The sequence below is a fragment of the Psychroserpens burtonensis DSM 12212 genome (assembly GCF_000425305.1).
GTDB lineage: Bacteria > Bacteroidota > Bacteroidia > Flavobacteriales > Flavobacteriaceae > Psychroserpens > Psychroserpens burtonensis.
This window is the reverse complement of sequence record NZ_KE384347.1, coordinates 117,800-233,142: the sequence shown is the minus strand read 5'-3', so window position 1 is coordinate 233,142 and position 115,343 is coordinate 117,800. Positions and strand designations below refer to the sequence as shown.

Genomic DNA, 115,343 nt, shown 5'->3' with positions numbered 1-115,343 from the left:
AACAGTCTGATCATTTTATAGGTCGAAATATATCGTGTTTGATTAAGCTATCATGGACTGAAGTCGAGGTAAAACAGCGTGCAGAGAACATGGTTAACATCATTAATTCTGCCTTATTGTAAATTATATAACTTTAAGTGTTATAATTTTAAATTATTCATTTTATATTATTGCGTATCTTTAAGAGACAAAATACGTACGCCATGAAATTTAGGTTTCTTGCTTTTTTTTTATTTGTATCACTTGTTTTTTATGGACAAAATCAAAAGAAGATTGATTCATTGAACCATTTGGTTAAGCAGGCAAAAGCAAAAAAAAATTGGGACACTCTTTCAGAAATTTATTTTGCACAAGCAAATTACTTTTATAAAAGTGAAGATTATGGCTTAGCCTTGCCATTATTGCTGAAAATTGATTCACTGTCACAAACGCATAGTATTAAAAATTCAACATCTGTATTAGCAATTCTACGACGTGCAGAAATCTCTAAACTAACATTCACAAAAGAAAGCTCACAAGTAGCATATGCGCTTGGTAAAGAAGCTTTAAAAATGGCTGAGGAAATAAATTCGCAAGAAAGTATTCATATTGTTTATGTTAAATTGGCTGATTATTGTCAGCTTACAAAACGCTATGATGAAGCCAAATTATATGTAGATAACGGACTCCAATATTATCTAAATAAAAATCATGGAGATGAAGACAAAATTTCACGACTTTATTTAATAGAATCTGTGTATTACCTAGAACAAGACAACCCTATAAAAGGTGAGGAATCTCGCTATAAGGCTGTTTTATATTTGGAAGGTAAGGGCAATGATTTTGAAATGGCAAAAGCAAAGTATTATTATGCGCATTATTTAAGGTATGACAAAAAAGAATATAAAAAAGCACTAGTTCTTCTTGAAGAATCAAAAACCTTATTTCAAGCTACTGGTAATACTGAAGGTGAAATGTATCATCGATGTTTACGAGATTTGGCGATATGCTATGATTCAATAGGGAATTATACTAATTCTAGTACAAATTATAAGGATGCTTATTTGTTAAAAATAGAGCTCAATAAAAAAGCTAATCGAACTTTTTCCAGAAATTTAGAAACCCAATATGAAACCGAAAAGAATAAACGAGAGATTGAATTGCTCACAACGCAAAGAATATTAGCAGAAAGACAAAAAACAAATCAGCGTAATTTATTTTTAGGTGGTTTGGGATTAACCTCAATTGCAGGTCTATTCTTTTTTTTCTTATTTAAAAATAAACTAAAAACCACAAAAAAATTAAAACAACTTGATGATTTTAAATCAAAATTATTCGCCAATATATCTCACGAGTTTCGTACACCTTTAACGTTAATTTCGGGTCCAATTGACAGACGCTTAAATAGTGTTGACCTGAAAGAAGACGATAGAAATGAGTTTGAAATGATACAGCGTAATTCAAATAGATTACTCAATTTAGTCAATCAACTATTAGATCTTTCAAAGTTAGAATCTGGTCATTTAAAACTTAAAGTGACTGAAGGTCATTTATCGGTTTTATTAAAATCTATGGCGTCTTCTTTTCAGTATAAAGCAATTCAGAAAAATTTAGATTATACTGTTAATATTGAAAACATAGATAACGTTTGGTTTGATAAAGATGTTATTGAGAAAACTGTTATAAATTTGTTGTCTAATGCCTTTAAATATACTCCTGAGAATGGTAATATTAATTTCAGTGCTCTAGTAATAGATAATAAATTACAGTTATATATAGAAAACGAGAGCAACGTATTGACTAAAGAACAGGTTGATAATATCTTTAATCGTTTTTATCAAGCAGATGAAAATATAGAAGGTGTTGGTATCGGTTTATCTTTAGTAAAAGAGCTAGTTAATTTATCTTATGGGAAAATTACTGTAGAAAACACGTTTCATAATACTATTGTTTTTGAGGTTCACTTACCAATTCATAAATCACAATTTAAACCTGAAGAATTATCTGATGACAGAATAGGTATTCCGTTAATAAATCAAAAAGAATTTACTGTTAAAGTAGACAACGAGATTGAGCAACATATAGACGAAGATCTACCCATTCTATTAGTTGTGGATGACCATGAAGATATACGAACCTTTATGAAATTGGCATTTAAAAACAACTATCAAGTTATTGAAGCAATTGATGGTGAAATAGGCGTGAAAAAGGCGATTGAGTTCGTTCCAGATATTATTATTTCAGATGTAATGATGCCAAAATTGAATGGATTTCAATTATCTGAAACGCTAAAACAAGATGAACGTACCAGTCATATTCCTATTATTTTATTAACTGCAAATACTGAAGATGTAGATCGATTTATTGGCTTAGAAACTGGTGCAGATGATTATATAACCAAGCCTTTTAAAACTAAAGAACTAGAGACTAGAGTAAAAAATCTCATTAACTCTAGATTAAAACTTCGTGAACGTTATAGCCAAGAATTAGCACTTAAACCAACAGGTATTACTATCAGTAATTTTGATGCTCAATTTCTTGAAAAAGTGAATAGTGTTATAGACGAAAATCTTACAGAATCCTCTTTCAGCGCTGAAGACTTTAGTAAATTAGTAGGTATGAGTCGTATGCAATTGCACCGAAAATTAAAAGCACTCACAGGTTTGTCTGCCACTGAGTTTGTGCGTTCTCAGCGTTTAAAATTAGCAGCCGACTTACTTAAAAAGAGTGATGCTAATGTTTCAGAGATTGGTTATGCAGTGGGCTTTAATGACCATTCTTACTTCACTAAATGTTTTAAGGAGATGTATGGTTGCTCTCCAACAGAATTCATTTCTAAGTTGTAGCTTTAACAAATCGAATAAATTTATCCTCTTTTAAGTAGCTTATAACATCTGTTTTTCATGGGATGTTACATATCTCATAGTATTTGTTACATGTCTTATACTTAAAAACTTAAGTCTCACTTAGTTTTACACTGGTATTAAAAACCTCTTTTTGCTCATTAAAATTTTAACCCTTCATTAATAGCGCTATGAATAATGAAAAGCTTGTAGGCGACATTGAAAAGTTGCCATCAAATAAAATATACATAAATATTAATCATTTAGAAAAAGGGATGTATAATTTAAACATAGTGTATAAAAACAGAATTATTAAAAGCACACATTTTAGCAAAGAATAGAACACTATATAAAATCACCAATTATGAAAAAACTATTAATTATCATCTGTTTTTGTTTACTAACACTAATGTCTTACGCACAAGTAGGTATTGGAACAACAGATCCTCAAGCACAATTAGATATACGATCTTCTAACCAGGCAACTCCGACTAATACAGATGGTGTTTTAATACCAAAAGTAGATGCCTTTCCGTTAACTATCCCAACAGCAAATCAAGATGCTATGTTGGTATATTTAACAACTATGGATGGTACAAATGCACCAGGTTTTTATTATTGGAACCAAAGCACAACTGATTGGATATCATTTAGTGGTCTAGGAGCAGAACGTATAAACGATTTAATAGATGGTAAAAGTGATAATGATGGTTCTGACGATGGTTCGTCTGTTTTTTTAGGAATTGATGCAGGATTCAATGATGATAGTACGGATAATAGAAGTGTGGGCATTGGTTTTCAATCTCTTAATTCTAATATTACTGGTTATTATAATGTAGCTAATGGTTATCAATCTCTCAATGCAAATACTACAGGTTATGGCAATGTTGCAAATGGGTACATGGCATTAGCAAGGAATATTTCAGGACGAGGTAATGTTGCAAATGGGTATGTAGCATTATTAAGAAATACTTCAGGAGAATATAATACAGCAACTGGATCACAGTCGCTTTTTATTAATGACACAGGTGATCATAATGTAGCCAATGGATATAATTCTTTAACTTTTAATAATACTGGTAACAATAATGTAGGTGTTGGGAGTGGCACATTATATGGAAATAGTTCGGGAAATAATAATATTGGAATTGGATTCGAGTCTCTTTATTGGAGCGCTTCAGGAAGCAACAATATTGCAATTGGATCTGAAGCTATGTATTTGAACAGTACAGGAAATCATAATATTGCTACTGGTTTTCAATCATTATATAGTAATACAACTGGATTTGACAATATTGCTAGTGGCTATCAATCTTTATATAGTAATGAAACAGGTAGTTATAATATTGCATTTGGAGATCTATCTTTATATAGCAATGAAACAGGTAATTATAATGTTGCTAGTGGAATTGCTGCTTTAAATTCTAATACAACAGGAAGTTATAATATTGCTAGTGGCTATCAATCTTTATATAGTAATGAAACAGGTAGTTATAATATAGCTATTGGGACTATTGCTTTGCAGAATAATGAAACCGGAGTTAATAATGTTGCAATTGGTGGTAATGCATTATTAAGCAGTTTAAACGGATCATTAAATACTGCTATTGCTCATAGTGCTTTATCTGAAGGTGCTAATTGTTTACAAAACACAGCAATAGGAGGTTTTGCCTTGCATTCGGTAAATGGTTTTCAAAACGTAGCAGTTGGATCATTAGCATTGTATGAAAGCCTTACAGGTAATCAGAACGTTGCCATTGGAGATTATTCTGGACATGATAATATTAATGGTGAGAATAATATCTTTTTAGGCTTTAACTCCGGCTATAATGAAACAAACTCTAATAGGTTATACATAGAAAGTTCTGATGCCGATGCAAATAATGCACTTATTTATGGTGAATTTGATAATGATCTTTTAAGAATAAATGGTACTTTAGAGATTAATAATGCTTATCAGTTTCCAACAATAGATGGCACTATAAACCAAATCATGCAAACCGATGGAGCAGGGAATATTACTTGGACCAATTCAGTCACCAATGAAATAAATGATTTAATAGATGCAAAGTCAGATAGTGATGGTTCAGGAAATGGTTCCTCCATTTTTTTAGGTATTGGAGCTGGTATTAATGACGATAGTTCAGATAATCGAAATGTAGGAATTGGATATCAGTCTCTTAATTCAACTGATACAGGTGATAATAATGTAGCTTATGGGTATCAATCTTTATTCACTAACTCAACAGGATCAAATAGCATCGCAATCGGCTATCAAGCAGGATATAATGAAACAGCTTCTAATAGGTTATACATAGAAAATTCAAATGCTGCTGATCCTCTTATTTATGGCGAATTTGATGCAGATTTCATACGCGTTAATGGTACTTTAGATGTTACTGAAGAAATAAATAGAGAAGCAACAGGCAACGCTAATATAGTGCCTATAGCCTATGGAACTGTTGAATCTAACGGTAACGTTTTAAGTGGTACAGGGAATTTTACAGCAAGTATTGCCGCTAATGTTATTAGCATTAGTGTTAATAGTGAAACATTAAGCGTAAATAACGCATCGTGTCTAGTAACACCTTATTCTACTGCTTTTAGGACATCTAGTATTGTTATTAGCGCAGGAGATTTACAGGTTCGTATATTCAATAGTTCTGGAAGTTTAGCACCTACTACGTTTCAATTTACTATTTATAAATTATAATAACTAAAAAATGAAGAGGAACAACATATTGAAAAACCAAAATAAAAACCTTGAAAGGTTGGATCATTACTAACTAGTAGCTAACATAGTCCACAATCTCTAATCCATAACCAATCATTCCAACACGTTTGGCTTGTTGCGTGTTTGAGATAAGTCTTAGTTTATGGATGTTTAAATCATGAAGAATTTGAGCGCCAATTCCAAAATCTTTAGAATCCATTCGAATACTTGGAGCTTTCACGATTTTGTCTTCAACTTGCGTTTCTTTTAAGATGTTTAAACGTTTTAGAAGATTCATAGATTGTGCTTGCTGATTGATGAACACTATCGCACCTTTTTCTGCGGTATTGATAACCTTAAACATATCATCAAGTTTTTCATCCACATTATTAGTAAGTGTGCCTAAAATATCATTATTCACTAAGGTTGCATTAATACGAGTTAATACATGCTCGTCTTTAGACCAAACGCCTTTTGTTAGTGCTATATGAATTTGATTATTAGTTGTTTGTTGGTATGCGCGCAATCTAAATTTCCCAAAGCGTGTTTCAATATCAAAATCTTCTTTCTTTACAATTAGAGAATCATGTTCCATGCGGTAAGCAACCAGATCTTCAATAGAAACAATTTTTAAATCAAACTTTTTCGCAACCTTCATAAGTTGAGGAAGTCTAGCCATTGTACCATCTTCATTCATGATTTCCACAATAACTCCAGCAGGTTCCAAGCCAGCAAGTCTTGCAAAATCTATCGCAGCTTCTGTATGACCTGTTCGTCTTAAAACACCACCATCTTTGGCAACAAGTGGGAAAATATGTCCTGGTCTTGCCAATTCAAATGGTTTCATATTAGGGTCTATAAGTGCTTGAACAGTTCTTGATCTATCAGCAGCAGAGATCCCTGTGGTGACTCCATTTCCTTTTAAATCAACAGAAACGGTAAAAGCAGTTTCCATAGGATCTGTATTGTTTGTTACCATCATATGTAAATCTAATTCTTTACATCTGCTTTCTGTTAAAGGCGCACAAATAAGACCTCTACCATGAGTGGCCATAAAATTTATAGTTTCTGGTGTGATTTTACTAGAAGCAGCTAGAAAGTCCCCTTCATTCTCTCTGTTCTCATCGTCGACAACAATAATAACTTTACCTTGTTTAATATCTTGAATAGCGTCTTCAATTGTATTTAACTTAGTTTTTGATGTACTTTGGGTAGTATTCGTCGTCATTATTATTTGTTTTGAAAGACAAAGATATAGCTTATTTTTTCTCTGTTGAAGTGTCTTCAGTGATTTTCTTTTGTCTTGAAATATAAATCACAGGATAGATTATAAACCCTAAAATGGTCCAGAGAATAGTGTTAGCATTTTTTGAGTGGTTTATAAACGCATAGAGTTTATTAAATGTTATAGACGATATAATTAAATACACTAAGAAAATAAAACTTGAAACAGCAGATAATTCAATTGAAGCTGATGCAGCAGCTGGTACTTTATTGTTTTTAAATACAAAAAATAAGACACCTAGTATCACTGTAAATGAGTAAAATATTAAGGCGTATTTAGCATACGTTTTATAATCTTTATGCTTTGATTTAAAACCTTCTCTGTCTAAAATTTCAGGAGATATGCTCGCGCTTTTTTTAGCACTTATTTTTAAATCTTCATTAATCTTTTTCTTTTGAAAGAAGTAAAAGATAAAATAAAGGGGTAATCCAAGCAATAGAAAAATAATTACGTTTGATACATTATTTGTTCCAAGTTGTTTGTTCAAGTTAGAGTTATCTATAAAGGATTTCATAAGTGCAAATAAATAGATGACACCTATGCACAAACTAATTACATATAATGAATTACCAATTGTTGGAAAACCATTATTCTTTAAGATAGCACCAGGGAGTACAAAGATTACTGCAATAACGTAAAGTATAAACGCCAATTTAGAGTTCTCTTCATATAAATATTTGAGTCTCAAAGACTCTTCGTAGGCATGATCGGTTAGGTTACCTCCAAATTTTAATTCTTGTTTGGTAATACCTCTAGACTCTAATATTGCAATGGATGAATTTTTATAACCAATATCATAATCATATTGTCTATAATGCTTAACGACATCAATTAACTTACTATTATCATAGCTCAATAATGTACTGTACTCTTCAGAATTAATATCAAGTACATTGGTATCAAAAACGAGTATTTTACTCTTGATGCCGAATAGTTTTTTTAGAGGATTTAAAAGTCCTTCAGATTCAAACAAAGGTCTGTCTTTTGTAGCCCTTCTGGTTAAGTAAATACTTAATGGTAACATTATAGCAGTAGATAGCCATGTTGCTGCAATAGGGTTTATGGAATCGTCTAATGAGCTGTTTTTAGCAAAAATACCAATAAAATGATAGGTTAAAAACAGCAGTATAGCAATTACTAAAGGTAAACCAATACCACCTTTTCTAATTAAAGCACCTAGTGGAGCACCAACGAAAAAGAGTATAATACATGCTATTCCTAAAACATATTTTTCATGAAGAGAAATTACATGCTTGTTTCTCCATCTGGTTTGCGTTGTGAAATTTTGCTTATTGGAACTAATAATTTGTTTTGTACTTGTGATGCTATTTTTAGACAAATTAAGAAGTTGTATTTTGGTTTTATCATTAAATAAGCTTAAAATATCACCTTCAAAAATGGAATCTTTTTGAGGTAAGATGTTTTTATTTAATGTTCCAATTGATGTTCTATTGTATAGTGTGGTTGAGAAGTTTTTTAACGCTACAATTCTTTTCTCATACAAACTATCAATGGTGTAATTTAAATCGTTAACATTAAGCATATTATAACGATTGTCATAGCTTTGGTCATCCATATCAACATCGTTGAACCCTTCTAGATCAACATTAATAGTATACTCTTCGAAATAACTCTTGGCGTAGGGTTTCTTTCTATTTTGCTTTGGGTCCCTGTTTACAATTTCTTCGTAGTAATTACCGTTGTATAAAATTAACTGTATTAGGTTTGAATTTTCATTTCCTTCTAGTAGTCCACTTTCAGCAATAATAACCGTTCTGTTCTTTGCATTTGTAGCTGCCTTTTTATGAATGACTACATTTTTAAGGAATTCACCATTTTCACCACTTTTATCCTCAACCTTAATATTATAGCTGCCAATATCATTAAATTGACCTTTTGTGATTGCCATTGCAGGTTTTACTTGAGCAATATTTTTACGTAGGTTATAAACATTTTTATTGGCCCACGGGATTACATTATTAGAGAATATAAAAGTCACGATACCAAGCAATACGACAAAAACGCTAAGACTTTTCATAGCGCGTTGCAAAGAGATACCCGTAGATTTCATGGCGGCAAACTCATAATTCTCGGCAAATTGGCCAAACACCATAATTGAAACTAGTAAAATAGTAAGTGGAAGTATTAAAGGAATTAAAGTAGGTGTAATGTAAAGAAGTAATTTTAGAATGATAAATGAATCTAAATCTTTACCAGCTAAATCTCCAATATATAACCATACAGCCTGCAAAACAAAAATGAACATGAGTATAATAAACACAGTCAAAAATGTTTTTAGGTAGGTCTTAAGTATGTACCTATCTAATATTTTCATGCAAAGGTTGGCTTAGCTTAATCTAGCTTATTGATGTAATAATCTTTGTACTTCTTCTCGTCAAAAGTAAATAAGGTTTTTGATATTGGCTCATTTGTTTTAAAAGAATTAACAGTCAACGTCGTTTTTGTTCCGTTTTTGCCAATCTCAATCAGTTTATAAATGTGTTTTGTTTTAGCATCAATGCCTAAAAATATTTCTTTTATTTCAGAATTGGTATCAATAGGATTCAATTTTACAAATTGAATTTTTCTCCCTTTTATATCTTGAATAATATCCATTTCATACCTGTAGCCATCTTTGTAAAATGACATCATTTTACTAGGTGTTATGCTATTTTCGTCTTCAGAATTGTCTGATGATACAGTTACTTCCTCATCTTCAGGACTAATAGTATATAATTTTTTACCATCAAATATTCTAGTTACTCCAAGAATATGAAGTAAGTATTTATCGTCTTTCATCACGACGTCACCGCGAGTTTCTTGTTTGATATCTTCACTTGTATTTTCTAAAACGTATTTAAAATCTACTGAGATATTCTCATAAGCCTTTGCCTTATTATAAACGTCATTTAATAATATTTCTGCTTTTTTAGAATCTTGAGAAAATCCTATACCACTAATTAAAAACACTAATACTACAATTATTTGTTTCATCGTTTTATCTTTTATTCTCTTCGGAAATATACCTTTTCAATTAATTTTCGTTCGATAACAAGGCGTCTAAAGCCACAAAATCTGTAACCAAAACTTGTCGTGCTTTACTACCTTCAAAACCACCAACAATACCTGCGGCTTCCAATTGGTCTATTAAGCGTCCGGCTCTATTGTAACCTAATTTTAGTTTACGTTGTAATAAAGAGGCAGAACCTTGTTGTGCAGTGACAATTATTTCGGCGGCTTCTCTAAACAGCTTATCTCTATCTGCAATGTTATTATCAAGACTTGTGCCACTTTCTTCACCAACATACTCAGGTAATAAATAGGCCTCAGGATAGGCTTTCTGGCCACCAATAAACTCAGTAATTCTTTCAACTTCTGGAGTATCTACAAAAGCACATTGTATACGTGTTATCTCATTTCCGGAGGTATATAACATATCACCACGACCAATTAATTGATCTGCACCACCGCCATCTAAAATAGTACGAGAATCAATTTTTGAAGTTACTCTAAACGCAATACGTGCAGGGAAATTAGCTTTAATAATACCAGTAATTACGTTAACGGATGGACGCTGAGTCGCAACAATGAGGTGAATCCCAATAGCACGCGCCAATTGTGCCAATCGTGCAATAGGAGTTTCTACTTCTTTACCAGCAGTCATAATTAAATCTGCGAACTCATCAACAACCAAAACAATATATGGCAAGAAATGATGACCGTCATTTGGATTTAATTTACGCGCTTTAAATTTGGTGTTGTATTCTTTAATATTACGACAAAGTGCGTTTTTAAGCATTTCATAACGGTTATCCATTTCAATACATAATGAATTTAATGTATTAATAACCTTAGTGTTATCTGTAATTATAGCCTCTTCACTATCCGGAAGTTTTGCTAAGTAGTGACGTTCAATTTTATTAAATAACGTTAATTCTACTTTTTTTGGATCTACTAATACAAACTTAACTTCTGCAGGATGTTTTTTGTAAAGTAATGAGGTTAAAACTGCATTTAGTCCAACCGATTTACCTTGTCCGGTTGCACCAGCCATTAACATGTGGGGCATTCTAGCTAAATCGACAACAAAAGTCTCGTTGCTAATTGTTTTACCAAAAGCGATTGGTAATTCCATTTCAGATTTTTGAAATTTCTGAGATGCAATAACAGACCGCATAGACACAATAGTTGCGTTTTTATTTGGTACCTCAATACCAATAGTCCCTTTTCCAGGAATTGGAGCAATGATACGAATCCCTAAAGCAGATAGAGATAAGGCGATATCATCTTCAAGATTTTTAATTTTTGAGATGCGAATACCAGCATCTGGTACGATTTCATATAAGGTTACTGTGGGACCAATCGTTGCTTTGATACTTGCGATACCAATTTTGTAGTTATTTAAAGTTTCTACAATTCGGTTTTTATTGTCTTCAAGTTCTTCTTGGTTGATAGTAATACCCTCGGTGTCGTATTTTTTTAAGAGATCTAAAGGTGGAAACTGAAATTTACTCAAATCTAGAGTAGGATCAAATTGGCCATAATCTTCAACGAGCTTATTAGATAAATTATCAGTTTCTGAAATCTCCTCTTCTACAGTTTCAATTTCCATACTTAAGTCACTGTCTTTTTTCTGGTCTTCACTCGTGAGACTAACTTTTAATTCTGGTTCTAATATTTGACTTATAGGTTCTGATTTTTTGACAGCTTCTTTAGGTTGAGCATCTTCAACTTTTAGGTCGAAAGCCGATTTAATATCTTCAGCTTCCGCAGATAAATCATTATCAACAACAAAAGTATCGTCTATACTATTTGAGTTCACTTCATTCTTAATATCACTCGTAGCACGTTTAAATAATTTTACAAACGTGTTTCCATTAATACCAAATCTAATTGCTAAATAAGTGATTAAAACAAAAACGAGGAGTAGAACAGTCCCAATCTTGCCTATATAATCTTGAAAAAGTGAATTTATCTCAAAACCTATTGTGCCGCCAAGAGTGTCATATTTATGAGAGAAGAAACCAAAAAACACTGAGATCCAAATGGTGATTAGGGTTCCCCAAATCCAATGGCGACGAAGTCTTGCTTTATTGATGTCTAGTGTGATGTAAATACCAGATAAAAATAGTAAACCAGAAAATATGAAAGACGCCAAACCGAAACCTTTATTAATAAAAAAGTCACTCGTCCAAGCACCTAATTTATTTAGCCAATTTTGAGCTTTTATATCTCTAGAACTAATTTCACTAAGTGTGCTTTGATCTGCCTGTCCAGTAAAGAAAAAGGACAAGAAAGCGACAAACATTAAAATACCTAATATAATTAGTAAGCTACCAAAAATCAGTTTTTGCTGACTAGATAGTTTAAGACTCGGTTTTTTGAATTTCGGAGTAGTTTTAGGTTTAGCTTTAGTTTTGGTTTTTTTCTTTGCCATGTTCACTTTCCGTGACAACGGAAATAGTTTAAGTTTCAAATTTTAGATACTTGCGCATCTCAACAAAAATACAAATAACTAACGTTATTCCTAGAGAGATGTTTTAAATTTGATATAACCATTAGAGGATTTTCGTATCTTATTCGTAAACGTGCTAAATTATGAGAACAATTATCAATTTTATTGTTGCTATTTCGTTAATATTTATAACGCAATCTTGCTCTAATGACGATGATTGTATACCTTTAACTATTGATATTACGAGTCTTGAAGTTGAGTATGGATGTATTAATACGCCTTATCAAATGGATATAAATATATCAGAAGATTTTATCATTATTAGATCCCAAACTATTTTTGATGATCTAGTTACAGGAACTTGTACCCCTCAAATAGATTTTGAAGCTTTTGATTTGCTCATTGGTAAAAAAGCACTTACTAATGGGTTTGATACTATTGATTACGACGGACTGGAGAAAAATTGTGATAACAATCAATTGTCCTTATCCATATCGTTTATTCTTAATGACACAGCAGAAGCTCCAAATGTAACTTATCATGTACTGGTGCCTAAGTTGCCAGAAAATGAGTTGATTACTGTGAGTCTAGTCACTATTAATTAATTCAGAAAATCTTTGGTACATAGATAACTAAAGCAGTAATTGCGGCACAAATGGCAGCAATAAATACTGCTCCTGCTGCAATATCTTTTATTTTACCAATAGCTTCATGTCTTTCTGGGTGAATAAAATCTGCGACACTTTCTATAGCAGTATTCATACCTTCTAAACTCATTACTAAGCCAATACATACAATTTGAAATAACCACTCCGTATTAGAAATATTAAAATAAAATCCGGCAATGGTTACAAGGATAGCGCAAAACACTTGTGTTTTTATACTAGCTTCTGTTTTAATTAAATATACAGCACCTTTAAAAGCATAACCTACACTTTTAACTCGGTTTATTAGAAACGATTCTTTTTTTGACATTGATTCTTAATTAACTTGAGCTGAATTTAGTTAAGCATTTTAGAATCTCTAAAAATTATTAATAAGATTTAATATATTTCAGAGATTATAATGCTAGACGTTAATAATAATTACTCAAACTTATTTTAAAGCATTAAGCGCAGCTTCATAATTGGGTTCATCTGCAATTTCTGATACTTGTTCTGCATGAATCACGTTTCCTTCTGCATTTACAACAACAACACATCTAGATAGCAATGCTTCAAAAGCTCCGTCTGTGAAATCTAATCCGTAAGTTTTTCCGAAGTTACCGTCTTTAAAATCGGATAAGCTTTCAACATTATCTAAGCCTTCAGCCCCACAAAAACGAGCCATAGCGAATGGTAAATCTTTAGAAATACATAATACTTTGGTGTTTTCTAGAGTGCTAGCGGCTTTATTAAACTCTCTAATTGATGCTGCGCAAGTTCCAGTATCAACACTAGGAAATATATTTAATACCAAATTATGTCCTGTATAATCACTTAACGATTTGGATGATAAATCGGTCGCAGTTAGCTTAAAATCTGGAGTTTTTGATCCTGTTTCAGGTAATGTTCCTGATGTATGTACTGGGTTTCCACCTAATGTTACTTTTGCCATAGTTTTCAATTTTTGTTAATGTTAAAATTAAGGATTATTTGAATCTTAAAAGCAAGTCTCGGTAATATTTTGCAATAGTTTAACAGATGGAATAGTTTGTTATATGGAGAGCCCTTAAAAGGTGCCTACAACACCAATTTGATTACCGCCGAACCGTAAATTCCAAGAAATAAGTTTTTTCTTTCTTGGATAATCGTAAGCTTCCTCTTTAAATAAATAGTTATCAATACAGTCTACGACTATAATGCTTAGCGCTGCGCTAAACGCAAGGTCTGTAATCCAATGCGCATCCTCTATTGCTCTAGATATTGGCGGTAGAGCTCCAATGGTATAAATACCGATTTTTACCCACGTATTGTCAAATTGTTTGGCTATTGAATGCGCCATAGTAACCGATAAAATCGTGTGACCAGATGGGAATGATCGATAGGTGGATTCTCCAGAAAATGGACGAAATGTATAATTATCAAATCCAGAGCCTGGACGCGCTCTTCCAATTGCAGCTTTAGTGAATGACTGTAATAGTCCTGTTGTTATGGATGATGAAATAATGAGCACACTCGTTTTTCTGACGTTCTCATTTTTAGTCAATAAACCAAACGCATATAAACCAGCATTTGCTGCAAAGTAGTTTTGCGGACTTCCAAAATACCAACCAAAATCTCTTAAAACTTTTGGGTAATCACCTTGATTTTGTTGAGCCCAATCTCTAATGGGTTGATCTGCTAAACTTAATGTTGCGGTGCCAGCAACTAGCATTCCAAACTTGGCAAAATCATTGCCTTGCCATTGTACAGGACGAGTTAAAGAATGTGCAACACCTTTAACGGTGTATTTGGCGTCATGCTTTATGAGGCCCCAAATGGATGAAGAGTCTTTTTCTTTTGTGTTCTCTAGGGTTTGCGCTACTAAAGTGGTTGTCAAACTAAACAAGCACGTAAATAGTAAGATGATTCTGTTTTTCAAAACGTTTATCTCAATTCTGCACCAAGCTGCTTTTTAAAATTAGCTTGAAGTTTATTCATTATTTTATCAATCTGTTTATCAGTAAGTGTTTTGTGTTCATCTTGTATGGTGAAGCTAACAGCATAACTTTTCTTTCCCTTCGGAAGATTTTTGCCTTGATACACATCAAATAGATCTACATCTTTAAGTAATTGCTTTTCGGTCTGCATAGCAATCTTAGCAATAGCTTCAAAAGTCACGTCATTATCTAATAAGAGTGCAAAATCACGACGAACTTCAGGATATTTCGGAATGTCTTTAAATTTGATATCATTATGTTTTGCCATATCAATAACATTATCCCAGTTGAAATCTGCATAAAGAACTTCTTGCGAAATTCCGAAGGGCTTTAGTACCTTTTTATTAATGACACCAAACTCGACCAGTTTCGTTTTTCCTAGAGATAAACTAATCCCTTCGCTAAATACGTCATTTTTAATAGGAGAGACTTTATGTCCCGATAAACCTAAACGTTCTAGAGTACTATTAATAAGACCTTTTAAATAAAAGAAGTCACTCTTTTGAACAGGTGAATTCCATCTTAAATTAGTTTTACTCCCTGTTAGAAACATAGAAAGATGCTTGTATTCTTCACGACCATCAGTATAGCTATGATAGGTCTTTCCAAACTCATAGAGCTTCAAATCATCACGTTTTCTATTGATATTATAACGCACTGCTTCTAATCCAGAAAAAAGTAAGCTTTGACGCATCACGCTTAAATCATTACTCAATGGATTGAGCATTTCTACATTGTGCTCATCTTTTAATTGCTCGCTTAGGGCAATATATTTTGGAGTGGTTAGAGAATTTGATAAAATTTCAAAAAAGCCTTTAGAGACCAATTGATTACCGATAATGTTTTGAAGCTTATAGTCTTCAAATTTAGAAGTATTAGAAATCGATGCGTTTAACTTTTCTGTAGTACCAATATTATTGTAACCATAGACACGCAAAATTTCTTCTATAACATCGGCTTCACGTTGAACATCGTTTCTATAGGCAGGAACAGTTAGACCTAATCCAGCTTCGGTTACGTTATTAACTTTTATGTCCAGTGACGATAAAATACGTTTTATAGTTTCTTTTGGGATTTCTTCACCTATTAATTTTGCCGCGTTATCAAAACTTAAACGGACTTGAAAATCTTCTATTTTCTTGGGATAAGAATCTAATAAATCACTAGAAATTTCACCACCAGCAATCTCAACGATTAATAAGGCAGCACGTTTCAATGCATAACCTGTCATATTAGGGTCAATTCCTCGCTCAAATCTAAAAGACGCATCTGTATTTAAAGCATGACGTTTAGCCGTTTTTCTAATACTTACAGGACTGAAATACGCACTTTCTAAAAAAATACTAGTCGTGCCTTCTGAGACAGCAGAATGAGCGCCTCCAAAAACACCAGCAATACACATAGGTTTTTCTGCATCACAAATCATGAGATCGTCAGCACTTAACTCGCGTTCTATATCATCAAGAGTAGTGAACTTTGTGCCTTCTGCTAATGTCTTTACAATAACCTTATTCCCAGATATCTTTGCAGCATCAAATGCATGAAGTGGTTGACCTAACTCATGTAATACATAATTAGTAATATCAACAATATTATTTTTAGGCGCTAAACCAATAGCTTTTAATCTGTTTTGCAGCCAAGCAGGAGAATCTTCTACTTTTAGGCCAGTAATGCTTACACCACAATATCGAGGTGCTAATTTGTAATCTTCAACATCAATACCGATTTTTAAAGTCCTACTATCCACATGAAAAGAACTTACAGATGGCGTAATCATCTCAGTATTTATATCATCTTTTTGTAACAATCCAGCTTTCAAATCACGAGCAACACCAAAATGACTCATTGCGTCCGCTCTATTTGGTGTTAAACCAATTTCAAAAACGGTATCATTTTCAATGTCAAAAATATCTGCAGCTAGCGCTCCAACTTGTGTTTTTTTATCAAGAACCATGATGCCATCGTGAGATTTCCCAAGACCAAGCTCGTCCTCAGCACAAATCATTCCATGGCTTTCTTCTCCTCTAATTTTACCCTTTTTAATTGTCCAAGCCTCACCAGTTTCGGTGTATAAGGTCGTTCCAATAGTAGCGACAGGGACTTTTTGACCAGCAGCAACATTTGGTGCTCCACAAACGATTTGAAGTACTTCATCAGCACCAATATCTACAGTTGTGATTTTTAATCGGTCTGCATTAGGATGTGGTATGCACGTTAAAACCTCGCCAATAACGATGCCCTTCAAACCTCCTTTTACAGATTGATAGAGTTCTATCCCCTCAATTTCTAAACCTAAATCGGTTAATAATTCGCCAGTTTGCTCAGCAGGCCAATCTGTTTTTAAAAATTGTTTTAACCAGTTATATGATATTTTCATTGTATTAATTTGTCAATTTGCCAAAGATAATAATACTAATAGTTTCGAGGTGTTTTTTTAATAAAAAATAGAGATATAGCCTTTTTTTCTTCGGAAATTTTAAAAATCTATAATTGGTCATGATATTAAACCCATTACTAGGCATTATTTGTAAGAAGTTTATCTTTGCTAAGACTATACGTTTTTAATTAGAAAACCCATTATGCGAAAATTACTTGTTTTACCGATTTTACTATTGATTTTAGGTTGTAATCTCAATCGACCTGATGCCTTGCAAGAAGGTGTTTGGAGAGCAGAACTACAACTTACAGAAACAGAAGTTTTACCTTTTAACTTTGAGGTTACATCACGTGACGCTCTAAAGATATTCAACGCAGATGAAGTGATTATGGTAACAGATTTAGAATACTCCAATGATACTATTGTCATAAAAACACCAGTTTTTGAAGGTTATATTAAAGCAGTTGTAAAAGACGGTACACTAAAAGGTAGCTTTATTAAGGAGAGTTTGGATCGAGTGGTTCCTTTTTCTGCGGAAATAGGAAAGAACACACGTTTTGATCTTAAAATAGAAACGCCTACCCAAAACGTTACAGGAAACTGGGAAACGGTGTTTAGTCCAAATTCCGAAGAAGATATATATATCGCAAAGGGGATTTTTAAACAAGACGGTATACGTGTAACAGGAACATTTAGAACAACAACTGGTGATTATCGGTATTTAGAAGGTGTAATGGATGGCGACACGATGAAGCTTTCGGCCTTTGATGGTGCACATGCTTTTTTATTTACAGCACAAGTTACTGATAGTACTATGAACGGGATGTTCTACTCGGGAAACCATTGGGAAGAGCCTTTTACGGCAAAACGAAACGAAGATTTTGAATTGCCAAACGCAAATGAATTGACGTTTTTGAATGATGGGTATGATGCTCTAGAATTCACGTTTCCTGATTCAAAAGGGAACGTTGTGTCGTTATCTGATAAACGATTTAAAGACAAGGTCGTAATTGTCCAAATTATGGGAACTTGGTGTCCTAACTGTCTAGATGAGAGTAAATACTATTCAGAGTTCTATAATAGTAATGCAGAGAAAGGTATCGAGTTTGTAGCGTTGGCTTTTGAATATGCAAAGACTGAAGAGAAAGCACTTTCAAGTATTAAACGTTTGCAAGATAATATTGGCATTGAGTATCCAATACTCTTAGCACAGTATGGTTCGTCTAGTAAAACAGAAGCTCAAGAAAAATTACCGATGTTAAATCACGTATTATCTTATCCAACTTCTATTTTTATAGATAAAAAAGGTAAGGTGAGAAAAATTCATACGGGATTTAATGGTCCGGCAACAGGTGAGAAGTTTACGGAGTTTAAAGCTGAGTTTACTGGGTTTGTTGATGAGTTGTTGGAGGAGTAGTGGTTTTTAATCGATGATAATAGTTTTTGAAGACACACAACTTATGGATAGCTCTTTTTGAACTCCAAAGGTGTAAATCCTGTTTTTAGTTTAAAAATCTTAGAGAAATAGGCGTAATCTCTATAGCCTAAAATTTCGGAAATTTGCAAAAGAGAGTTTTTAGAGTGGACGATTAAGCGTTTAGATTCTAATATAACACGTTCCATAATAAGATCTGTTGTTGTTTTGTCAAGAGTTGCATTAATAATTCGATTTAAATGTTTTGGAGTAATGTTTAATGTGGAGGCGTAAAACTTTGCAGATTTCTCTTTTCTATAAAAGGTTTCAACCATTTTTTCAAAAGCGTATAGTGTTTCTGTATAGGTTGCTGAGGCGTTGTTTATAGCAGTTCCTGTGTCAGTGTAATGTCTCGCGAGTTCAATGTAAATCGTATTGGTGAGGCTCGATAGTTTTTGTTTTTTATACAGTAGATCATTGTGATATTCGTTGTTTAAATCTTTAAATCTAGATGAAATTTGTCTAGTGTCTTTTGACGATAATACGAGTGATGGTGTGTTTTTATTTGTATAGTAAAATGGAAATTGTTCAAGCTTACTCTTGGCAAAATGAAGTTCGTAAAAATCTTGAGTATGAAAGAATATATACCCTTCAGGATTACTGTTAAATGTCCAATAATGTGTTTGTCCGGGTTTTAGAAAAAATACGCATCCAGGATTTATATCATAAGTATTAAAATCTATCTCATGAACTCCAGAGCCTTTTGAGAATATAACACAAAGATAAAAATCATGTTTATGAGGTTTATGAAAGAAATCTCTATTGCGTTCTAAATGGGTTTTTAAGTCATTACTATAAAAATCAGATATAGGGACATCTGGTTCAAATTGCTGAATATGTAATACAGGAATAATTTTCATAAAGTACTAGTATGTCTTAAAAGTACAAAAAATTGCGAATAATCTATAAGTAATGATTGTAAATAAGTGCTTAATTTTGCAGTATAATATTTTAATTAATAGTAATGAGTTTGTTAACAATAGTTCGAGAAAAGTGCCCTAAATGCAAAGGAAGTAATATTTTTAGTGTAAGAGGTAATTTGTTGTTATTTCAAATCCCCAAAATTAAAGATACGTGTGAAAAATGCAACTTTAAATTTGAAAGAGAACCAGGTTTTTTCTTTGGAGCTATGTTTGTTAGTTATGCTATTGCTGTAGTACAATCTGTATTAGTTTTTGTGCTATCTTATGTTGTAATTGGTCTAAATCCTTTGTATTCTTTTTTCGCCGTTGTAGTATCGGCAATTTTATTTAGCACGTATAATTTTAGATTGTCAAGAATTATTTGGATTCATTTATTTTCAAATACTACATACTAAATACTGCAATTATTGATTTTGTTCTCATAATCTATCCATGTATCGATTCAGACTTCCCATAGCTTTTTATGACTTCGCCTTCAAACGCAACTAGCTCTTGCCATCTTTTATCCACGTCAATATCTTTTCCGTATTTTCTAGCAAAGCCAATAAAGGTGACGTAATGTCCTGCTTCGCTGATCATTAAGTCATAATAGAACTTAGACAATTCTTTGTCTTTAATGCGTTGGGATAATAATTTAAAGCGTTCACAGCTGCGAGCTTCAATCATTGCAGAGAATAATAAACGATCTACCATACTTTGTAAATGACTACCGCCTTTGTTCATAAACTTATATAATTCATTGACATAGCTGTCTTTTCGCTCTCTGCCTAGAGTATAGCCTCGTTTCTTGATAATGTCATGTACCATTTGAAAATGTTCCAATTCCTCTTTTGCTAATTCTAACAAATCGGTTACTAAATCTTCATATTGTGAATTATGTGTGATAATCGTTATCGCATTAGTACAGGCTTTTTGTTCACACCAAGCGTGATCTGTTAGGATTTCTTCAATATTTTCTTCTGCAATAGTAGCCCAACGTGGATCGGTTTCTAATTTGAGGTGAAGCATGCTCATGAGTCTATTATTTTTGATAAAGATACTATAAAAGTGATTTAATTTGTCTAAAAACCTGTTGTGCGCTTCTTACAGCGCCTTCCATTTTGCCAGAGGCGTAAGTGCTCGTTTCTGTTCCTGCAATAAACAAGGCCTCGTCTAAATAAGAGTTTTGAAAAAGCGGGTGACCATTATTTTGTTGTGGCATTATAAAACCATCACGACTTGCGGTTGTATAACGTTCGTCTTGCCAAACTAATTCTTCATAAGACAAGAAGTTTCGCACTTCATTTCCGTAGTATTGCTCTAATTGTTTTAGTGCTAATTCTTGTCTTTCTTCTCTTGTGTGACTGTAAACATCCTTATTCATAAAACCAACTAAAGCATATAAGTTTTCATCTGCGTTAGAGTGGTCATAGAATTCTTGAAGCACACTCACGTTACTGTAAATTGTTCCACTAGTACGTTCACCTTTCCAAAACGGTACTGCAAATGTGAATCCAACTTTGATAGAATCATGCATCCAAGTATGTGTGTTTTGTAATAGTTCTTTTAGTTCTTGAGGTAATTGGGGTTCAATAGGTATTGTTTTGTCAAATAGGTAAGGCGGTAAAGTTGATACAATATGTTTACACTCAAATTCATAAGATTCAGATTTTGCTAAAATATAACCATCACGTCTTTCTATTGAAGCAATAGCACAGTCTGTAATAATCTGATGTGCTTCTAATTCGTTACATAGGGCATTAATGATGCTTTGTGTTCCGTTTTTTATACGATAATTAGCTTGGTTACTATGTGGTAAATTGATAAGTTGAGGCGGGTTTGCTTTACTAGGCTCGTAAATAGCAGTGGTTCCGTAGTATTGCTCAAAAATATCAAGATGTAATGTTTTTAATAGCTTTATAAGCGCGCTATGCTCGTTGACAAACCAGGTTGCGCCGAGTTCTACAGGTGCTTGATTGTTGTTTTGTTTTGTGTAAATACGTCCACCAATACGATGTCGTGCCTCTACAAGCGTGACAGAAATATTAAGTTGCTTCAAATAATACGCTAGTGTGAGGCCTGTTAAACCTGCGCCAATAATTAGTATGTCTGTAGTTTTCTTTTGCATTTAAATTCCTTTTTTTATTAAAAAGCGGATAGTGTCCTTAATTCTATACTAAAGTTCTGTGATTTCGAATTCAACTTCAGCTTAGCTAATATAATTCCAAATATTCTTGTATTTACTGAGTTCGCGATAGGTGTTTAAGATCGTTTTGTTTTCTGTGTTTGTTAAAGAGGGATCGCTAGTAAGGACTTGTTTGGCATAAAAACGAGCGCTGTATAAGATGTCTTTATCCTTTATTACATCTGCTATTTTAAGGTTTAAAACACCACTTTGTTGCGTCCCCATGATATCGCCAGGACCTCTTAAACGTAAATCGACTTCAGCAATTTCAAAGCCGTCACTAGTCTTTGTCATCGTTTCCAAGCGTACTTTGCTATCTTGACTTAATTTGAAGCTCGTCATTAATATGCAGAAACTTTGCTCAGCACCACGACCAACGCGACCTCTTAATTGATGTAGTTGCGATAAACCAAAGCGTTCAGCACTCTCTATAATCATTACAGATGCATTTGGAACATTTACGCCGACCTCAATTACGGTTGTTGCGACCATAATTTGTGTTTCGCCTTTGACAAAGCGTTGCATTTCAAATTCCTTATCTACAGGTTTCATTTTGCCATGGACTATCGATATTTGGTATTTGGGCTGTGGAAATTCTCTAACGATACTTTCATAACCATCCATTAAATCTTTATAATCCATATGTTCACTTTCTTGAATCAACGGATAAACAATATAAATCTGTCTGCCTTTCTCGATTTCATCACGCATAAATCGCATGACTTTGAGTCGGTTTGAATCATAGCGATGAACGGTTTTTATAGCTTGTCTTCCAGGAGGCAATTCGTCGATAATAGAGATGTCTAAATCACCATAAACAGACATGGCTAAAGTACGCGGTATTGGTGTCGCAGTCATCACCAAAACATGTGGTGGAACAATCTGTATTTCACTGTCATTTGATAGGGTAGAAGAGGGCCCTTTTTTCCATAATTTAGAACGTTGAGCAACTCCAAAACGGTGCTGTTCATCAATAATTGCAAGCCCCAAATTCTTGAATTTCACCTTGTCTTCAAGCAAGGCATGTGTGCCAATTAAGATTTGTAAATCGCCATTTTCTAAAGATTTGTGAATTTCTCTTCGTTGTGAAGTGTTACTTGACCCTGTAAGTAGCTTTATACTGATATTCAGTTTATTAGATAACTCACTTAATCCTTGGAAGTGTTGGACTGACAAAATTGCAGTCGGCGCCATTAAGCAGGCTTGAAAACCATTGTCAAGTGCCATGAGCATTGACATGAACGCAACTATTGTTTTTCCAGAGCCAACATCACCTTGTAATAATCGATTCATCTGTGCATTGCTACCTAAATCGTGTCTAATTTCTTTGAGAACTCGTTTCTGAGCGTTCGTTAATTCAAAAGGCAAATGATCATTATAGAATGAATTGAAATAGGGGCCAACCGAATTAAATGGAACCCCTTTTATTTTAGATTTATGGATGAGATTTTTTAAAATTAACTGTAACTGAAGATAGAATAATTCTTCAAATTTTAATCTGAATTCTGCACGTGATAAAAGCTCTTGATTTTTTGGAAAATGAACGTTAAAAAGCGCATCGCTTTTAGGTAGTAATTTGAGTTCAGAATGTATGAAGTCTGGAAGCGTTTCAGCAAAGCGTCCGTTAGTTTCTAAAAACAAACTTTGCATAATTTTATTCATCACTTTATTAGTGACACCTTTATTAGATAATTTTTCGGTAGAGGGATATACAGCTTGCATGGTTGAGGACAAATTCTGTTCATGCACGCTTAAAAGTTCAAATTCTGGATGTGGCATGCTGAAGACACCATTGAACCAATTTACTTTTCCGAAGATCACATAAGGAGTATTTGGTTTTATGCTATCACGAATCCATTTTTGACCACGAAACCAAACTAACTCTATGCGTCCAGTCTCATCTTGAAAGGTGCCAACTAGGCGTTTGCCTCGTTTTTGAGTAATTTCTTTAAAACCTGTGATGTTGCCAATGATCTGGACTTCAGCGCTATTGCGTTGTAATTCATTGATTTTGTAGTATTTGGTGCGGTCCAAATAACGGTTAGGGAACAGGTTAATCAAATCTTGGTACGTCTGAATTCCCAACTCGCTACGCAATAAATCTGCACGATTGGGGCCAACACCCTTGAGGTAATCTATAGGAGTTTGAAGTTTTGAACTCATAGTTGCAAAATTAACTAATTCCCACGAAAGAGGGAACCTCATTGTTAATTGTAATAAACATTAAATTAGGAATGGAGAAGAGTCTTTTTGTGGTAAAATCACAGGTTAGTCATTTCGAAAGCATAAAGAAATCACGCAAGTAGCGAGTATTTATAAAATTATTTTGTTGATAATGTCCATTTATAGTGTTAACTGGATAAATTAATGTGATCTCTCCATTCGGTCGAGATGATAAAAAATAGTATTTTGGTCTCATCTTTGATAAAGCCTGCACATGAAACAATTTCTACAACTTATCGTTTTCTTATTTTTCTTCGGAATTGTAACCGCTCAACAAACGGATTATGTGGATTTCAAATCGATTGACGCGAATCTCAATCTGTCATCACAGCTAAAAAGTGTTAATGGGATGTATTCTGTTGAATTTGAAATTCTTAAAGATGTAGATTCTATTTTTTTAGATGCTAAGAATATTCAATTAAAGTCTGAAGTTTGGGAAAACACTGGAATTGAGTACACTTCCGAGAGGCCTTTCGGCGAACGAGTGGTAAAGTCTATTGTCAAAGACGATAAAATTTGGTTTTATGATGATTTTAAAGGAGGGCTAATAATTAAGTTGAGCTTTGTTTATGAATGCATTCCCAAAAAGGCTTTATACTTTGTTGATGACCAAATCTGGACACAAGGACAAGGAAAATATACGAGTAACTGGTTGCCAAGCATCGATGATGTCAATGATAAAATCGAATTTGATTTGTCAATAAATCATGACAATGGGTATGAAGTTTTATCTAATGGTAAGCTCATAAAAAAAAAGATTGGTAAAGAATATACCAAATGGACTTATGATATGCAAAAACCAATGTCAAGTTACCTAGTTGCTCTAGCTATTGGTAAATACGACAAAAAAACAGAAACTTCTAAAAGCGGAATTCCGCTAGTATATTACTATTATCCAGAAGATTCTCTAAAAGTTGAGCCAACCTATCGTTACTCAAAACAAATGTTTGATTTCTTGGAGGCTGAAATAGGGTTTCCGTACCCTTGGCAAAATTATAAACAAGTACCTGTCAAAGATTTTTTGTATTCAGGTATGGAAAACACAAGTCTTACTGTTTTTTCTGATGGTTTTATGGTGGATTCTATTGGGTTTAATGATAAAAATTACATCACTGTTAATGCTCATGAATTGGCGCATCAATGGTTTGGTGATTTAGTTACAGCAACTTCTGGAGAACATCATTGGCTTCAAGAGGGTTTTGCTACTTATTATGCGTTGCTGGCAGAACGAGATATTTTTGGGGATGATCATTATTATTGGCAGTTGTTTGAAAATGCCCAGGAGTTAATTACTCAGGAAGAAGCTGGACAAAGCACATCGCTTTTAAATCCTAAATCGAGCAGCACAACTTTTTATAAAAAAGGCGCTTGGTCATTACACGCGTTGAGAGAGCAGGTTGGTGATTCTGCATTTAAAGGAGCTACTAAGAAGTATTTGAACAACCATCAATTCGGAAATGTAAATACTAGTGATTTTATTTCTGAAGTTGAAAAATCGAGCCAACAGGACTTATCTGTCTTTGTAAATGATTGGTTGACTGAGGTGACATTACCGGAAGATGCCATCGTAAAAAGTCTTAAAAAATCTGCTTTCATGAGAGAATACCTAGCTATTAATTGTGAGGAGTATTCTCAAAAATGCAAGGATTACCTGGTCTCAAATATTTCCGATAAGGGGAAAATAAAGGTAGTGAGTCAAATTTCAGAGCATTTAGAAGCTGAAGCTTTCATTAATAATATAGAAGTGCGGCAAGCAATCGCTCAATATGTGAGTACTATTCCGAAGGAATTAAAATTGGAGTATGAATCGCTTTTAAGCGACAAATCTTTTGTGACTATAGAAGCTGCGTTGTATAATTTATGGGCGAACTTCCCTGAGGAACGCATTAAATACTTACAGAAAACCAAAGATATTAAAGGTTTTAACGATTATAATGTGAGATTACTGTGGTTAGTACTACATTTAAACACAATTGAATATCAGACAGATAATAAACAAGTTGTTTTAAACGAGTTAATTGGTTATAGTTTGCCTGAGCATCATTTTGAATTACGAATGAATGCGTTTAATTATTTAAAATTAATTGGCGGATTTGAATCAGAATCTATTAAAAGTTTAATCTTAGCGACAACGCATCATAACTGGAGATTTTCAAAATTTGCTAAAGATTTGTTAGAAACTCTTAAAACGAATAACCAATACAGAGAATTAATAAAGCAACTTAAAAATAATTGATTTGAGAGCATTAGTGATTTCAGGAGGTGGAAGTAAAGGAGCGTTTGCAGGAGGTGTAGCGCAGTATCTTATTGAGGAAAAGCGAAACGATTATGATATTTTTATTGGAACTTCTACAGGGAGTTTATTAGTGTCACATTTGGCTATGAATAACATAGAGAAGATTAAGAATGTGTATACTAATGTAAGTCAATCATCAATTTTTAGTATTTGCCCCTTTATTATTAGAAGGAAAAAAGGTATTGAAACCATTGGAATTAATCACTTTAATGTACTGAGGAACATCTTAAAAGGAAGTAAAACCTTTGGAGAAAGCTTTAATTTGAAATCGCTTATAGATCAAACACTGCTGCGTGAAGAATTTGATTTGTTAAAACAAAGAGATATTGATGTAGTGGTAACGGTTTCAAACCTGTCTTTAAACCAGGTGGAATATAAATCTATCAAAGATTTTAGCTATGACGCTTTTTGTGAATGGATTTGGATATCTTGTAATTATATACCATTTATGTCCTTAGTTAAAAAAGACGGTTGCGAATATGCTGATGGAGGCTTAGGGTCTATGGTGCCTATTGAAGAGGCTATAAGAAGAGGAGCGACAATAGTTGATGCTATAGTTTTACAAACTGAGGTTTCGCAGCTCAATAGAATGCCTTCGTTAAATGCATTTTCATTATTGACGAATATGTTCGCTTTTATGCTGGACCGAATTGAAAACAGTAATATCCGAATTGGTAAATTTGTAGCTACCAATCAAGAAGCTATTATTAATTTTTATTACACACCAACCGTGCTTACTACGAATTCATTAATATTTGAAAAAGAAAAAATGACGCAATGGTGGCAAAGAGGATTCAACTTTGCTAAATTTAAAGATGAAGAAGTTAGTGAGTTGAATATTATATCAGAATAAAAAAAATAGTTATTTGAGAGCACTAGTGATATCAGGAGGAGGGAGTAAAGGCGCATTTGCAGGAGGAGTTGCGCAATACTTGATAGAAGATCAAGGTCGGCAGTACGACATGTTCTTAGGAACATCAACAGGGAGTTTGCTGGTGAATCATTTGGCCTTAGGAGATATAGGTAAGCTTTATGAGGTGTTTACTAATGTGCAGCAACATGATATTTTTAGTATTAGTCCATTTGTACAGCATCAAAAAGGAGATCGTGAGTATGTGTCCATTGATTTTGTGAATTCACTCTGGCAATTCGTAAGACGTAAGCGTACATTCGGGGAAAGTAAAGCTTTAAGACGACATATAAAACGCAATTTTACAAAAGAAGAATACAACAAGATTAAGGAAACAAAGGAAGATGTTGTGGTGACTGTTTCTAATTTATCAATGAATCGTGTAGAGTATAAATCTATTAAGGATTGTACTTATGAAGAGTATTGTAATTGGGTTTGGATTTCATGTAATTACATTCCATTTATGTCTTTAGCAACAGTAAACGGTTATGAATATGCAGATGGTGGTTTGGGTTGTGTTATCCCAATACGCGAAGCTATCTTGAGAGGTGCAACAGAAATCGATGCTATTGTTTTAGAGGCCGAGCAAATGGAGCGCATTAAAGTTTTAGGTAAGAATCCGTTTTCTTTAATGCTCAATCTGTTTGGTCACTTGCTGGATCAAGTTGAGAAAAATGATATCGTGATTGGAAAACTTGCTGCGAAAAACAGAGGCGTAAAGCTTAATTTGTATTATACACCAACAAGCTTAACTGAAAACTCTTTAATTTTTAGTAAACGATTGATGACTAAATGGTGGGAGCAAGGTTATACTTATGCGAAGAAGAAGCATAAGGATGATTCTGTACTAAGACGTACTCAGTAAAAAAAACATCCTTCTTTGTTTTTTCTAGTCAGTAAAATCAATTCATAGTTGCGCGTTTCTTTCGCTTTGTTCAAGTTCAGTTTTTAAGAACTATTTGAATATGGATAATTGCCTCAGAAGAAGCGCTGATAGTTGTTTTGGCGAAGAAGACTGCACTGTTTTCTTTAAAGGACACTGTATTATAGTTAATATATGTCGATTACCAGAGATCTGAAACCTCGTCTTTAATAAAAGAAAGTGCTGCATCGCTAGGTGCTCTTTTGTCTATCATGTCTGTTAGAATCACTTCGCGAAGTTTATCTGAGCTATCCACTTTATCTGATAATGTTGCTTTTCTAATCATTTGAATCGTTGCGTTTTTTGCGGTAGAAGAGATGCTCCAGCATTTATCTGTAACGTAGATTTGTTGCGCTAAATTATGATCAAATTCTTGTTCAATATTTGCTATAAGTAAAGATTCATAATCTTCTTTATTTGAAGATGTTGGTATTACTCTAACTAGTAGTTTTGCAGGCTTGATTCTTTCTAGGAAAAGCGACAATCTTTCATAAGCTTGAAGGCGCATTGGTAAACTGTCTTTTTGTAAATCTTTTTGAATCAAAAACTCACGTCTTCTATTTTCATTTTCTACAAACTCTCGAAAAAATAAGAAAGCGATTGCACCAGTAATTAAAGCTGGAATTATAAACATTAATAAATTAATTAACTGTTGTTCCATAATTGGTTATTGTTTTTTTTAATGATAAGTTTATTTGTGTTTTCTGTTATTTCCACCTAAATACTCACAATCCTTTAAAGACTGCATACCATTAAATGGTACAGGTGTTTTTTTGTATTGATACGTTAAACTGAGCTCAGATGATAAATTATGATCATTAACGTTTAGTTCAATATCACTCATTTTAAACTGGCAAGGATGCTCGTAGCCAACAGCATGTGTGATTTCTAAAAACTCTTTTCTAAAAGTCTTGAAGTATTGTCCCGCACGTTCAGATTTTAATGGAACATCTATACCGCGTTGTAGCCACTCACTCTGTGTTGCGACGCCACTTGGGCATCTGTTTGTATGGCAAACTTTAGCTTGAATACAACCAATGCTCATCATGGCTTCACGAGCAACATTAATAATATCTACACCCATTGAAAAAGCCATAGCAGCTTTGCCTGGAAAGCCCAATTTTCCACTCCCTATAAAAACGATCTGTTTTTCTAATTCTTTTTTCTGAAATAATTTATATAAATCTCCAAATCCGTAAACCCAAGGTAAACTTACGTGATCTGCAAAACTTGGAGGAGCAGCACCTGTGCCACCTTCACCACCGTCAACAGTAATGAAATCTGGGCCTCTACCCGTGTTTTTCATAATATCAGTAAGCTCTTCCCACTGCTCTAATTTTCCAATAGCCGCTTTTATTCCAACTGGTAGACCTGTTTCTTCGGCTATGGCTTCAATAAAATCTACCATCTCTGGGATGGTCGTAAATGCTTTATGGTTTGGTGGTGATAAAACGGTTTTGCCAATTTCTACTCCTCTAATCTCTGCAATTTCCTTATTTATTTTCTCACCTGGTAATACACCGCCTTTCCCTGGTTTTGCTCCTTGAGATAATTTAAGCTCAATCGCTCTAACAAAAGGATTGTCTTCAACCAGTTTTTTCATTTTTTCCATAGAAAAATTACCATCTTCTGTTCGTACTCCAAAATAACCAGTTCCAAAATGAAATATAACATCACTACCATTACTGTGATAAGGCGATAAACCACCTTCTCCAGTATTATGATACGCACCAGCTATTTTACAACCTTTATTTAATGAGTCAATTGCCCTTGCAGACAACGAGCCAAAACTCATAGCAGAAACATTAATTACAGATGCTGGACGAAAAGGTCGTCTTCGTTTGTTGTGCGCCCCAATTACTTTAGCACATGGCAAAAAGTACCGATTCTTAGCATTGACATGGTCATCTTCAACTTTATAAGGAATCATCGCATTATTGATGAATATATGCTGATGTGCGTAGATATCTCGATCAGTACCGAAACCTTCATAATTGTTTTCGCTTTTGGCAGAGGCATAAATCCAACCACGTTCTATGCGATTAAAAGGTAATTCCTCTCTATTGTTGGCTACGAAATATTGTCTTATTTCTGGACCAATACTTTCTAACAGATATCTAAAGTGTCCCACTATTGGATAGTTATGACTAATACTGTGTCGGCGTTGAATTATATCGCGAAGAGCTACAAGAGCTAAGGCAATAATAATCCACATCCACCAAGAGATATGAGAAATAAAGTTTAAAAAAGTATCCATAAAATTCAATTAAAGATGTAAAGATATTTTTTTTAGTCTAAATAGGCCTAAAATTAATTTACATAAATAATTTGATGCAAAAAATTACTTTTGCTCACAATGGTCGTCTATGCATTCTATTGATTCAAATAATCTAATGCCAAATGCGTCATAGTTTTAACACCTAAAAGCAAACCATTATCATCAATTTTGAAATCAGGAGTATGGTGCGGGAAAGCTTTTGTGTTTCCTGGAGTCATACCACCTAAAAAGAAATAAAAGCCAGGAATGACTTCTTGAAAATAAGAAAAATCTTCGCCACCAGTAGTTGCTTTGCGTAAGCGTACATTTTTATCTCCGGCAATACGCTGCATTGTGGGAAGCATTTGATCTACCAAATCAAAATCATTATAAGTTATGGTTGTATTATTTTGAAATGTAATAGTAGCTTCTCCACCATAAGCTTTAGCAATATCTCTAGTCATCTCTGTCATTCGTTTTTCTATAAGCGCTTTCATATCTGGATCTAGAGTTCTAACAGTTCCAATTAACTCAGCTGTTTCTGGAATGATATTAAAACGTGTTCCTGCGGAAATTTTCCCAACTGTAATAACGGCTGCCTCATCAACTAATTTTGATTCTCTACTAATTATAGTTTGCAAGCCATCAATAATTTTTGCTGAAATCAAAATAGGGTCAACACCTTGCCATGGTCTTCCACCATGGGTTTGTTTGCCTGTTACATTAATAACAAAACGTTCAACAGAAGCCATGATGCCACCCTTTTTATAATAGATTGTGCCGACTTCGTAATTAGAACGAATATGCAAGCCAAAAATAGCCTCAACTTTTGGGTTGTCTAAAACACCTTCTTTAATCATTAATTTTGCTCCACCTTCTTCTCCTGGAGGTGGACCTTCTTCTGCTGGTTGAAAAATGAATTTAACAGTTCCTTTTATTTTGTCTTTATGTTTTGATAGTACTTCTGCAACGCCCATTAAAATTGCGGTGTGTGTATCGTGACCACAAGCATGCATAACGCCCGTTTTAGTTCCTAAGAATTCGGTTTCTACGGTGCTTTTAAAAGAGAGGTCATTCCGTTCTGTCACTGGGAGCGCGTCAATATCTGCTCGCAAAGCCACAACTTTCCCAGGTAAATCTCCTTTTAAGATACCAACGACTCCAGTTATTGCGACTCCTGTTTGAACTTCTAAGCCTAAGGATTTTAAGTGTGCAGCAATTTTTTTGGCTGTTTTAAATTCTTGATTAGATAATTCTGGGTTTTGATGAAAATCGCGCCGCCATTCAATGACTTTAGATTCAATATCTATAATGTCTTTTTCTAGATCATTTTGTGAGAATGCAGCTAAACTTCCGAAGAAAAAAGAGAAAACAATGAGGTAACGCATGTTTGAAAATTTAAGATTAAGCTTAAAGATATTTAAAAAATTGTAAAGTTGGTTTTATGAATGAATTGTTTATAATTATTTATAAAAACGTTTAATAAAAACGGGGGTTTTGGTTAATTTCACGCTTACTAAAAATTGTACAAATTGGAGAAGTATTTAAGTCAGTTAAACGAAGCGCAATATGAGCCAACGGTTCAAGTAGATGGTCCTATGATTATCATAGCAGGTGCAGGATCAGGTAAAACGAGAGTATTGACTTATCGCATTGCGTATTTGATGAGTAAAGGTGTGGATTCATTTAATATTTTGGCATTGACATTTACCAATAAAGCTGCTAAAGAAATGAAAGGCAGAATTGCCGATATCGTTGGAGATGGCGAAGCAAAAAATCTTTGGATGGGTACATTTCACTCAGTTTTTGCTAAAATCTTACGCTTTGAAGGTCATCATTTAGGCTTCCCTAGTAATTTTACGATTTATGACACTCAGGATTCTCAAAAACTTCTAGGTTCCATTATTAAAGAAATGGGCTTGGAGAAAGACATCTATAAAACCAAGCAGGTATACAGTCGCATATCGTCTTATAAAAACAACTTGGTTACGGTAAAAGCTTATTTTAAAAATCCAGATTTAATTGAAGCAGATACTGCTGCAAGACGCCCTAGAATGGGTGAAATCTATAAGAACTATGTAGATCGTTGTTTTAAAGCTGGTGCGATGGATTTTGATGATTTACTTTTACGCACTAACGAATTATTAACGCGTTTTCCAAATGTGTTGGCGCAGTATCAAAATAAGTTTAGATATATATTGGTAGATGAGTATCAGGATACAAATCATTCACAGTATTTGATTGTGAGAGCCTTGTCTGATCGTTTTCAAAATATTTGTGTGGTAGGTGATGATGCACAGAGTATTTACGCCTTTCGTGGTGCAAATATAAATAACATCTTAAATTTTCAAAAGGATTACGATGATGTAAAAGTATATCGTTTAGAACAGAATTACCGTTCTACCAAAAATATTGTAGGTGCAGCAAACTCTGTTATTGAACATAACAAAACCAAACTTGATAAAATTGTATGGACTGCAAATACCGAAGGTGAAAAAGTAAAAGTCAATAGATCACTAACCGATGGTGATGAAGGTCGTTTTGTGGCGAGTACCATCATGGAAAACAAAATGAATCATCAATTACCTAATAGTGATTTTGCTGTTTTATATAGAACCAATGCGCAATCGAGAGCTATTGAAGATGCACTTCGCAAACGTGATATTCCATATCAAATTTATGGAGGCTTATCGTTTTATCAACGTAAAGAGATTAAGGATGTTACTGCGTATTTGCGTTTAATATTGAATCCTGCCGATGAAGAGGCGCTTAAACGTATTATCAATTATCCAGCAAGAGGTATTGGACAAACCACTATTGATCGTTTGGTAATAGCTGCTAATGGCTTTGGCAAAACAATTTTTGAAGTACTTCAACATATTGATGAGGTTGATATTAATATCAATAAAGGGACTAAAAATAAGCTGAGAGATTTCACAACGCTTATCGAGAGCTATCAAGTGATGAATCAAACCGCAAATGCCTTTGAGCTTACAGAGCATGTTACTAAATCTAGCGGATTAATTAGAGAAGTTAATAAAGACGGTACACCAGAAGGTCAAGTGCGTTTAGAAAACGTTGAAGAACTTTTAAATGGTATTAAAGACTTTGTAGAAGGTCAAATAGAAATTGCAGATGCAGGAGATTCTTTAGGAGAATTTCTTGAAGATGTCGCGCTCGCTACAGATTTAGATGGTGATAAAGGGGATCCCAATCACGTTGCTATGATGACGATTCACTTGGCGAAAGGTTTGGAGTTTTCTCATGTGTTCGTCGTTGGTATGGAGGAAGATTTATTCCCAAGTGCTATGAGTATGAATACACGAAGTGAGCTAGAGGAGGAGCGACGTTTGTTTTATGTGGCTTTAACTAGAGCAGAAAATCAGGCGTATTTAACGTATACCTTGTCTCGTTACCGTTGGGGAAAATTGATTGATGCAGAACCTAGTCGATTTATAGAAGAAATAGATGATCAATTTGTAGATATCATTACGCCTATAAATGATCCAAGACAAAACCCAATGTTGAGTGCAGATATTTTTGGTGACATTGAGCCGAATCAAATTCGGTTTAAAAAGCCTATTAGGCGAAAGTCGGAAAGCAATAAGCCTCCTAAATTTGTAGCGCCTAAAAATTTAAAACTTGTGTCTAAGTCAAGTCCACCAGATAAAACTAATCTTTTTGATGGCACGTTAACTGTTGGTAATATTGTGGAGCATAGTCGCTTCGGAAAAGGTGAAGTTCTAAAAATTGAAGGCAAAGGTGCCGATGTTAAGGCTGAAATTAATTTTGAAGTTGGAGGCATTAAGAAGTTGCTGCTTCGATTTGCTAAGTTGGATGTTTTAGGATAGGGGTTTTAGTTAAATCTTAAAATTTCCGAAGAAAAAGAAACATGATTTTTATTCTAAATGCACCTCAGTAAACGCTTTCAACTTTGTCCAAGTATCCAATAATTCTAGTCCAATCCAGCCATGACCAGCATTTGGGTATAACGTGAATTGATGCGTAACACCAAACTCTGATAATTTAGTTTCCATATCTATGCCTTGGCTTATTGGGATTAGTGGGTCTTGTCCACCATAAAATAAGATTGTTGGTGGAGACTTTGAGGTTACTTGGTGATACGGACTTAGTTCTTCTAAATAGGCTGTAGAAACGTCAATTCCAAAGGTGTCAATAATCTCTTGTAATATCGGATTCTCATTTTCTGTGTATGCAGGATCTGTGAAATTTGTAGGTCCTACAACACTTGCTACCATTTGCACATTATTATTTGTGTCAAACGCATAGCTCCAAAGCATTGATAAATGGGCTCCAGCACTAGTGCCTAGAAAGCCAATATCATTAGAAATCACATAGTCGTTTTGATTCGCTTTAAGTACATTGACAATAGTTGTGATGTCATCTATTTGCATTGGATAGGGTTGATTATCTGTATCTGCTAGTCTATAATTTATATTTACGATAGCTATGTTTGGTAAGTCTTGAAGCATGATATCTTTAAAATCATCCATATCTGATTTATCACCAGATGTCCATCCGCCTCCATGAACTAAAATCATCACTTTAGTGTTTATAGTTCGGTTTGCTGGTAAGTAGATATCAAAGACTTGATCATTATCATTTCCATAGGAGACATTCAATTCTTGGCGAAATTCTAGGGAAATTTCATCTTGTGGATCGATAATTAAAGCGTTATCATCTGAACAGGAGAATATTCCGAAGGCTATAAAAATTAAGACTAATGTGGTTTTAATAGTTTTCATGTGTATACACTTATTATTTTTCAACGTTTACGATCTGTTCGCTATTAATCCTGTCTTTGGTTAATAAAGTTTTTAACATGCTCGTTTCATAATGAAATAATCAATTACTTTGCAAACGTAATTGTAAGGTACATTATTATGGCACAATTGATAAAAATTTATAAGGAGAATCCTAATCCTAAAGAGATTAAGAAAGTCGTTGATGTTTTAAAACGGGGTGGATTGGTTATTTACCCCACAGATACGGTTTATGGCCTAGGTTGTGACATCACCAATATAAAAGCCTTAGAGAAGATTGCAAGAATCAAAGGTGTGAAGCTAGAAAAGTCTAATTTTTCATTTATTTGTGAAGATTTAAGTAATTTGAGTGACTATGTCAAGCAGATAGATACCTCTACGTTTAAAATATTAAAGCGAGCGCTTCCAGGTCCTTATACTTTTATACTGCCAGGATCAAAAAATTTACCAAATCCTTTTAAGAAGCGAAAAACGGTCGGGATTCGTGTGCCAGATAACGCGATAACTATAGAAATTGTAAAACAGCTTGGAAATCCATTAGTATCGACTTCTATACGAGATGAGGATTTTGTCGTTGAATATACCACAGATCCCGAACTAATACTCGAAAAATGGGGTAATCTTGTAGATATTGTGATTGACGGAGGGTATGGTGACAATGAAGCCTCTACGGTAATTGATTTATCTGAAGACGAGCCTATAATTGTGAGAGAGGGTAAAGGAAGTTTAGAGATTTTTTAAAATACACAGTGATTGTTGTAGTGTTTTAAAAAACGGTTATACAGGTATTTGAAAAGTATTACACTTAGACTATAGAGAATCATGTTTCTTTGTTTTTGAAACTTTTATATTCAAAAAGATGAAAACTCGTCTAGAACTTCTTTGAGACCTCTGTAAATTTCAATGTAACAACAAAAAAGAAGCCCAATCTTTCAATTGAGCTTCTTTACTATTTTATATTCTGAATTAGTTACCTTGAGATAGAGCTTTCATTTCTTCTTCAACCATTTTATAGAATTGGTCAATTTTAGGAAGTACTATTATTCGCGTACGTCTATTTTTAGCTTTATTACTAGCAGTATCATTTTCCACTAAAGGCACATAAGAACTACGACCAGCTGCAATTAATTGTTGTGGGTTAACTTGAAGTTCTTCTAAGACTCTAACAACAGATGTTGCACGTTTTACACTTAAATCCCAGTTATCAACTAATACACCTTTAGAATAAGGTACGTTATCTGTATGCGATTCAACCATAGCTTCAAAGTCTGGTTTGCTGTTAATGACTTTCGCTACTTTCGCTAATACTTCTTTAGCTCTAGTCGTCACATTATAGCTTCCAGATTGGAATAACAATTTATCTGCAATAGAGATAAATACGACACCTTTTTCCACATTTATTTCAATGTCTGGATCACTAATTCCAACTGCTTTCTTTAAGCTTGAAACAATAGCTAAGGTTACACTATCCTTTTTAGTTAAAGCATCTTGTAGTCTTGTGATTTTTAAATCTCTTTCTTTTAAACTTTCTAAGGACTTTTCTAAGTTATCAGCACCTTTTTGAGTTAAGGTTGTTAGATTTCCTTTTGTATCAATTAAATCTTGGTTTGTTTTACGTAAATCAGATAATTGATCTTTCATTATTTCTACACGCGCCATTGAAGCAGCATTATCAGATAAACAGCTGTTTAATTTCACAGTTGCAGAATTCAACAAATCTTGTGTATCTTTTTGCTTGGTTTCGAGTGCCATAAATTCTTTCTTAGACACACACGACGTCAAAATTAACATCCCAGCAACACTTAATAGCATTAATTTTCTCATAATTATTTTTAAAAATTAGTTATAAACCTTTATTTGTTCATTTCTTAGAACATATCAAAATTAGAGAAAAGAATAATCCCTTTTAGCCTATTTAACTAAAATTTTAACACATTTACTAACATTTAGAACGTATTGCGTTTTTTTACGAAGTAAGACCATATGATAGACATGGTTTGGTAATAATTTTTTTTCTTCGGAAGCTGTTTCCGCTCTTTTAAAAGTCTTGGGAGATGCGCATAAAAACCGATATGTGCTTTTATTACAGCCCCAAAGTGATTGACTTTTAAGTTACATAAGAATTTTAACGCTGCAATCCCATCGAGAGTTAATCTGGTAAAGATTATTCCGAAGAGAAAACCCTTTACATTTTTAGTGATTGTAAATAAGCTATTTCTAAAATTGAGATAAGTCTTTTTAGGATTTACGGCATTTAATGTGGCACCTCCAACATGATACACTGTTGATGCACCAACATATTTAGTAATAAAGTTAGCATTGAAAGCTCGCCAACATAAATCGATTTCTTCAAAGTGAGCAAAATAGCTTTCATCAAAACCATGGAGTGCTTCAAAAGTTGATTTTTTAATAAAAAAACAAGCACCAGAAGCCCAGAAAATAGAAGTTGTATCATCATATTGACCGTTATCTTTTTCTACGGTATCAAAAATGCGACCTCTACAGTATGCGTAACCATATTTGTCTATAAATCCGCCTCCTGCACCAGCATATTCAAAATAAGATTTGTTTTTATAGTCTAAAATTTTTGGTTGAATGATAGAAGTTTCAGGATTAATTTCAAATTCTGAAATAATAGGAGTTAGCCAGTTTGGAGTGACTTCAATATCACTATTTAGTAAACAAAACACATCAGCTTGAACATGTTTTAGTGCATCATTGTACCCTTTAGCATAGCCGCCATTTGTTCTGTTTTTAATAATTTTTATCTCCGGAAATTGGCTACTCACAAAATCTATAGAGTCATCAGTAGACGCATTGTCTGCAACATAAATATCTGCACCCTCAGAATATTGTGTGACAGATGGTAAAAATTGCTCTAACAATTGTTTTCCGTTCCAGTTTAGTATGACGACAGCAATTTTCAATTTAATACTCTGTATTAGAATGCGACGGAATATCCTTTAAAAACTCATAACGCTCTTCTTTAAAATTCATGATACAATAATAATGATTAATTCCGTTAGTAACCATTAAATAATTGGCATTGAGCGCTAAGTTGTAACGTGCAATTTGATCAAAGGTTGTTTGGTCAATCTTTATTTTGTGTGATTTACATTCTACGACAAGATGAATGCTTCCATCAGAATTGAAAACAACGATATCATAACGTTTCGATAATCCGTTTACCTTAAGCTCTTTCTCTATATTGATTAATGATTTCGGATAATTTTTATGCTGAATCAAATACTGAACGCAGTGTTGACGCACCCATTCTTCAGGTTGTAAAACGATAAATTTTTTACGAATCTCATCAAAAATAGAAACTTTATTTTCGTTACTTTTGAAACGGAATTCGAACTTTGGGAAATTTAATTCTTGCATCAAGATTAATTCAGATTTTCCTCAAAGTTACTCTACTACAACTGAAAACCAAAAAGCAACTTGTTTTTTGGGATTTGGAATTTTTAATTTGGAATTTTTTAAGATTGGACGACATAAAACAAATCGTAGCAGATATAAAGAAAGGTAATATCAAGCCCCTTTATTTTTTAATGGGAGAGGAGCCTTATTATATAGACGCTATTTCAAATTATATTGAAAAAAATATCCTTGCCGAAGAAGAAAAAGGTTTTAATCAAATGGTGTTGTATGGCAGAGATGTTACCATAGAGGATATTGTGGGCCATGCTAAGCGTTATCCTATGATGGCAGAGCGTCAAGTGGTGATTGTAAAAGAAGCTCAAGATTTATCTCGAACGATTGAACAATTGACTTCTTATATGAGTAATCCACAACCTTCAACGGTTTTGGTGATGAATTATAAGTATAAAAAGATAGACAAACGTAAGGCGCTTTACAAAGCACTCAAGAAGAATGACGTGGTCGTATTTGAAAGTAAGAAATTGTACGAAAATCAAGTTTCAGACTGGATTCGTCGTGTATTGTCTGGTAAAAATTATACAATATCTCCAAAAGCTTCTCAAATGCTTGTTGAGTTTTTAGGAACAGACTTAAGTAAAATTAATAATGAACTAGAAAAACTTAAAATTGTATTACCTGAAGGTACCCAGATTTCTGCAGAGCATGTTGAACAGCATATTGGGATCAGTAAAGATTACAATAATTTTGAATTACGAAAAGCCATTGGAGCAGGCGATACGTTAAAAGCGTTTAAGATTGTTAAATATTTTGCAGACAACCCAAAGGATAATCCGATAGTTTTAACGGTGTCGCTTTTGTTTGGTTTCTTTTCTCAACTTTTACATTATCACGGTTTAAATGATAAAAACCCCAGAAGCGTTGTTTCGGCGTTAAAGATTAATCCTTATTTCGTAAATGAATATGTGGCCGCTGCTCATAATTTCCCTATGCGAAAAGTAAGTCAAGTTATTTCGACGTTGCGTGAATTTGATGTGAGAAGTAAAGGGGTTAATTCTAATGCTGTACCTCAAGGAGATTTGCTTAAAGAACTTTTGGTGAGAATATTTTCTTAGATATCCATATCTTTTATTACCACAAATATTTTTTTGTTTTATATTCAACTTTAGGTTTCCATTTATTCTCAGAACATTGCAGTGGAATAAATCAATCCAATTGTTATGTGTTTTTAATGACCTAACTTTAAAATCGTGGGGTTTTATACGGATTTACCCGTTATGAAAAAGCTTTTGAATCTTTTTGGGTTGTAGTATTCGATATGAACTATAGCCGTTGTTATACAAGATTTCCGCTTTAAATATGTGTTTGTCTTTATAAGTACGCTTCTATTGGGGTAATATAAGAGTCTAACTTTTGCAAGGCTTCGATAATTTTCGAAGTAAAAAAATCAGCACGACTTTTTTCTCAAGAAATAGTTTTGGCGGTATTAATTTTAACTGTAATTTTTGCAGAAGTTTCTACAAGGCTATTTACGGTAAAAGGCTATTTAGATCCTCTAAATAGCCTTTTGATTTTTTGTAATTTACTTCTTTTATCCGTTCTGGATAGGAAGTTATTTACTATTTCGATCGTCTCCTGGTCTTGGAGACTTGAATACGTCCATTCCCTCTTCTCTATGTTCCACTACTTGTTCTTTAATAAAATCACGGAACTCCTTGTTGCTCTGACCGTCCTGTTTGGAGAATTCAGCTACTGTCTTGGTTATTCCTCTTGACTTGGTAATCAAATATGTTGTACTCATATATAATTGTTTTAATTATTAATTGACATGGTACAGGTTTAAAACTGAAATTTTATTAATACTATCTTAAAATCAAGAGATATCTTGTTAACAATAGTCATGCTCTTTTAAGATTCTTATTAAAAGATCCTCTTCTTCAAAACTATTAAATATTGCAAATGACATAACTATGACAATAATGTTGTTTTCATAAGGACCTCTCATGCATAAATTCTTTTTTATTGGCACAAGTTTTGGCTTCAGGCATTCTTTGGTGTTAAAATATCAAGTATATTTCTAAGCTTATTTCTAAAACAAGTTGAGAGTTCTCGTTCTCGTTTGGAAATATTTTCTATTCCAATGGTATGAATGATAATTAAATCAACGAACTAAATCTAAAGTTATATTTACTAATACTATAATTGGGCCAAATTTTTTAATTTGAATAGTTTGCAGTAAGGTCAATTGCTTTATCGTTTAGTAGGTAACTGTATAGAATTATACAGTCTTATTTTAGATTTGGCCAGAAAATAAAACAGCATATTTATAACATAACGTTTATAACTAATTGGACAGAAGAGAAGAATATGATTTTTTTGAGGGACTTGATTGACGTGTTTCTTTACTTCGGAATTAATATTTTTAAATACAAAAAGCCCATATTAAACTTTATATAATTTTGCTGCGCTATGGCACGTCTCTTGTTTACAAGTATTTATTGTGATTCAGTAATTTCTTACATATATCAGCTGTAAAGCTAATTTTTTAGCTTTACAGCTGATACCATTATTATTGTGACTATTTTCGTACCGAACCTAGGTAGGACTTTTATTCCCTTCATTTCCCTCATTGAATTGCGTCAAGCCTTAAAAACCCCAAAATTATGAAAAGAATTACGCTATTCAGCGTTGTTATATGTATTAGCGCTTTGAGTTTTTCTCAAGATCTATATATAGGATCTGCTTCCTATATAACCATACAACCAGACGCCACACTGCACATTAAAGGCTTAGGTCTAGAACCCGCCGCAGATTACACACTACCTTCTAATACTAGTTTAGAGCGCTTGTCTACACCTGCGGGTACAGGTAATATTGCCATAAATAGACAGTTTATTGTAACACCTGCTTTAGATGGGTATATAGGGACACTCGTGTTTCAATATGAAGATGGTGAACTTAATGGTGCTGTAGAAACAGAATTACAATTAGAATTATATAACACCATCAATTCCAATTGGACACCTTATGCCGCTAGTATAGATACTAATGCAAATAGGATGAATTACAATTTTATGTCAGCGGTAATCTTTAGTAAGGTTACAGCAGACTATTCAGAAACCTTAGACATAAACTCCCCAAATATAGCTATGCCTATAAAACTATATCCTAATCCTACCATAGATAAGGTATATATACAATATGATCACCCTATACGCACCACACTGTATAACACATTAGGTCAATTAATAGCCAAAGGAAACACGCACGAAATAGACTTAAGTGCTTATGAAGGTGCCACCTATTTTTTAACAGTAGAAGACAAGACAACCCAAAACACTTATACCTTTAAAATCATTAAATTATAACATCATGAAAAAATTACTTTCAATTATATTGATATGCCTTACGGCAATAAGCTACGCCCAAGACGGAGTAGGGATTAATACGAACACACCAGATGGGTCATCTGTATTGGATATTGTGTCCACAAGCAAAGGAATCTTAATTCCTAGAATGACTATAGTACAACGAGATGCCATCATTTCACCAGCCAATGGGTTATTAGTTTATCAAACCGACGGCGTTATAGGCTTTTATTTTTATGATGGGATCCTGTGGAGCACTTTAGAAGGTGTCCAAGGCCCAGCAGGAGATACGGGAGTAAATGGATTAGACGGAGCAAACGGAATAGATGGAGCAACAGGACCAGCAGGTTTAGACGGTTCAAATGGAGTTGACGGAGCAAACGGAATAGACGGAATAGATGGAGCAACAGGACCAACAGGTTTAGACGGTTCAAATGGAGCTGACGGGGCAAACGGAATAGATGGTGCAGTTGGACCACAAGGACCAACAGGTTCACAAGGACCAGCGGGTGTAGGTTCTTCAAATCCTGTAATTACGAAAAATACAGATTACACTATTCAAACAACAGACGGAACTGTTATATCTAATGCTACAACGGATATTACCTTTATATTTCCATCTGCATCAGCCGCAGGAGATGGGAAAATATTATATCTATATGCAATTACCAATACCTTCACGATTGTAGCAAGTGGATCAGATATTATTTATGATAGTGATGGAGCTGGGACCACGAAAACAGGTGTGTATTCAGGAATATTTATTAGTGATGGGTCAAATAACTGGTATCAACCCAATTAACTTACCTATAAAAAGTCTTAAACCACTACTCTGAAATAAATATATTTCAGAGTAGTGGTTGATTTTCTCGTATACAACATAAATTAGAAAACATTGGGTAACAATATATAACCAACACCATTTTACGACTATAAGAAGTGGCGTTGAGCCAATAGCAAGCTATTAAAAATATAGATACACTTTAAAACTAAGCGTTATTTCTTATGCAGTATTACCATTACTGCTATTTTACTTTTTACATCAAGAGTAGGGTTTGTTGTTTTAAATAGTTATAACGATATCTTTGTTAGTTCATTAAATTTATTTGCGCATTCTCAAAGTGATTTATACGTAGTGGTACGTATTATTTTGGACCCTTTATACGTGTAGGTTCACCTCATAGTAGTAATCTTCTAAAACAGTATAATTATGAAAAGAACTACGTTATTTAGAGTTGTTGTATGCATTAGTGCTTTGAGTTTTCTCAAGATTTATATATAGGCTCCGCCTTCTTTATAACCATACAACCAGATGCCATGCTATACATTAAAGACTTAGTCTAGAATCCGCTGTAGATTATACGCTACCTTATAACACTAGTTTAGATCGCTTGTCTGCACCTGCGACTACAAGTAACGTCGGCATAAATAGACAGTTTATTGTAATAACTGCTTTAGATGGGTATATAGTGACACTAATGTTTTAGTATGATAGCGAAGCGTTTTCATGAACACCTTATCAATAAATAGGATAATGTGAGTAACTTAATTCATAGTCTCGTAAGCAATCCTCTATAAATATAAAACCAATAGCGCCTTAAAAAAGAGCTATTGGTTTTTTTGTTTTTATGTCATTATTAGTAGTGCGTTGTTTATGGCTAGTTGCGTGTTTAAGCAATTGATTTACTAAATAAATACCAACCAGAGAAAAACCCATAGATTTTTGAGTACACCTAGAAACAATAACGAATAAAAATACTAGTTATTTAAAGCGTCGTTTTCGTATTTGTTATGGATCACTATTATTGCTAATCCAAAAAGAACAGCCACGACAATTAATATAGTACTAATTAATCCACTTACTCCAAATGACATTCGAATTAAAATTGTTGAAATGACAAATCCAGAGTTTCTAATGATCTTATGAAACTGATCTGTAGAAAAGAAGGAAATTAAAAGCAGGACAACATCTACCAAAATTAGTACCGTAAAGAATTGATCAAAGAATAGATTGTTAATACTTTCAAATGACGGCAATGTGTTAGAATACACAGAAATCCCTGTAGACCAATCGATAAGTGTATATAACGCGATAGCGAAAAACAGTGGCACCAAAATAACAGCAATTAATTTTTTTCTCTCCACAAATCTTTCAATAATAGGTTTAATTTTTGTGTCCTGTGTTGCTTTTCGTTTTCCCTGTTTTTGAAATAGAAATATTAAATAAAAGAGCAAAAGAGAAGCCACTAAATCATAAGTAAATTGAAGGTCTCCTTTTATTTCAAACCAATCTGCTGTAAGTTCTAAAGCCGATAAATCTTTAAATAACTTACGTATAATAATAAGTGTTATAATCTGATACTGTTTCGTTATATAAGTGGTAAACGACTTAGGTAGATAGTAAATTAAGAGATAAACCTCATAAATAAGAATAAAAGAAAAAGGGGTATATACAGCCGATATAGGATTCTTTAAAAGGTCTGAGTTTGACAGTAAATCTATAACATCAAATTTCATAAAATAGATTAGCGCTAAATGGATAAAAAAACTAAATATCGCTACTTTGAGAATGATTTTTTCTGTTTTCTCACGAGTGCTCTCCGAGAGTAGTTTATCAAACAGGAATGACACTATTTTATCTTTTTTAGTCATATCGACATATTTTGCCAGATGTGTTTATACAGGGTTAATTGCGTTGGCTGTAACGAAGTTAGTAAAAGAAAACCAACCTTAATAGAGTTCCTGAAATTTAAGAGGTATTTATTTTTTAAAGAGCACTTAATAGTTGATTATAGTCATACTGCAAATCTTCATGTAGGCTGAGTATCTTCTTTGTAATATCTTCCATATTGCGATCATACAAATTGGTTAATGTTGTATTGCGATGTATAGGCGGTGACATGGCTTTTAGCTTTTTACAAAAATAAAGGAGTAATTCAACTTCTGTCTCTTTATTGAGAGAATATCGAATGTACTTTTTAGTATTCCGTAGAATTTTACGAACACTTTTTTTAATATAGAAATAACTATTGGTATTCATACTTGCAAACTGCTCATCAATTTCGGCCTTTACTGTTTCTATATAACCTTCTTCACTATCTGCCTCAAATAATAAATAGGTGAGTAGCTCCTTGTTTTCTTTTTTAAAACGGGAGAGACGCAAACAGAGCTCTGCTAATTCCTCGTTTGATTTGTGTTTGAGTTCTTTTCTTATGGTAACTACTGAAACTGCTTTCATGAATGTATTAAAGTATTTTGTTTGAGCTAATCATTTATTTAAATCCGTCAATGCTTACCCGTAAATCAAGGTATCTTAAAAATGAATTTAAAATTAAACTTTTATGCCATTTATAACAAACAAAACACAAGAAGAAACAGTAGGTATTTTTTATGAAGATTATGGAACTGGTCAACCCGTCATATTAATTCATGGTTGGCCTCTTAGTAGAAAGTCTTGGGAGCACCAAGTTTGGAAAATCGTAGAAGCGGGTTTCAGATGTATTTCTTATGATAGACGTGGATTTGGGATTTCATCATCACCTTGGAATAATTATGATTATTCATCACTTACGGGTGACCTTAATCAATTAGTGAAGCAGTTAGAGCTCAAAGATGCAATCCTGGTAGGGTTTTCAATGGGAGGAGGAGAAGTTGTTCGGTATTTTACAGACTTCGGAAACGAGAATATCGCAAAGGCAGCTTTAATTAGTAGTATAATTCCTTTGGTCAAGAAAAAAGAAGATAATCCAAACGGTGTGCCAGCAGAAAATTTAAACGGAATCAAAGATGCATTAGAAAATGATCGCGTTGGTTTCTTAAAAGAATTCTCAAAAGGCTTTTATAATTATGATAATAATAAAGATAAGGTAAGTCAAGCGCAGTTGGATTATGATTTTAGTATTGCCTTGCATGCGTCACCAAGAGCAACCATAGAAACAGCAAAAGCTTGAATGCATACAGATTTTAGACCAGAACTTAAAAATGTAAATGTTCCAACATTAATTGTTCATGGAGATGCAGATAATACAGTGCCAATTCAAACTTCTGCGAAGCAAGCAGCAAAAGGAATCAAGGATAATACTTTAGAAGTTATTAAAGGCGCTCCTCACGGTCTAAACATCACGCACAAAGAAGAATTAAATAAAATTCTAATAGACTTTTTGAACAAGTAAAGTACATTTCAAAATATAAAATAAAAGCCATTTTCTATTTTGCACTACTCGTAAATGATAATTTATATTAGGCTCCTTTGCGAAGAAAAACTATTTTTTCATACCGTCAATAGAGAGTTTTCCAGCACCAGCTAAAAATATGACAGCAAATGCGATAAGGTATAATAAGGCCTGTTCTTTGGTGCCTAAATCATCTTTTGCATGAATCACAAAAGCAGCGACAAACATTGTAATTGCAGCTGGTAATGCCGCCCATTTTGTTTTAAAGCCTACAATAATTAAAATAGGAGCTAAGACCTCGCCAATGAGACATAAAATTAACGATGGTAATCCACCGATACCCATAGGGTCTGGAAATTCAGCTGCATTTGTTAGTTTTTCTATTTTAGGAATGCCGTGAGTTAGCATAAGTCCGCCAAATCCCAATCGCAGCACGAATAGCGCTAAGTCTGTAAAGTTTTTTTTCATAATATAATTAAGTTAGTTGCCTTTTAATAGGTTGACACTAACGGTTGCCATCTCGTTATTTGGAAATTTAGAAAAATAGTGCTCATCTGGATGTAAGCCTGCTTCTCTAGCTAGTGCATTAAATACATCCACTTCTAATATGTATTGGTCACTGTATCCATGTGTTGCATCATAAGCTGTAGCTGCTGTTTTTCCGACATTTTGAGCGACGAGATTTGGTTTTACGGTATGTAATTCTATCATTAACAAACCAAAACGTTCTACATAAGGTTTCCATTTTGTGAGATGCTCTAATAAAGAGTCTTCTACGACATTGTTTGATAATCGTTTGCCTAAACTTGCGTAAGCTCCAGTTGATTTACTAGTTCTTTGTGTTTTGGTTTTTGGTGTTTCCCAAATGCGATTGTGATCTAAAAATGTACGTACATTGAGTAAATCGCCTAGTTCTATATTATAATCTTCTTTTAAATCTTTGGCTAGAATATCTGGTCTGCCAATGTCTCCCCAAATCACTTTTGCCCAAATATCTGCTTTGATTAAATTGGCTCTCGTGACCTTTAGTGCTGCTTGATTAAAATCTGCTCCAACCAACAATAAAGGATGCTCATCAAGCATTTTGCCACGAAGTGTTTGATATTCTATCACATCAAATATATGCTGAATAAAAGCACCATTACCACAACCCATATCCAAAATACCTTTGGGTTGTTCGTCGATAGGCTTATTAAATAGTTTGATGATGACTTGATCGATAACCTTAAAATAGGTAGAGTGCGCACCACCACTTCCCCAAACATTCATTTCACGATGTACGTGTTTCTCTGTGTCTTCTGGTGAGGCGGTTTTCAGGATTTTTGCATTTCCGAAGATTAAATCATCCAAATGTACAAAAGTTGGCAAATATGAAACGGTAACGCCATAAGCACTAGCCCGTTTGGCGAAAAACAGACCTTCGTCTGTGAATTGATAGGTGTTTTTCTTTTTCTTGAACCATCCTAAATGAGCAAAGAAATCCAAGATTTTTTTGAAACTCTCAGGATCTTTGTGATACTCTTCTGCAGTAAATGAGGCATCCATAAAATACTTATGAAACAAACCGTTAACTCCTAAAAGCACAATAATTGGTGCAACAATAACACCTTCAATATGTTTTAGAATTTGATGTTCTACAGTGTTTTCTTCGGAAACATCCAAACCAAATTTCTGTTCATAGGATGTAAATACTTTTTCTAAAGCACTAAATGCATCTGGGCCAATACGCTCATCTGGAAAGCGCACAGAATACTTGAGTAGATTGACACATTGCTCGTACAACGGAACTAATTTAAAAGCCCTAGCGCTTACCTCATTAATTGTATAAGAAATTTGATTTGTTTTATGATCTAGATTTTGTATCAACCAACCTTGAGAACAGAGTACACGTAAAGCTACATTGAGATAACCTTCATTAGCGTTGAATGTTTTTGTCAACGTTTCGAGACGTACAGTCTTGTCTTCTAAAAGGTAATCTAAAATGCCTTTCTTGTATAAAGCATAGGCTGAAGTAGCAGTCGCAATACCATCTAAGTGTCTAAAAATAGTACCTCTTAGTTGTTCTTTATCTAGTTTTGAAAGCATAGTTTATTGTGATTTCCTATAAAGATAAAAAAATCTATCACTAGTGGGATAGATTGTTATTGATGATTCAAAGTTGAGCCACTATATGTATACTTTAAATTAAGATTGCTACTGTCATATAAGAAAACAAATAGGACATATACAGTGTTCGTTTTCCACAATAACTTTATTGTCAATACTGATAATAGTAGTTGTATCTACTACAAAATTATTCATTAATAATAGAACGCAATGACTTATGACGAATGGTTTCTTTGTCTTTTACTTCATAAGGTACTTTTTTTAGAATGTATTCAATAGCGTTTATTCTTGCATTCGTTTTTCTATTAGCTTTAATAATCTTCCATGGTGCATGTTCTTGAGTGTTTTCAAATATAGCCTCTTTATACTTTGTGTATTCGTCCCAAAGCACCGAAGCTTTTTGTCAATATTACTGTATTTCCATTTCTTAATAGGGGAATTTAGAATGTCTTTAAAGTGTCTTTCTTGTTCTGTTTTTGTAATAGAAAAGTAAAGTTTAATGAGATGTATTCCTGATTCTTGAATCATCTTTTCGAATTCGTTTATTTGACTCATGAAAAATTTATAATCTTTTTGGTACAAAAGTTATTTACTGGCTCTACAACTGCTTTGTTATTTCAACTTCTATCAAAGAAAACGATCTGACCAGCATAGGGAAGTTCCTAAATATATCTATTGAAATACCATAGGTTTTTTTTAACCTCGGTAGCTTTATTTAAAGCAACAATGTGCATGGCTCTTGGATTGAAGTGTTCTTTAAATCGCTTTATGGTACCGCCTTTACCAAACGCATCTCTTCCTTCAAAAATGATGGCTATTTTTTATTCTCTTTTTACACCCAACGTTGAAAGTTCACAAGTTTGGCTTGTAATGGTAACAGTTCCTGTTCATAATCGTATGTATCAATAACCGATTGATAACTTGGATTAGCATCTTGATGAGAGTTTAAATAGTTTAAAAGATTTGTATTGGTCTTAAGTGAATTAATAACCTCTTCTGTAATCATATAATTAAAGTTGAGATGTAACAACTAAAATTAAGAAATATAGAATAACTAATTTATGACATATGGCAGTTTATGAGATGTTTAAAACAGAAAAACCTTCCATTTTAGGAAGGTTTTTTATATTATTTAAAATAAGAAAGTTTATCTCAATCTTGGAAAATCAGTAGGACTCGCTTCGTGCATCACTTCGTAAACAGCTTCAAAAATATCTTCAGAAGATGGTTTTGAGAAGTAATCACCATCTGTTCCATAAGCAGGACGGTGAGGTTTTGCAGTTAAGGTTTTTGGCTGGCTATCTAAATGCTGATAACCGTTTTGAGTATTTAATATTTCATTTAAAATATAAGCAGATGCGCCTCCAGGAACATCTTCGTCAATGACCATCAAACGGTTCGTTTTTGAGACACTTTTTACAATATCATGGTTAAGATCAAAAGGTAATAATGATTGTACATCTATAACCTCTGCATCAATTCCAACTTCCATTAATTCTTTAGCTGTTTGTTCAATTATTCGCAGCGTAGAACCGTAAGAAACTAGAGTAATATCACTTCCTTCTTTAACTGTTTCTATAACACCAACTGGCGTTTTAAATTTGCCAATATTATTTGGCATTTTTTCTTTTAAACGGTAACCGTTCAAACATTCTATGATCAGAGCAGGTTCATCACAGTCTAAAAGCGTATTGTAAAATCCTGCAGCTTTAGTCATGTTTCTTGGCACGAGCACATGAATTCCTCTAATTAAGTTTATGATACCTCCTAATTGGGATCCAGAATGCCAAATACCTTCTAATCTATGACCTCGAGTTCTAATAATTAAAGGTGCTTTTTGCTTTCCTTTTGTTCTATACTGAAGTGTTGCTAAATCATCACTCATGATTTGCAAGGCATAGAGTATGTAATCTAAATATTGAATCTCGGCAATTGGTCTTAATCCTCGCATTGCCATACCGATACCTTGACCTAGAATTGTAGCTTCTCTAATACCTACATCTGCAACACGAAGTTCTCCATACTTTTCTTGAAGGCCTTCTAATCCTTGATTTACATCACCAATGTTTCCCGAGTCTTCTCCGAAAATTAAAGCATCAGGATAATTACCAAATATAGAATCAAAATTGTCTCTTATAATTAATCTCGCATCTACTAATTCTGTAATGTCGTCATAAGTTGGTTTAACTTCTTTAGCATGTAAAGCAGACCATTTCGATTCACTGTACAGGTGAGAACTGTATTTAGGCTGTACCTCATTGAAATAAGTTTTGATCCATTTTTGAAGTGCTGTCTTTTCGGTAGAACCTTCACCAACGAGGTATCTTAGTGTCTTTCTGCATGCAGAAAGGACATCTTTTCTTCCTGGCTCTTGAATATCTTTTAAATCATTAATGATTTTTGTAATAAAAACGCGGTTAGTACTCTTTTGTGCTGTAGCAGTAATTAAATTAATAGCCTCTACTTTCTCTTCTAGAACAGGTTTTAGAAACGCATCCCATGCCGCTTTTTTACCGTTTCGTACGTCTTTTTTTATGTTTTTATGAATAGTGTCTAGCTCTTCCTCTGTAGCTATGTTATTCTCCATCATCCAAATCTTCATTTGAGAAATACAATCGTATTCTTTTTCCCAATCTAAGCGTTCTTTACTTTTATAACGTTCATGACTACCAGATGTTGAGTGACCTTGTGGTTGAGTCAACTCAATGACGTGAATCATAACAGGCACATGTTCTTCGCGAGCAATACGCTCTGCCTTTTGGTAGGTTTCGATTAATGCTGTATAGTCCCAACCTTTAACTTTTAAAATCTCATAACCTTTGTTATCCTTATCTCTTTGAAAACCTTTTAGTATTTCTGAAATGTTCTCCTTTGTAGTTTGGTGCTTTGCATGAACAGATATACCATATTCATCATCCCAAACACTGATGACCATAGGCACTTGAAGTACGCCAGCCGCATTTACAGTTTCAAAAAACAAACCTTCGCTCGTGCTTGCGTTACCGATGGTTCCCCAAGCAATTTCATTACCTTTTATAGAAAATTTTGTGGTATCAATACCCTCTACGTTTCTGTAAATTTTTGAGGCTTGAGCTAATCCTAAAAGTCTTGGCATTTGACCAGCAGTAGGAGAGATGTCTGCACTAGAATTTTTTTGTTCTGTGAGGTTTTTCCAGTCACCTTTATCATCGAGGCTATGGGTTCCAAAATGTCCCCCCATTTGACGTCCAGCACTCATTGGATCTGCTTCTATAGATGTATGTCCATATAGCCCAGCGAAAAACTGTTGGATGGTGAGTTCTCCTATAGACATCATAAGAGTTTGGTCACGATAGTATCCCGATCTAAAATCGCCATTTTTGAATACTTTTGCCCAAGCGATTTGAGGGATTTCTTTACCATCACCAAAGATCCCAAACTTAGCCTTTCCTGTAAGTACTTCTCGACGACCCAGAAGACTACATTCTCTACTCGTCATAGCAGTTTTGAAATCATCCAATATTTCATCTTTGAAATCTTGAAAAGTCATATCAGAAGTGGCTTTGGTCATCGTTGTCATAGGTGTCTATTATTTAATGCAAATCTAGCTAAAATTTGCTAATGTAACAATGTTGAATATTGTTATAATACTGAGAATATGATAAAAAAAACACTAAATTCAATAATAATTGTTAAAATCAGTTAATATTTGTCCTTTTTATTAAGAATTTATTAATACCATTTTCTTCGGAAAAGTCCTAATAACGCTTGAGGATCTAATGTGAATTTAATTCTAATTCTTTGATCGTAACCAGGCTGACCGATTTCCCAACCTAGATTTGAGTATATGGGAAAGTACAATTCGAAATAATCGGTAACAAGATCTAGTTTTATACCAGAGTCATATACAAATACAGGATTGAACCCTTTGCTTTTTACGAGTCCAATATCGCCATAGGCTTCGATATATTTCCAAATTGTAGTACTTGCATTCGCTGTGGTCATCCATTGATTAGCAAAAGGTGTTTCTAATCTAGATTTAAAACCTCCTTCGGCAATAATAATTTGCTGACTAAAAACACCTGAAGCTTCAGAGCGACCTAAATAGTTGTAATCAAATAAATAATCTGTAGGTCTATCTAAGGCAAAGCTAAAATAATCTGAATTTAGGTCTGTGTTATTGTACAAGAACATTCCTGCGAATAAACGCAGGTTAAACTGTCTATTGCTTTCAGATAGTTTTCTGTACTCATAATTTAAAGCAATCTTTCCAAATTTCTCAGCAAATTGAACATCATAATACCACTTATAAAAGTTCACTAAACCTGGGTTGGAGTTTACATATCTTAAATTTAATACACTATAATCTGGTTCTAGTAAATCTTCTATGATTGCATTTTGTCCAACTTCTCTAGAGATATTAAGATAGCGTAAATTTAAAAACCTTGACTTATCAGATCTAAAGTCATCATTGTCTCTAAAAGATAGGGAAATACTAGGCGTAAAGATACTTACAAACGAATCTTCAGCAAAGGAGTTATATTTAGCACCCATGCCGTAGGACACATTGTAGAGATCCATATCTTCAATAAGATGTGAGTAAAAAACGGAACCGCCCCCTGTTAATGACTTTGATTTAGTAGCATATTGCGGCGAAAATTTATAATTTAAACGCTTTCTTAAAACAGTCTTATTATAAAATTTAGCACCTAATGTTAGTCCGTCATAAATATTATTAAATTCCACTAGAGGCATGAGGAATATTTGATTATAATAAGGATCTTCAACATCTTTGAAAAGTCTAAACTGGAAAGGTTTATTATTAAACAAAAAACCTTTCATTGACTTATAATTATCTCTTAAATTAAACTCTGGAATAGTATTATAATAGTTTAGAGCCAGTTTATCGATACTGTCTCTAGGAATAGTTACGCGTCTTTCTTTCCCAATATTTTCAAACCAAGATTTAGAAACAACAGAGTCTTTACTTAGTGTAAATAATGAAATAGGCATACTGTTATCTCGCTTGTTTCTTATTGTAAATTGTATAGAGTCATCAAATTTATGAACCTTATTAATTTTAAAATCTATCTTTTTTCTTGAATCTATATAATCTGTAAAAAACCAATTGATGTCTTTTGATGTTTTTGATTTTATAAGGTCTTGAAAATCTGTTGAACTCGTAATTTGTAGTTTGTAGTTTTTTAAATAATCTGAGATTACTTGTTCAACTACGTTAGCGTTTACAAAGTCATCTAAATATCTTAAGCCGATTCCTGCCTTATATTTTCCAGCGATATTGGCATTAAATTTTAATAATGAATCTTTCGATGTTGTTAATGGTTGGTCGAGATTAGTTCTTACCATTTGCATAAAAAACAGCATAAAATGGTCATTATAGGCTAAATCTGCAGCATGAAAAGAACGAATTCCCCAAAAATCAGCTAAAGTCCCTAATAGTTTGGTGTCTGGATAATAGGTTTCAACATATTTCATTAAGAAATAGATTTGAATCCCGTCCCTTAACCAATAATCTTTTCGAGGGTTAATTAATAATGTGTTTTCTAAATAATTGTTGAGTACTGTTTTTAAAAGTTTTAACTCGTACTGAAAATTATCTGAAAATGGACGAATAAAATCTGGTAACTGATTTAGTCCATATAAAGGATCTTTTTTGTAATCATTGTTAGTAATTAAAAGACGTTCGTGAGGATATTCTCCAAGGTTTTCTGTGATAAAACGTGTGATTTTATCTGTAATTATTGCTTTTTCTTCAGTAGGTATTCCTTTGCTAGATAAGTCTGAGTAAATGATAAAATCATCGGTTTGAACAAATTTAAATTCTGATAATCGCGATATTATCAAATGGGTGTTAATGCGATCTTTTCCGTATAAAAAAAATGTTTGCTTATCTTTATATTGTTTAATATCTATTGTATTAAGTTCACTTATAACTTGGTAATTGAGAGGGAATTCAATTTGAATCGTCATATCTGCTTTTGAGATATACAAGTCATCTAAATTTTTATTGCTATAATATTGCCATTCTCCGTTATAAACGGTAGGAGTGATGTACCAATACTTTAAATTGAAATCATTTTCTGGACTGATCCCATAACCGGTAAAATTATCATCAGGTAACACCACATCATAAGATAAAGTAATATCGTAAGATTGATTTGGTAATAAAGGGGTTTGAAGTTCTACTTTAACAACATCAGGAAATTCTTTTAAGTTCGCATAGGTTAATGAGGCGCCTAATTTATCTTTAATTTTAGTAATGACAGTGTAACCACGTTGTTCGCTTTTTGCAAAATGAAACTTGTCATTAAATTCTTCTGTAAATCGTTTTGCTAATGGAGTTTTTTTTGTAGAGTAAGAATTATTCCAATCATTGAGATAAATAGCAGATAAGGTATCATTGCTTTGGTTTTGATATACGATACGCTCATTTATTTTTATTGTTTTGGTCGCAACGTCAATTGATGCAACAAGGTCAATTTTATCTTGACCAATAGCCACGAAGCTCCAAAAGAGGAAAGTAATATATAAAACAGAATTTAGTCTCAATGGGTTACTACAAATTTTAAGGGTTTAAACTGAAATTTTGAACTTGTAATGTAATAGATGCCATTGCTCATTTGTGATGCATCTAAAGATATTAACGTATTATCTACGTCAACAGTTTTTAATACCTGACCCAAACTATTAAAAATAAGAAGTTCTAGATTGTTTTGTAAACTTTCATGTGCTCTGATTTTTAACACATTATCAATAACATTTGATCCTGAAATTGTGAGCATTTGTAGTGCATTAATTTCTGTAATACTCAACGATTGATTAGTTTGTAATTCTAATGTAACGGGTAAGTGATCACTAAAGTTGTATAGTGCATTTCGAACAGTAAATGAAAATTCTGGACCAGCACAGTCCGTAGAATTTATAGATTGGTTGTAACAGTCTGTATTTTCATTATTTCCGAAGACATCATAACTTCCAGCGATGAATGACAACTCTGGGTTGGTAGACATGTTTTCTGAAGTCATTATAAAATCAAAGCGGTCATCAAAACCACCTGAAGCTCCTCCAAGTCCAGTTTGTGTTCTCGTGGATTGCGTCATAACAGCGACATAGTTTGTATTGTTATGCCAGCTTCCAATACGATCTGCTGGATCAATAAAAATAATTGTATTATCAGTATCTATAAGTCTTTGAAATGCAGGCTCAGAGTCTGTATATACATTAAAATCTCCTGCGAGGACGACATTGCTATCTGCTGGAAAATCATCCAAATAAATAACTAGGTCTTCAACCATTTCTAACCTCGAGGCTTGGTTAGAACTTCCGCTAGAAGCTTTAAGGTGACACACAATTAAATCAATAATAATAGGAGTTGTAGCTTGCTCTATAGAATTTATTTTTAACTGATAATGATTAAAATCTCTATAAATGGACGTTACAGTGGCTTGACTCTCTAAAACGAACTTAGTGCTATCAAAATAAATCAATTGTTGAAGATCATTTTGATTACCAATAGTATCATCTGATGTGTTGAGCTCAAATGCAGCACGCTCATAATTTGGATTAATAGCTTGTAAAGAATTTAGAATAGTAGTTGCTCCCTCTTCATTATTGAGTTCACAGACCATAAAAATATCTGGCCTGTAGTCATCTAAAATTAACTCTAAAGATTCTAATCTATTAGGAATAGCATCTACCGATGGGAAATTAAGCACATTGTAAAACATGAGCTTAAAATCTGTTTGCCCAAATAGATAAGGGATAGAAATAGAACAGGCAAAAACAAATAAAAATAATTTCTTAATCATAGGGGTAACCGTGAAATTTTGTTTGTGAATTGGTTTAAACTTTGTGAATTTTGGCTTAAATAAGAGGTTTTATGATTAGTTGGGTCTTTTTTATAGTTTCGTTATGGAAGCCAAAAAAAAGAAAAAAAAACCAAAAAAAGTGCATAAAATCAATTTTGTAGCCAAAATTCAAAAAGTTTAAAAAAGTCCTAAATATGTAGTTTAGAAATTTGGTCTAAGGTCATACTTTTTATAGAATACGTCTAGTATATCGATAACCTCATCTGTAGAATCTACTAAATGAATTAGATCTAAGTCTTTAGCACTAATATTGCCAGCATCTAGTAAAGTAGTTTTAATCCACTCCATTAATCCTCCCCAAAAATCTATACCTAAAAGGATGATAGGGAATTTTTCAATTTTGTTAGTTTGTATCAGCGTAATCGCTTCAAAAAGTTCATCTAAAGTTCCAAACCCTCCGGGCATGACTACAAATCCTTGTGAGTATTTTACAAACATAACTTTACGTACGAAGAAATAATCAAAATCTAAACTCTTATCATTATCAATATAGGGGTTGTTATGCTGCTCAAATGGCAAATCTATATTTAACCCTACAGACGTTCCGCCAGCAATATGTGCACCTTTATTTCCAGCTTCCATAATTCCTGGTCCACCACCTGTAATGACGCCATAGCCATGGTCTACAATTTTAGTAGCCATTTCTTCTGCTAACTTATAATATTTATGATCTGGCTTAGTTCTCGCAGATCCAAAAATAGAAACACAAGGCCCAATTTTGCTTAGTTTTTCATAACCATTAACAAACTCACCCATGATTTTGAAAATTGCCCAAGAATCGTTTGTTTTAATCTCATTCCAACCTTTATGGTTTTGTTCTTTCCTCATATACTTTACTATTTATAATCGTGTATTTTTTTGATAACCGGCTAAGGTAATTCTTTTTTAAGAAATTTAGCAGTGTAACTCTTTTTATCTTTTATGATCTGTTCTGGAGTACCTTTAGCAACAACTTCACCACCACCTTGACCACCTTCGTAACCAATATCAATAATATAATCACATAGTTTTACAACATCAAGATTGTGCTCGATAATTAAAACTGTATTTCCTTTATCGACTAGCGAATCGAGTACAAGCATCAATACTCTAATGTCTTCAAAATGCAAGCCAGTAGTGGGTTCGTCTAGAATATAGAAGGTGTTACCTGTATCTCGTTTGCTTAATTCTGTTGCTAGTTTGATACGTTGTGCTTCACCACCAGATAGTGTCGTGCTTTGTTGGCCAAGAGTAATATATCCCAATCCAACATCTACAATGGTTTTTAATTTTCTATGAACTTTAGGAATGTGTTCAAAGAAATCTACAGCCTCGTCCATGGTCATATCTAAAACATCACTTATTGATTTCCCTTTATACCGAATTTCTAAAGTCTCTCTATTAAAACGTTTCCCTTGACAGGTTTCGCATTCTACATAAACATCTGGAAGAAAATTCATTTCAATAACTCTCAAACCACCACCTTGGCAGGTTTCACAACGACCACCTTTGACATTAAAACTGAAACGACCGGGTTTATAACCTCTAATAAGTGCTTCAGGGATTTTAGCAAAGAGACTTCTGATCTCATCAAACGTTTTGGTGTAAGTTGCAGGATTACTTCGTGGTGTTCGTCCAATTGGAGATTGGTTAATATCGATCACTTTATCACAGTGCTCTAGCCCTTTAATACTTTTATATGGCATCGGTTTTTTGACACCATTAAAATAATGGGCATTCATTATTGGGTATAATGTTTCGTTGATGAGTGTTGACTTTCCACTACCTGAAACTCCCGTGACACCTATCATTTGACCTAAAGGAAGTTCAATAGAAACATTTTTTAAGTTATTACCAGTACACCCTTTAAGTGTAATCTTTTTGCCATTGCCTTTTCGTCTTGTCTCTGGAATAGGAATTTGTCTCTTCCCAGTAAGATAATCAGCAGTCAAGGTATCATGAGTAAGTAGTTCTGCAGGAGTACCAATACTGATAATTTCTCCACCATATTTCCCTGCTCTCGGACCAATATCAATGACATAATCGGCGCGTTGTATCATATCTTTATCGTGTTCTACGACAATAACAGAGTTACCAATATCTCTCAATGACACTAATGAATTGATTAATTTTTCATTATCGCGTTGGTGTAATCCAATACTCGGTTCATCTAAAATATAGAGTACACCAACTAACTGAGAGCCAATTTGTGTTGCTAACCTAATACGTTGCGCTTCTCCGCCAGATAGGGATTTTGAACCTCGATTTAAGGACAAGTAATCTAAACCAACGTCCAATAAAAATTTAATCCTCACTCTAATTTCTTTGATGACTTCTTCACCAATTTGTAATTGTGTTTTACTTAAATGGCTATTTAAATTTTCAAACCAATTGGCAAGATCAATGATATCTTTATTTGCTAATTCAGCAATGTTTAAACCATTAACTTTAAAATATAATGATTCTTTTCTCAAACGGGATCCTTCACAAGTGGGACATTCAATCTTGTCCATATACTCTTTTGCCCAGCGTTTTAGTGACGTTGTTTCTGCATTTTTATATTGACTTTCAATAAAATTAGCAACACCTTCGAAATCGATATTGTAATCTCTCGTAACGCCTAAAGTTTTATTTTCTACGGAAAACTTGTCGTTCCCACCATACAATATCATTTGTTTAGCTTCCGTAGGAATACTCTTATAAGGATCACTCAAACTAAAATCAAAGCGTTGTGCTATTGTTTCAAACTGTTTGAAAATCCAACTATTTTTTTGTGGTCCATGGGGAGCCAAAGCACCAGATTTGATAGATAATGCATCATCAGGTACAATTTTATTATCATTTACTTGATACAAAGTTCCAATACCGTTACAAGTTTGACAAGCGCCTTTTGGTGAGTTAAACGAAAAGTTATTCGGTTCTGGATTTGGATAAGAAATACCAGAGGATGGACACATTAAATTCCGACTAAAATAACGTGCTTCGTTCGTGTCATGATCTATAATTATAAGGACGTCATCACCATGATACATTGCTGTATTTATAGTTTCAGATAAACGTTTATCATTATCATCTGTATCGTCAATTTTTAACCTATCGATGACAATTTCAATATCATGCATTTTGTAACGATCCAGTTTCATGCCTTTAACTAAATCTTTTATTTCTCCATCTGCTCTTACTTTTACGAAGCCTTGCTTAGCGATTTGTTCAAATAATTCGCGATAATGACCTTTACGAGAACGCACGACAGGAGAGAGGATATTTATTTTCTTTCCTTTGTAGCTTTCTTTAATTAATTCTTGAATTTGATTGTCATTATAGCTCACCATTTTCTCACCAGTATTATAACTGTAAGCATCACTAGCGCGAGCGTAAAGTAACCTCAAGAAATCATAAATTTCGGTAATAGTTCCAACCGTAGATCTTGGAGATTTACTCGTTGTTTTTTGTTCAATAGCGATGACGGGAGATAATCCGTCTATTTTATCAACATCAGGACGTTCTAAACCCCCAAGAAACTGTCTAGCATACGCTGAAAATGTTTCAATATAACGACGTTGACCTTCCGCATAAATTGTATCAAATGCTAGTGATGATTTTCCACTACCAGATAAACCTGTAATCACTACAAGTTTTTCTCTAGGAATAGTAACATCAATATTTTTCAGGTTGTGAACTCTGGCACCTAGCACTTCAATTGCATCGTCAAATTTGGTCATAAATGTATTGGAATGTGTGTTTTAATATCGAAAGTGCAAAGGTACAGATTTAGTTGCTAATTTAACGTACAGGTTCAGTGTGTGAGTAATAGTTTATCCAGGTTATAATTCACTAAGTTATCTTAAATATAAAATGCGCTGAATTATCAGCGCATTTTATAAATGTATGCATAGGTGTTATTTTGAAATAGATAACTCTCCTGCATCAATAGCTTTTTCATAACTAGCTTTTATAGTACTTAAAAAACCGAAAAAATTAGATCCGTCTTCTTTTTTAAGAGTCACATACGTAGTGCCATTTTTTTTAGTTTTAATGTCTTCTACGACAACCTTATTTCCATAGACACTTTTGTAGTTGTTAACAACGCCTCGCTTCTTCAAAATATTAAGTTTTGGCAGTTTTACATATTGATATTGTTGACCATAAGGTTCATTTATCTCTAATATATCTCCAATTTTTGGTTGATCTTGTGCATTCATACTAATGCACAATCCTAAAAATAGTAATGTAAAAAATAGCTTTTTCATAATTAAAATTAATTTAAAGTATTAATGTCATAAATTTATTCAAAAAACAGGATAAGAACAGTTGTTTTTACAAATAATTAACAATTAAAAGGTTCGTGCTATTTTTAAAATAATAAACCATAAATAATTAGCAGTCTATCACGACTCCATTTCTATTTTAATGTTTAATTTAGTGTATCAGAATAAACAATAAAAACCATGAATATATTAGGAATAGGGTCAAGAATTAACCACAATGAATTTGGAAAAGGCGTCGTCACAAACGTCACCTCAAAAGATTATTGGGTCACCTTTATGGATAACGGATTAGAAACTATTGAAATCGATAGCGATTTTGAAGTTATTGAAGCTTGCGAAGATGACGTAGACACAATTAGTTTTGCAGATGTAGAGAGCAGCCTTGTTCGTATTTTAAAAAAGTGGAGTGATGTTAGTGAAGTGGTCAACATTTCAGATAAATGGAAAGGTGGAAAACTCATCATGGAACCTGGAGACACCAATTTACAAGGCAAGGAATTAACAGTAGATAGTTTTTTCCATAAAATCACTATGGTAAGAGATCGATTACGTGTTATGGAACAAAAAATCAATGCAAGTAAAAACCTTGACGAACAGGAGAAAATAGATTTGCAGCAATACATTACTCGTAGTTACGGAAGTTTAACGAGTTTTAATGTGTTGTTTAAAATGAAGTCACAACAGTTTGTTGGACAAAAGAGTAGTTAATCATTTACACACTGCTTCTTTATTTGTGTCCAGATAAGGAAAAAAAGAAGAATCTTCAAAATTAACGATTTTTGTTCTAGTCATTTCATCATCAATCATTCTGGAGGTAAACATTGTGAGAGTAGTATATTCCTTTTGAATTTTCATATACCCACTATCTTCAGATTCTCATTAATATTTCATAGCTTCCTTTATAATCTTTTTTAAAGCTCCACGTAAACTATGCTGTATCGAGCTATTATCTCTATATGGAAACACAGAATTATCAGATTTTTTTTGAATAGTATCTCCAAAATATTTGGATTTTTCTCCACTAATGATGTGAGCTTTCAAATCTGGAATTAACAAATCTTTTATACTATATATAGAAAAGTCAATAAAACTGGTAGGCGCACCATGAGCCCTATCAAAACCATTCCCTATTATCAATACTTTTTTCATATTCTTATACTAGGTGTTCTAGTTTAATTATTGTCATTTTGTTGTCTTAACACCCTCAATCTCCAACCCAAAAACCAACAACTTATGAAACGTTGGTAATTCAGCTCCCGTATCTGTTGTGATCCAATCACTCCAGGATGCTTCTAATCCATCAATTGGTAGGATGTCCGCCCACATTTGATAGCTCTTTGGTTTTCCAGTCTCATCAAAATGCCATAAGTATGAATCTCCAGGCGTTGAACCACCATTAATATAGGTTACTAACAGGGCTTCATTATTATCTTCTGTGTTTACAAGTCTACGTTCTACACCTGGATCAAATACTTTGTATGGAGCGACCAACCAAAAGGAATCATTATTGAAAAGATCTACTGCTTTTTGGATGTAATCTTTCTTTTCAACGCCGTCGTATTTTATATCAGAAATATAAACTTCAGACCTATCGTTATTCGCTAAGTCTAAATCGACCTTAATACTTGCCCAATATACCTCACAAGTGTTTTCTGTTTTAGACCATTTAAAACGATGGCGTTTCTTAAAGGTAAACTCAATATAATCTGTAGTTTTATAAGCATCATAATTTAAAGAATTAAGCATTCTAGTAGCGAGTTGGTCTGCAGCAGGTCCTTGGTCTCCAGTTGGTAAGTTTTTATTGTATTTAAAGTACATAAACCCAAAGAGTAGGAGTGTAGGTAACGTGAAGAAGATGATGACTCCAACTATAATTTTTAGAATTTTTTTTGGAGTTGGTTTCTTTTTGGTCACGGATTTATATTATTTATTATTTCGAAATGCGAAGTTAAGATTTTTCTTTAATTGTTACACAGGGATTCTTAGAGGTGCTCCAAGTTTCAAAGCGTGATTGCTTATCATTTACCTCTGTGAATCTCTGTGTAATAATGAGTTTGTATCTAATAGATACTAATTTAGTTGTCGTTTTTATAACCTTCAGGACGCTTGGATCGTATTGGAGCAGCAGGCTCTGGCATTAATTCAAACTCTTTAACTTTTAATTGTTTCATAGCTTCTTCAACAGCGCGTTCTAATTGAGGGTCTTTACCTTGGCTCACCAATTTAGGATGCTGAATAACTTCAATATCTGGAGCAACACCTTCACCTTCTACAGCCCAATTTCCATCGACATCATAAAAACCTCCACGAGGAGCAACCATACGACCACCATCTATAAACGCAGGTGTGTCCCATGTTCCAACAAGTCCACCCCAAGTTCTTGTACCTACTAAGGTGCCAAGATTAGCTTCTTTAAACATGTAAGGCAGTAAATCACCACCAGAACCAGCACGTTCATTAATGATCATCACTTTTGGTCCCCAAATACCTGCCATTGGTGTTGTCCAAGGGCGATTGGTTTTGGTTTTACTATTAAAATAACCAAAGAGTTTACGATTCATGATGTCAATCATATAATCTGCAGCAGATCCGCCACCATTATTACGTTCATCTATAATAGCTCCTTTTTTATCTTGCTGTGAAAAATAATAGCGATTGAAAGATGTGAAACCTGGTTCTCCTGTATTTGGAATATAAACATAAGCTAGTTTTCCATCGGACAACTCGTCGACCTTACGCCTGTTGCCTTCCACCCAATCCAAATATCTTAAACTACGCTCACTAGCAACAGGTTTGATTAAAACCGTTTGAGCACCAGACATTGACGGTTTACTATTCACTGTGATGTTAATTTCACGACCAGCAGTTTGTTCTAATAACTCGTACGGATTCACATTTGCAGACAGCGTAGTTCCATTTATAGCTAGAATATAATCACCTTCATTAATTGTAATTCCTGGTTGAGCTAGAGGAGCATTGATTCCTGGATTCCAACGTTCACCAGTAAATATTCTTTTGATTTGGTAAGAACCATTATTGAGCACAATATCTGCTCCCAATAAGCCAACAGGAACTTGATCAATATTTGGTAAATCACCACCACGAACATAGGAGTGACCAATTGCAACCTCACCACTCATAATATCAACTACATAATTTAAATCGGTTCTATGACGCACATGATCAATCCATGGCGAATACCATTTATACACATCATCCCATGGTGCTCCATGCACATTGTCAACATATAAAAAGTCACGCATATAGCGCCAACCTTCCTTAAAAATCTGTTTGTATTCTTCTTTAGGGTCAATTTTTATTTTAAGATTCGTATCAATTTTTCCTTCGGAAAAGTCAGCTTTTCCTTTAGTAGCGACAATTGCCCATTGTCCGTTTTTATTAAGAAGCGTAGAGTTTCTATCTTCGGAAATGAGCATCTGCTGAACACCCTCGTCAAAAATAGAAGCTTCATCTTTTTCAGTGTCAAAATCATGAATCTTAACCGTTCCGTCGTCTTTTCCAGCTTCTGCAATAAACACATGACTTTTAGGTGCTTTAGCCAACGCTATATAATTACCATAAGGTAAGTTTAGTGCAATAGCCCTATCAAACAATCCATTGGTGTCAATTTTCACAAGGACATTAGTATCTGGTTTTGCATCATCTTTTGAATCTTTATTTTTATCGCTTTTTTCATCTGTATTATCTTCGGGAGATTCCTCATCTGTCTTTATATGATTAGGCGCTTTGTCTTCCGCAGATAAAACGACAGCGTATAAACTTCTCGTCGTTTTAGGATCGTAAGAACTCATATCTAACCATCCAGTAGCTAATCCATAATTAGTACTTGCTAACGTATATAAATATTTTCCCGATGCATCCCAAACTGGACTAATAGCGTCTGCAAGAGGATCTGTAATAGGAATAATCTTTTTAGAGTCTATATTATAGACATAAATAGATTTAAAACTACTATTATTTTGTTTGGCATATGCTATCCATTTACTGTCTGGCGACCATTTAGGATTCATGCTACGATTTGGATGAGCGTAACCTTCGGTATCTGCAATAATTGCTTTTTTAGAGTCTAAATTAATGATCCAGATATTAAAATCTGTATCCGTGTAAGCGATATATTTTCCGTCTGGAGACCAATCTGGCTGAAAGTAAAATGTATTATTTGGTAGTTTAATGTATTGTTGGTTTTGACCGTTTTGATCTGCAATTACCATTTGATATTCTCCACTTTTATCGGAAAACCAGGCAATTTTATCACCTTTAGGCGACCAAATTGGTGTTCGGTCTGCAATACCAGACGAATTTGTTAAGTTCCTCCATGTTCCGTTTTCTTTTGGAACCGTGAAGATATCGCCTCGATGCTCAAAGATGGCCCGTTTTCCATTAGGTGAAATGTTAGGATTAGATAATTGTCCTCCTGAGACATCTTCCCAGCGTTCACGTGAAAAGTTGAGATCTGCTTTCACTTCAATATGTAATGTTTTGGTTATTCCATTTTGTGGGTTGAGTGTATGCAATAATCCGCCTTGTTCATAAATAATCCTATCTGAACTAGCGTCTAAGCTCTTAGTATCAAATTTTTTATGAAAAGTTAGCTGTTTTTCGGTTTTTGTTGAAGGATTAAAAGACCAAATATTACTCGTATAATCGCGCTCAGATAAATAATAAACAATACCATTAAGCCAAACAGGGTCAAGGTGACGCTCTTTATCTAATTGAGGCGTGGTAATTAATTCTTTAGTTTTTAAATCTACAATCCATATTGGCATGGCTTGACCACCACGATAATTACGCCATTCTGGATCCCAAGAGGTGATTGGTGTGTAGGCAATATGGGAACCATCTGCAGAAATATCCCCATAAGCAGCTCGAGGAATATCTAAAGCCACAGGTAATTCTCCTTTTGGAGATACGGTAAAGAATTTAGTGGTTTGCGTTGGTTGTCCTTCTCGGTTGGAGCGAAATAAAATGTTGCCTTCTGGTGTCCATCCTTGAACAATATCTACTGCAGAATGATAGGTGAGACGTTGTGGTTCTCCACCTTCCGAAGCGATTAAAAACACATCGACATTACCATCATATTGCGCAGAAAATGCGATCCATTTGCCGTCATTTGAAAAATGCGGACTAGATTCATACCCATCGTCGCTGGTAAGTCTGATTGCCGTTCCACCATTAGTGGATGCTTTCCAAAGGTCGTTGGCATAGACGAAAACGACATCGTTACCATGTATTGTAGGTTGTCTTAATAGTTTGGTTTGGGCAGAAATAGAGATTGTGAATAGACCTAATAGTCCAATGAGAATACTTTTCATAATGTGGTTGGTTTTGAAAGACATTGTTTTTACATTTTAAATATACAAAAATGTTAATACAGCTTGGGCATTGATATGTTAAAACCCAACACCAATAGCATCATTGCGGGAATCTTTACCAGCTTCTAAAGTTCTATCATTTAATATAAGAATGGCATCACTTTACCAATAACAGGAGATCGTTTATTGTTAATGCTATACCCTTTATATTATAATTTCTCCAACACCTATCAATAAAAGTACTAGTTTAGTTCTCATCATTTAATTGGATTTCTATGTCTTGTAATTTTAGTTTTGTAAATGTTCTAAGCTCTTCAAAAAAAGACGTAAATTCTGTTTCAAATTCTGTGTAAAAGGCTTTGAGTTCTGTAGTAGCGGTATTCATACCAGATATGTTTTGAGTTCGTTTATTCATGCCATTTAGAACCTTTTGGATGCCTTCAATTTTGGCGTAACTCAACAACCAATTATCTGCAATCATGTGAGGCATCATTTTTTGAATACGAATGGGAAGTGTTTCAAAATTATCTTCTAATAAATCATAGAAGTTATCAATATAATCAGGCAACGGAACCTCAGAATACTGTGACCAATTTTTTGCTAGAAAGTGATCATATAAAATATCAACAATGACTCCACTGTAATGGCCGTAATTTTTATGCAACCTTTTAGTGCTTAGCCTTACGGTTGGATGTGCGTCTGTAAAGGTGTCTATTTGGCGATGCAATAAAATCCCTTTTTGAATATTGATAGGGTATTTTTTATAGCGTTTACCTCGTATTCCGTCAGCAATAAAATTACCAATAGTGATCTGATTATCATTGTTAGAAAGAAAAATGTGGGCTAAAAAATTCATTCGTGTAATTTACGAATTGTGAGCTTACTATTACAATTCTGAAATAGTATATTTGTTGAAAATAAAACAGATAGGATGACACTTATAAAATCAATCTCAGGAATACGCGGCACTATTGGTGGTAATGTTGGAGACAATCTCACTCCAATTGATGCCGTTAAATTTGCGTCTGCTTATGGCACATGGATAAAACAACAACGCGATAAGGATAATTACAGAGTAGTTGTCGGGAGAGATGCGAGAATTTCGGGAGAGATGATTCAAAATTTAGTAATGAATACTTTAGTCGGATTAGGAATTCATGTCATTGATTTAGGACTATCTACAACACCAACTGTTGAAATAGCAGTTCCTATGGAGCATGCAGATGGAGGTATTATCTTAACAGCGAGTCACAACCCAAAACAATGGAATGCGCTCAAACTTCTAGACGCTAAAGGCGAATTCTTAAATGGAGAAGAAGGTGCTAAAATCTTAAAAATCGCAGAATCTAAAGAGATGTCATTTGCAGAGGTTGATGACCTAGGTGAGATTACAATTAATGACGCCTATATTGATCTTCATATTGATGAAGTTTTAGATTTAGAATTAGTAAATAAAAAGGCCATTGAAAAAGCCAACTTTAAAGTAGTTGTTGATGGTGTGAATTCTACAGGAGGAATCGCAATCCCGTTATTATTAGAACGATTAGGAGTACATGCTATTGAGTTATACTGTGAGCCTACTGGTCATTTTCCTCATAACCCCGAACCACTTAAAGAACATTTAACAGATTTATCTGAGGCTGTAGTAAAAGCAAATGCAGATTTTGGAATTGTAGTGGATCCAGACGTAGATCGTTTGGCTTTTATGGACGAGAAGGGAGAGATGTTCGGTGAAGAATACACATTGGTGGCTTGTGCAGACTACGTATTGAGTAAAACACCTGGTAACACAGTGAGTAATATGAGTTCTACAAGAGCGCTTCGTGATATCACAGAGAAACATGGTGGCTCTTATGAAGCGAGTGCTGTAGGAGAAGTGAATGTTGTCAATTTAATGAAAAAAAATAATGCCATTATCGGTGGTGAAGGCAATGGTGGAATTATATATCCGGAATCACATTATGGAAGAGACGCATTAGTAGGTGTCGCTTTGTTTTTAAGTTTATTAGCAGAAAAGCAAATGAAAGTGAGTGCGCTGAGAGCGAGCTATCCTAATTACTTTATGAGCAAAAATAAAATACAATTAACACCAGAATTGGATGTTGATGCTTTACTCGTTGCGATGGAGGATAAATATTCTAAAGAAAACCTAACGACTATTGATGGTGTGAAAATTGATTTTGCTAATTCTTGGGTGCACTTGAGAAAAAGTAATACAGAACCTATTATTAGAATTTATACAGAAGCACCAAGTCAAGAAGAAGCAGATAATTTAGCGGATCGTATTATTTCTGAAATTAAAACGTTTGCAAACATTTAGTATCTTTACTTAAAGTATTTTAATATGATTTATACCGAAGTTTCTCAGTCTAAACCATCCCAACTCGAACTGTATTTTAATCAGTTTAGGCAACATATTATTGGAATAGACCAAGAATTTGAATCCCCTTTTGGAAACAAAAAAATAATTTATACAGATTGGACAGCTTCCGGACGATTATATAGGCCAATAGAAGAAAAGCTTTGTAATGAATTTGGTCCTTTTGTTGCCAATACACATACAGAAACAACTGTTTCTGGTACCGCAATGACTAAAGCGTATCATGAGGCCAAGCACATTATCAAAAATCACGTCAATTGTGATGAAGATGATGTTCTTATCGTCTCAGGTAACGGAATGACTGATGTGGTGAACAAGTTCCAACGAATTTTAGGTTTAAAAGTACCAGAAAATTTGCAACAATATACAGTAGTTCCTGATGAAATTCGTCCTGTCGTTTTTGTTACTCATATGGAGCATCACTCTAATCAAACATCTTGGTTGGAGACGATTGCTAAGGTTGAGGTGATACCACCAGATGAAGACGGACTGTTTAGTATAGAAAATTTAAAGATTTTACTAGAAGACTATAAAGATCGCACTTTAAAAATAGCCTCTGTTATAGGAGGCTCTAATGTGACAGGTATCCAAACTCCCTACCACGAGATTGCTGAGGTCATGCATGAAAATGGAGGCGTATGCTTTGTTGATTTTGCATGTTCTGCGCCTTACGTAAAAATTAATATGCATCCAGAAAATGAATTACAAAATTTAGATGCTATTTTCTTTTCTCCACACAAGTTTTTGGGAGGACCCGGAACTTCAGGTGTGTTGATTTTTAATAAAAAGTTATATAAAAATATGGTTCCTGATTGTCCAGGAGGCGGAACTGTAAGTTGGACAAATCCTTGGGGAGAACATAAATATATTGACAATATTGAAGATAGAGAAGATGGCGGAACTCCAGGTTTTCTTCAAACGATAAAAGCAGCTCTTTCTATTAAGTTAAAAGAGCAAATGGGAGTGGATAATATTCTCAAAAGAGAACATGAATTGGTGAATATCGTTTTTTCGTCATTAGCTTCCAAAGAAAATATTTATATCCTAGCTGGTCAACACCAAGAACGTCTAGGAGTAATTTCTTTTTATATAGAAGCATTACATTTTAATCTTGGTGTAAAGATTTTGAATGATCGTTTTGGGATTCAAACTAGAGGCGGTTGCAGTTGTGCAGGTACTTATGGCCACTTTTTATTACATGTGGATCAACAAACGAGTAATGAATTAACGAATGAAATTTCGATTGGAGATTTAGTTCGTAAGCCAGGTTGGATACGGATGTCTATCCATCCAACAACTACAAATGAAGAAATGACTTTTGTTTGTGAAAGTATCAAAGCATTAGCTAAAAATCATAAAGAATGGGCTGAAAGCTATGAATATGATGGAAAATCTAATGAATTTATCCATGAGTCATTAGTTGGAAAAACTCAAGATAATAGCCAAATAAAAACTTGGTTTACGCTTTAACTTTATTATAATCTTTTGGAGATTTATCTTTGTCTTTCCAGCGTTTATGTGTCCATAAATAATATTCTGGAGCTTCATAAATTTGTTGTTCTACCAATTTAAAAAAAACATTTGTAATCTCGTAATTTTTAAACTCTTTTGGATGTTCTGTAATGGTTTCAAACGTAGTTTCATAGTATCCTCGTTTTAAACGCTTCACTCTAAAAAAAACGACAGCTAAGTCAAGACGTTTTGCTAACATTTCGGCTCCAGTATGCATCGGCACTCTATGACCCATGAATTCTGCCCAATGGAGTGCTTTCCACGGCTTAGCGGCTTGATCTGAGACAAATCCGCAGACAAAAGTTGTCTTATGAACTTTTGTTTTCAGTAATGTAGGGATGGTTTCTTTGGTGGTAATCAATTCGCTATTGTACTTGGCGCGAATTCTTTTAATTAGTTTATCAAAATATTTATTTGCAATACGTTTATAAACAGCATAACCTTTATTTTTGATGTAGCTTTGTAGGACAAAAATCCACTCCCAACTTCCGTAATGTCCGCACATTAGCGCCACACTTCTTCTGTTTTTTTCAAGATCTTGTAAAATTTCAACATTGGTAAATGTGAAGCGTTTTTTTATTTCAGCTTCCGTGATTGTTAAAGACTTTATAGCTTCAACCATCATATCACATAGGTGGTGATAAAACTTTTTGGTGATTGCTTTAATTTCTTTGTCTTCCTTCTCAGGAAAAGCTAGTCTTAAATTTGAGAGGACTACTTTCTTTCTATAACCAATAACTCTAAAAATTAAAAGGAAGAGAACATCAGAAAACGCATAGAGCAATCTAAACGGAAGGATAGAAATAAGCCATAAAAATGGATAAACTAAAATGTAAATTATAAATTGCATTATTGATTAGATTTGCAGTGACAAATATATATATAATAAAACGTTAATAGTCTATGGGTAGTTTGAGTTTATTTACCATTATCATCATTGGAGCTAATGCTTTGATATCTTACAAAGGATTTAATGATTATAGTTTTTTTGAACGTTACAAGTTTAATGTTGGAGGTATTAAAAGAGGAGAACAATTTAGAATGTTTAGTTCTGGGTTTTTACACGCAGATACACAGCATTTATTATTCAACATGCTAACACTTTATTTTTTTGCAGATCGTGTCATTCATTTTGTTGGAGAAGTTAATTTCTTAATTGTGTACGTAGGAAGTCTAATTTTAGGGAGTTTGTTGTCTTTGTATTTTCATAAAAATGAACATCAATACAGTGCAGTAGGAGCAAGTGGAGCAGTTACAGGGATTTTGTATGCGGCTATACTATTAGATCCTAGGATGGAACTTTACTTATTCTTTATTCCATTACCAATCCCTGCCTATATTTTTGGTATAGTATATCTTTTATATTCTATCTACGGGATGAAAAAAAGAGTTGGGAATATTGGTCATGATGCACATTTTGGAGGAGCAGTAGGAGGCTATGTTATTACGTTAATTCTTATGCCTTCTCTTTTTGAAACAGAACTACTCATGGTTTGTCTATTAGCAATACCCATTGTAGTGCTCTTTATTATGCATAAGCTGGGTAAAATTTAAGACGAAAAGCGCCTTTAATTAAAAACTAAAGGCGCTTTTACGTAGTAAACAAAAATTTAATTCAGTAATTCTGCAATCTTAGCTTCAAGAGCAGCTCCTCTTAAATTTTTAGCTACTATTTTTCCAGTTTCATCTAAAATAAAAGTAGCAGGAATAGACTTAATATTGTAAGCTCTCGCAACAGGATCATTAAAATAGCTTAAGTTAGATACTTGATTCCAAGTAAGTTGATCTTGCTCTATTGCTTTTATCCAAGCATCTTTTGGGTCTTTTTGTCTGGAGCTACCATCTAGTGATACACCAATGATTTCTAATCCTTTACTGTGGTATTTATTATAAACTTTGACCACATTTGGATTCTCTCTTCTACAAGGTCCGCACCAAGCAGCCCAAAAATCAATAACGGTCACTTTACCTAGTGATTCTTTAAGAGATAATTGTGTTCCGTCTGGAGTAGGAGCAGAAAACTGAGGAGCCATACTGCCTATTTCTGTAGCACCTTCTGCAGCTTTTAATTTTTTTAATTGCTGGATTTTGTTTTCTATTTCTTTACCAAGACTTGATTTCTGAATGGTATTATCAAGAGTTTTTAAAATAGTATTAAGTTTATCTATATCTGCTTCTTTACCACTTAATTCATTATCAATAAATACTAAAGATGCGCTATTATCTTTATTTTGTTCAATATGTCTAAATAGAATTTTAGATTGTTCAATATTTAGATTAACCATTTCGTTATTGACCGTTTCACGCACAGAATCATCTGCAGTTGTTCTCAATTGTCCCATCAATTTGATGCGTCTGTTTGCTAATTCTTTAAGGTCATTAAAATAGGCTTTTAAAGATTCATTGGCTTTTGGCCCCATGATCGAGGTATTATCAATTTTATCTTTATCAACAATAATCTTATATAAATCATTCTCAATAATAAAAGGCATACTGCCATTGACACCAGTAATGTTTAAAAACCAAATCTCTGGTTTATCAGTTTTACCCTCAAACATAAATTTTTCGTTCATGACGATAGCAGTATCCTTATTAATTTTCCTGTTTTTTTGATCTGCTATTTGAAGATATATTCGCATTCCATTATAGATTCCAGGAGCTTCTCCAGTAATACGATATCCATCTAAAGGTGTCTTTTCTTCTGTTTTGCATCCTATGACCAATAAGCATAAGACAAAAATTGTAACTAATTTTTTCATGTATTTATATGTATTGTTATTTAACGGCTGCAGGCTTTTCGGAATTATTCATTCCTTTTGTTGATAATGCTTTTAACAAGCTCGTTTAATAATTAAAAACTTTGTGCCACAAATATAATGAGTTACTCACGAGAAAATCAAGCCTATTTCCATAATAAAATCTAAAATTGCAATACTTTTGTAAAAAACAACTTAATGATACCTCAAGACACTATTATTGCACTGGCTACAGCATCAGGAAACGGTGCAATCGCTGTGATTAGAATTTCTGGTGATGACGCTATTACTGTCGTTGATGCACATTTTACTTCTGTAGTTAAAAATAAGTCGTTACAAAAACAAGCAACGCATACGATTCACTTAGGACACATTGTAGATGACAAGCGCATTATTGACGAGGTTTTGATTTCTGTATTTAGGAATCCTAACTCGTATACAGGAGAAAATGTGATAGAAATTTCATGTCATGGTAGTTTATATATTCAACAAGAAATTATTCAATTATTTCTTCGGAAAGGATGTCGGATGGCAAATGCAGGAGAGTTTACGTTAAGAGCGTTTCTAAACGGAAAACTAGATTTGTCACAAGCTGAGGCTGTAGCAGATTTGATCGCAAGTGATAATGAGGCATCTCATCAAGTAGCAATGCAACAAATGCGAGGTGGTTTTTCTTCGGAAATTGCAAAACTCAGAGAGGAGCTATTAAATTTTGCTTCGTTAATTGAATTAGAACTTGATTTTGCGGAAGAAGATGTAGAATTTGCAGATCGCGATCAATTTAAAGAATTACTAGAGAGGATCACATTTGTACTTAAACGACTGATTGATTCTTTTGCAGTTGGAAATGTTATAAAAAACGGAATTCCAGTGGCTATAGTAGGTGAGCCTAATGTAGGTAAGTCTACTTTGCTCAATGCGCTTTTAAACGAAGAGCGTGCTATTGTCTCTGAAATAGCAGGTACGACTAGAGATGCCATAGAAGACGAGATCTCAATTGGAGGTATTGGTTTTAGATTTATCGATACAGCAGGAATACGAGATACTCAAGACATTGTTGAAACCATTGGAATAAAAAAAACCTTTGAGAAAATAGATCAAGCACAAGTCGTTATTTTCTTATTTGATAGCACAGAATTTAAATCAAAAGGTGTAAAACTTAAAATTGAGCTTGAAAAAATCAGGAATAAATACCCGCAAAAACCATTAATCGTGGTGTCTAATAAAATAGATCAGATTGATGATGTTCAAATTTCAGAAATGCAAAGTACAATACCTGAAATTCAATTATTATCTGCAAAAACAGGGTTCGGTGTAGAGCAACTTACAAATGTCTTATTAGATTTGATAAACACGGGAGCTTTACGTAACAATGAAACTATTGTCACTAATTCTCGTCATTATGATGCGCTATTAAAGGCATTTGAGGAAGTTCAAAAGGTCAAAAGTGGTTTGGAAACTGGATTGTCTGGAGATTTATTGGCTATTGATATACGTCAAGCATTATTTCATTTTGGTGAAATCACTGGAGAGATCACTAATGATGACTTATTGGGTAATATTTTTGCTAACTTTTGTATCGGGAAATAGATTTTATAGCTATAAAATTATTTGACTTCCGATAAAATTAAGAGGCAAACACTTTTAGTCATTACTGTCTAATTGTTGATGTGCTGTGATTTCAATTTCTATCGGATTAAAAAAAGCTTTCAATTAAAATAGTAATAATTAAGCAGCTTTATGTATTAAGGATATCGGTGTTCGATAGATCTAATTCCCTTTAGCACGCAGCCATAAATCTGTCATTAGTTTTTTAGCATCACGTTTATCTTTTGCTTGTTCAATAAAGGTAACACGGCCAAAATCGTCAACTTCTATTTTATACTGAAATACGAAAGCTTGAGATCCTGGCTCTAAACTAAGTAGGCCAAACCGTAAATCATTATAGTATAAGTCGCCATCTTTTTTTATGATGGTGTACCAACCTTCAGAAATTGCAATCATACGTTTTACCGTATCATTATTAGCAAGATCACCTAATAGGTCATGATGCTTTGGATACGCATCAAATGTTATGGATTGAGTATCAAAAAAAGAATAGTTAGCTAATAAGTATTCTTTTTTTGTTTCAATATTAGCACTCCAGAGAACGGTATTGAGTGGCGAAGGCCTAGTATCTATTTGCTTAAAAGTGATGTTTTGATTTTGTAAAGCATTTTCAAATTTTGTAAATGCCAACCCTTTTAATAAAAACGTAAGGCCTAAGTAGATTGTGCTTATTGTTAATCCCAAAGTATTATACAAGCGTCGTTGTTTTGATGTCCGTTTTTGAAACAGCACTAAAATTAAGAATACTAAAAAAGGTAAAGTATATATAGGGTCTATAACAAAAATAGTTTTAAAGGCTAATCTTAAATCTAAAGGCCAAAACAGTTGTGTTCCCCAAGTAGTGTGAGCATCTAAAATGGGGTGCGTCAAAAAGGCCCAGAAAAATAGCCAAGACCAGCCTTTAAAGTTTTTATAAGTTTCGTATCTAGAAACTAGCCAACCAAATATTGGTGCAAAAAGTATAGAAAATAAAATAGAATGTGTAAATCCACGATGTATTTCAAGTGCCGTAACTGTATCTGTAAAATGAGAGGCAAAGACATCAAAATCGGGAATGGTTCCTGCAATGGCTCCATAAAGTATAGCCTTGTTCCCTGCCTTTCTTCCAAGAACAGCTTCGCCAACGCTAGCACCTAAAACAATTTGTGTGAGTGAGTCCATACTATCTACAAAAATAACTATTGAATACGATACTTTCATATAAACAACAAAAACGTATGACTTTTTTTATACAATTAAGATTATTATTTATTTCGGTGTGGTTATAGATTCTGTCTACTCTAATTTTTAAAAACTAATATTAAAATTCATGAGATAGTTGTAATTTTGAAAAACAAAGAATGATTTCTTAAATCCTAAACTTTAGAAAATAGTCCTAACGCTTAATTAATATTAATTTAGAGGCATACTATTTTTAGTATAATATTAAGTTTTACTAATTATTTTATTTTTTTGAAAAACAGCTAATGAAAGTAGTCATAAAGTTCATAATTATAATCATTTCTTTCACTGCATTTTCACAATCAGTGAGTACGCACACATATGCAATAAAAAACAATGATTCATTAAAACTTGATGTTTATACGCCATATAACATTAAAGACAATAGTACACTTCCTGTTGTCATCTGGATGCATGGCGGCGGTTTTTCTAAAGGATCAAGAGATGGGAAAGATGAGCAACAATTAATGAAATATCTAGCGAAAAATAAATTTATAGGAGTATCAATATCTTATAGGTTATCACGCAAAGGCACTAAAACAGGATTTGGTTGTCAATGTTCAAAACAAGACAAATTATTTACGTTTGCTAAAGCTGTGGAGGATTTTCTAGATGCCACAAACTATATAATTCAAAATGGTGATTCTCTTCATATAAATTCTAAAAAAATAATAGCAGGAGGGAGTAGTTCAGGTGCAGAAAGTGTGTTAAGTGCTGTTTATATGAGAGATTATTTTATAGAGGACACAACGAATTATGATGATATAAAATATGCTGGTTTGATTTCTTTTGCGGGCGCCATGGTTGACGAAAACTACATTACAAAGGAAAATGCTGTGCCAACAGTATTGTTTCATGGCACAAAAGACAACCTTGTTCCTTATTCTAAAGCACCACATCATTCGTGTAAATTCGATGAGACAGGTTATCTCATTTTAAATGGATCTGGAGTGATTTTTACCATGTTAGAAAAACTAAATAAGTCCTATTATTTATTTCGAGTTGAAGGGGGACGGCACGAAGTAGCATCAATTCCTTTTTCAGAATTAGATAATATTTTACAATTTATAAACAATACAATCACATATAAAAAAGTAATACAAACCAAACGTTTAGAGTTTAAACAGTAGGTCTTACTCTTACTAGGCTCAGGATTGTTTTGTTTTTTGTGATTTTAGTGTTATTTTGTACAACTAATTCTTGCAAATACCTATACAAATGCAAAAAGCTAAGATTTCTTCGGAGTTCAAAATATTAAAAATGTTAGCAATATGCATTTGTTTGAGTTTTAGCTATATGTCCCAAGCTCAAGAGATACCGCCTATTCAAAGTTTTTCTCCGGAAATGTATAATGCTGAAAATCAAAACTGGGCTATTTCTCAATCTGATAATAAATATATTTATGTAGCTAACAACATTGGATTATTAGAGTTCAACGGAGCGTTGTGGAAGTTGTATGAAACACCTAATCAAACTATTTTAAGGTCAGTCAAAGCTGTTGGTAATCGGATTTACACAGGTTGCTATATGGAGTTTGGATTTTGGGAGCATAATATTTTCAATGAATTAATATATACATCTTTAGCTAAAGATCTCGAATCTGCTATGATTGAAGATGAACAGATTTGGAATATCATTTCATTAGAAGGATTTATTGTGTTTCAATCTTTAAATAGAATTTATAGCTACAGTACAGCTACAAAATCTTTTAATATTATAGATTCTGAAACAACGTTAACTAAAATGATTAATGTTGACAGAACGATATACTATCAGAAACTAAATCAAGGAATTTTTAAAATTGAAAATGGTAAAGAGAAATTATTTTCAGATGATGATATATTGAAGACTAATAGAGTCATCAATATCTTTAGCCTAGAAAACAAATTAATTATTCAAACCAATCAAAAAGGGTTTTTCGTTTATGAAAACAGATTACTTTCCAAATGGGAAATTCCTGCCAATGACATTATTTCAGATTTAACGGTATACAGCAGTATTAGGCTTAGAAATGGAAGTTTCGCTATTGGTACCATTTCTAATGGTCTTATTAATATAACAAATGATGGGGAAATTGACTATTCACTAAATCAAAATAACGGACTATCTAATAATACAGTACTCTCTGTTTTTGAAGATATTGACGAAAATATCTGGTTAGGATTAAATAATGGAATTAATTGTATCAATAGTTCATCTCCTTTTAAGGAGTATGACGATAAAAGGGGACAATTAGGAACTGTTCATGTATCTAAAGTGCATGATGGTATGCTTTATATAGGAACTAATCAAGGTTTATTTGTAAAGGCAATGGATTCTTACAAAGAATTTGAATTTGTAGAGGGCGTTAAAGGTCAAGTTTGGTGTTTGGAAGTTTTTAATAATACACTTTTTTGTGGTCACGATTTAGGCACCTTTATAATTAATGGTAAAAGAGCTGAGCAGGTTTCTAGTATTGAAGGAACTTGGAGTGTTAAGCAAATTCCAGGTAATAATGACCTATTGCTTCAAGGTAATTACAACGGCTTAAGTGTTTTAGAGAAATCTAATGAAACATGGACTTTAAGAAATAAAATTGAAGGGTTCAATATATCCTCAAAGTTTTTTGAAATAACAGATACAAATAAAGTTTTTGTAAGTCACGAGTATAAAGGTGTTTTTAAATTAGAAGTTGATAATGCATTCAGTAAAGTTTTAAAAGTAACAAAAGATAATTCTGTAAAAAAGGGCTTGCATTCAAGTTTGCTAAAGTATAATTCTCAGATATTATATGCCTATGAAGACGGTATTTATGCCTATGACAAAACTGGGGATACGTTTAAAAAAGATTCGATTTTAAGTCAAGCTTATGATTCTTTAAATTACGTTTCTGGTAAACTTGTGAATACGCCAAATAAACTTTGGAGTTTTGGCTTGAAAAACATTAAGTATATAACTCCTGGTCTTTTAAACAATATACCAAAGATCAATACAATTCCGTTATCAAAAAATTTACGTAAAAGTGTTATAGGTTATGAAAACATTTTTCCAATTAAAAATCAAAAATACTTATTAGGTACGTCTTCAGGGTATATTATTATTGACTTAAATAAAATGAAAAGTCAGTCGTATAATATTAATATCAATGCTATACATAATTTTGGTATTGATTCTGAAAAAAGAGTTTTGGACACCTCAGGTTCAGAAGAATTTCACCACGAGTATAACAATTTTGAGATCACATATAGTATCGCAGAGTTTGATAAATATTTAGAAGCAGAATATCAATATAAATTAGAAGGTAATTATGATTATTGGAGTGAGTGGTCTAAATCCTCAACAGAGTTGTTTAAAAATCTACCTCACGGAGAATATACGTTTAGTGTAAGAGGGAGAGTAGGTGACCAATTAACTAATAATATCTCAATGTTCTCATTTAAAGTTGATAAGCCTTGGTATCTGTCAAATCTTATGGTTTCTCTTTATGTACTCTCTGTAATTCTATTTTCAATACTAATGCATAATGTTTATAAGAGAAAGTATAAGCGACAAGAGGAGAAATTATTATTTGATGCTGACAGAGACTTGGAAGTTAAGCAATTAGAAAATGAACAAGAGTTAATGGCGTTAAGAAATGATCAATTAAGACAAGATATTGAGAATAAAAATCGGGAGCTTGCCATATCTACAATGAGTCTTATAAAAAAGAATGAGTTTTTAAATAATATAAAAGAAGAACTCAAAAATGCTAATAAGTCGGAGGGTTTAAATCCTGTCATTAAAATAATTGATAAAAACTTAAATAATACAGACGATTGGAAGTTTTTTGAAGAAGCATTTAATAATGCCGATAAGGACTTCTTGAAAAAGGTTAAGACAAAGCATGTCGCTTTAACTCCTAATGATTTAAAACTATGTGCATATTTAAGACTTAATTTATCCTCTAAGGAAATAGCTCCATTGCTCAATATCTCTCCTAAAAGTGTTGAAGTTAAACGTTACAGATTACGTAAAAAAATGAATTTACCCCATGAGGCTAGCTTAACAAATTATATTTTAGAAATATAAAAACTATACAAGCTGCATAACTAACTATACATTACCACTACATTTTGGTTTTTTGAACCTTTACAACGTTATAGTTATGTTAATTAACACATCTTCTAACTCCCTAGAAAACTCGTTTTTTAGAGAATATCTTTAATTTAGCTTTAAAATATTGCGATGTATGTTTTTTGTATTGGTGATTTTTACTGAATTCTTATAAACGCTATGTAAGTTTGGATTATAACAATTATATGATATGACAACAAAACTTTTATCCATACTGTTTATCTTTTTTACTTGTTTCGCCTTTGGCCAAGAAGTAACTATTAAGGGAACAGTTACAGATCAAGCTTCTGGGCAACCATTGCCTGGAGTAAACGTATTAGTAAAGAGCACCGCAAAAGGTGCATCAACAGATTTTGATGGTAATTTTGAAATTAAAAATGTTGAAATAAATTCTGTTTTGGTATTTACATACATAGGATATCAAAATCAAGAAGTAGTAGTGAAAAATGGAGATGTCTTAAATGTTGTCCTTATAGAGGATACAGAGTCACTTGATGAAGTTGTGGTAATTGGATATGGTACACAAAAGAAACGTGATGTTACTGGCGCGGTTTCTATTGTAAGTGCAAAGCAACTTAGAGAGTTTCAGCCGATTAAGGTTGAGCAGGCTCTCCAAGGTACGGTTTCAGGAGTTAATGTGACCTCACAATCTGGATCGCCAGGTGCAGGTTTAGATATTAGAATTAGAGGTATAGGTACTAATGGAGCAGCAGGCCCAACAGTAATAATAGATGGTTATGTTGGTGATTTAAGTATATTAAATCCTAATGATATTGAGACCATCACTGTTTTAAAAGATGCGCAGGCTGCAATTTATGGTACTATTGGTGCAAATGGAGTGGTACTAATTACTACAAAAAGTGGAAAGAAAAATCAAAAAACAACGGTCTCTTACAATACGTATACGGGTTTTCAAGAATCTTCAAATCGCTTGAATTTATTGAACGCCTCGGAATATGCTTTAATTTTGAATGAAGGTTATGCTGCAGATGGTCAAGGAGCTCCTTTTCCAGATATTTCAAATTTAGGAGCTGGTACAGATTGGCAAGATGAAATATTTAATACTGGGGTTCCAATTATAAGTCATGATTTCACAGTTTCGGGTGGTTCTGAGAAAATAACCTACGCCTTTAGTGGTTCACATTTATATCAACAAGGTATTATTGCTCCAAAGAAATCAGATTTCCGAAGAAATACAGCGCGATTATCTTTAGGAGCAGATATTAGTGATAAACTGAGATTTAAAGCAAATGCAATTTATACGTATATAGACAATGATGCTATTAATGATAATGGTTTAGGCTCTGTTTTGTTTAACGCTTTAAATGCGCCTGCGACGTTAAGTGCTCTAGATAGCAATGGTCAACCAACATTATTTCCGACTTCACCTGGTTTAGGGATTGAAATTATTAATCCAATTGCTCAGATTCAAAATACGTTTAATGATTATGACTTAAGAAAATTAAACGGTACTATAAGTTTGGAATATGATATTTTGGATAAGGTGATGTTAACATCACGAATTGGTTTTAACTCATCTAATAGTGAAGGTAAAAGCTTTAGTAAAGAAGTTGATTTTGGAGGAAAAGTGTTTGACGTACCGAGAAGTAGTGTAAGTCAAAATTCGATAAATGATAATGATTACTCTCTAGATATTTTCGGAACTTACAATAACAAATTTGGGGATGATCACAATGTGAATCTTACGTTAGGAACAACAATTTTTCAAACGTTTGGTAACGGTCTATTCGCAACAGGATTTGACGTTCCAAACAATTCATGGGAATTTGCAGACATTGCTCTTGCTGAAGGTACCAGCGCACAGGGAGTTAGAGATGTTGGGTCTTATCAGTATGATGTGAGACGTTTATCATTTTTAGCGCGTTTTCAATATGATTATAAGGGTAAGTATTTGTTTTCTGCAATGGCTAGAAGAGATTCGTCTACTAGATTTGGACCAGGAAATCAAGTTGGATTTTTTCCTTCATTTACTGCTGGGTGGATTATGTCTGATGAAGGATTTTTTGATAATGTGAATTCTATAGGTTTTCTAAAGTTTAGAGTGAGTTATGGTATTTTAGGAAGTGATTTAATTGGTGATGAACGTTTTGCTGGTTTGTTGAATGGAGAAGCAGAAACTGTGTTTAATAATACCTTAGTCGTAGGTCAGGCTATAGGCGTTTTGCCTAACCCTGACTTGCAGTGGGAAGAATCAAAGAAATTTGATGTTGGATTGGATATGAAACTTTTTAATAACAGAGTTGATATTACCGCTGATTACTTTATAAATACTAGAGATAACTTGTTAATCCAAGATATTCCTGTATCACTAATTACAGGTGTTATTGCACCAGGAGCTGGTTCGCCTACTGTCAACGCAGGTACCGTAGAGAATAGAGGTTTTGAATTTGCAATTGGTTATAGAGATAATTTTTCTGATGATTTTAGCTTCGGGATTAATTATAACATCACAACTCTTCAAAATGAGGTTTTGGAAGTGAAAAATAGTACGGGTTTCATAGAAGGTGGAAGTTTTGGTGTAGGTCAGTTGCCACCTTCACGAATGGATGTTGGGAATCCTATAGGATATTTTTTCGGTCTACAAACCGATGGAATCTTTCAAAATCAAGCAGAAGTTGATGCACATCCTTCGCAGTTGGATTTAGGAGCTCCTGCTTCGCCTGGAGACATTCGCTATAAAGATTTAAATGGTGATGGAAATATTGATGCTAATGATAGAACAAATATTGGGGATCCTATTCCAGATGTAACTATGGGTTTAAACTTAAATTTTAAATATAAAGGATTTGATTTTGTAGCCTATACGTTTGCCTCTATAGGCAACGACATGGTGCGTAATTACGAGCGTACATTAACAGATGTGAATAGACTTAATTATGTGTTAGACCGTTGGACTGGACCTGGGACTAGTAATACTGTGCCAAGAGTTACAAATGGTGCAACTACTAATACTGTGTTTTCAGATTTCTATGTTGAAGATGCGTCTTTTATTAGAATTCAAAATATTCAACTAGGATATACCTTACCTGTGAATTGGACAGATAAGTTTAGTATCTCTAAAGTGCGTGTGTATGGAAGAGTAGATAACTTGCATACATTTACAAAATATAGAGGTTTTGATCCAAGTGCTTCTAATGGAGCTCCAATTGGAGGAGGAATTGATTCTGGTTTTTATCCAGTGCCAAGAACATATTCAGTAGGCCTAAATCTTAATTTTTAAAAACACCAAAGATGAAAAATAAATTAATAAATTTAATGGTGGTCTTCACCATATTATTCCCGGTCTCGGGATGTACGGATAACTTCATTAATGAAAGGACAGCTCCTTATACGATAGATTCTGAAACCTATTTTAATTCAGAATCAGATTATTACAATGCCTTGGTAGGGGCTTATGATTTATTACAATCAAGTTATGCTAATGTTATTTTAGGGGAAATTGCTTCTAATAATACACTATGTGGTGGAGAAAATGCTACAGATGTTATTGGATGGCAACAAATAGATGATATGATTCATACGCCTGTAAATAGTAATCTACGTGATATTTGGGGTTATATGTATGCGGGAGTTAACAGAACTAATTATATTTTAGAATTTCAAGATAAAACAGACTTTGAAGGCAAAGAGATTATTATAGCAGAAACACGCTTTTTAAGAGCCTATTACTATTTTGAATTGGTAAAGTGGTTTGGTCCAGTGCCATTAAAGGAAACAAGATTTCAAGTAGGTGATGAGACAATAATCCCAAGAAGTCCAGTAGAAGACGTGTATGCTTTAATCGAGGCTGATTTAATATTTGCTTCAAATACCCTGAGTTATACTGCACCCCAAATTGGAAGAGCTACAAAAGGTTCTGCAGAAGCACTATTAGGAAAAGTATATTTATATCAAGAAAAGTTCTCTGAGGCAGCTATTGTTTTAGAAAATCTTATCCAGAATGGTCCTTATGGTTTAGAAGTAGATTATAGTTCTATTTTTGAAACCCAAGGTGAAAACGGTCTAGGGTCTGTATTTGAAGTGCAATATACAGATGGTCAAGGAGCTAGTTTTGACTGTTTGCAGTGCAGTGAGGGTAATGTTGCTGTTGGTTTCAATGGGATTCGTGATTATACAGGGTCGACATTTACTACTGGTTTTAGCTTTAATGTTCCAACACAAGATGTAGTTGATGAATTTGAAGCTGGTGATATTCGTAAGGACGTTGCTATATTAGATATTGAAGCTTGGGCTGCAGATACAGGTGCTATGTTTGGAACTGGATTTGAGCATACTGGATTTTTCAATAGAAAGTATTTACCTAGAATAAGAAGTTCTGACGCTCAAGGGGATTTAAGATTAACAAACCCTAACAACTACAGAGCTATTCGCTTCGCAGATGTTTTATTAATGGCTGCAGAAGCGTTTAATAGAGGTGCTATCAGTGACGATAAAGCAAGACTCTATTTAAATAGAGTGCGTACAAGAGCAACTTTAGATGATGTGTTAACGTCAGGAAATGCCTTAAGAGATGCAATCTATAAAGAAAGACGTGTAGAGTTGGTTGGTGAAGGTCATCATTTCTTTGATTTAGTGAGAACTGGTCGCGGAAATGAAATTGATGGTTTTTCACCAAATAAACATGAAGTATTCCCAATCCCTTTTGAAGAAATTCAATTCTCTAATGGAAATTGGCAACAAAATACAGGATATTAAAAAATAAAAATTGAGAAATATGAAACTAGTAAAATATGTATTTAGTATTTGTCTCATAGCACTGGCGATTTATGGCTGTGCACAAGATGATGATAACACAAATTTTGTGGATGACGTTCCAGCGCCGACTAATGTTGCTGTGAATCTAGTCGTAACTCAAGATAATACAGGTCTCGTAACACTTACGCCTTTGGCGCAAGGGGTAACATCGTTTAACATAGATTTTGGTGACGGTTCTGATGTAGCTAGTACAGTTCAACCAGGAATTGATATAGAGCACGTATACTTAGAAGGAATATACCAAGCTACAATTACAGCAATTGGTATAAATGGTTTGACAACGACTTTAATTCAAGAGGTAGCGGTGTCATTCAATGCACCAGAAAACTTAGTAGTCACTATTGAGAACGACGCAGCAGTCTCAAGACAAGTAAATGTAACTGCATCTGCAGATTTTGCGATGTCTTTTGAAGTGGACTTTGGTATAGTTGGAACGGAGCCAATCATGACAAATATAGGTGAAACGATTTCTTTTAGTTATGATGTTGCGGGAACGTATACCGTCTTAGTTACTGCCTTTAGTGCAGCAATTGAAACAACAACGTTTACAGAAGAGTTTGTAGTTACTGAGATTTTGCAACCATTAACGGCTGCACCAATACCTGCTTTTAGAGCAGATTCAGATGTGATTTCAATGTTTAGTAATTTATACGATCTAGATGTAAATGTGAGTTCTTGGAGATCAGAGTGGAGTACAAGTGTGTTAACAGATCTTCAAATAGAAGGAAACGATACTAAGTTTTATGCTGATGCAGATTTTGTAGGTGTTGAGTTTTATGGAGATGATGCAGTTAATGCGACTCAAATGGATGCATTTCACTTAGATTTTTGGAGTGTAAATGCAACAACGTTCAGAATTAAATTAGTAGATCTGGGTGTCGGTACAGAAGCAGAAATCGTTTTTGAAGATCTTCCGCAGAACGAATGGGTTTCTATTGATATACCAATGAGTGATTTTACAGATGCAGGAATGACTTCTATAAGTTCTATTCAACAATTAATTTTTTCAGGATTACCAACAGGTACATTTGATTTCTTTATTGATAATGTGTATTTCTATAGAGCTCCAGGAGATGTTCCTGAAGGTTTAGAAGGGACTTGGAGAATGGCACCAGTTGCTGGTTCTTTAGGTATAGGACCAGCTGTTGGAGATGTGAGTTTTTTCTCTTGTGATGCAGACTGTGTAGAATTAAGAGCATGTTATTATGATGATACTTATGTTTTTGGTTCTGATGGTTCCTTTTCAAATGATCTTGGTACAGAGAGTTGGATTGAAGGATGGCAAGGCGGAGGAGATTCTTGTGGAGCACCAGTTGCACCGCATGATGGATCAAATCCTGCAACATATATTTATGACGAGACAGCGGGTACAGTAACACTTAATGGAATAGGTGCTTACATTGGTTTAGCCAAGGCAAATAATCAGGGAGAATTACCAGCGGTAGCAGTTCCGAGTTCTATCATATATAATGTATCATTAACGGGGCCAAACGCGATGGATGTTAATATAGACATTGGTGGTGGAGTTTATTGGCAATATAAATTAGTACGAGATGGAGTAACTGCTAATCCTTTGTCAGGAACTTGGCAAATGGCACCAGAAGCAGGAGCTTTAGGTATTGGACCGGCAGTTGGTGATGTGAGTTTCTTTTCTTGTGATGTAGATTGTGTTGTATTAAGAGCTTGCTATTATGATGATAATTATGTGTTTGGTACTGATGGATCATTTACAAACGATTTAGGAGCAGAGAGTTGGATTGAAGGATGGCAAGGTGGTACAGATTCTTGTGGAACACCAGTAGCGCCTCATGATGGTTCTAATCCTGCAACCTATGTTTATAATCAAGCCGCGGGTACTATTACTTTAAATGGAGCAGGTTCGTACATAGGACTTGCAAAAGCAAATAATCAAGGAGAATTACCAGCCGTCGCGCTACCAGCCGCTATAACTTATAATGTAACATTCGTAGACGCAAATACTATGAACGTCAATATAGACATTGGAGGAGGAGTATTTTGGCAATATAAACTTGTAAAAATTTAGAAAAAAATTGATATGAAAAATATAATTAAAATTGCAACCTTAATTCTTACGCTCGCATTTTTTGTGAATTGTCAGGAAGATGAGGCAGAAGTTGGAGCTATTATAGTGCCAACAAATTTGGTGATAACAGCAGAGGTCCTAGGAGTAGATGCTGAAAATCCAAATGGTGACGGTAGCGGGTTTGTTAATTTAACGGCCTCTGCGGATAATGCCTTAAGTTATAATTTCCAATTTGGTGATGGTACTGAAAGTGCTGTGCCATCAGGTGTTAAGACGCATCGCTATAGTGTAGTAGGTTTAAACACATATACTGTAGTTGTTAGTGCAGTAGGTACTGGTGGTGTTTTAACAACGGGAACAATAGATGTGGACGTTTTTAGTTCTTTCTCTGACTTAGAGGCTAAAGTGTTTTTAAGTGGAGGTGAAGGGAATTCTAAAATATGGTATCCTAAACTTGATGAAGCAGGACATTTAGGTGTTGGTCCAACGTTAGCTCAAGATAATGCTGATGATGGTGATCTCAACGGTCACTGGTTTCCTCAATACGACTCTACAGCTGCTTTTGGTAAATGTGGAAGTGATGACTCCGACTGCTTTTGTGATTTTACGCTATCATTTGCTTTGAGTGCTGATGAGACCCTTACATTTAATCAAAATAATAATGGTCAAACATTCTTTAATTGGGCAAGTGGATCAGCCGTCGGACAAACATTTGGAGAATTTGAAGATACTTGTTTTGATTTTGACACGTCAGCGGAGAGTACAATTTCTTTAGCACCAACTGAGACAGATTGGTCTCAAGTTGCAGATCCGAATTTTCCAGCACCAAGAGGTACGGTTATGAATTTCTCTAATGATGGGTTTATGGGATATTACACTGGAGTGACATCTTATGAGATTTTAGAAGTGGATAATAATTATCTGTATGTACGATTTTTTGATAATGCTAATCCTGTTTTGGCTTGGTATCAAAAATTCACAACAACATTACCTACTCAAGAGTTCAACACTGTATACAATGATTTAGTGTGGGAAGATGAATTTGATGCTGACGGAGCACCAGATGCTACCAAATGGACTTACGACCTTGGTAATGGAGTAAGTGGATGGGGAAATCAAGAATTACAATCGTATACGAATAATGCTGAAAATGTAATTATAGAAAATGGTTTCTTAAAAATCACAGCGAAGGCTGACGGAAGTGGTTATACCTCTGCTCGCCTGAAATCTGAAGATTTATATGAGTTTACCTATGGAAGAGTAGAAGTAAGAGCTAAACTTCCTGCTTCTCAAGGGACTTGGCCTGCAATTTGGACCTTAGGAGAAGACTATCAAACAAACATATGGCCTGCTTGTGGTGAACTAGATATTATGGAGCAAAAAGGACAGGATAAAAATACAGTTTTAGCAACAGCTCACCATCCTGCAGTCTCTCCAGGTGCTGGAGATTCTGGTAGTACTGTGTTAACAACTTCAACAACAGAATTTCATAATTATACTATGGAATGGACACCAGATACCATCACATTTTTGGTAGATGATAACGTCTATCATACCGTTGCTAACTCGCCAGATTTACCATTTGACAGTGACTTTTTCTTAATTCTGAATATCGCTATGGGTGGAACACTAGGAGGAACAATAGATCCGGGTTTCACGCAAGACTCAATGGAAATTGATTATGTAAGAGTGTATCAATAAAAGATAAGAAATTTAAATTAAATTATTCTATTAAGCAGTTTTAGTCTAGAAAAGGGTCGAATTATTTTTCGACCTTTTTTACAAGGGATCTTATCTTTAATTTAGAAGATTCGAACATTTTGAACTAATTTTTTAGACCCAAATGACAGTTGTCGTGATATCATAAACTGCGAAACTTTAAAGGATGCAAAGCGCTTAATCATTAATATCAAATAGCACATTAGAATAGAATGCAAATGACCTTAAACGATACTTTAACACTAGAAGGAATTAACCATAATATGAGTAAATCTCAAATATACATAGGAAATAAACTAGCTTCTTTTAATGAGAATGAAGTAAAAGGAGAATTAATAACTTTTGATAATGAAGTCTATTATAAAATTTCCAATAGTAATAAAATGAGACCGTTTTTTATGAGTCTTGTTAGTAATTCTAATCACTGGATGTTTATATCTAGTAATGGTGCATTAACAGCAGGTAGAAAGGATGCAAATAATGCATTGTTTCCTTATTATACTGATGATAAGATTACAGAGTCTGCAGATATTACTGGAAGTAAAACTATTATTCAAGTCCATTTAGATGATAAAACATTTTTATGGGAGCCTTTTTCAGATAAATATCAAGGTGTATATGCTATCAAGAGAAATTTGTATAAAAATAATTATGGAAACAAAATTATTTTTGAAGAAATTAATGAGGATTTAGAAATCTCTTTTAGATATCAATGGAATTCTAGTAATCAATTCGGTTTTGTCAAAAAATCTGAGATTACGAATAATTCAGATAAAAAAGTAGATGTCACAATCCTTGACGGAATTCAAAATATTATGCCTTACGGCTTGGCATCGGATTTTCAAAACTCTGCAAGTAATCTTGTAGATGCATACAAAAAGTGTGAATTAGAGCCAGATACAGGTATTGGTATTTTTGCCTTAAGCGCAGTTATTGTCGATAAAGCAGAACCTAGTGAAGCTTTAAAATCCAATATGGTGTGGTCTTCTGGATTAGAGGACCCAATACATCTTATTTCTTCTTTACAGTTAAAAAACTTTCGAAGAGGTAAAGATATTTTTCAAGAAAAAGATATCAAGGCAGAAAAAGGAGCTTACTTTATTTCTAAAGATTTAGTATTAGAACCTAACAGCAGTAAGAGTTGGTTGTTTATTGCTAACGTGAATCAAACGGTAAGTGATATTAACGATATTTCGGAAATAATAAAAAGAGATGTCAACCTTGAAGAATTAGTACAAAATGATATTAAAGCGGGTACAAAACACCTTTTAGAACTTGTTGGAGCTTCAGACGGGATTCAACTTGGTGATAATAAATTAAGAAATACAAGGCATTTTGCAAATACACTTTTCAATATAATGAGAGGTGGTATTTTTGACGATAATTATAACATAGAGAAAGTAGATTTTGTAAAATATATAGTAAACGCTAATAAAAAAGTTGCGAAAAAGAAAGAAAGGATTCTAAATAGTTTACCAGAGGTTTTTGATGTTTATTTTATAAAAAATATAGCAGATCAGGATGATGATAAAAACTTCAAAAGACTCTGTTATGAATATTTACCTTTAAAATTTAGCAGAAGACATGGTGATCCAAGCAGACCTTGGAACAAGTTTTCTATAAACACACGTAGTGAAGTTGATGGGTCTAAAATTTTAGATTATGAAGGTAATTGGAGAGATATTTTTCAAAATTGGGAAGCTCTAGCACATTCATATCCCGCGTTTATAGAGGGAATGATTCATAAATTCTTTAATGCAACAACGTTTGAAGGATATAATCCGTATCGCGTCACAAAAGGAGGGTTTGATTGGGAAGTCATTGAAGAAGATGATCCTTGGTCATACATCGGATATTGGGGAGATCATCAAATTATTTATCTTCTTAAATTTTTAGAGTTTATTGAAAATCATTATCCAGATAAATTGGCAAGTTGCTTTACACAAGACTTATTTGTGTATGCCAATGTGCCTTATAAAATTAAGAGTTATCAGGAGACTTTAGAAAACCCTAAAGACACTATAGATTTTGATTATGATTTAAACGAAAAGATTAATCAAGAGAAAGAACGAATAGGTGTTGATGGTGCCTTATTACGAGATAAAAATTTCTTCATATATAAGGTTAATTTAGTTGAAAAATTATTAGCAACCGTCTTATCTAAAGTGTCAAACTTTATTCCAGAAGGAGGTATTTGGTTAAATACGCAAAGACCAGAATGGAATGATGCTAATAACGCTTTAGTTGGCAATGGTGTTTCAATGGTGACACTGTATTATTTGCGTCGTTTTATCAATTTCTTTGAAGATATTGTAGAAAACTCTTCTGATCAACAATATAATGTTTCAATAGAGTTAACCATATTTTTCAATAGCGTTTTAGCCACGTTAAATGATAATACAGCGGTATTGTCTGGCAAAGTTTCAGATACAGATAGAAAAACTATTCTTGATGGTCTGGGGACTGCAGGTAGTAATTATAGAATGAAAATTTACCAATCTGGTTTTACGAGTGATAAGGAAATTGTTACTAAAGATAGTCTCGTTACCTTTTTCAATGTGTTAAAACAATACTTAGATCATACAATTTCAGCAAATAAAAGAGAAGATAATTTATATCATGCTTATAATTTAATGACGGTTAAAAGTGATACGGAAGTTTCAATATCATATTTATCTGAAATGTTAGAAGGACAAGTTGCCGTATTAAGTTCAGGATATTTACAACCAAAAGAAGCTCTAGATGTTTTAAACGCTCTAAAAGCAAGTGCCCTTTTTAGACATGACCAATACAGTTATATCTTATATCCTAATAAGGAATTATCTCGTTTTGTAGACAAAAATAACATTCCCTCTATATCTGTAGAAAAATCAAAATTATTACAACAACTTTTGGCGGATGGCAATACTCAAATTATAGAAAAGGACAATATTGGTCAATATCATTTCAATGGTAATTTTAATAATGCTGAAAGTTTAAAAAAAGCACTAATGCAGTTACCTGAAGAGAAATATCTTTCTTTAGTACAGCAGGATAGAACCCTATTATTAAATATTTTTGAAGAGATGTTTGATCACAAATCGTTTACTGGTAGATCAGGAACGTTTTTTGGTTATGAAGGTTTAGGTTCTATTTATTGGCACATGGTTTCTAAATTACTTTTAGCAGTTCAAGAAAACTGTTTATTAGCAGTAAATCAAAATGAAGACGAGGTCACAATTGGTAAGCTTTTAGAACATTATTACGAAATTAATGAAGGGATAGGAGTACATAAATCACCAGAGCTATATGGTGCTTTTCCAACAGATCCATATTCACATACACCAGCTGGGAAAGGAGCTCAACAACCAGGAATGACAGGACAGGTAAAAGAAGATGTACTTTGTAGATTTGGTGAATTGGGAGTTTTTGTAAAAAACGGCGTTTTATTATTTAATCCAAGACTGTTAAGAAGAAAAGAATTTTTAACAGAACAAAAGAACTTCTCTTATACTGATGTAAATAAAGAGGTAAAGACATTGCTACTAGAAAAAGGATCACTGTGTTTTACATACTGTCAAGTTCCTATTATTTATAAAATTTCAGATAAAAATAAAATTAGTGTTGTTTTTAATAATGACCCCTTAGTTGAATTTAATTCATTAAAAACAGATCGAGAAATAACTAAAAAATTATTTGATAGAACTGGAGAAGTCAACCATATAATCGTTGAACTAAATAAATAATCATTAGGAACATGAAAAGAAGTATAAAGTTATCGTCCTATGTATTTGCGATGATACTTGCTTTTTCATGTAATAGTGTTGAAAAAAAAGCAAAGAACTTAACAACAGTTAAAGAACAATCAAATTTGAACGCAAAAGATATTTTAGGAAATCCTAATTACCCAGCAATTTCTTATGGAGGTTACAGAGCAAAGAGTAGAACTGTTCAACCCACACTTCCAGAGTTGAAAAGAGATATGAAATTGTTGTATGCAATGGGAATTAGAATTATTAGAACCTATAACGTACAAGCTGATTTGCCGCATGCATCTAATGTTTTAGAGGCGATTAGTCAGTTAAAAAAGGAAGATCCAGAATTCGAAATGTACGTGATGTTGGGTGCTTGGATAGATTGCCTAAATGCATGGACAGAAGAAATTCCAAATCATGAGGTAGAAAGTGCGCAAAACGAAGGTGAAATTGCCAGAGCAGTTGCCTTAGCTATTAAATACCCGGATATTGTAAAAATTATTGCAGTAGGTAACGAAGCGATGATAAGGTGGGCAACTAGCTATTTTGTAAGACCTAATGTAATTTTAAAATGGGTAAATCATTTGCAGGATCTCAAAAAATCTGGAGAATTATGCAAAGATTTGTGGATCACATGTTCAGATGATTTTGCGTCTTGGGGTGGAGGCGACACAAGTTATAGAGTTAAAGATTTAGAAGAAATTATAAAATCTGTAGACTATGTGTCTATGCATACTTATGCATACCATAACTCTCATTATAATCCTGAATTCTGGAAGGTACCAGAGAATGAACAAAATTTAACTGATTTAGAAAAAATAGAGGCCTCTATGTTACGATCATTAGAGTTCGCTAAGACACAGTATAAAGATGTTTCAGAATATGTAAAAAGTGTAGACTCTACTAAAGCAATTCACATTGGTGAAACAGGCTGGGCAACGACTTCAAACGGTCATTATGGAGTTAATGGATCTAGAGCAACAGACGAATACAAACAAGGGCTATACTATCAACATTTGAGAGCATGGACTAATAAAGAAGGTATTTCCTGTTTTTATTTTGAAGCGTTTGATGAGCAATGGAAAGATGTCCATAACGCTCAGGGTTCAGAAAATCATTTTGGATTAATCAATTTAAAAGGAGAAGCAAAATATGGTATTTGGAATCTAGTAGATCAAGGCGTCTTTAATGGATTAACCAGACTAGGGAAACCAATATCCAAAACATACAATGGTAGTAAAAAAGCCTTACTAAAAGATGTCTTAGTGCCAAGTATAGAGTATCAAAGATAAAATGAAACTATTTTAGTTTCAGAAAAAATGTTTAACTAATTTATTGATAAGATGTTTAAGATCATACTATTTGTGTTGTCGTTTACCACGTTATTAAGTTGTGATACAAATTCTAATCGCAGTGAAGTTACCATTTCTAATCGCACAATTCTAGTAGATAATGAACCATATATAATTAAAGGAATTTGTTATCATCCCGTTCCAAAAGGCAGTCCTAATAAAAGAAGTTGGATCACTTTAACTCAAGATTTAGAATTAATGACAGAGGCTGGCATTAATACTATTAGAGCATATGCACCAATTGATGACCTACAGGTTTTAGATGAAATTAGCGATGCAGGACTAAAAGTGATTATTGGTTTTGGATATAATCAAGATGGAGTTTATGATATCCAATCAGGAACTTTTATCAACTACGTGAATAAGTATAAAAACCATAGTGCCATCCTCATGTGGGAATTGGGTAATGAATATAACTACCATCCTGAGTGGTTTGCGGATGATATTAAAAATTGGTATAAAGCATTGAATGACGCAGCAGGAATAATTCATACTAATGATCCTCATCATCCAACTACAACAGCACATGGAGATTTGCCAGATGCCATAGCGCTTTCAATGAGTCCAAATATTGATGTTTGGGGAATGAACGTCTATAGATGGGATAAACCAGAATCTATTTTCAAGGAATGGAAGGCCATAAGCTCTAAACCCATGTATTTATCAGAAACAGGCGGAGATAGCTATATGAAAATTGCAAAAGCAGGTTATGAACAAGGGGAAAACCAAAAAGCTCAAGCTGATGCCACTAGGAACATTTTAAAAGAGGTTTTTGATAATCAGAATATTTGTGCAGGTGTTACCGTTTTTTCATTTACAGACGGCTGGTGGAAAGCAGGAAATAACGATGTTCAAGATATAGGCGGTCATGCACCAAATAGTAGTGGTGTTCCTTATGACGGTGCGCCTAACGAAGAATACTGGGGAATTGTTGATATCGAGAGAAAGAAGAAACAAGCCTTTACCGTTCTTAAAGAAAAATATTTAAGTCTAAGTAAAATAAACAAATAAAAAAATAGAACGCATATGAAAATATTCAAATACAGCTTATGCCTTCTTTTAGTGTTTACAATAATGAGTTGTACTAAAAAACAAGACACTTTAGTAGTCGAAGTTTACGAAACTTCTGCTAGCGGAAATCAATTGACAAAAATCACAGAATTCCCTAAAGGAGAAACTGTAGATACAATTCATTTACTACCTGAAAAAACATTTCAAAAAATCACAGGTATTGGAGGTTCTTTTACAGAATCTTCAGCGTCTTTATTACAGCGCTTAAGTAAAGAAAATAGAGATAAAATTATTGAAGCTTATTTTGGGGAAACTGGTGCTCGTTATTCATTAACAAGAACTCACATTGCCTCTTGTGATTTCTCTTTAACCAATTACACATATGCTACTGATGAGGGTGATGTAGAATTGACAAATTTTTCAATAGACGAAGATCGCGATGATTTAATTCCTATGATTAAGGATGCTCTTGCGGTTTCTAAAGATGGTTTCAACATTGTAGCCTCACCATGGACAGCTCCGCCTTGGATGAAAGATAATAAGGCGTATGTCGGCGGAAAATTGCTACCAGAATATTATGAGTCATTTGCATTATATTTCTCTAAATACATAGATGCTTATAAAACGGAAGGGATTGATATTTGGGGTTTAACTCCGGTTAATGAACCACATGGAAACGGTAATAATTGGGAAAGCATGCACTTTTCACCAGAAGAAGAAACAGATTTCGTGCAAAATTATTTAGGGCCAAAATTAGAAGCTGATGGTAAAGGAGCTATAAATATTCTTGGATATGACCAAAATAGAGCAGGTATAAAAGAGTGGGTTGATGTCATGTATAAAGATGAAGCATCCTCCAAGTATTATGCAGGTACAGCGATTCATTGGTATGAGAGCACCTATGATTACTTTCCGGAAGACTTGCAGTATGCACATAACAAATCACCTGATAAATATTTAATTGAAACTGAAGGTTGTGTAGATTCTGAAATCCCTAAGTGGAGAGATGATGAGTGGTACTGGTCTAAAGAAGCTACAGATTGGGGTTGGGATTGGGCTTCAGATAAAGATAAGCACCTACATCCTAAATATGCACCAGTCAATAGATATGCTAGAGATATTATTGGTTGTTTAAATAATTGGGTAGATGGTTGGATTGATTGGAACATGGTTCTAGATAAACAAGGTGGACCAAATTGGTTTGAAAACTGGTGTGTCGCTCCAGTTATTGTAGATCCAGATAATGACGAGGTTTATTTTACACCAATATTTTACACAATGGTACATTTTAGCAGGTATATACGACCAAATGCAATGATAATAGGTGTTCATAAAACAGATGACTCATTGATGGTTACAGCAGCGAAAAACCCAGACGGTTCAATTGCTGTAGTATTGTTGAATGAAGGCAATACCGCTAAAAACTTTTCCTTAACTCTGGATAAGAAAACTATAAATATTAGAGTAAACGAACAAGCTATACAAACTATAATCATACCAACTAAAACAAAATAACTATGTCAATTATCAAAACGGTAAGTAGAGATAAGGTTCCTTTAGGTCAAAAAGCAGCTTTTGGCTCAGGACACTTAGTACTTAATTTATTGCCAGGAGCTTTAGCTGTTTTTATGTTTTTTTTAGTGACTGCATTTGGAATGGATCCGTGGTTAGCTGGTTTGTTAGGAGGTTTGCCTAGGATATTTGATGCTTTAACAGACCCTATAATGGGTTTTATTTCTGATAATACGAAATCAAAATGGGGAAGACGCCGACCATATATTTTTATAGGAGCTATTTTAAGTGGTATCTTATTTGCGCTTTTATTTCAATTAAGTGAAAATAATTCGGTGATGTTCAATTTTTGGTATTTCCTATTGATGTCCTTGTTATTCCTCGTAGGAAACACCATGTATGCTGCACCATTGGTAGGTTTAGGATATGAAATGACATCAGATTATAACGAGCGTACACGCTTAATGGCATTTGCTAATATTATTGGACAAATTGCGTGGATGTTAGTCCCTTGGTTTTGGGTCGTTATTGCAGATCCCACAGTATTCTCCCTAAGTGAAGAAACCTTAAGAACCATTGGAGAAATGGGGCTTACAGGAGATGAATTGCAAAAAATAACAGATGAAAAGGTGCAAGCAACAGGAGTTCGCCAATTATCTGTAATGGTCGGTTTAGTATGCGCTGTACTTGGAGTTTTACCCGCCTTGTTCTGTAAGGGAATGGATGCCGGTAAAATGGAAAATAGAAAACAAATAAGTGTTAACACGTTGTCATCGAGTTTTAAAGAATTATTTGAAGGTATTAAGGAAGTTTCTAAAAATAAACCTTTCATGAAGTTATGTGGAGCTACATTTCTTGTATTTAATGGATTCCAAATGGTGGCTTCTTTCAGTTTTTTCATAATCGTGTTTTATATTTATAATGGTGATTATGGACAATCCGGTACTTGGCCAGCTTGGTTTGCCTCACTCACCGCTGTGATCACTGCGTTTATGGTTATTCCAATCATTTCGCGAATTGCTAACAAATGGGGAAAGCGAAAAGCATTTATTATTTCAACAGTCATTTCTATTTTCGGGTATATTCTTAAATGGTGGGGTTTTGATAATTCGTTAAATGCGCAATTTAATGAGACAAGTTTTGGTCAAGGATTAAATAGTGCGGTAGCCTCAATATTTGAGACTATTAATCCCTTTTTAGACAGCGTTGGTATGTCGTGGTTTAGTATAGATACTAGTCAAGGAGGACCTTGGTTAATGTTTGTTCCTATACCGCTTATGGCTTTTGGTCTAGGAGGATTATTCACTTTAATGATGTCAATGACAGCAGATGTATGTGATCTAGATGAATTAGATAATGGTATGCCTCGTAAAGAGGGCACCTTTGGTGCAATATATTGGTGGATGGTAAAATTAGGACAGGCTATTGCTTTAGTCCTGGGAGGAGCAATATTAACTTTAGTTGGTTTCGACGAAGGAGCAGTCTCACAAACGGCTGAAACGATGTCAAAATTAAGGATAGCAGATATTGTGATTCCAGCATTTACCGCAGCTATTGCTATTTGGGTCATGTGGAAATATGATTTAGATGAGAAAAAAGCTAAAGAAATTAAAGAAGAGTTAGTTAAACGTCGAGGCGAATTATAATAATAAAAAAAAATATTATGTCAGTTAGAGCAGGAAAAGTAATGGCATTAGCAGGTGTGAAACTTGCTAATAAATCAGATAAAGAATTACAAGAATTATTTAAGCAAACTTTAAATACAGGTATGCATGGTTTATGCTTTAGCCCTTATGAAGAAGGACAATCTGCAGGAGATGAAATTTCCGAAGAACAAATTCGTAGACGAATGGAAATTATCAAACCCTATACAAAGTGGATACGAACGTTTTCGTGTACAGACGGCAATGAGATGATTCCGAGAATTGCTCACGAATATGGTATTAAAACGTTAGTTGGAGCCTGGTTAGGTGATGATGCTAAAATCAATAAGCGCGAAATAGCTGGTCTTATTAAATTAGCTAACGAAGGTTTTGTAAATATTGCTGCAGTTGGTAATGAAGTAATGTATCGTAAAGATTTAACCGAAGATGAACTCTTAGAGTTTATGAGTCAGGTGAAAAAAGCAATACCTGCAGGTATCCCAATGGGATATGTAGATGCCTATTATGAATTTACTGAAAGACCAAAAATCACAGAAGCTTGTGATATTATACTTGCCAATTGTTATCCGTTTTGGGAAGGTTGCCCTCTAGAGTACTCATTGTTATATATGAAAGAAATGTTTGCTCAGGCAACTGCAGCAGCCAATGGTAAGAAAGTCATTGTTACTGAAACAGGATGGCCAAACTTAGGGACCAACTTTGAAGGATCATTTCCTACCTATGATAATGCCATGAAGTATTTTATTAATTCTCAAAAATGGTCAAAAGAGGACGATATTGAGATGTTTTATTTCTCTTCTTTTGATGAATCATGGAAAGTAGGTGATGAAGGTGATGTTGGAGCATATTGGGGACTCTGGGACAAAGAAGAAAAACTGAAATTTTAGATACTAAACTTTAATTAACACCATAATTTTTTATTGTTGTCACTTATTATGCTAAAATAGTTGGAGTTATTGTGTTTTTGTTAAGTAGAAATAAGTTGCATAGGTTCCGCTTTTACAACATAACCACTACATAGCCACTACGATTAGACTACTTTAGGTAGCATTTTTTTTTTAAAATACTACGGAATCCTTATTAATTACTGGAATAATTGGGAATTGGTCTGTTGATTAAATAAAAGACTGAATTGTATAGTTTTTATATAGTGTCGTTTAGTATTATCTAAATGAATAGGTCTTAAATTTAATAATATGTTAATTGCTAGATGTGATTTCTGTTAAAATCATAACCTTTTAAATTAAAAACGAATTAAATATAAAACCTATGAATAAAATTACCTTTTCATTATTTCTATTTTTCTCGGCTTTTGGGTTTTCTCAAGCGCCAACTGCAGATGCACCAGCGCCACCAGTTAGAAATGCGGTAGATGTGATTTCCGTTTTTAGTGGTGCATATAATAATATTCCAGGGGCTAATTATAATCCGAATTGGGAACAAAGTGGTTTTGGTAGCGCAAGCTCAGTATACGAACCAACAGGATCTGGAGGTTCAGGTAATGTTGTATTAGCCTATCCTAATTTTAATTATCAAGGTGTAGAATTTAACGGAACGTATGACATATCTGCAATGGAATTTTTACATTTAGATGTTTGGACTGTTAATGGGGTTACACCAAATATAGCGGTGATAAGTTCAGGTGCAGAAATCCCTAATGCAATTGCAAATGGAGATGGTGCATGGCAAAGTATAGATATTCCTATTGCAGGTATTACTGGAAACCCTTTAAGTGTTATTCAGTTTAAGTTCGACGGCGGCAATGGGTCTTCACAAGCTATTTATGTAGATAATTTATATTTTTGGAAAACTGCAGCTGCGCCAGGAACGGATGCAACGATCAGTGCTTTACAGGTTGATGGAGTTGCCGTTGCTGGTTTTACACCTAATTCTGAATCGTATTCAGTTGAATTACTTGGAGGAACAACGGTTGTACCTCAAATAACTTTAGCGACAACTGCAGATGCTTTAGCTTCAAGAACAATAACTCAAGCATCTGGTATACCTGGAGATGCGACAGTTTTGGTAACAGCGCAAAATGGTACAACAACAAAGACCTATAGCGTATCTTTTTATATTGGAGCACCAAATACAGATGCACCAACACCACCAGCTAGAAATGCGGTAGATGTGATTTCCGTTTTCAGTGGTGCATATACTAATATATCAGGCGCTAATTACAATCCAAATTGGCAACAAAGTGGCTTTGGTAGTGCAAGCTCAGTATACGAACCAACAGGATCTGGAGGTTCAGGGGATGTTGTATTAGCCTATCCTAATTTTAATTATCAAGGTTTAGAATTTAACGGGACATATGACATGTCTGCAATGGAATTTTTACACTTAGATATTTGGACTGTTGATGGCGTAGCGCCAAATATAGCAGTGATAAGTTCAGGTGCAGAAATCCCTAATGCAATTGCAAATGGAGATGGTGCATGGCAAAGTATAGATATTCCTATGTCGGGTATTACTGGAAACCCTTTGAGTATTATTCAGTTTAAGTTCGATGGTGGTAATGGGTCTTCACAAGCTATTTATGTAGATAATTTATATTTTTGGAAAACGGCAGCTGCCCCAGGAACAGATGCAACTATTAGTGCTTTACAGGTTGACGGAGTTGCCGTTGCTGGTTTTACACCTAATTCTGAATCATATTCAGTTGAATTACTTGGAGGAACAACGGTTGTACCTCAAATAACTTTAGCGACAACTACAGATGCTTTAGCTTCAAGAACAATAACTCAAGCATCTGGTATACCTGGAGCTGCGACAGTTTTGGTAACAGCACAAAATGGTACAACAACAAAGACCTATAGCGTATCTTTTTATATTGGAGCACCAAATACAGATGCACCACCACCACCAGCTAGAAATGCGGTAGACGTGCTTTCAATTTTTAGTGGTGCATATAATAATATATCAGGCGCTAATTACAATCCAAATTGGCAACAAAGTGGCTTTGGTAGTGCAAGTTCAGTATACGGGCCAACAGGATCTGGAGGCTCAGGGGATGTTGTATTAGCCTATCCTAATTTTAATTATCAAGGCATAGAATTTAATGGAACGTATGATATATCTGAAATGGAATTTTTACATTTAGATATTTGGACTGTTGATGGTGTAGCGCCAAATATAGCTGTAATAAGTTCAGGTGCAGAAATCCCTAATACAATTTCAAATGGGGATGGTGCATGGCAAAGTATAGACATTCCTATTGCAGGTATTACTGGAAATCTTTTGAGTGTTATTCAGTTTAAGTTTGAAGGAGGTAACGGGTCCTCACAAGCTATTTATGTAGATAATTTATATTTCTATAAAGGATTGGCCTTAGGAACAGATGACTTTGAGGTGACAGAGTTTAATGTTTATCCCAACCCAACTGATAATATTTGGAATATTAGAAGCAACCAAAATATAGATTCAATTCAAGTTTTTGATGTCTTAGGAAAACAAGTAATTACGCTAACTCCAAATTCGAATACAGCGTCTATTGATGCTTCTAGATTAATTGATGGTATATATTTTGCTAGATTAAGTTCTATTAAAGGATCAACATCAGTAAAACTGATAAAAAAATAATACGACAAGCAGCGCTTATAATTAATTATTGAGTAAGCCATATTGTATTTATCAATATGGCTTTTTAATTTTAAAACAACAGTTCAAATTTCTATAATGTTATATCTTTACTACAGTGAATTAATTTTAAATTAATTATGAAGAATACTAAGATTCAATTTTTAATAATAGTTACAATTTGTTTGTTATTACTTAACTGTAATCAAGAGCCAAAAAGAGACTTGTACCCAGAGGTGTTAGTTAGTGGTTTTGAGTTATTATCTGCTGAAAAAACGGGAATAGATTTCAATAATGCTATTAAAGAGTCTGAAACAGTAAATCACTTATACTATAACCAATTATATAGTGGAGCGGGTGTGGCAATTGGCGATATAAATAATGATGGTCTTCCAGATATATTTTTTTGTGGAAATCAAGTTAGCGATAGGTTATATCTAAACAAAGGAGATTTAAAGTTTGAAGATATTACTAAAAAATCGAAAGCAGCAAGTCATTCTGGTTGGTCTTGGGGAGTGACTATGGCTGATGTTAATAATGATGGGTATTTAGATATATATGTAAGTAGAAATGGGGAGTCTATGAATCCAGAAAATCGTAAAAACCAATTATACATAAATAACCAAGATCTTACTTTTACAGAATCTGCTATGCTATACGGACTCGCAGACGCTGGGTTTTCGTCTCAAGCAGTTTTTTTCGATATGGATAATGATGGCGATTTAGACATGTACCAGGTCAATCAACTTCCAGATTCAAGATTATTTAAACGTTATACAAACATTCCTAAAAATCGCGAGAAATTCTATACAGATAAATTGTATAGAAATGACCTTGGGAAATATAGAGATGTTTCTAAAGAAGTTGGTATCTCTAGAGATATGACTTACGGATTAAGTGTTAGTGCGTCTGATTTTAACAATGATGGTTGGACAGATTTATATATTGCTAATGATTATGACAAACCTGATGTCCTGTATTATAATAATGGAAATGGAACCTTTAAAAATGTAACTGATGATAGCCTTAAACACATGTCTCAATATAGTATGGGAACAGATACTGGTGATATAAATAATGATGGGTTTATAGATCTAATTACTTTGGATATGGCTTCTGATGACCACTACCGTTCTAAGACTAATATGGGATCCATGAGTATTGAAAAATTTCATGAGTTGGTAAATACGGGTAACCATTATCAATACATGTCAAACACTCTACAAATAAATAATGGAAGTGGTTTTTCAGATATTGCTAATGTTGCTGGAATAGCAAAAACAGATTGGAGTTGGGCTGGCTTATTAGTTGATTTGGATAATGACGGGTTTAAAGATATCATAATATCTAACGGAGTGAAAAAAGACGTTAGAAACAATGACTTCTTAACGGGTTTATACGAAAAACTAAAAACCGATTCTCAAGACTTTTTGAGTATGTCTAAATCAGCACCTTCAGTGCCGCTGTCTAATTATGCTTTTAAAAACACAGGTAATTTGAAATTTGAAAAAGCTGCCGAAAATTGGAACTTTGATACACCAAGTTTTTCTAGCGGAATGTCTTATGGCGATTTAGATAATGATGGTGATTTAGATATCGTTATAAATAATATGGAGGCATCAGCATTTGTTTATGAAAATAAAACAAATGGGAATTTTCTTAAGATTGAACTAGAGGGGTCAGACAGTAATAAACTAGGTTATGGTGTAAAAGCCATTATTCATCACAACGGAAAGACACAAACTGGAGAAAACACTGTAACTCGTGGTTATTTATCATCTGTAGAACCAGGGTTGTTCTTCGGGTTGGGAAAAGATATAGAAGTTACTAAAGTAGAAGTGATATGGCCAGATGGGAAAATCAACATATTTGAAAATGTAAGCGCTAATATAAAATTAACAGCAAATTATTCTAAAGCCAAAATTATTTCAAAAACACAAAATAATAAGGAAACAATATTTAATCAAACGAAAGCATCAGACTTAGGAATCACTTTTGTTCATCAAGAAAACGATTTCAATGAATATGAGGAGGAAGTTTTGTTACCACATAATATTTCACAAAATGGACCTTTTACCTCCGTAGCTGATGTTAACAACGATGGTTTAGATGATTTGTTTATTGGAGGAGCAGCTGGTCAAGAAGGGGTTCTTTATATACAAAAGCCAAACAAGAGTTTTGTAGAAAATGCATCTCAACCTTGGGAACTAGATAAAAAATCTGAAGATCTTGGAGCCCTATTTTTAGATGTTGATGCTGACAATGATATGGATTTATACATAACTAGTGGTGGAAGTGAATACGCTCAAGGAAGCCCTTTGTTAAAAGATAGGTTATATATAAATAATGGTTTAGGAGAGTTTACTAAAAATGATAAAGCACTTCCTAATATTTATGAAAGTACTGAGTGTGTTAAGTCTTCTGATATTGATAATGATGGCGATTTAGATTTGTTTATTGGTACAAGAATTAAATCAGGACAATATGGGTTTCCTGCCACTAGTTATATTCTTATTAATGATAAAGGAATCTATACTAAGGCTTCTAGCGGAGTAGCCGTAGATTTGAGTAATATTGGTATGGTAACAGATGCTGTTTTTACAGACATCGATACCGATGGTGATGATGATTTAATGATTGTTGGTGAATGGATGGAGATAAAAGTCTTAGAAAATAACAATGGGATATTTATAAATAATTCAGAAAAATTTGGTTTAAATAATACAAGAGGCTTGTGGTGGTCTATTAGTGCTAACGATATAGATAATGATGGCGACGATGATTATATAGTCGGAAATCTTGGACTAAATAATAAATTCAAAGCAACAATAGAACACCCTTTTAAAGTTTATGTAAATGACTTTGACAATAACGGTACTAATGATGTAGTACTTGCTAAATTTTATAAGGATGCTTATGTTCCCCTAAGAGGAAGAGAATGTACAAGTCAACAAATGCCATATGTGGCAGAAAAGTTTAAGGATTATCACAGCTTTGCGTCTTCTAAATTAATAGATATTCTACCTGAGGATAAAGTGGCAGAGGGCCTTGTTTATGAAATAACTAATTTTGAAAGTGTTATTTTAATTAATGAAGGAGGTAAGCTTGTTAGAAAACCATTACCTATACAAGCTCAAATTACACCTATTAAGTCATCACTAGTAATGGACTTTAATAAAGATGGTCATAAAGACATTTTAACGGTCGGAAATCACTTCGGAGTAGAAGTTGAAACAACTCGTTATGATGCCGGAATTGGTAATATTCTATTGGGTGATGGTCGTAATAATTTTACAAATTTAGCGCCTTTAGATAGCGGTTTATATGTTCCTTTTGACAGTAGGGATGCTAAGATTATAAATCAAAGTAATAGAAGTTTATTAATTATTAGTAACAATAATGCACCAGTCTCTGTTTTTAGTTTTAATAATTAATAGCTTCTAGTTATTGCTTTGTCCAATTTTTAACAACAATATTCAAAAAACTCTCGTCTTTAGATAGGTAATCTTAATAAATTAATACTTAAATCTAATTTTACGCATAAAATTAATGCTACAACTAATTGTTTTAAGCGCTACAAGTATTGAAGCTACCACAACATGACCTATACAAAGCTTAATTCCTCAATGATGTAGTAGTCTTTTGTTAACTTCTAAAAGTCGTTAAAAGCTTGTTCTAATTGATATAATCACCAAACTCACAATAAAAACTAAGTTTTATTACGATGTATGCTTTTTGTAGTGCATAATATATAGGATTCCGTAATAAACCATCATAAATTTAAAAGAATTAAAATTCGTGATCTTACCGTTGTTTAGTAAAAGCAGTTCCAGACATTAATTTTGATAAAATTAATTAATTAATTAAAAATATAATTATTATGAAGAAAATTACTTTAATGTTAACCCTTCTAGCAGTATCCTATGGTTACTCTCAAGGAGCATTGCCTTATGATTTTGGGACAGTAGCAGTACCTACAACTCATGGCTTCATTGCCGATGGGATTGGAAATACTGTAGGAAATGATGTAGATCCAGATGATGCGACCAATTCTGTTCTAACGACAACGGGTAGTGGAGAAAACTGGGATAATGCCCAAGTTACCTTTACAGCACCTATTGATTTATCTGATAATGATAATAATGTTATTAAGTTTAAGTTTAAGGCAACATCTGGAACTGGCGTTGGAACACACGCTTTGAAATTTGAAGGAGGACCTCCAGGAGACCCTCAAATTACTTTTAACACTACAGATAATGCATGGACTACTATTGAGTTAGACTTTCCAGGCGGCTTAGGCACATATAACAAAATGGTGATTTTCACTGATTTTGGTGATGGAAACACTGGTGTTGGCACTTATTTAATAGATGATATTGAAATAACAGGAGCTCCTTGTTTATCTCCAATATTATCACCTACGGAAATTGATTTTAGTGATCCTGAAGATAGCCAATTTATTGGAGGTGATGGTGCTGTTGTTACTTTTACTGCTGCAGAAGAAATGCAAATTCAAGGGGTAGGAGCAAATTGGGACAATGCTCAAATTTCATTTTGTAACCCTACGGATCTTTCAGATAATGATAACAATTCTTTAAGATTTAGAATGAGATCAACTACCGCTGTTGCTGGTGAGGTGCATAACCATGGTGTGAGTTTTCAGCCTGTTGCTGGAGCTTCTGAGTTAAACTTTACTACAACCGGACAAGATTGGATCGATGTAGAATTAGATTTTCCTGCGGGCCTTTCTGCTTATCCTACAATGGTGATCTTTGTAGATAATCCAATTTTTGGAGTGGGTGGAACGAATACAGATACTGGAACGTATTTAATTGATGACATTACACTTGGTGCAACTGTTTTAGGAGTAGATGACTTTGTAGTATCAGAATTTATTGTATTTCCTAACCCAAGTAATACGATCTGGAATGTGAAAAGCACTAAAAACATTAATACTTTACAGGTATTTGATGTTTTAGGAAAACAAGTACTTTCATTAAGTCCAAATTCGGATACGGCATTAATTGATGCTTCTGGATTAAGAAACGGGATATATTTTGCTAGATTTAATTCTGCTGAAGGTACTAAAACTGTAAAGTTATTAAAAAATTAACTCTACAAGATAACACGTTATAATTAGCGATAATAATTTGATAAAGCCACATTGTATTTTGTCAATGTGGCTTTTGTTATAAAAATGATAATATGAAAAACAATTTAATTTTATATTTAAGTACTGTAATATTCTTATTAATCGGTCTCAGTGTAAATGCTCAAGGAACGTGTATAACAACTTCTAATGCTGCAGCTCAAGGGTCTTTATCTGTAGGGATTAAAACAACTTATGAAACCTTGGCTAATGGAACTGATGTGACCATTACATTTGAGCTATTGGATGTTGATAAAACTGTCGATATAGCTTATTTGTGGAATCCAGATCCAAATTTTTCAGAAACTCAAATGACTAATGTTGGTGTAAATACATTTTCGATTACGTTAAATAGTCAAATGGGAATAATCACCAAAGCTTGTAAAATGGTAATAAATGGTGGAGGCCAAATAGTGTCTAATTATATTGATTATGAAGTGAATACAGATTGTTCAGCAACAAACGATGTAATCGCTCCAGACGCCTTTATTGCTTCTGTAGGTGCTAGTACAGCCTTTTCTGTAGAATTGCTTTTAAATGCTAACGATGCTTCTGGTACTATCTTGTATAGAGTCACGTACAATGCCATTGAAAAAGCAATTTCTGCGCCAGCCGGAACACAAAAATCATTTTTAATTGCGGGATTAGATCCTTTAACGGATTATAACTTTAATGTTACAGCCAGTGATTTGGCAGGTAATCAAGCAGCTAATAATCCTATTCCTTTGTCGGCATCAACACTAGAAGATACAAGTACAGACTGTGAAGGGACGTCAGCTGATACACAGCAGGGAACTTCTTTTTCTATTGGCTATAACTATTCCTTTGTTACTCAAGGAAATGATGTTGAATTTACATTTGAATTACTGGATACTGATAAAGTAGGTGTGGTTGCTTATTTATGGAGAGCTCCACCTGATTTTTTGGAAACTCAAATGGATAATGTGCCAGGTACTACGATTTTTACTAAAATAGTAACTAATCAAACTATGGGTGCAACTGTGAGTTACGCATGCAAGTTTGCTTATCAAGGAGGCCTTTCAATAACAAAATATTTCTTATATGAAGTTGGGAGTGATTGCTTATTAAGTATTGATGATTTTGAAACAAATGCGTTCAAAATTTTCCCTAACCCTACAAATGGTAACTGGCATATTTCTAGTAGTTTAATTATTAATACCGTGGCTGTTTATGATGTATTAGGTAAGAGAGTGATGTCTTTAACTCCTAATGTAAATGAAATCGTAATTGATGCATCGTCGTTAAAATCTGGAATGTATTTTGCAAGAGTTGAAAATATTAATGGAATTAAGACTGTTAAACTCATCAAAGAATAAATAGATTTTAATATCTATAAAATATTAAAGCGTGTTTATTTTTTATAGACACGCTTTCCTTATATATCTAATTTAGATAGCTAACTTTACAATACAAATTATAACGTAAAATTGATATGTTGAAAAAATTAATCTTTATGGTGTTCTTAACTGGTTTGATACTTTGTTGTTCTCAAAAGAATAACAAGGTTGTGGTGACTAAAGAAAAGATTGAGGAGGCCAATGACTTAATAAATGAAACGAGTCCATACTTACTGCAACATGCCTATAATCCAGTGGATTGGAAGGCATGGAATAAAGGATCATTAAAATTAGCAGAAGATCAAAATAAACTCATTGTTATTTCCGTAGGTTATTCTGCCTGCCATTGGTGCCATGTTATGGAGGAAGAGAGTTTTGAAAATGACGCTGTGGCTAAACTTATGAATGATAATTTTATCAGTATTAAAGTTGATCGAGAAGAACGACCTGATGTGGATCAAATTTATATGAATGCTGTTCAACTTATGACAGGAAGTGGTGGTTGGCCATTAAACTGTATAACACTGCCAGACGGAAGACCTGTTTTTGGAGGTACCTATTTTACAAAAGCACAATGGACTAAAATATTAGAAGACATATCCACTTTATACAAAAATGATCCTGATAAGGTTATTGGATATGCCGAAAGACTAACAGAAGGTGTACAAAATTCTGGTTTAATTACAATTAATAAAGAAGATCTCCAGTTCAATTCAGAGGCTCTAGAAACAATGGTGAACCTTTGGGAATCATCATTAGATTTTCAACGAGGTGGACAAAAAAGGGCGCCTAAGTTTCCAATGCCTAATAATTTAAATTTCTTATTGCGTTACAGTTTTCAATATGAAAATAAAAACCTCCAAGAATATGTATTGACAACCTTAGATAAAATGGCTAATGGAGGTATCTATGATCAAATAGGAGGAGGTTTTTCAAGATACTCTGTTGATGACAGATGGCATGTTCCCCATTTTGAGAAAATGCTTTACGATAATGCACAACTAGTAAGTCTTTATGCTAATGCGTACCAACTAACTCAAAAAGAATCCTATAAAACAGTGGTAATTGAAACGTTAGACTTTATTGATAGAGAATTAACTCAAGAAGATGGTGCGTTTTATTCTTCTTTAGATGCCGATAGTAAAACAAACAGTGGCGAATTAGAAGAAGGAGTATTTTATGTTTGGACCAAAGAAGAATTGCAAACAGTGCTTAAATCTGATTTCGAAACATTTAAAGAGTATTACAATGTTAATTCTACTGGCAAATGGGAGAAAAACCATTACATTTTATATAAAACGAAAACAAACAGTGAGTTCTTGACAGCCTATAATATTTCCGAAGAAGATTTAAATAAAAAGATACTAGATTGGAAAACAAAACTTTTTAAAGTGAGAAGCCATAGAAATAGACCTAGAACTGATGATAAGGTATTAACCTCATGGAACGCTCTAATGCTAAAATCATATGTAGATGCGTATCGCGTTTTAGGTGATAAAACGTATTTAGATAAGGCCATAAAAAATGCCAAATTTATAAAAGAAAATCAAATTAATAAAGACGGTTCTTTGTTTCATAATTATAAAAATGGAAAAAGTACTATCGAGGGTTTTTCTGAAGATTATGCGCATACTATTTCAGCATATATAGAATTATATCAAGTAACACTTAATGAAGAGTGGTTGCGTACTGCCAATGCTCTTATGAAATATAACATAGCTCATTTTGTAGATAATAAAAGTGGCATGTTTTATTTCACATCAGATACTGAGACAAATTTAATAACAAGAAAGATTGAAGTTATAGATAATGTCATTCCATCTTCAAATTCTGTTTTAGCAGATAATTTGTTTAAACTAAGCCATTATTACTCAGATAATGAATACAGAGATATGGCTAAACAAATGTTAAGCAATATGAATAATCAATTTGAAAAATCACCATCAGGATATTCAAATTGGCTCTCACTGTATTTAAACTATTCTAATCCGTACTATGAGGTTGCTATCTCTGGAACTAATGCATTAAAGAAATTAGATGAAATTAATCAATATTACTTACCAAATATTCTAATTGCTGGATCAACCAGTGATAGTGATTTGCCTATTATGGAAAGTCGATTTATTGAAGACGACACCTACATATATGTCTGTGTTAATGGTGCTTGTAGATTACCCGTTGAAAACACAAAAGAGGCTGTAGAGCAATTATTAAAGTAATAATCTATTTATTTCTTTAAATAGAATTGCAAACCAGTTAAAATAAAATAGTATTAAGAACAAGTTTAATTTTAAAACATGGTCACACTAAAACATCTTGCAGAACAACTAAACGTTTCGATATCTACGGTTTCTAAAGCACTACATGATAGTGATGAGATTAGTCCAGACACCATTGAACGCGTCAAAGCATTAGCTAAGTTTTTAAACTATAAGCCAAATCGATTAGCGGTGAGTTTAAAAAACAGTAAGACCAATACTATAGGTGTTATTGTACCCAATATTTTAAATCATTTCTTTGCTAAAGCACTTTTTGCGATAGAGCAAGAAGCTACAAAACAGGGGTATAATATTATTACTTGTCTTTCTAATGAGTTGCAGTCTAAGGAGATAAATAGTCTTCAGCTATTGTCTAATGGTAGTGTTGATGGATTTATAATGTCTATGGCGCAAGAAACTCAGGTTGCAAATAAAGTAGACCATATCAACGCTATTTTAAGTCAAAATATCCCAATTGTTTTGTTTGACAGAGTTTCAGAAGATATAGATTGTGATAAAGTTATAATCGATGATTTTGGTGCCGCTTACGAAGCGACGAAACATCTCCTTTCGGAAGGTAGAAAACACATCGTTCTTGTGAGTGATATTGACGAATTAAGTGTTGGTAAATTAAGAACCAGTGGGTATTTAGAGGCATTAAGCGAAGCTTCTAATTACACGAGTGAGCCGGTTATTGTGACTACTAAAAAAGGCAAGAGTATTGAGGAGGTTATTGAACAATTGTTTATTGATAATAGTCATATTGATGCGATCATATCCATTGACAATACAACTGGTGTCATAGCGCTTCAAAAAGCTTTAAATCTTAACTTTAGTATTCCTAAGGAGTTATCAATAATTGGATTCTCAGATGAAAATGTACTACAGTTTACGAATCCAAAACTATCAACTGTTTCTCAGCATACGCTTGATATAGGGAAAGCTTCTGTGAAAATGTTAATCAATAATCTAAACGATAAGACATCTGTAAATAGAACAACTAAAACTATAAAAACAAAACTTGTGTTACGAGGTACAACTCTATAATTTTTCTTCGGAAATTTTAATACTCACATAAATTTATACACGTTATGTAAAACTTTTAATTCAAAACAAATTTCCGTTTTAAAAGGTTTCAAAATGAGTTATCTTTATAAAAAACGCAATCACTTTTGAAATTAATTAAATTTACCAATAAAGGCATTTATTGTATCCTAGGTAAGTTCTATCTGGATCCTTGGTTTCCTGTAGACTACGCTATTATTTCTCATGGTCATGCAGACCACGCAAAATGGGGAATGAAACACTATTTGTGTCACGATGAATCTAAAGCAATTCTACAACATCGCATAGGTCCAGACATTTCTATTGAAAGTTTACCTTATAACAAAGAAGTTATCGTAAACGGAGTTAAAGTGAGCTTCTTTCCTGCAGGTCATATTATCGGCTCTGCTCAAATACGATTAGAATATAAGGGTTTTGTTGTGGTTTTTTCTGGAGATTATAAAGTAAAGAATGACCATTTAACAACACCTTTTGAACCTGTTATATGTAATGAATTTATAACAGAAAGCACGTTTGGGCTCCCCGTTTATAAATGGTTAAAAGAAGACGAACTCCAACGTCAAATGCATAATTGGGTACTTAATAATCAATCTAAAAACCGTACCAGTGTGTTTATTGGCTATTCTTTAGGCAAGGCGCAACGCATTATGAAACTCATGGAAGGTCTCGATGATCTGTATGTGCATTCAGCAATACATAATTGTAATGAAGCGATTAAAACGTCTGGTGTACTGTTACCTGATACCAAATTATGGACAACAGATTCAGATAAAAAAGACATTCAGAATAAAATTGTCATCGTTCCACCAGCATTATTGGGATCTAATATGATCAAACGAATTCCAAATGCAGCAACAGCAATTTGCTCAGGCTGGATGCAAATTCGCGGTAAGCGCAGATGGCAATCTGTAGATGCAGGGTTTCCTGTGAGTGATCATGCAGATTGGGACGGATTATTAACTGCCGTAAAAGCTACTGAAGCAGAAAAAGTATATGTGACGCACGGTTCTCAAGCAACATTTTCAAAATATCTAAACGATATTGGAATCCCATCTGAAGAAGTGTTAACGGAATATGGTAGCAACGAAGATGAAAGCAGCGAAGAAAGCAGTAAAGACACTACCGAAGATTCTAAAACCGTACAGGCCTCATGATTAATTTCTCTGAACTCATAAGTGCTGTTGAAATCACTAATAAAACTAATGATAAAATTGCTGCACTCGTAGCCTATTTTACGCATGCCCCAGATAAAGATAAGTTATGGCTCATCGCCATTTTTACGGGGAAGCGTCCAAAGCGTCCCATACCATCTGGTGTCATGAGGAAATGGTGCATTGACATCACCAATATTCCTGAGTGGTTATTTCTAGAGAGTTACAGTACCGTTGGTGATTTGGGAGAAACTATGGCATTATTACTACCAGAACCCACCCATCAAATTGAAAAGTCGTTTAGCGAGTGGATGCAAGACATTGTAGAACTCAAAGCAAAAACTGATGAGGAGAAAGAAGCCTATGTTCGTGATGCTTGGTCGGGACTAAAAGCACAAGAACGTTTTATTTTCAATAAGCTTATTGGTGGTAGTTTTAGAGTAGGCGTGTCTAAAAAGACCTTGGTAAATGCTTTGGCTAAATACTCTGGTATTGAAGCGAATCAATTGATGCACAGTATTATTGGTAATTGGGATCTCAACGAGATTACGTTTGATGAATTGCTACAGGGCGAACATATCAATTATGATAATTCTAAACCCTATCCGTTTTGTTTGGCTTATGCTTTAGAAAAAGAGTTGGATGAGTTAGGTGATGTCAAGGATTGGCAAGTGGAGTATAAGTGGGATGGTATTCGCGGACAAATAGTAAAACGAAACAATGAAGTGTTTTTATGGTCAAGAGGCGAGGAGCTTGTCACAGAACAGTTTCCAGAATTGGTGGACGCGGTCCACAAATTAGAAGGTGACTTTGTCGTTGATGGCGAAATTCTAGCCTTAAAAGATAATGGGATTCTATTATTTAACGATTTACAAAAGCGTCTGAATAGAAAAAATGTCACCAAAAAATTATTACAAGAGGTTCCTATCGGTTTCTATGCCTATGACATGATGGAGTGGGATAAAGAAGATATTAGAGCGCAACCACTTAGTTTTAGAAGAGAGCAATTAGAAAAGTTGTTTAATACCGAAGCTACCGATAATAAAACATTGTTTATTTCAGAAGTAATTTCTTCGGAAAACTGGCAAGACCTAATCCCAATTAGAGTAGGAGCAAGAGCAAAAGACAGTGAAGGATTAATGCTAAAACAGAAAGCATCACCATATCATACAGGTCGTAAAAAAGGGGATTGGTGGAAATGGAAAGTCGACCCCTTAACCATAGATGCAGTTATGATCTATGCTCAAAAAGGAAGCGGACGACGAAGTTCTCATTATACGGATTATACCTTTGCAGTCAAAAAAGATGATGGTTTAGTGACGGTCGCAAAAGCCTATTCTGGATTAACCAATGAAGAAATCAAAGCGGTAAGCCAATTTGTAAAGAAGAATTCTATAGAGAAATTCGGTCCCGTACGTACCGTAAAACCAGAACTTGTTTTTGAAATTGCCTTTGAAGGTATCGCTTTAAGTAACCGTCATAAATCTGGAGTAGCATTACGCTTTCCTAGAATTTCTAGATGGCGAAAGGATAAACCTGTAGATGAAATTGACACTATAGAAACTGTTAAACAATTGATTCACTCTCCAAATTGAGTAAAACACTTCAACAATCACAAGGGTATAAAATTATTGAGGATTGGATGGCTTCCAAAGGAAATGTGCCATTCAAATTTCAAGAACAAACCTGGGCTAAATATCATAATGGTTACAGCGGTATGGTGGTTGCTCCAACGGGGTTTGGTAAAACATTTTCAGTGTTTCTGGCAGTTGTTATCGATTATTTAAATTATCCTGAGAAGTATAAAAAAGGATTAAAATTATTGTGGGTGAGTCCGTTGCGTTCTCTAGCAAAAGATTTGGCAAAAGCCATGACCATAGCAGTTGAAGAGATTGGCTTAGATTGGGAAGTCGCTGTTCGTAATGGAGATACGCCAGCTAATGTGCGTCGCAAACAAGAGCGATTAATGCCTGATGTCTTAATCGTCACACCAGAAACCATACATCTTTTGTTTTCTCAAAAGAAAAACTCACGTTGGTTCAAAAATGTGAATTGTGTTGCTGTAGATGAGTGGCATGAGCTTTTAGGTAACAAAAGAGGGATTTTAGTAGAGCTGGCAATAGCACGATTGCTTAAACTTTCCGCAGGAACAAAAATATGGGGAATCACCGCAACTATTGGTAATCTCGAAGAAGCTGGAAAGGTCTTAATCCCATATCCAGAATTAAAAACGGTGATGATTACCGCGAAGGAGAAAAAGAAGATTAAAGTGGTTACGGTGTTGCCAGATGAAGTGGAGGTTTTGCCTTGGGCAGGACATCTTGGTAAAAGTATGGCATTTAAGATTATTCCAATTATTCACGAAAATAATACGACTTTAATTTTTACCAATACTCGCGGACAATCAGAACTTTGGTATCAAATTTTATTGGAAGCAGATCCAGATTTAGCTGGTTTACTCGCTATTCATCATGGATCGATTGATAAAAAATTGCGAAATTGGATTGAAGATAATATTTCTGAAGGGAATCTTAAAGCAGTAGTGTGTACATCTTCTTTAGATTTGGGCGTTGATTTTAAACCCGTAGATTGTGTGATTCAAATTGGATCTGCCAAAGGGATTGCACGTTTTATGCAACGTGCTGGTCGCAGTGGTCATTCGCCATATGAGGTATCTAAAATCTATATTATCCCGACACATTCTTTAGAGATTATTGAAGCCGCAGCACTCAGAGAAGCAGTCGCCGAACGTCGCGTTGAAGCTCGTGAACCTATGGTTTTGACCTATGATGTGATGGTTCAGTTTATGGTCACTTTAGCAGTTGGTGAAGGTTTTAAAGCCCATGAGGTGTATGCGTTATTATTGAGTACACATGCCTTTTCAATGCTAACTGAAGATGAATTTGCTTGGGCGATTCAATTTATAACCCAAGGAGGAAACACATTAAAATTTTACGAAGAGTTTCATAAGGTAGCCAAAGATGAGGACGAGATCTACAGAGCAAAAAGTAGACGAATTAGCATGTTGCATCGTATGAATATGGGCGCAATTGTTAGCGAGGCCATGCTGCGTGTGAAATTTTTGTCTGGTGGATATGTTGGTATGATTGAAGAATATTTTATCACTAAACTAAAACCCAATGATAGTTTTGTGCTCGCAGGTCGTGTTTTAGAATTGACGCATATTAAAGATATGACTGCTTATGTGAGAATCAGTAAAGCTAAGAAAGCAATTACACCAAGTTGGCTGGGCGGTCGGTTACCACTAACGTCGTATATGAGTCATTTTCTTAGGAAGAAATTGAGTGATTCTTTAAATCCTGGTATTAGAGAGCGCGAACTTAAATTTTTACATCCTTTAATTGCACGTCAAAGTGAGTGTTCTCATATTCCAAAAGAAGATGAATTTTTAGTTGAAAAGATACATACTAAAGATGGGTTTCATGTATTTATGTATCCTTTTGAAGGTCGTTTGGTGCATGAAGTCATTTCGGCGTTGATTGCGTATCGTATTAGTAGAATTACTCCGTTAACTTTTACCATTGCTATGAATGATTATGGGTTTGAATTATTAAGCGACCTAGAAATCCCTATACATGAGGATAATATTTGTAAAATTTTAAGTTCAGAGAATTTAATGGATGATGTGATAGCCAGTATTAACGCTGCGGAAATGGCCTCGCGTAAATTTAGAGATATTGC

At 33.8% G+C, this 115,343-nt stretch carries 82 protein-coding genes and 1 pseudogene (2 of these 83 running past the window's edge); 42 read left to right on the top strand and 41 right to left on the bottom strand.

Going from position 1 to position 115,343, the window contains the following annotated elements:
- The 3 genes from H593_RS0117590 to H593_RS0117575 form a co-directional block, all read left to right on the top strand.
- Positions 1-122 carry the final stretch of a DegT/DnrJ/EryC1/StrS family aminotransferase gene (locus tag H593_RS0117590; protein WP_028873625.1) on the top strand. The gene continues 1,075 nt to the left of window position 1, outside the view, so the window shows 122 of its 1,197 coding nt (coding positions 1,076-1,197); its start codon lies beyond the left edge, outside the window; its stop codon occupies positions 120-122.
- Between the two features lie 81 nt (positions 123-203).
- Positions 204-2,825, top strand: coding sequence for a response regulator (locus H593_RS20300; protein ID WP_051229813.1), 2,622 nt, complete (start codon positions 204-206; stop codon positions 2,823-2,825).
- Between the two features lie 361 nt (positions 2,826-3,186).
- Entirely contained in the window at positions 3,187-5,535 is a 2,349-nt protein-coding gene (locus H593_RS0117575; protein ID WP_157588935.1) for a beta strand repeat-containing protein, read from the top strand.
- A gap of 73 nt (positions 5,536-5,608) precedes the next feature.
- Here the strand turns inward: H593_RS0117575 and ribB are convergent, their stop codons facing one another.
- Genes ribB through H593_RS0117555 form a run of 4 tightly spaced genes read right to left on the bottom strand, consistent with a single transcriptional unit; the run spans position 5,609 to position 12,257 of the window.
- Positions 5,609-6,763 carry a 3,4-dihydroxy-2-butanone-4-phosphate synthase gene (gene ribB / locus H593_RS0117570; RefSeq protein WP_028873623.1) on the bottom strand — a complete coding sequence of 385 codons (1,155 nt, stop codon included), beginning with the start codon at positions 6,761-6,763 and terminating at the stop codon, positions 5,609-5,611.
- A gap of 31 nt (positions 6,764-6,794) precedes the next feature.
- Positions 6,795-9,155, bottom strand: a complete 2,361-nt coding sequence (locus tag H593_RS20645; protein WP_084142369.1) for an LptF/LptG family permease — start codon at positions 9,153-9,155, stop codon at positions 6,795-6,797.
- Between the two features lie 17 nt (positions 9,156-9,172).
- Complete coding sequence (gene lolA1, locus H593_RS0117560; RefSeq protein WP_028873622.1) at positions 9,173-9,814, bottom strand: outer membrane lipoprotein periplasmic chaperone LolA1; 642 nt, start codon at positions 9,812-9,814, stop codon at positions 9,173-9,175.
- 40 nt (positions 9,815-9,854) lie between these two features.
- The gene (locus tag H593_RS0117555; RefSeq protein ID WP_028873621.1) at positions 9,855-12,257 is read right to left on the bottom strand and encodes a DNA translocase FtsK; all 2,403 of its coding nucleotides are present in this window, start codon (positions 12,255-12,257) and stop codon (positions 9,855-9,857) included.
- A gap of 161 nt (positions 12,258-12,418) precedes the next feature.
- Between H593_RS0117555 and H593_RS0117550 the strand changes: the two genes are divergently transcribed.
- Positions 12,419-12,880, top strand: coding sequence for a hypothetical protein (locus H593_RS0117550; protein ID WP_028873620.1), 462 nt, complete (start codon positions 12,419-12,421; stop codon positions 12,878-12,880).
- A 1-nt stretch (position 12,881) separates the two neighbouring features.
- On the opposite strand, the gene H593_RS0117545 is transcribed toward H593_RS0117550, so the two are convergent.
- The 4 genes from H593_RS0117545 to pheT form a co-directional block, all read right to left on the bottom strand.
- Positions 12,882-13,250: a diacylglycerol kinase family protein gene (locus tag H593_RS0117545; RefSeq protein WP_028873619.1), complete on the bottom strand. Its 369-nt coding sequence runs from the start codon at positions 13,248-13,250 to the stop codon at positions 12,882-12,884.
- Between the two features lie 120 nt (positions 13,251-13,370).
- A complete protein-coding gene (gene tpx / locus H593_RS0117540) occupies positions 13,371-13,871 on the bottom strand; it encodes a thiol peroxidase (protein WP_028873618.1) in 501 nt (166 codons plus the stop codon).
- 114 nt (positions 13,872-13,985) lie between these two features.
- The gene (locus H593_RS0117535; protein ID WP_028873617.1) at positions 13,986-14,837 is read right to left on the bottom strand and encodes a phosphatase PAP2 family protein; all 852 of its coding nucleotides are present in this window, start codon (positions 14,835-14,837) and stop codon (positions 13,986-13,988) included.
- Between the two features lie 5 nt (positions 14,838-14,842).
- Positions 14,843-17,272, bottom strand: a complete 2,430-nt coding sequence (pheT, locus tag H593_RS0117530; protein ID WP_028873616.1) for a phenylalanine--tRNA ligase subunit beta — start codon at positions 17,270-17,272, stop codon at positions 14,843-14,845.
- Between the two features lie 202 nt (positions 17,273-17,474).
- On the opposite strand from pheT, the gene H593_RS0117525 reads away from it, so the two are divergent.
- On the top strand, positions 17,475-18,689 hold the full coding sequence (locus H593_RS0117525; protein WP_028873615.1) for a peroxiredoxin family protein: 1,215 nt from the start codon (positions 17,475-17,477) through the stop codon (positions 18,687-18,689).
- Positions 18,690-18,730: 41 nt separating this feature from the next.
- Here H593_RS0117525 and H593_RS0117520 read toward each other — a convergent pair whose 3' ends face one another.
- A complete protein-coding gene (locus H593_RS0117520; protein WP_028873614.1) occupies positions 18,731-19,606 on the bottom strand; it encodes an AraC family transcriptional regulator in 876 nt (291 codons plus the stop codon).
- A 104-nt stretch (positions 19,607-19,710) separates the two neighbouring features.
- Here H593_RS0117520 and H593_RS0117515 point away from each other — a divergent pair, with 104 nt between their 5' ends.
- Positions 19,711-20,064: a DUF983 domain-containing protein gene (locus H593_RS0117515; RefSeq protein ID WP_028873613.1), complete on the top strand. Its 354-nt coding sequence runs from the start codon at positions 19,711-19,713 to the stop codon at positions 20,062-20,064.
- Positions 20,065-20,095: 31 nt separating this feature from the next.
- Here H593_RS0117515 and H593_RS0117510 read toward each other — a convergent pair whose 3' ends face one another.
- From H593_RS0117510 to recG, 3 genes are all read right to left on the bottom strand, one after another.
- On the bottom strand, positions 20,096-20,677 hold the full coding sequence (locus tag H593_RS0117510; RefSeq protein WP_028873612.1) for a MiaE family protein: 582 nt from the start codon (positions 20,675-20,677) through the stop codon (positions 20,096-20,098).
- Between the two features lie 31 nt (positions 20,678-20,708).
- Positions 20,709-21,776, bottom strand: coding sequence for a flavin monoamine oxidase family protein (locus tag H593_RS0117505; RefSeq protein ID WP_028873611.1), 1,068 nt, complete (start codon positions 21,774-21,776; stop codon positions 20,709-20,711).
- 81 nt (positions 21,777-21,857) lie between these two features.
- Entirely contained in the window at positions 21,858-23,996 is a 2,139-nt protein-coding gene (gene recG, locus H593_RS0117500) for an ATP-dependent DNA helicase RecG (RefSeq protein ID WP_028873610.1), read from the bottom strand.
- A gap of 274 nt (positions 23,997-24,270) precedes the next feature.
- On the opposite strand from recG, the gene H593_RS0117495 reads away from it, so the two are divergent.
- Genes H593_RS0117495 through H593_RS0117485 form a run of 3 tightly spaced genes read left to right on the top strand, consistent with a single transcriptional unit; the run spans position 24,271 to position 28,127 of the window.
- Positions 24,271-26,292, top strand: coding sequence for a M1 family metallopeptidase (locus tag H593_RS0117495; protein WP_028873609.1), 2,022 nt, complete (start codon positions 24,271-24,273; stop codon positions 26,290-26,292).
- Position 26,293: 1 nt separating this feature from the next.
- Positions 26,294-27,205, top strand: coding sequence for a patatin-like phospholipase family protein (locus H593_RS0117490; RefSeq protein ID WP_028873608.1), 912 nt, complete (start codon positions 26,294-26,296; stop codon positions 27,203-27,205).
- 13 nt (positions 27,206-27,218) lie between these two features.
- Positions 27,219-28,127 (top strand): patatin-like phospholipase family protein, encoded by a 909-nt coding sequence (locus H593_RS0117485; protein ID WP_028873607.1) that lies wholly within the window; start codon positions 27,219-27,221, stop codon positions 28,125-28,127.
- Between the two features lie 199 nt (positions 28,128-28,326).
- Here H593_RS0117485 and H593_RS0117480 read toward each other — a convergent pair whose 3' ends face one another.
- The 3 genes from H593_RS0117480 to H593_RS0117470 form a co-directional block, all read right to left on the bottom strand.
- A complete protein-coding gene (locus tag H593_RS0117480; RefSeq protein WP_028873606.1) occupies positions 28,327-28,845 on the bottom strand; it encodes a DUF7935 family protein in 519 nt (172 codons plus the stop codon).
- A gap of 30 nt (positions 28,846-28,875) precedes the next feature.
- Positions 28,876-30,441 (bottom strand): FMN-binding glutamate synthase family protein, encoded by a 1,566-nt coding sequence (locus tag H593_RS0117475; RefSeq protein WP_028873605.1) that lies wholly within the window; start codon positions 30,439-30,441, stop codon positions 28,876-28,878.
- A gap of 116 nt (positions 30,442-30,557) precedes the next feature.
- Positions 30,558-31,829 carry an amidohydrolase gene (locus tag H593_RS0117470; RefSeq protein WP_028873604.1) on the bottom strand — a complete coding sequence of 424 codons (1,272 nt, stop codon included), beginning with the start codon at positions 31,827-31,829 and terminating at the stop codon, positions 30,558-30,560.
- Positions 31,830-31,973: 144 nt separating this feature from the next.
- Here H593_RS0117470 and H593_RS0117465 point away from each other — a divergent pair, with 144 nt between their 5' ends.
- Positions 31,974-34,292 (top strand): ATP-dependent helicase, encoded by a 2,319-nt coding sequence (locus tag H593_RS0117465; protein ID WP_028873603.1) that lies wholly within the window; start codon positions 31,974-31,976, stop codon positions 34,290-34,292.
- 48 nt (positions 34,293-34,340) lie between these two features.
- Here the strand turns inward: H593_RS0117465 and H593_RS0117460 are convergent, their stop codons facing one another.
- Positions 34,341-35,207, bottom strand: a complete 867-nt coding sequence (locus H593_RS0117460) for an alpha/beta hydrolase (protein ID WP_028873602.1) — start codon at positions 35,205-35,207, stop codon at positions 34,341-34,343.
- 138 nt (positions 35,208-35,345) lie between these two features.
- Between H593_RS0117460 and H593_RS0117455 the strand changes: the two genes are divergently transcribed.
- Positions 35,346-35,966 (top strand): L-threonylcarbamoyladenylate synthase, encoded by a 621-nt coding sequence (locus H593_RS0117455; protein ID WP_028873601.1) that lies wholly within the window; start codon positions 35,346-35,348, stop codon positions 35,964-35,966.
- A gap of 225 nt (positions 35,967-36,191) precedes the next feature.
- On the opposite strand, the gene H593_RS0117450 is transcribed toward H593_RS0117455, so the two are convergent.
- The 3 genes from H593_RS0117450 to H593_RS0117440 form a co-directional block, all read right to left on the bottom strand.
- Entirely contained in the window at positions 36,192-37,049 is an 858-nt protein-coding gene (locus H593_RS0117450; RefSeq protein ID WP_028873600.1) for an OmpA/MotB family protein, read from the bottom strand.
- 122 nt (positions 37,050-37,171) lie between these two features.
- A complete protein-coding gene (locus tag H593_RS0117445; protein ID WP_028873599.1) occupies positions 37,172-38,152 on the bottom strand; it encodes a glycosyltransferase family 2 protein in 981 nt (326 codons plus the stop codon).
- Between the two features lies 1 nt (position 38,153).
- Positions 38,154-38,609, bottom strand: coding sequence for a type I restriction enzyme HsdR N-terminal domain-containing protein (locus tag H593_RS0117440; protein WP_037052878.1), 456 nt, complete (start codon positions 38,607-38,609; stop codon positions 38,154-38,156).
- Positions 38,610-38,713: 104 nt separating this feature from the next.
- Here H593_RS0117440 and holA point away from each other — a divergent pair, with 104 nt between their 5' ends.
- On the top strand, positions 38,714-39,721 hold the full coding sequence (gene holA, locus H593_RS0117435) for a DNA polymerase III subunit delta (protein ID WP_028873597.1): 1,008 nt from the start codon (positions 38,714-38,716) through the stop codon (positions 39,719-39,721).
- A 497-nt stretch (positions 39,722-40,218) separates the two neighbouring features.
- On the opposite strand, the gene H593_RS0117430 is transcribed toward holA, so the two are convergent.
- A complete protein-coding gene (locus H593_RS0117430; RefSeq protein WP_028873596.1) occupies positions 40,219-40,407 on the bottom strand; it encodes a hypothetical protein in 189 nt (62 codons plus the stop codon).
- 862 nt (positions 40,408-41,269) lie between these two features.
- On the opposite strand from H593_RS0117430, the gene H593_RS0117425 reads away from it, so the two are divergent.
- Both H593_RS0117425 and H593_RS20295 read left to right on the top strand, forming a co-directional pair.
- Positions 41,270-41,974 (top strand): T9SS type A sorting domain-containing protein, encoded by a 705-nt coding sequence (locus H593_RS0117425; protein WP_028873595.1) that lies wholly within the window; start codon positions 41,270-41,272, stop codon positions 41,972-41,974.
- Between the two features lie 4 nt (positions 41,975-41,978).
- Positions 41,979-42,776 carry a collagen-like protein gene (locus H593_RS20295; RefSeq protein ID WP_051229811.1) on the top strand — a complete coding sequence of 266 codons (798 nt, stop codon included), beginning with the start codon at positions 41,979-41,981 and terminating at the stop codon, positions 42,774-42,776.
- A gap of 956 nt (positions 42,777-43,732) precedes the next feature.
- Here the strand turns inward: H593_RS20295 and H593_RS0117415 are convergent.
- A complete protein-coding gene (locus H593_RS0117415; protein ID WP_028873594.1) occupies positions 43,733-44,626 on the bottom strand; it encodes a hypothetical protein in 894 nt (297 codons plus the stop codon).
- Between the two features lie 115 nt (positions 44,627-44,741).
- Complete coding sequence (locus H593_RS0117410) at positions 44,742-45,212, bottom strand: hypothetical protein (protein WP_028873593.1); 471 nt, start codon at positions 45,210-45,212, stop codon at positions 44,742-44,744.
- A gap of 103 nt (positions 45,213-45,315) precedes the next feature.
- Here H593_RS0117410 and H593_RS19665 point away from each other — a divergent pair, with 103 nt between their 5' ends.
- Both H593_RS19665 and H593_RS21555 read left to right on the top strand, forming a co-directional pair.
- On the top strand, positions 45,316-45,924 hold the full coding sequence (locus tag H593_RS19665; protein ID WP_342663097.1) for an alpha/beta fold hydrolase: 609 nt from the start codon (positions 45,316-45,318) through the stop codon (positions 45,922-45,924).
- Positions 45,925-46,146: an alpha/beta fold hydrolase gene (locus H593_RS21555; protein WP_342663096.1), complete on the top strand. Its 222-nt coding sequence runs from the start codon at positions 45,925-45,927 to the stop codon at positions 46,144-46,146.
- A 90-nt stretch (positions 46,147-46,236) separates the two neighbouring features.
- Here H593_RS21555 and H593_RS0117400 read toward each other — a convergent pair whose 3' ends face one another.
- From H593_RS0117400 to H593_RS0117350, 12 genes and pseudogenes are all read right to left on the bottom strand, one after another.
- Positions 46,237-46,614: a DoxX family protein gene (locus H593_RS0117400; protein ID WP_037052877.1), complete on the bottom strand. Its 378-nt coding sequence runs from the start codon at positions 46,612-46,614 to the stop codon at positions 46,237-46,239.
- 12 nt (positions 46,615-46,626) lie between these two features.
- The gene (locus H593_RS0117395; protein WP_028873591.1) at positions 46,627-48,231 is read right to left on the bottom strand and encodes a class I SAM-dependent methyltransferase; all 1,605 of its coding nucleotides are present in this window, start codon (positions 48,229-48,231) and stop codon (positions 46,627-46,629) included.
- 208 nt (positions 48,232-48,439) lie between these two features.
- Positions 48,440-48,643: a hypothetical protein gene (locus tag H593_RS21455; RefSeq protein WP_147231067.1), complete on the bottom strand. Its 204-nt coding sequence runs from the start codon at positions 48,641-48,643 to the stop codon at positions 48,440-48,442.
- Positions 48,644-48,705: 62 nt separating this feature from the next.
- Positions 48,706-48,780, bottom strand: a pseudogene (locus H593_RS21635) (hypothetical protein); the annotation flags it as partial.
- Between the two features lie 134 nt (positions 48,781-48,914).
- Positions 48,915-49,022, bottom strand: coding sequence for a hypothetical protein (locus tag H593_RS21630; RefSeq protein WP_390620511.1), 108 nt, complete (start codon positions 49,020-49,022; stop codon positions 48,915-48,917).
- 62 nt (positions 49,023-49,084) lie between these two features.
- A complete protein-coding gene (locus H593_RS20910; protein WP_157588933.1) occupies positions 49,085-49,258 on the bottom strand; it encodes a hypothetical protein in 174 nt (57 codons plus the stop codon).
- 141 nt (positions 49,259-49,399) lie between these two features.
- On the bottom strand, positions 49,400-51,811 hold the full coding sequence (locus H593_RS0117380; RefSeq protein WP_028873589.1) for an alpha-ketoacid dehydrogenase subunit alpha/beta: 2,412 nt from the start codon (positions 51,809-51,811) through the stop codon (positions 49,400-49,402).
- Between the two features lie 152 nt (positions 51,812-51,963).
- Positions 51,964-54,801, bottom strand: coding sequence for a gluzincin family metallopeptidase (locus H593_RS0117375; protein WP_028873588.1), 2,838 nt, complete (start codon positions 54,799-54,801; stop codon positions 51,964-51,966).
- Positions 54,798-56,060 (bottom strand): endonuclease/exonuclease/phosphatase family protein, encoded by a 1,263-nt coding sequence (locus H593_RS0117370; protein WP_028873587.1) that lies wholly within the window; start codon positions 56,058-56,060, stop codon positions 54,798-54,800. The genes H593_RS0117375 and H593_RS0117370 overlap by 4 nt, the downstream gene beginning before the upstream one ends.
- A gap of 201 nt (positions 56,061-56,261) precedes the next feature.
- Positions 56,262-56,948, bottom strand: a complete 687-nt coding sequence (locus tag H593_RS0117360; protein ID WP_028873586.1) for an LOG family protein — start codon at positions 56,946-56,948, stop codon at positions 56,262-56,264.
- A 41-nt stretch (positions 56,949-56,989) separates the two neighbouring features.
- The gene (uvrA, locus tag H593_RS0117355; RefSeq protein ID WP_028873585.1) at positions 56,990-59,821 is read right to left on the bottom strand and encodes an excinuclease ABC subunit UvrA; all 2,832 of its coding nucleotides are present in this window, start codon (positions 59,819-59,821) and stop codon (positions 56,990-56,992) included.
- A gap of 177 nt (positions 59,822-59,998) precedes the next feature.
- Positions 59,999-60,349: a hypothetical protein gene (locus H593_RS0117350; protein ID WP_147231063.1), complete on the bottom strand. Its 351-nt coding sequence runs from the start codon at positions 60,347-60,349 to the stop codon at positions 59,999-60,001.
- 198 nt (positions 60,350-60,547) lie between these two features.
- On the opposite strand from H593_RS0117350, the gene H593_RS0117345 reads away from it, so the two are divergent.
- The gene (locus tag H593_RS0117345; protein WP_028873583.1) at positions 60,548-61,075 is read left to right on the top strand and encodes a hypothetical protein; all 528 of its coding nucleotides are present in this window, start codon (positions 60,548-60,550) and stop codon (positions 61,073-61,075) included.
- Between the two features lie 171 nt (positions 61,076-61,246).
- Here H593_RS0117345 and H593_RS0117335 read toward each other — a convergent pair whose 3' ends face one another.
- From H593_RS0117335 to H593_RS0117320, 4 genes are all read right to left on the bottom strand, one after another.
- Positions 61,247-61,516: an AbiH family protein gene (locus H593_RS0117335; RefSeq protein ID WP_028873582.1), complete on the bottom strand. Its 270-nt coding sequence runs from the start codon at positions 61,514-61,516 to the stop codon at positions 61,247-61,249.
- Between the two features lie 33 nt (positions 61,517-61,549).
- A complete protein-coding gene (locus H593_RS0117330; protein ID WP_037052872.1) occupies positions 61,550-62,281 on the bottom strand; it encodes a hypothetical protein in 732 nt (243 codons plus the stop codon).
- A gap of 161 nt (positions 62,282-62,442) precedes the next feature.
- A complete protein-coding gene (locus tag H593_RS0117325; protein WP_028873580.1) occupies positions 62,443-65,700 on the bottom strand; it encodes a S41 family peptidase in 3,258 nt (1,085 codons plus the stop codon).
- 247 nt (positions 65,701-65,947) lie between these two features.
- Complete coding sequence (locus tag H593_RS0117320) at positions 65,948-66,556, bottom strand: acyl carrier protein phosphodiesterase (protein ID WP_028873579.1); 609 nt, start codon at positions 66,554-66,556, stop codon at positions 65,948-65,950.
- Positions 66,557-66,631: 75 nt separating this feature from the next.
- Here H593_RS0117320 and glmM point away from each other — a divergent pair, with 75 nt between their 5' ends.
- On the top strand, positions 66,632-68,020 hold the full coding sequence (gene glmM / locus H593_RS0117315) for a phosphoglucosamine mutase (protein WP_028873578.1): 1,389 nt from the start codon (positions 66,632-66,634) through the stop codon (positions 68,018-68,020).
- A gap of 24 nt (positions 68,021-68,044) precedes the next feature.
- Positions 68,045-69,550, top strand: coding sequence for an aminotransferase class V-fold PLP-dependent enzyme (locus H593_RS0117310; RefSeq protein WP_028873577.1), 1,506 nt, complete (start codon positions 68,045-68,047; stop codon positions 69,548-69,550).
- Here H593_RS0117310 and H593_RS0117305 read toward each other — a convergent pair.
- The gene (locus H593_RS0117305) at positions 69,540-70,442 is read right to left on the bottom strand and encodes a lysophospholipid acyltransferase family protein (RefSeq protein WP_028873576.1); all 903 of its coding nucleotides are present in this window, start codon (positions 70,440-70,442) and stop codon (positions 69,540-69,542) included. The genes H593_RS0117310 and H593_RS0117305 overlap by 11 nt on opposite strands.
- A gap of 53 nt (positions 70,443-70,495) precedes the next feature.
- Between H593_RS0117305 and H593_RS0117300 the strand changes: the two genes are divergently transcribed.
- Positions 70,496-71,146, top strand: a complete 651-nt coding sequence (locus H593_RS0117300; protein ID WP_028873575.1) for a rhomboid family intramembrane serine protease — start codon at positions 70,496-70,498, stop codon at positions 71,144-71,146.
- A gap of 56 nt (positions 71,147-71,202) precedes the next feature.
- Here H593_RS0117300 and H593_RS0117295 read toward each other — a convergent pair whose 3' ends face one another.
- Positions 71,203-72,351 carry a TlpA disulfide reductase family protein gene (locus H593_RS0117295; RefSeq protein WP_028873574.1) on the bottom strand — a complete coding sequence of 383 codons (1,149 nt, stop codon included), beginning with the start codon at positions 72,349-72,351 and terminating at the stop codon, positions 71,203-71,205.
- A gap of 195 nt (positions 72,352-72,546) precedes the next feature.
- Between H593_RS0117295 and mnmE the strand changes: the two genes are divergently transcribed.
- Positions 72,547-73,938 carry a tRNA uridine-5-carboxymethylaminomethyl(34) synthesis GTPase MnmE gene (gene mnmE / locus H593_RS0117290; protein WP_028873573.1) on the top strand — a complete coding sequence of 464 codons (1,392 nt, stop codon included), beginning with the start codon at positions 72,547-72,549 and terminating at the stop codon, positions 73,936-73,938.
- Positions 73,939-74,118: 180 nt separating this feature from the next.
- Here mnmE and H593_RS0117285 read toward each other — a convergent pair whose 3' ends face one another.
- Positions 74,119-75,117: a metal-dependent hydrolase gene (locus tag H593_RS0117285; RefSeq protein ID WP_028873572.1), complete on the bottom strand. Its 999-nt coding sequence runs from the start codon at positions 75,115-75,117 to the stop codon at positions 74,119-74,121.
- Between the two features lie 305 nt (positions 75,118-75,422).
- Here H593_RS0117285 and H593_RS0117280 point away from each other — a divergent pair, with 305 nt between their 5' ends.
- The 21 genes from H593_RS0117280 to H593_RS0117180 all read left to right on the top strand — a co-directional run.
- On the top strand, positions 75,423-76,307 hold the full coding sequence (locus tag H593_RS0117280; RefSeq protein ID WP_028873571.1) for an alpha/beta hydrolase: 885 nt from the start codon (positions 75,423-75,425) through the stop codon (positions 76,305-76,307).
- Between the two features lie 88 nt (positions 76,308-76,395).
- Complete coding sequence (locus H593_RS0117275) at positions 76,396-79,224, top strand: helix-turn-helix and ligand-binding sensor domain-containing protein (RefSeq protein ID WP_245585077.1); 2,829 nt, start codon at positions 76,396-76,398, stop codon at positions 79,222-79,224.
- A 235-nt stretch (positions 79,225-79,459) separates the two neighbouring features.
- On the top strand, positions 79,460-82,510 hold the full coding sequence (locus H593_RS0117270; protein ID WP_028873569.1) for a SusC/RagA family TonB-linked outer membrane protein: 3,051 nt from the start codon (positions 79,460-79,462) through the stop codon (positions 82,508-82,510).
- Between the two features lie 11 nt (positions 82,511-82,521).
- Positions 82,522-83,985 carry a RagB/SusD family nutrient uptake outer membrane protein gene (locus tag H593_RS0117265; protein WP_028873568.1) on the top strand — a complete coding sequence of 488 codons (1,464 nt, stop codon included), beginning with the start codon at positions 82,522-82,524 and terminating at the stop codon, positions 83,983-83,985.
- A gap of 19 nt (positions 83,986-84,004) precedes the next feature.
- Positions 84,005-86,089 carry a PKD domain-containing protein gene (locus H593_RS20285; protein WP_028873567.1) on the top strand — a complete coding sequence of 695 codons (2,085 nt, stop codon included), beginning with the start codon at positions 84,005-84,007 and terminating at the stop codon, positions 86,087-86,089.
- A gap of 12 nt (positions 86,090-86,101) precedes the next feature.
- Positions 86,102-87,790, top strand: coding sequence for a glycoside hydrolase family 16 protein (locus H593_RS0117255; RefSeq protein WP_028873566.1), 1,689 nt, complete (start codon positions 86,102-86,104; stop codon positions 87,788-87,790).
- 281 nt (positions 87,791-88,071) lie between these two features.
- Positions 88,072-91,533: a hypothetical protein gene (locus tag H593_RS0117250; RefSeq protein WP_028873565.1), complete on the top strand. Its 3,462-nt coding sequence runs from the start codon at positions 88,072-88,074 to the stop codon at positions 91,531-91,533.
- 11 nt (positions 91,534-91,544) lie between these two features.
- Positions 91,545-92,834, top strand: coding sequence for a glycosyl hydrolase family 17 protein (locus tag H593_RS0117245; protein WP_028873564.1), 1,290 nt, complete (start codon positions 91,545-91,547; stop codon positions 92,832-92,834).
- Positions 92,835-92,885: 51 nt separating this feature from the next.
- A complete protein-coding gene (locus tag H593_RS0117240; RefSeq protein WP_028873563.1) occupies positions 92,886-93,905 on the top strand; it encodes a glycoside hydrolase family 2 TIM barrel-domain containing protein in 1,020 nt (339 codons plus the stop codon).
- Positions 93,906-93,920: 15 nt separating this feature from the next.
- Complete coding sequence (locus H593_RS0117235) at positions 93,921-95,420, top strand: glycoside hydrolase family 30 protein (protein WP_028873562.1); 1,500 nt, start codon at positions 93,921-93,923, stop codon at positions 95,418-95,420.
- A gap of 2 nt (positions 95,421-95,422) precedes the next feature.
- Positions 95,423-97,063: an MFS transporter gene (locus H593_RS0117230; protein ID WP_028873561.1), complete on the top strand. Its 1,641-nt coding sequence runs from the start codon at positions 95,423-95,425 to the stop codon at positions 97,061-97,063.
- A 17-nt stretch (positions 97,064-97,080) separates the two neighbouring features.
- Positions 97,081-97,968 (top strand): glycoside hydrolase family 17 protein, encoded by an 888-nt coding sequence (locus H593_RS0117225; protein ID WP_028873560.1) that lies wholly within the window; start codon positions 97,081-97,083, stop codon positions 97,966-97,968.
- A 382-nt stretch (positions 97,969-98,350) separates the two neighbouring features.
- Positions 98,351-100,663, top strand: a complete 2,313-nt coding sequence (locus H593_RS20280; RefSeq protein WP_051229810.1) for a T9SS type A sorting domain-containing protein — start codon at positions 98,351-98,353, stop codon at positions 100,661-100,663.
- A 137-nt stretch (positions 100,664-100,800) separates the two neighbouring features.
- Positions 100,801-104,094 carry a VCBS repeat-containing protein gene (locus H593_RS0117215; protein WP_028873559.1) on the top strand — a complete coding sequence of 1,098 codons (3,294 nt, stop codon included), beginning with the start codon at positions 100,801-100,803 and terminating at the stop codon, positions 104,092-104,094.
- Positions 104,095-104,540: 446 nt separating this feature from the next.
- Complete coding sequence (locus tag H593_RS0117210; protein WP_028873558.1) at positions 104,541-105,773, top strand: T9SS type A sorting domain-containing protein; 1,233 nt, start codon at positions 104,541-104,543, stop codon at positions 105,771-105,773.
- 92 nt (positions 105,774-105,865) lie between these two features.
- A complete protein-coding gene (locus H593_RS0117205) occupies positions 105,866-107,146 on the top strand; it encodes a T9SS type A sorting domain-containing protein (RefSeq protein ID WP_028873557.1) in 1,281 nt (426 codons plus the stop codon).
- A 116-nt stretch (positions 107,147-107,262) separates the two neighbouring features.
- On the top strand, positions 107,263-109,386 hold the full coding sequence (locus tag H593_RS0117200; RefSeq protein ID WP_028873556.1) for a thioredoxin domain-containing protein: 2,124 nt from the start codon (positions 107,263-107,265) through the stop codon (positions 109,384-109,386).
- Between the two features lie 78 nt (positions 109,387-109,464).
- Positions 109,465-110,472 carry a LacI family DNA-binding transcriptional regulator gene (locus H593_RS0117195; protein WP_028873555.1) on the top strand — a complete coding sequence of 336 codons (1,008 nt, stop codon included), beginning with the start codon at positions 109,465-109,467 and terminating at the stop codon, positions 110,470-110,472.
- Between the two features lie 125 nt (positions 110,473-110,597).
- A complete protein-coding gene (locus tag H593_RS0117190; protein ID WP_028873554.1) occupies positions 110,598-111,644 on the top strand; it encodes a ligase-associated DNA damage response exonuclease in 1,047 nt (348 codons plus the stop codon).
- Entirely contained in the window at positions 111,641-113,236 is a 1,596-nt protein-coding gene (locus H593_RS0117185) for an ATP-dependent DNA ligase (protein ID WP_028873553.1), read from the top strand. The genes H593_RS0117190 and H593_RS0117185 overlap by 4 nt, the downstream gene beginning before the upstream one ends.
- Positions 113,233-115,343: the 5' portion of a ligase-associated DNA damage response DEXH box helicase gene (locus H593_RS0117180; RefSeq protein WP_281168588.1), read on the top strand. The gene runs 352 nt beyond the window's last position; the window shows 2,111 of its 2,463 coding nt (coding positions 1-2,111); its start codon is at positions 113,233-113,235; its stop codon lies beyond the right edge, outside the window. Before H593_RS0117185 ends, H593_RS0117180 begins: the two co-directional genes overlap by 4 nt.

Bases quoted from the DNA above. Each gene is read 5' to 3' on its own strand.
- H593_RS20300 (WP_051229813.1), top strand. From the start codon at position 204: ATGAAATTTAGGTTTCTTGCTTTTTTTTTATTTGTATCACTTGTTTTT.
- H593_RS0117575 (WP_157588935.1), top strand. From the start codon at position 3,187: ATGAAAAAACTATTAATTATCATCTGTTTTTGTTTACTAACACTAATG.
- ribB (WP_028873623.1), bottom strand. From the start codon at position 6,763: ATGACGACGAATACTACCCAAAGTACATCAAAAACTAAGTTAAATACA.
- H593_RS20645 (WP_084142369.1), bottom strand. From the start codon at position 9,155: ATGAAAATATTAGATAGGTACATACTTAAGACCTACCTAAAAACATTT.
- lolA1 (WP_028873622.1), bottom strand. From the start codon at position 9,814: ATGAAACAAATAATTGTAGTATTAGTGTTTTTAATTAGTGGTATAGGA.
- H593_RS0117555 (WP_028873621.1), bottom strand. From the start codon at position 12,257: ATGGCAAAGAAAAAAACCAAAACTAAAGCTAAACCTAAAACTACTCCG.
- H593_RS0117550 (WP_028873620.1), top strand. From the start codon at position 12,419: ATGAGAACAATTATCAATTTTATTGTTGCTATTTCGTTAATATTTATA.
- H593_RS0117545 (WP_028873619.1), bottom strand. From the start codon at position 13,250: ATGTCAAAAAAAGAATCGTTTCTAATAAACCGAGTTAAAAGTGTAGGT.
- tpx (WP_028873618.1), bottom strand. From the start codon at position 13,871: ATGGCAAAAGTAACATTAGGTGGAAACCCAGTACATACATCAGGAACA.
- pheT (WP_028873616.1), bottom strand. From the start codon at position 17,272: ATGAAAATATCATATAACTGGTTAAAACAATTTTTAAAAACAGATTGG.
- H593_RS0117525 (WP_028873615.1), top strand. From the start codon at position 17,475: ATGCGAAAATTACTTGTTTTACCGATTTTACTATTGATTTTAGGTTGT.
- H593_RS0117520 (WP_028873614.1), bottom strand. From the start codon at position 19,606: ATGAAAATTATTCCTGTATTACATATTCAGCAATTTGAACCAGATGTC.
- H593_RS0117515 (WP_028873613.1), top strand. From the start codon at position 19,711: ATGAGTTTGTTAACAATAGTTCGAGAAAAGTGCCCTAAATGCAAAGGA.
- H593_RS0117510 (WP_028873612.1), bottom strand. From the start codon at position 20,677: ATGCTTCACCTCAAATTAGAAACCGATCCACGTTGGGCTACTATTGCA.
- H593_RS0117505 (WP_028873611.1), bottom strand. From the start codon at position 21,776: ATGCAAAAGAAAACTACAGACATACTAATTATTGGCGCAGGTTTAACA.
- recG (WP_028873610.1), bottom strand. From the start codon at position 23,996: ATGAGTTCAAAACTTCAAACTCCTATAGATTACCTCAAGGGTGTTGGC.
- H593_RS0117495 (WP_028873609.1), top strand. From the start codon at position 24,271: ATGAAACAATTTCTACAACTTATCGTTTTCTTATTTTTCTTCGGAATT.
- H593_RS0117480 (WP_028873606.1), bottom strand. From the start codon at position 28,845: ATGGAACAACAGTTAATTAATTTATTAATGTTTATAATTCCAGCTTTA.
- H593_RS0117475 (WP_028873605.1), bottom strand. From the start codon at position 30,441: ATGGATACTTTTTTAAACTTTATTTCTCATATCTCTTGGTGGATGTGG.
- H593_RS0117470 (WP_028873604.1), bottom strand. From the start codon at position 31,829: ATGCGTTACCTCATTGTTTTCTCTTTTTTCTTCGGAAGTTTAGCTGCA.
- H593_RS0117460 (WP_028873602.1), bottom strand. From the start codon at position 35,207: ATGAAAACTATTAAAACCACATTAGTCTTAATTTTTATAGCCTTCGGA.
- H593_RS0117455 (WP_028873601.1), top strand. From the start codon at position 35,346: ATGGCACAATTGATAAAAATTTATAAGGAGAATCCTAATCCTAAAGAG.
- H593_RS0117450 (WP_028873600.1), bottom strand. From the start codon at position 37,049: ATGAGAAAATTAATGCTATTAAGTGTTGCTGGGATGTTAATTTTGACG.
- H593_RS0117440 (WP_037052878.1), bottom strand. From the start codon at position 38,609: ATGCAAGAATTAAATTTCCCAAAGTTCGAATTCCGTTTCAAAAGTAAC.
- H593_RS0117430 (WP_028873596.1), bottom strand. From the start codon at position 40,407: ATGAGTACAACATATTTGATTACCAAGTCAAGAGGAATAACCAAGACA.
- H593_RS0117425 (WP_028873595.1), top strand. From the start codon at position 41,270: ATGAAAAGAATTACGCTATTCAGCGTTGTTATATGTATTAGCGCTTTG.
- H593_RS20295 (WP_051229811.1), top strand. From the start codon at position 41,979: ATGAAAAAATTACTTTCAATTATATTGATATGCCTTACGGCAATAAGC.
- H593_RS0117415 (WP_028873594.1), bottom strand. From the start codon at position 44,626: ATGACTAAAAAAGATAAAATAGTGTCATTCCTGTTTGATAAACTACTC.
- H593_RS0117410 (WP_028873593.1), bottom strand. From the start codon at position 45,212: ATGAAAGCAGTTTCAGTAGTTACCATAAGAAAAGAACTCAAACACAAA.
- H593_RS19665 (WP_342663097.1), top strand. From the start codon at position 45,316: ATGCCATTTATAACAAACAAAACACAAGAAGAAACAGTAGGTATTTTT.
- H593_RS21555 (WP_342663096.1), top strand. From the start codon at position 45,925: ATGCATACAGATTTTAGACCAGAACTTAAAAATGTAAATGTTCCAACA.
- H593_RS0117400 (WP_037052877.1), bottom strand. From the start codon at position 46,614: ATGAAAAAAAACTTTACAGACTTAGCGCTATTCGTGCTGCGATTGGGA.
- H593_RS0117395 (WP_028873591.1), bottom strand. From the start codon at position 48,231: ATGCTTTCAAAACTAGATAAAGAACAACTAAGAGGTACTATTTTTAGA.
- H593_RS20910 (WP_157588933.1), bottom strand. From the start codon at position 49,258: ATGATTACAGAAGAGGTTATTAATTCACTTAAGACCAATACAAATCTT.
- H593_RS0117380 (WP_028873589.1), bottom strand. From the start codon at position 51,811: ATGACAACGATGACCAAAGCCACTTCTGATATGACTTTTCAAGATTTC.
- H593_RS0117370 (WP_028873587.1), bottom strand. From the start codon at position 56,060: ATGATTAAGAAATTATTTTTATTTGTTTTTGCCTGTTCTATTTCTATC.
- H593_RS0117360 (WP_028873586.1), bottom strand. From the start codon at position 56,948: ATGAGGAAAGAACAAAACCATAAAGGTTGGAATGAGATTAAAACAAAC.
- uvrA (WP_028873585.1), bottom strand. From the start codon at position 59,821: ATGACCAAATTTGACGATGCAATTGAAGTGCTAGGTGCCAGAGTTCAC.
- H593_RS0117350 (WP_147231063.1), bottom strand. From the start codon at position 60,349: ATGAAAAAGCTATTTTTTACATTACTATTTTTAGGATTGTGCATTAGT.
- H593_RS0117345 (WP_028873583.1), top strand. From the start codon at position 60,548: ATGAATATATTAGGAATAGGGTCAAGAATTAACCACAATGAATTTGGA.
- H593_RS0117335 (WP_028873582.1), bottom strand. From the start codon at position 61,516: ATGAAAAAAGTATTGATAATAGGGAATGGTTTTGATAGGGCTCATGGT.
- H593_RS0117325 (WP_028873580.1), bottom strand. From the start codon at position 65,700: ATGAAAAGTATTCTCATTGGACTATTAGGTCTATTCACAATCTCTATT.
- H593_RS0117320 (WP_028873579.1), bottom strand. From the start codon at position 66,556: ATGAATTTTTTAGCCCACATTTTTCTTTCTAACAATGATAATCAGATC.
- glmM (WP_028873578.1), top strand. From the start codon at position 66,632: ATGACACTTATAAAATCAATCTCAGGAATACGCGGCACTATTGGTGGT.
- H593_RS0117310 (WP_028873577.1), top strand. From the start codon at position 68,045: ATGATTTATACCGAAGTTTCTCAGTCTAAACCATCCCAACTCGAACTG.
- H593_RS0117305 (WP_028873576.1), bottom strand. From the start codon at position 70,442: ATGCAATTTATAATTTACATTTTAGTTTATCCATTTTTATGGCTTATT.
- H593_RS0117300 (WP_028873575.1), top strand. From the start codon at position 70,496: ATGGGTAGTTTGAGTTTATTTACCATTATCATCATTGGAGCTAATGCT.
- H593_RS0117295 (WP_028873574.1), bottom strand. From the start codon at position 72,351: ATGAAAAAATTAGTTACAATTTTTGTCTTATGCTTATTGGTCATAGGA.
- mnmE (WP_028873573.1), top strand. From the start codon at position 72,547: ATGATACCTCAAGACACTATTATTGCACTGGCTACAGCATCAGGAAAC.
- H593_RS0117285 (WP_028873572.1), bottom strand. From the start codon at position 75,117: ATGGACTCACTCACACAAATTGTTTTAGGTGCTAGCGTTGGCGAAGCT.
- H593_RS0117280 (WP_028873571.1), top strand. From the start codon at position 75,423: ATGAAAGTAGTCATAAAGTTCATAATTATAATCATTTCTTTCACTGCA.
- H593_RS0117275 (WP_245585077.1), top strand. From the start codon at position 76,396: ATGCAAAAAGCTAAGATTTCTTCGGAGTTCAAAATATTAAAAATGTTA.
- H593_RS0117270 (WP_028873569.1), top strand. From the start codon at position 79,460: ATGACAACAAAACTTTTATCCATACTGTTTATCTTTTTTACTTGTTTC.
- H593_RS0117265 (WP_028873568.1), top strand. From the start codon at position 82,522: ATGAAAAATAAATTAATAAATTTAATGGTGGTCTTCACCATATTATTC.
- H593_RS20285 (WP_028873567.1), top strand. From the start codon at position 84,005: ATGAAACTAGTAAAATATGTATTTAGTATTTGTCTCATAGCACTGGCG.
- H593_RS0117255 (WP_028873566.1), top strand. From the start codon at position 86,102: ATGAAAAATATAATTAAAATTGCAACCTTAATTCTTACGCTCGCATTT.
- H593_RS0117250 (WP_028873565.1), top strand. From the start codon at position 88,072: ATGAGTAAATCTCAAATATACATAGGAAATAAACTAGCTTCTTTTAAT.
- H593_RS0117245 (WP_028873564.1), top strand. From the start codon at position 91,545: ATGAAAAGAAGTATAAAGTTATCGTCCTATGTATTTGCGATGATACTT.
- H593_RS0117240 (WP_028873563.1), top strand. From the start codon at position 92,886: ATGTTTAAGATCATACTATTTGTGTTGTCGTTTACCACGTTATTAAGT.
- H593_RS0117235 (WP_028873562.1), top strand. From the start codon at position 93,921: ATGAAAATATTCAAATACAGCTTATGCCTTCTTTTAGTGTTTACAATA.
- H593_RS0117230 (WP_028873561.1), top strand. From the start codon at position 95,423: ATGTCAATTATCAAAACGGTAAGTAGAGATAAGGTTCCTTTAGGTCAA.
- H593_RS0117225 (WP_028873560.1), top strand. From the start codon at position 97,081: ATGTCAGTTAGAGCAGGAAAAGTAATGGCATTAGCAGGTGTGAAACTT.
- H593_RS20280 (WP_051229810.1), top strand. From the start codon at position 98,351: ATGAATAAAATTACCTTTTCATTATTTCTATTTTTCTCGGCTTTTGGG.
- H593_RS0117215 (WP_028873559.1), top strand. From the start codon at position 100,801: ATGAAGAATACTAAGATTCAATTTTTAATAATAGTTACAATTTGTTTG.
- H593_RS0117210 (WP_028873558.1), top strand. From the start codon at position 104,541: ATGAAGAAAATTACTTTAATGTTAACCCTTCTAGCAGTATCCTATGGT.
- H593_RS0117205 (WP_028873557.1), top strand. From the start codon at position 105,866: ATGAAAAACAATTTAATTTTATATTTAAGTACTGTAATATTCTTATTA.
- H593_RS0117200 (WP_028873556.1), top strand. From the start codon at position 107,263: ATGTTGAAAAAATTAATCTTTATGGTGTTCTTAACTGGTTTGATACTT.
- H593_RS0117195 (WP_028873555.1), top strand. From the start codon at position 109,465: ATGGTCACACTAAAACATCTTGCAGAACAACTAAACGTTTCGATATCT.
- H593_RS0117185 (WP_028873553.1), top strand. From the start codon at position 111,641: ATGATTAATTTCTCTGAACTCATAAGTGCTGTTGAAATCACTAATAAA.